This is a genomic window from Mycobacterium sp. 852002-50816_SCH5313054-b, from assembly GCF_001667185.1.
GTDB lineage: Bacteria > Actinomycetota > Actinomycetes > Mycobacteriales > Mycobacteriaceae > Mycobacterium.
Genome location: NZ_LZIC01000047.1, coordinates 1 through 103781 on the forward strand (window position 1 = coordinate 1; position 103781 = coordinate 103781).

Below are 103781 nucleotides of genomic sequence, written 5' to 3' on the forward strand. Positions count from 1 at the left end.
GAAAACACCCCCAGCCAACAACTGAGGGTGTTCACTATGTCGCGAGACATCTGTCCTCGATGTCTCGCGACATCACACCGTGCGGGCGGAGGGACTCGAACCCTCACGCTCTTTCGAGCAATGGCACCTAAAGCCATCGCGTATGCCATTTCGCCACGCCCGCAGCGTTGCCGATCGTACCGCGCGGCTTGGACGAATTCGTCGGCCCCAAATCATGAGCGGTACCTTCAAGGGGTGCCGACCACCCGCCGTCGCAGGCCCGCGCTGATCGCCTTGGTGATCGTCGCGGCATGCGGCTGCCTGGCCCTGGGCTGGTGGCAGTGGACCAGGTTCCAGTCCGTCTCGGGCAGCTTCCAGAACCTGGGCTACGCGCTGCAGTGGCCGCTGTTCGCCTGGTTCTGCGTGTACGCCTACCGCAAGTTCGTCCGTTACGAGGAGGCGCCACCGGAACCGCACCGCAGCGGCGAGATGACCGAGATACCCGCCGGCCTGCTGCCCGAGCGGCCGAGGCCGGTGCAGCCGCCGCCCGACGATCCCGCGCTGCGGGAGTACAACGCCTATCTGGCTGAGCTCGCCAAAAATGATGCCGAGAAGCAGAACAGGACCACCGCATGACCACACCCGAGACACCCGGCGCGCAGGCGCCCGCCTTCCCCGTCGAGAAGATCCGCACCGCGCTGCTCGGCTATCGGATCATGGCGTGGACGACGGGTCTGTGGCTGATCGCGCTGTGCTACGAGATCGTGTCGCACCTGGTTTTCCACCACGAGATCCGGTGGATCGAGGTGGTACACGGCTGGGTGTACTTCGTCTACGTGCTGGCGGCGTTCAACCTCGCGATCAAGGTCCGCTGGCCGATCGGCAAGACCATCGGGGTGCTGCTGTCGGGCACCATCCCGCTGCTCGGCATCATCGTCGAGCACTTCCAGACCAAGAACGTCAAGGCGCGCTTCGGGCTGTAAGACGCCGGCTTCAGGCACGCGGCGCCGCCAAGTCCCGCAGGGCCGGCACCAACAGCGCCAGCGCCCGTCCGCGGTGCGACACCGCATCCTTCTCCGCGGGGCTGAGTTGCGCCGCGGTCCGGTCGCCGCCAGAAGGGAGGAACACCGGGTCGTAGCCGAACCCACCGTCGCCGCGGGCCTCCCGCGCGATGGCGCCCGGCCACTCGCCGCGGACGACGACCTCGCCGGACGGCGACACGAGCGCGCAGGCCGACACGAACGCCGCGCCGCGCCGTTCGTCGGGAACATCACGCAACTGAGCCAGCAGCAGCGCGGTGTTGGCGGCGTCGTCGCCGTGGTGACCGGACCAGCGCGCCGACAGCACGCCCGGCATCCCGTTCAACGCGGCCACCTCCAAACCGGAGTCGTCGGCCACACAAGCCAGGCCCGTCGCGGCGAACGCATCCCGCGCTTTCGCCAGCGCGTTGTCCTCGAACGTCGCAGCGGTTTCGGGCGCTTCGTCGAACGGCGCGACGTCGTTGAGCGAGACCAGCGTCAAACCCGACAAACCGGCGCCGTCGAGCACCCGGCGCAGCTCGGCCAGCTTCTTGGGGTTGCGGCTGGCAACCAGCAGGCGGGTCGTCATCTATTCCCAAACACGCGTTTGGGCCGTTGCCGATGCACCCCGGCCACCTTACGGACTGCGAGATATGGGTCCGCGGCGCGAACCACATTGAGCAGTGCCGGGACGGCGTAGAACGCAACACGCTGCGCAAGGAATAGGCAAGGCGACGAAGTAGCTTCGTCAAGGGTGCCGCAAAAACCCGATAACGAGGCGCTGAAGGCGCTCAACAACAACATCACCGACGAGTTTCGCGCCAACGCCGGCAAGGTCGGCGGGCGATTCGAGGGCAATGAACTGTTGCTACTCACTACGAAGGGCGCGAAATCCGGCGAGCCGCGCGTCGCGCCGCTGGTGGTTTTCCGTATCGAGGGCAAGCTGCTGATCGTCGCGGGTTACGGTGGCGCCGACGTCAACCCGGGGTGGGTGCACAACCTGCGGGCCAACCCGCGAGCGCGCGTTGAAGTCGCCACCGGCTCGTTCGACGTCGTCGCGCACGAGCTCGACTCGTCCGAACGTCAGGCGGTCATCCCCAAGATCAACGTGACCGTACCCGCGTTCGCATTCGAGAACTACCAGTCGAAGACCACCCGCGTCATCCCGATATTCGAGCTGCGGAAGGACTCGTCATGACCGACCGGAAGGGGCCTCGTCTTGGCTTCGGTGGCAGCGGTGGTGGACCGCTGGGCAGTTAGGCCAAGGTGCGACTGGTTACCAGCAGCCGACTCAGGTGCCGAACGCCTTCGGCGGTGTGGGCCCCTCCGGCAGCACGCCCGGGTAGGGCAGCTCCAACGCCTGGCGCTGAGCGGCGAACAATTGGTCGCACGCGGCCAGCGCCACGTCGAGCAACTTGTCCAGCGTCGAGCGGGGGAACGTCGCGCCCTCGCCGGTCCCCTGGACCTCCACCAGGGTTCCGGTGTCGGTGGCGACGACGTTCATGTCGACCTCGGCGCGCGAGTCCTCTTCGTAGGGCAGGTCCACCCGAATCCTGCCGTCGACGACACCGACGCTGACCGCCGCGATGGCACACGACAGCGGCCGCGGATCCGACAGCTTGCCCGCCGCCGACAGATAGGTCACGGCGTCGGCCAACGCGACGTACGCGCCGGTGATGGCGGCGGTGCGGGTGCCGCCGTCGGCCTGCAACACGTCGCAGTCGACGGCAATCGTGTTCTCCCCCAAGGCCCTTAGGTCGATGCACGCCCGCAGCGACCGGCCGATCAGCCGGCTGATCTCCTGGGTGCGTCCGCTCAGCCGACCCTTCACCGATTCGCGGTCGGAGCGGGAGTGGGTGGCGGACGGCAGCATTGCGTATTCGGCGGTCAGCCACCCCAGGCCCGATCCCTTGCGCCAGCGCGGCACGCCCTCGGTGACGCTGGCGGTGCACATGACCTTGGTGTGGCCGAATTCGATCAGTACCGAACCCGCCGGGTGGTCGGTGAATCCGCGGGTGATGACTACGGGCCGAAGCTCGTCGTCGAGGCGGCCGTCTTCTCGTTTGGACACCCAGTAACCCTAGCCAACGCCGGGTGCTCAGACCCTTTCGGAGCGGCGGACATCGAACGTCTCGCCGCATACCACCGCGTGCACGGGACCGTCGAACTCGGCCTTGGCCTCGCTGATCACGTCCTCGCGCGAAGTCCACGGCGGAATGTGGGTCAACAACAGCTCGTGAACGCCGGCCTGGGCCGCAACCCGGCCGGCCTCCGTGCCCGACAGGTGCAGCGCGGGCGGGCGATCCGGCGCGTGCGTCCAGGAGGCCTCGCAGAGGAAAACGTCGGCGCCGCGCGCCAGCTCGACGAGCTGGTCGCAGAGGCCGGTGTCACCGCTGTAGACGAACGAGGCGCCGCTGGGATCGGTGATCCTCATGCCGTACGACTCCGTGGGATGCGCCACCACGCGCGGCATCACCGTGAGCGCGCCGAACGTCACCGGCTCACCGTCGACCCAGTGGTGCACCTCGAATATGTCCGAGCAATCGTCGATCTCGCCGCCATAGGGAGACGACGCGGCACCCAGCCGCGACCAGGTGTCCCCGGGCCCGTACAACAACGCCTTCCCGAGCGGCTTCGACGGATGGTAACGGCGCCACACGAACAAGCCGGGCACATCCAGGCAGTGGTCGGCGTGCAAATGTGACAGCAGCACGTGAACCGAACCGGGGTCGGCGTAGCGTTGCAGCGCGCCCAATACACCCCCGCCGAAGTCGAGGACCAACGGCGGGGTATCCGGCGCCCGAAGCAGATAACCCGATGCAGGCGAATCCGGACCGGTCACGCTGCCCGAGCAGCCGAGCACGGTTATTCGCACGGACACTACTGTGCCATGCCCGATCGCACGATGGAGAAAACATCGCCGCTTTGATGTGACCAGAATCTCCCCGCCACGCTAGCGCGCGCGGGATTGCTGCACCGGGTGAACGCCCGTCACCGCGGGACCCAGGAATCGCGCCGCAAGTTTGGTGAACGCCTCGGGGTCGCCCGTGGCCTCGAACACGCGGGTGGCCGATGGCGCCTCATGGGGACGCAGCAGATCGCGTTCGGTGAGCACCCGAAGTACTTCCTTGGCCGTCTCCTCGGCGCTGGAAACCAGCGTCACGTTCTCGCCCATCGCCAGCTGGATGAGTCCGGACAGCAGCGGATAGTGCGTGCACCCCAGCACCAGCGTGTCGACCTGCGCGCGCTGCAGCGGTTCCAGATAGCCCTCGGCCAGCCCGAGCACCTGACGTCCGCTGGTCACCCCGCGCTCGACGAAGTCGACGAACCGCGGGCAGGCCACCGCGGTGATCTCCGTGTCGCGGGCGGCGGCGAAGGCGTCCTGATAGGCGTGCGAGTTGATGGTCGCCCGGGTGCCGATGACGCCGATCCGACCGCTGCGCGTGGTGGCGACCGCGCGGCGCACCGCCGGCAAGATCACCTCGACGACGGGCACGTCGTAGCGCTCGCGGGCGTCGCGCAGGCAGGCCGCGGACGCCGTGTTGCAGGCGATCACCAGGGCCTTGACGCCGCGCTCGACCAGGTCGTCACCGATGGCCAGCGCGTGGGCGCGGACCTCGGAGATCGGGAGCGGACCGTAGGGGCCGTTGGCGGTGTCACCGACATAGATCATGTCCTCGTCGGGCAGCTGATCGATGATCGCGCGCGCGACGGTCAGCCCCCCGACGCCGGAGTCGAAAACCCCGACGGGCGCCCGGGGTCCCCGCCCGCAGGCAGGGGACGGCGAGCTCATGTCTTGGGGCGCCGTGCCCCGGCTTTCTTCGATGCGCGCGCCTTGCGCTCCGGGCCGGACAGGACATAGGCGGCCAGGACGCCCGCCACCGCGCCACACAGATGTCCCTGCCAGGACACGCCGCCGCACTTGTCCAGGACGGGCACCGCGCTCACCAGGATGCCGCCGTAGGCGAACAACACCACCAGGCCCGTGACGATGTCCCAGAACCTGCGCACGAATATCCCGAACACCAGCAGGAACGTCAGCCAGCCGAAGATGAGGCCGGAGGCCCCGATGTGGTCGGACTCAAAGCGGCAGCCGCCCCAGTTGCCGATGAGCCAGGTGCCGAAGCCGCCGACGATCCACACGATCGCGGTGGCCCAGACGAACCGGGACATGCCGGCCAGCGTCATCAGGAAGCCCAGCACCAGGGCGGGCACGGTGTTGGCCAACAGGTGCGTCCAGCTCGCGTGCAGGAAGGGCGCCCAGATGATCCCCCACAGCCCGTCGGCTTCCAACGGCCTGATGCCGTTGCCGTCCAGCGAATGGTTCATCAGCTGATCGATCAGCTCGACGAGGTACAGCAACGCCACGAACGTGAGGATCGTCGCGCCGCCGACCGCCCACTGGGGTCGCTTCTTCGACGGGGTCGCTGGCGCCCGCGGATGTCCTTGGGTCATAGCTGCTCTTCTCACGCGTTCTCGGCATCGTCAAGGCTACCGGCGAAGCTGCCTCCGTCAGCCGAATGCCCCGGGCAACACGTCGCGGTAGGTGGGGATTCCGGCCACGGCGCCGGCGGCAAACACGCCGACCAGCACCGCGCGGGCCAGGCAATCGGCCGCGGCAGCCCCTACCTCGGCGATCAGCCCCGTCTCGGGCGAGAACGCGGCGGGCACCGGCTTGGAATCGACGGCCGGGGCCACCTCGACCGCCCCGGTCGCGAGCGCGAACACCGTGTCGCCGTCCATCGGCGTGTGCGCCGGACGGATGGTGCGCGCCAGGCCGTCGTGGGCGGCGATCGCGATCCGCCGGCACGCCGGCGCGCTCAGCGCGGCGTCGGTCGCGACGACGGCGATGGTGGTGTTCAACGGGTTCAGCGCAGAGGGCAACTCCGCATACGCGGCGATCTGCGCGGCCGGCGGTGGCGTCAGCGCGAACTCCTCGCTCAGGCTCGCCATCCAGGGCAGGCCGGTCGCGCGGTCGGCGACATCGCCCGCCGAGTTCACGGCGACGATCGCGCCGACGGTGACGCCGGACGGCAACGTCACAGAGGCCGTCCCGAGCCCGCCCTTGAGGACCCCGGCGCGCGCCCCCACCCCCGCGCCGACGGTCCCGACAGCCGTCGGCCCCGCGTCCGCGGCTTCGCACGCCGCGTAGCCGAACTCGGCCGTCGGCCGGCAGTCCCAGCCGCCTACCGGCAGGTCGAAGATCACCGCCCCCGGCACGATGGGCACCACGCCGCCGTCCAGGCTAACGCCGCGTTCGTGTTCCTCCAGCCAGCGCATCACGCCGTCGGCGGCCGCCAGGCCGTAGGCGCTGCCGCCCGCGAGCAACACCGCGTCGACGAAGCGCACGGTGTTGGCCGGGTCCAGCAGATCGGTCTCGCGGGTACCGGGCGCACCGCCGCGGCAATCGACCCCGCACACTGTCCCGGGCGGGGTGAGCACGACCGTAACGCCGCAGGCCCAGCCCGCTCCCAACGACGCGTCGGGGTCGAGCCGCTGGTGGTGACCGACGCGGATGCCCCCGACGTCGGTGATGGAGCTCATCCGGCCGGCTTCCCCATCAGCGCGAGGACCAGGTACTCCTGCAGGACGGTCAACCACTGGTAAACGTCGAAGTGCACGGCCAACGGATGGTCGGCCGGGAGGCGCTCCGGACCTTCCGGCCCGATGTCGAGCATGACCCCCAGCGTCAACCGAATGTCGTTGACGGCCGCGATCCAGGCATTCGCTTGTTCCTCGGTCAGCTCGAAACGGCCGCCGTTGTCCGGAACAGTATCCAGAAGCTTTTGCGCGGCTGCGCGTTTGGCATCGATGATGTCCGGCTCGTGCAGGCTGCGCAGCGCGGCGTTGAGGCTGTCAGGGGTATCGCCGGAGGAGGCGGCGCCGGCGTCGTCGCGGCCCTCGGTGTCGTCCGGCTTGTGGAAATCCGGCAGCAGCCGACGCAACGTCGGGTCGCCCGGCGGTTCGGCGTTGCCCGTCTTGATGCCGGTGATCTCCTCGAGTTCGTCTGTGGGGGCGGAAGATTCGCGCTCGTCGAGCAGGCCGATCATGGCGCTGACGAGGTTCTTGAGCAGGGCGGCCTCGTGTGAGGCCAAGCCGGACCGAAAACGGGGACCGTTGGCGGTCTCGACGCGCTTCCATTTGCGCACAAGGAATCCCGGCCGACCTCGAGCCTCACCGGTCCTGCTGCAGCGTCGCCCACAAACCGGCGGCGTGCAGCTTGGACACGTCAATTTCCATGGATTCGCGACTACCCGCCGTAACGACCGCCTTCCCCTCGTTGTGCACCTGCAGCATCAGCTTGGTGGCGTGCGGCTCGCTGTAGCCGAACAACTTCTGGAAGACATACGTCACATAGGTCATCAGGTTGACCGGGTCATCCCAAACGATCGTGACCCACGGGCTGGCCGTGACGCCTACCGGAGCCGACTCGCGTTGTCCGGTAGTGCCCGGCTTGGTGGGCGCTGACGCAACAACCATGGCCCCTACGATACCGAGACACACGCCCGCCGCCGCCAGCCGTTACCGTTGCGGAATGAACGAGCCGGTCCTGGCCGGGCTGCTGACCGACAAGTACGAGTTGACCATGCTGGCCGCGGCGCTGCGCGACGGCACCGCGAACCGTCGGACCACGTTCGAACTGTTCGCCCGCCGCCTGCCCGACGGCCGCCGCTACGGCGTGGTCGCCGGAACCGGCCGGCTGCTGGAAGCGTTGCCGCAGTTCAGGTTCGACGAGGACGCCTGCGATTTGCTGGCGCAGTTCCTCGACCCCGACACGCTGGGCTACCTCCGCGATTTCCGGTTCGGCGGCGATATCGACGGCTATGCCGAGGGCGAGCTGTATTTCCCCGGTTCGCCGGTGCTTTCGGTGACCGGCAGCTTCGCCGAATGCGTGGTCCTCGAGACGCTGGCATTATCGATCTTCAACCACGACACCGCGATCGCCTCGGCGGCGGCGCGCATGGTCAGCGCCGCCGGGGACCGCCCGCTGATCGAGATGGGCTCGCGCCGCACCCACGAGCGGGCGGCGATCGCCGCGGCTCGCGCCGCCTATATCGCCGGCTTCGCCGCGACCTCCAACCTCGGCGCCCAGCGCCGCTACGGGATACCCACCGAGGGCACGGCCGCGCACGCGTTCACGATGCTGCACACCCATCGGGACGGTCCGGACGAGCTGGCGGCGTTTCGCGCCCAGGTCGACGCGCTGGGTGCGGGCACCACGCTGCTGGTGGACACCTACGACGTGGCGACCGGCGTGGCCAACGCCGTGGCCGCCGCCGGCACCGAACTTGGCGCCGTGCGCATCGACTCCGGCGAACTCGCGGTGCTCGCGCGTCAGGTGCGCGAACAGCTCGACGGTCTGGGCGCCACGCAAACCCGCATCGTGGTGTCCGGCGACCTCGACGAGTTCAGCATCGCCGCCCTGCGCGCCGAGCCGGTGGACAGCTTCGGTGTCGGCACGTCGCTGGTGACCGGCTCCGGGGCACCGACCGCCAGCATGGTCTACAAGCTGGTCGAGGTGGACGGCATGCCCGTGCAAAAGCGCAGCAGCCACAAGGAATCTCGGGGCGGCCGCAAGGAGGCGCTGCGGCTGGCGCGCCCGAGCGGAACGATCACCGAGGAGGTGGTGTACCCGGCGGGCCGACCACCGGAGGCCGCCGGACCGTGCCGAGCGCTGACGACTCCGCTCGTCCGCGGCGGCGAGGTGGTGTCGCGCCCGGACCTGTCGGCGGCGCGCGAGCGGGTGGCCTCCGGGCTGCGCAGCCTGCCGTGGGAGGGCCTGAACCTGTCGCACGGCGAGCCCGCGATCCCGACGACACACATCCGGGCCTGAGCTCAAGTGACCACGTCCGACGTGTCCGTGTCCGTGCCCGAGCTGCTCGCCATCGCCGTGGCCGCGCTCGGTGGCAGCGAGCGCCCGGGCCAATTGGAGATGGCCACCGCGGTCGAGCGGGCCTTCGAGAGCGGCGAGCACCTCGTCGTGCAGGCCGGCACCGGCACCGGCAAGTCGCTGGCGTACCTGGTTCCCGCGATCGTCCGCGCGGTCAGCGATGACGAGCCGGTCGTGGTGTCGACCGCCACGATCGCGCTGCAGCGCCAGCTCGTCGACCGCGACCTGCCCCGGCTGGCCGATTCGCTGGCCGGCGCGCTGCCGCGCCGGCCGCGGTTCGCGCTGCTGAAGGGGCGGCGAAACTACCTGTGCCTGAACAAGGTTCACAACGGTGGCGCCGCCGACGACACGGACGACGAGCGGCCGCAGGAAGAGCTCTTCGATCCCGTGGCAGTCACCGCGTTGGGCCGCGACGTGCAACGGCTCACCGCCTGGGCGTCGACCACCGATTCGGGCGACCGCGACGACCTGAAGCCCGGGGTGCCGGACCGATCGTGGTCACAGGTCAGCGTCTCGGCACGGGAATGCCTGGGCGTGGCTCGCTGCCCGTTCGGCTCCGAGTGCTTCTCCGAACGGGCCAGAGGGGAGGCCGGCCGGGCCGATGTCGTCGTCACCAATCACGCGCTGCTGGCCATCGATGCCGTCACGGAATCGGCGGTGCTGCCCGAGCACGCGCTGCTGGTGGTCGACGAGGCGCACGAACTGGTCGACCGGGTGACGTCGGTGGCCACCGCGGAGCTGACGTCGGCCGCCCTCGGCGTCCTCGCGCGGCGGATCGCCCGCTTGGTGGACCCCGAGCTGACCCACCGGCTGGAGGCCACCACCGCGAACTTCGCCGCGGCCATCCATGACGGAACCCCGGGCCGCATCGATCGCCTCGACGAGGAGATGGCGACCTACCTGACCGCGCTGCGCGATGTGGCCACCGCGGCACGCTCCGCGATCGACACGAAGAACGACACCCGGAGCGACCCCAGGGCGGCGTCGGCGCGCGCCGAGGCCGTCGCGGCGCTGAGCGAGGTCTCCGACACCGCGTCGCGGATCCTGACCTCATTCGCCCCGGCCATCCCGGACCGCAGCGACGTGGTCTGGCTCGACCACGAGGACAACCGGGGGTCGGTGCGGCCGGTGTTGCGGGTGGCGCCGCTGTCGGTCGCCGGCTTGCTGCGCAGCACGGTCTTCTCGCGTTCGACGACGGTGTTGACCTCGGCGACCCTGGCCATCGGCGGGTCCTTCGACGCGATGGCCGGGGCGTGGGGCCTGACCGGCGCGGACGACGAAAATGCGCCCTGGCGCGGGCTGGACGTGGGGTCGCCGTTCGAGCACGCCAAGGCCGGAATCCTGTACGTCGCCGCGCATCTGCCGCCGCCGGGCCGCGACGGCACCGGCTCCGCCGAGCAGCTGACCGAGATCGCCGAGCTCATCACCGCGGCCGGCGGGCGCACGCTGGGGCTGTTCTCGTCGATGCGAGCCGCCCGCGCCGCCGCCGAGGCCATGCGCTCCCGGCTGTCGACGCCGGTGCTGTGCCAGGGCGACGACAGCACTTCCACGCTGGTCGAGCAGTTCGCCGCCGACGAGGAGACCTCGCTGTTCGGCACCCTGTCGCTGTGGCAGGGCGTCGACGTGCCCGGGCCGTCGCTGTCGCTGGTGCTGATCGACCGCATCCCCTTCCCCCGACCCGACGACCCGCTGCTTGGCGCGCGGCAGCGCGCGGTGGCCGCGCGGGGCGGCAACGGCTTCATGGCCGTCTCCGCCAACCACGCGGCGCTGCTGCTCGCCCAGGGGTCGGGACGGCTGCTGCGCCGCGTCACCGACCGCGGCGTGGTCGCGGTACTGGACTCGCGGATGGTGACCGCCGGCTACGGCGGCTACCTGCGCGCCTCGCTGCCGCCGTTCTGGGCGACCACCGACGCCGCCCAGGTGCGGGGCGCGCTGGAACGGCTGCGCACCTGACGGCTAGCGCGCCAGGGTGACGAGGCCGAGCTCGTTGCTGGCGGCCAGCATGGGGTTGTTGGGCAGCACGCGCACCGTGTATCCGACCGCGCCGGCCAGCGGCAGCGGCGTGGTCGTCGAGAACACCTGGTTGCCGCCCTCGGCGGTGCCGGCGTACGACATCTCGACGGTGACCGGGTCCAGCAGCGCGTCGCCTGCGTCGACCCGGCCCACCAGCGCCTGGACCGTGACCTCGTCGGGCGCCAGCCCGTCCAGCTGCACGGTCGCGGTCAGCGTCAGCTTGGAGCCGAGCACCGGGGTGTCCGGCAGGCCGGTGCTGTCCACGTCGGTGACGGCGATCTTGGGCCACGCGTCGTGGGCGCGCCGACGGTAGGCGGCCAGCTCGCGGGCCGCGTCGAACTCTGCGCCGCCGTCTTCGGCCGCGGTGGTCTTGCGCAGCGATGCCGCCGCCGGCGTGTAGTACTGCTCGACGTAATCGCGAACCATGCGGGACGCCAGCACCTTCGGGCCGAGGGTCTGCAGCGTGTGGCGCACCATCTCGATCCACCGCGGCGGAACCCCGTGTTCGTCGCGCTCGTAGAACTTCGGTGCCACCGCCTGCTCCAACAGGTTGTACAGCGCGGTGGATTCCAGGTCGTCGCGGCGGGATTCGTCGGCCACGCCGTCGGCAGTCGGTATCTCCCAACCGTTTTCGCCGTCGTACCACTCGTCCCACCAGCCGTCGCGGATGGACAGGTTCAGCCCGCCGTTGAGCGCGCTCTTCATCCCCGACGTGCCGCAGGCCTCCAGAGGCCGCAGCGGGTTGTTCAGCCAGACGTCGCAGCCCCAATACAGCAGCCGGGCCATCGACATGTCGTAGTCGGGCAGAAAGGCGATGCGGTGCCGCACCTCGGGCCGGTCGGCGAACCGCACCACCTGCTGGATCAGCGCTTTACCACCATCATCGGCGGGGTGCGATTTGCCGGCGACGATCAGCTGGATCGGCCTTTCCTCGCTGAGCAGCAGCTGTTCGAGCCGATCCGGGTCGCGCAGCATCAGCGTCAGCCGCTTATAGGTCGGCACCCGCCGGGCAAACCCGATGGTAAGCACGTCCGGATCGAAAGCCGTTGCTATCCAGGATAATTCGGCATCCGGCGCGCCGCGCTCCTGCCACGAGCTGCGCAACCGCCGCCGGACATCGTCGACCAGCAGCGAGCGCAGTTGCGAGCGGATCCACCACAGGTGGCCGGCGTCGACCTCCTGCAGCCGCAGCCACACGCCCGGATCGCCGAACGAGTCGGACCCGGCCAGCTCGCGGCCCAGTTGCAACCATTGCGGCGCCGCCCAGGTGCGCGCGTGAACGCCGTTGGTGATCGAGCCGATCGGCACCTCGCCGGAATCGAACCCCGGCCACAGCTCGTTGAACATGGCCCGGCTGACCCGCCCGTGCAGCAGCGAAACACCGTTGGCCCGTTGGGCCAGGCGCAGGCCCATGTGCGCCATGTTGAACTTCGTCGGGTCGTCCTCCGCGCCGAGCGCCATGATCCGCGCGGTCGGCACGCCCGGCAGCAAGGCGGGCGCACCCTTGGCCTTTCCCGCCCCGTCGGCGCCGTCGTCCATTCCGTCGTCGAAGTAGAGCCGCACCATGTCGACGGGGAACCGGTCGATCCCGGCGGGTACCGGGGTGTGGGTGGTGAACACGGTGGCCGACCGCACGACCGTCAGCGCGGTGTCGAAGTCCAGCCCGGAATCGGTGATCAGCTCGCGGATGCGTTCGGCCCCGAGGAACCCCGCGTGTCCCTCGTTCATGTGCCACACCTCGGGCGCGGGCAGCCCCTCGATGGCGGTGAACGCGCGGATGGCCCGCACCCCGCCGATGCCGGCCAGGATCTCCTGCCGCATCCGGTGTTCCTGGTCTCCCCCGTACAGCCGGTCGGTGACGCCGCGCAGTTCGTGCTCGTTCTCGGGGACGTCGGAATCCAGCAGCAGCAGCGGAACGCGTCCCACCTGCGCGACCCAGACCCGCGCCCGCAGCTGCGCGGAGTCGGGCAGCGTCAGTTCCACCAGCACGGGTTCGCGTGCGGCGTCGGTGAGCAGCCGCAACGGCAACCCCTGCGGGTCCAGCGCGGGGTAGGTCTCGTGCTGCCAGCCGTCGGCGGTGAGCGACTGCCGAAAGTAGCCGGAGCGGTAGTACAGCCCCACCGCGATCAGCGGTACGCCCAGATCGGACGCGGACTTCAGGTGGTCACCGGCGAGGATGCCCAGGCCGCCCGAATAATTGGGTAGCACCTCGGCGACGCCGAACTCCATCGAGAAGTACGCGACGGCGGCGGGCATCGCGGCACCGGCGTGCTGGCGCTGCTGATACCAGAGCGGACGGCTCAGGTAATCGTTCAGGTCTGCGGAGAGCGCATCGAGCCGGCCCACGAATTCCTCGTCGAGCGCGAGTTCGTCGAGCCGCGCCGGGCTCACCGCACCGAGCAGAGCCACCGGGTCGGAGCCGCAGCGCGCCCACAGCGTCGAGTCGATGGCCGCGAACAGGTCCTGAGTGGGCTTGTCCCACGACCACCGCAGGTTGGTCGAAAGCTGATCCAGCGCGGCGAGACGCTCGGGCAAATGAGCACGGACGGTAAAGCGGCGAAGGGCTTTCACACGTCATTACCTTACTGAGGATTCCGGCGCCCGCAGGGCGACCGACTGACCGTTCGGCGTCAGGGGTGGTGTGACGGCGCACTAGGGTGGGTATCGGTTAGGTGTTGGGGCCGCAACGATGCGGTCCGTCAGAGAAAGTCCCCACGACAGGATGTTTCTGAGAGGCGAGACATTCCGCGACGATGCACAGCGCGGTCTCGCCACACAATCGAAACGGAGTGTTTGTGCCCGGTCGTGTCGAGATCGATAACGTCCAGCCCGTCGTCTCCTGCGGCGCGTACCCGGCCAAGGCCGTGGTCGGTGAGATGGTTCCCGTCAGCGCCGCGGTCTGGCGAGAGGGTCACGAGGCCGTCGCAGCAACCCTGGTCGTGCGCTACCTCGGGCAGCGCTACCCGCAAGTCGGCGAAGGCCGGCGGATCAAGGCGGTGCAGGCCCCCGAACGTCCCGCACCCGCCCTCGACGGCAAGGCGGCGGAACAGCGGATCAAGCCGCTGCTGCTGCCCATGACCGAGGGTCAGGAACCGTACGTCTTCCACGGTGTGTTCACCCCCGACCGGGTCGGGTTGTGGACCTTCCGAGTGGACGGATGGGGTGACCCGATTCACTCGTGGCGTCACGGACTGGTCGCCAAACTCGACGCCGGCCAGGGCGAAAAGGAGTTGTCCAACGATCTGCTGGTGGGCGCCGCGCTGTTCGAGCGCGCGGCGACCGGCGTCCCGCGGGCGCGACGCGACCCGCTGCTGGCGGCCGCCGAGGCGTTGCGGGCCCCCGGGGACCCGGTCACCCGCACCGCGCTGGCCTTGAGCCCGGAAATCGAAGAACTTTTGGCCGCTTACCCCTTGCGCGACCTGGTCACCCGGGGCGAACAGTTCGGGGTGTGGGTCGACCGGCCGCTGGCGCGCTTTGGCGCGTGGTACGAGATGTTCCCGCGCTCGACCGGCGGGTGGGACAAGAACGGCAGGCCCGTGCACGGCACCTTCGCCACCGCGGCCGCGCAGCTCCCGCGGATCGCCGACATGGGCTTCGACATCGTCTACCTGCCGCCCATCCACCCGATCGGCAAGGTACATCGCAAGGGCCGCAACAACGCCCCCACCGCCGCTCCCGGGGACGTGGGATCTCCGTGGGCGATCGGCAGCGACGAGGGTGGCCACGACGCGGTCCACCCCGACCTGGGCACGATCGACGACTTCGACGACTTCGTCGCCGCGGCACGCGATCTGGGCCTGGAGGTCTCCCTGGACCTGGCGCTGCAATGCGCACCCGACCATCCGTGGGCCCGCGACCATCGGCAGTGGTTCACCGAGCTGCCGGACGGAACCATCGCCTACGCGGAGAACCCGCCCAAAAAGTATCAGGACATCTATCCGATCAACTTCGACAACGATCCCGCCGGTCTCTACGACGAAGTGCTGCGGGTGGTCCGGCACTGGATCGACCACGGCGTCAAGTTCTTTCGGGTCGACAACCCGCACACAAAGCCCCCTGACTTCTGGGCCTGGCTGATCGGTCAGGTCAAAGACGCCGATCCCGACGTGCTCTTCCTGTCCGAGGCGTTCACCCCGCCGGCCCGCCAGTACGGCCTGGCGAAGCTCGGCTTCACGCAGTCCTACAGCTACTTCACGTGGCGCACGGCCAAGTGGGACCTCACCGAGTTCGGCGACGACATCGCCGCCCTCGCCGACTTCCGCCGGCCGAACCTGTTCGTCAACACCCCCGACATCCTGCACGAGGTGCTGCAACACCACGGCCCCGGTATGTTCGCCATCCGGGCCGTGCTGGCGGCGACCATGAGCCCGGCGTGGGGGGTCTACTCGGGCTACGAGCTGTTCGAGCACCGTGCGGTGCGCGAGGGCAGCGAGGAGTACCTGGATTCCGAGAAGTACGAGCTGCGGCCCCGCGACTATGAGCGCGCGCTCGCCGAGGGCAGGTCACTCGAGCCGTTCATCAAGCGGCTCAACATGATTCGCCGCCTGCATCCCGCGCTGCAACAACTGCGCACAATTCACTTCCACGGCGTGGACAACGACGCGCTGCTGGCCTACAGCAAGTTCGACCCGGCCACCGGCGACTGCGTGCTGGTCGTGGTGACGCTCAACGCGTTCGGGCCCGAGGAAGCGACGCTGTGGTTGGACATGGCCGCATTGGGTATGGAGCCCTATGAGCGGTTTTGGGTGCGCGATGAGATCACGGGGCAGGAATTCCAATGGGGGCAGTCGAACTACATCCGCCTCGATCCATCGCGGGCGGTCGCGCACATCATCAACATGCCGCTCGTACCGTACGAATCGCGAATCACGCTGTTACGCAGGAGGTGACCGGCTTTGAGCCGAACCGACGAACTCGCTGAGCTGGATCTGGCGCCCGACCCAGCCGATCTGGCGCGCCTGGTGGCCGGCGCGCATTACAACCCGCACGGCATCCTCGGCGCCCACGAGTACGGCGACCACACCGTCATTCGCGCGCTGCGACCGCACGCGCGAGAGGTGGTCGCGCTCGTCGGTGGCGACCGTTTCCCGTTGCGGCACATCGACTCCGGCTTGTTCGCCGTGGCGCTGCCGTTTGTCAACCTCATCGACTACCGGCTGGAGGTGACCTACGAAGGTTCCGACCCGCACGTCGTCGCCGACGCTTACCGCTTCCTGCCCACCCTCGGCGAAGTCGATCTCCACCTCTTCGGCGAGGGCCGCCACGAACGGCTCTGGGAGGTCCTCGGCGCCCATCCCCGCTCGTTCTCCACGGCCGACGGCCCGGTGAACGGGGTGTCGTTCGCGGTGTGGGCGCCCAATGCCAAGGGCGTCAGCCTGATCGGCGAGTTCAACGGCTGGACCGGCAACGAGGCGCCCATGCGGGTGCTGGGCTCCTCCGGGGTGTGGGAGTTGTTCTGGCCCGATTTCCCCGTGGAGGGCCTGTACAAGTTCCGCGTGCACGGCGCCGACGGCGTGGTGACCGAGCGGGCCGATCCGATGGCGTTCGCCACCGAGGTGCCGCCGCACACCGCGTCGCGGGTGACGCGCAGCAGGTACACCTGGGAGGACGCCGACTGGATGACGCGGCGCGCGCAGCGCAACCCGGTGTTCGAGCCGATGAGCACGTTGGAGGTGCACCTCGGGTCCTGGCGCCCCGGGCTGAGCTACCGCCAGCTCGCGCGTGAGCTGACGGATTACGTCGTGGAGCAGGGGTTCACCCACGTCGAGCTGCTGCCGGTCGCCGAGCACCCGTTCGCCGGCTCGTGGGGCTACCAGGTGACGTCGTATTACGCGCCCACGTCCCGCTTCGGCACGCCGGACGACTTCCGGGGGCTGGTCGACGCCCTGCACCAGGCCGGTATCGGCGTGATCGTGGACTGGGTGCCGGCGCACTTCCCCAAGGACGCCTGGGCGCTCGGCCGTTTCGACGGCACCCCGCTCTACGAGCACGCCGACCCCAACCGCGGGGAACAACTCGACTGGGGGACCTACGTCTTCGACTTCGGCCGTGCGGAGGTGCGCAACTTCCTGGTGGCCAACGCGTTGTATTGGCTCGAGGAGTACCACATCGACGGCCTGCGGGTGGACGCGGTCGCGTCGATGCTCTACCTCGACTACTCGCGTCCGGAGGGCGGTTGGACACCGAACATCTACGGCGGCCGGGAGAACCTGGAGGCGGTGCAGTTCCTGCAGGAAATGAACGCCACGGCCCACAAGGCCGCGCCCGGCATCGTCACCGTCGCCGAGGAGTCGACGTCGTGGCCGGGCGTGACCCGGCCGACAAACCTTGGCGGCCTTGGCTTTTCGATGAAGTGGAACATGGGCTGGATGCACGACACGCTCGACTACATCAGCCGCGACCCGATCTACCGCAGCTTCCACCACCACGAGATGACGTTCTCGATGCTGTACGCGTTCAGCGAGAACTACGTGCTGCCGCTCAGCCACGACGAGGTGGTGCACGGCAAGGGAACCCTGTGGGGTCGCATGCCGGGCAACAACCACGTCAAGGCGGCGGGGCTGCGCAGCCTGCTCGCCTACCAATGGGCGCACCCGGGCAAGCAATTGTTATTCATGGGACAGGAATTCGGCCAGCGCGCCGAGTGGTCCGAGCAGCGCGGTTTGGATTGGTGGCAGCTCGACGAACAGGGTTTCTCCAACGGCGTCCTGCGCCTGGTGCGCGACATCAACGAGATTTACCGCAGCCACCCGGCGCTGTGGAGCCAAGACACCATTCCCGACGGCTATTCCTGGATCGACGCCAACGATTCCGCCAACAACGTGTTGAGTTTCCTCCGATATGGAAACGACGGCTCGGTAATGGCGTGCGTATTCAATTTCGCGGGGTCGGAGCACAGCGGCTACCGCCTCGGCCTGCCCTACGCAGGCCGCTGGCGCGAAGTGCTCAACACCGACGCGACCGTCTACAACGGCTCGGGGGTCGGCAACATGGGTGGGGTCGACGCCACCGAGGACCCGTGGCACGGCCGTCCGGCCTCGACCGTGCTGGTCCTGCCGCCCACGTCGGCGTTGTGGCTGGAGCCCGAATAAAAGGCGATCCGCGCAGCTTATACCGCTTGCATTGCGATAAGTAAAGCACCATTTAATCCCCGCTCCTGTAAAGGCTAGCTACTTTCCGAATTCGGGAAAGTCTGGATATGATCCAGTCCCCAGGCGTCATCGCCAACTCGCCGTACTCGCTGGGAGGCATGCATGTCGTTCGTGTTTGCGGCGCCAGAAATGGTTTCGGGGGCGGCGTCGGATTTGGCGAATATCGGTTCCACAATTAGCACGGCCAGCGCGGCCGCGGCGGCGCCGACTGCGGGAATGGTGGCGTCGGCCGCGGACGAGGTGTCGGCGAGCGTCGCGGCCTTCTTTTCCGCGCACGCCGCGGAGTACCAGGCGATCAGCGCGCAGGCGGAGGCCTTTCACGCGCAGTTCGTGCAGGCAGTGGCGTCGGGCGCGATGTCGTACGCCGCCACCGAGGCCGCGAACGCCTCACCGTTGCAGGGCCTGGAGCAGCAGCTGCTCGGCCTGGTGAACACGCCCACCGAGCTACTCCTGGGCCGTCCGCTGATCGGCAACGGCGTCAACGGGGCACCGGGTAGCGGGGCGCCGGGCGGCGCCGGCGGAATCCTGATCGGCAACGGCGGCGCCGGCGGGTCCGGCGGGCTGGGACAGCCCGGCGGTAAGGGAGGCGGCGCGGGACTCTTCGGCATCGGCGGGGCGGGCGGTGCGGGCGGCGGCGCAGCGACCGCCACGAGCAACGGTGCGGCCGGCGGTGCCGGCGGCAGGGGCGGCCTGCTATGGGGGGCCGGCGGCATCGGCGGGATCGGCGGTCTCGGCGGCGCAACGAGCGGATCCGGCGGCATCGGCGGTGCCGGAGGTGGCGGCGGCGTGTTCGGCGTCGGCGGAGCCGGCGGGAACGGCGGGATCGGCCTCCTCGGCGGAACCGGCGGAACCGGCGGAGCCGGCGGATTGTTCGCCGCCGGCGGCGCCGGGGGCACCGGTGGATTCGCCAGTGGCACCGGTGGCGTCGGCGGGACCGGCGGGACCGGCGGGGCGAGCGGGCTGCTGGGCTTCGGCGGCGGCGCCGGCGGCAGCGGTGGGGACGGCATCAACAATGCGAACGGCGGGACCGGCGGCACGGGCGGCGGCGGTGGGTTGTTCGCCGCCGGCGGCGCCGGCGGCGTCGGCGGCGTCGGCGTTTCCGCCGCCGGCGGGGACGGCGGGGTCGGCGGCAACGGCGGCCTACTCCTCGGCGCCGGCGGCTCCGGCGGGACGGGCGGCTACGGCGGCAATGGAGCCGGTGGGGCGGGCGGGGCCGGCGGCAGCTCCGGCCTGTTCGCTGGCTCCGGCGGCTCCGGCGGCACCGGTGGGAACGCCCTCAAACACGTCGCCGGTGCCGGCGGTCACGGCGGCGGCGGCGGGCTGTTGGGGGCCGGCGGCTCGGGCGGCAGCGGCGGGGTCGGCATCGATGTCGGCGGCATCGGCGGGGCCGGCGGAGCCGGTGGCAACGGCGGCTCACTGGTCGGCGACGGCGGCTCCGGCGGGACCGGCGGCAGCGGCTTGACCGGGGTCGGATCCGGCGGGGCCGGCGGTAACGCCGGGCTGCTCGCCGGCTCCGGCGGGACCGGCGGGAACGGCGCGATCGGGCTCAGCGGCGACGGCGGCGCCGGCGGCGCCGGGGGTAACGCCGGGCTCGTCGGCAACGGCGGCGGCGGCGGCACGGGCGGCTACAGCCTGGTTCCGACCGGCGCCGGTGGGGCCGGCGGGGCGGGCGGCAACGCCGTGCTCGTCGGCGACGGCGGCAACGGCGGAAACGGCGGAGTCGGCGGGGCGACGGGCCTCGGCGGCACCGGCGGTGCGGGCGGTACGGGCGGGCTGCTCGGCCTCCCCGGCACGAACGGGATATCGGGCCCGTAAGGGCGAACTCAGTACAGCGCGTTGGCGAGGTTGCGCCGACCGGCGATGACCTCGGGGTCGGCGGGATCGAAGAGCTCGAACAGCTCGATCAGTCGGGTGCGCACCCGGGTGCGCTCGTCGCCGGATGTGCTGCGCACCAAGTCGATCAGGCGCTCGAACGCCGCGGTGACGTCCTGGTTGAGGATTTGCACGTCGGCGGCGGCCAACGCGGCGTCGATGTCGCCCGGCGCGGCGTCGGCGGCCGCGACCGCGTCCGGGCGTTGCGCCGTTGCGCGCGTGAGGAAGTCGATCTGCCGGATCGCACCCTTGGCTTCGAGGCTGGCCGGGTCGGCGTCCAGGATCGCCTGATACGCCGCTTTGGCCGCGTCGAAATCGCCGTCCTCGAGCTGTTGGCGCGCCTGAGCCAGCTGCGGATCAATTTCCGTTTCTCCGGAACCGCTTGGGCCCCTGAGCTTTCCGGCCGTCGCGGACAACAGCGAGTCCACCCACCGGCGCAACTGGTCGGGAGGCTGGACCCCCTGGAAGCTGGACAGCGGCTGACCGGCGGCCAATGCCACGACGGTCGGCACCGCGTCGACGCCGAATATCTGGGCCACCCTTGGCGTCACGTCGACGTTGACCGTCGCCAGCGCCCACGTGCCGTCGTCCTGGACGGCCATGTCGGACAGCGCCTCGAGGAGCTGGACGCACGCGTCGCTGCGCGGCGACCACAACAACACCACGACCGGGACCTCGTCGGACCGGACGATCACTTGTTCTTCGAAGTTGGCCTCGTTGACCTCCGTGCCGCCCGGCGTGGCGGGCGCCGCCGGGCCCGCGGGTCCGGCGGGGGAAGCGTTCTGCTGGGCTCGCTGCTTGAGCCCTGAGAGGTCGACCGCACCGGCCAGTGCGGGCCCGATCGAGGGTCGCGGACGCGTCACGCCGTCAAGTTTGTCATGCGCTTCGGACACCGAGTCACCCGGTCGCGGCGACGCCCTAACGGGCCTGATCGGCCGTTATGACCAAGATCACAAATTTTTGCCACAGCTAACTCCAGCAACGCCGGCGGGCGCCTAACCCGCTCGCAGGATCAGCGCGTCACCCTGGCCTCCGGCTCCGCACAGGGCCGCGACGCCGTAGCCGGAGCCCCGCCGCGCCAGCTCCAGGGCCACGTGCAAAGTGATCCTGGCGCCCGACATGCCGATCGGGTGACCGACCGCGATCGCGCCGCCGTTGACGTTGACGATCCCGGGATCGATGCCCAGTTCGCGGGTCGAGGCCAGGGCCACCGCGGCAAACGCCTCGTTGATCTCGACCACGTCGAGCTGGTCAACGGAGATGCCCTCGCGGCCGAGCGCCTTCTTGATCGCGTTGGCCGGCTGGGACTGCAGCGTCGAATCCGGTCCGGCCACAACGCCATGCGCGCCGATCTCGACGAGCCAGGAAAGCCCGAGCTCCTGCGCTTTCGCCTTGTTCATCACCACGACCGCGGCCGCGCCGTCGGAAATCTGCGACGCCGAACCGGCCGTGATGGTGCCGTCGCGGCGAAACGCCGGCTTGAGGCCCGCCAGGGACTCCGCGGTGGTGTTGGCGCGGATCCCCTCGTCCTCGGCGAACTGCAACGGATCACCCTTGCGCTGCGGGATGTTGACCGGCACCACTTCGTCGGTGAAGACGCCGTCCTTCCACGCCGCGGCCGCCTTCTGGTGGGACCGCGCAGCGAACTCGTCCTGCTCCTGCCGGGTGAACTTGTCGACGTCGTTGCGCTGCTCGGTGAGCGCGCCCATCGGCTGGTCGGTGAACACGTCGTGCAGGCCGTCGTAGGCCATGTGGTCCAACACCGTGACGTCGCCGTACTTGTAGCCCGCCCGGCTGTCCATCAGGAGGTGCGGCGCCTTCGTCATCGACTCCTGGCCGCCGGCCACCACCACGTCGAACTCCCCGGCGCGAATGAGCTGGTCAGCCAGGGCGATGGAATCGATGCCAGAGAGGCACATCTTGTTGATGGTCAGCGCCGCAACGTCCCATCCGATGCCCGCCGCGACCGCCGCCTGGCGTGCCGGCATCTGGCCGGCCCCGGCCGTCAGCACCTGGCCCATGATCACGTACTCGACCGCCGACGCCGGCACCTTCGCCTTCTCGAGCGCCCCGGCGATCGCGATCGCGCCCAAATCGCTGGCCGATAAATCCTTCAGCGAACCCATCAGCTTCCCGATGGGCGTCCGCGCCCCAGCAACTATCACCGACGTCGTCATGAGTACCTCCTGAGCGTGCCCGGACGGCCGTTTCGGCATCCTGGAGAAGCGCAATCTTTGCTGTCAGGTTACCGTTACGTGATGACGACCGATCAAGTTGACGCCCGTCACCTCCTGGCCACCTCCTTGGTGACCGGCCTGGATCACGTCGGCATTGCGGTCGCCGACCTGGACGCCGCAATCACCTGGTACCACGACCACCTCGGCATGATCCTGGTGCACGAGGAAGTCAACGACGACCAGGGCATACGCGAGGCGATGCTGGCCGTCCCCGGGACCACCGCCCAGCTCCAGCTGATGGCCCCGCTCGACGACTCCTCGACGATCGCGAAGTTCATGGAAAAGCGCGGCCCGGGCATCCAACAGATGGCCGTTCGGGTCAGCGATCTGGACACCATCTGCGAGCAGCTGCGCGAGCAGGGCGTGCGACTCGTCTACGAGGCACCCCGTCGCGGCACAGCAAACTCGCGGATCAACTTCATCCACCCCAAGGACGCCGGCGGGGTCCTGATCGAGTTGGTCGAGCCGGCCTCCTAAAGCCGGGCAGTCACGACCACTTTCGGGTAGGACCGCGAGTCGCGCGGTTGGCCCAGCACGGCGTGTGCCAATGCCGCCGGTCGTCGGTTCCCTGCGGCCCTTCGGCGGGCCACACCACCAGATGCGCAGTGCCGGAGGCGATTTCGTGATCGCAACCGGGGCAACGATAGGTCTTGACCGCGCGGGCCGCGGCGACGGGGCGCACCGTGTACTCGTAGCCGTCGGGCCCCGTCTCCACCCGGTGCGGAGCCGGCGGGATCGACACCGGGCGCTGCCGGCGGGGCGGTGTGCGGCGCCGAGGCATGCCCGACAGTCTAGTTGGGCGCCTCAGAACAACCGGTACTCGTCACTGTCCATGCCGCGCATCGTGTCGTAATCCAGTGTGATGCAACGGATCCCACGGTCGACGGCCAAGGTGCGCGCCTGCGGTTTGATTTGCTGAGCGGCGAAGATCCCCTTGACCGGCGCCAGAACGGTGTCGCGGTTGAGCAACTCGAGATAGCGGGTGAGCTGCTCCACCCCGTCGATCTCGCCGCGGCGCTTGATTTCGACCGCGACCGAGCCACCGCGCTCGTCGCGGCAGAGCAGATCCACGGGACCGATCGCGGTCATGTACTCGCGGCGGACCAAGGTATATCCCTCGCCCAGCAGCTGGACGTGCTCGGCAAGCAAAGCCTGAAGGTGGGCCTCGACGCCGTCCTTCACCAAACCGGGGTCGACGCCCAGATCGTGGCTGGAGTCGTGCTCGATCTCCTCGACGGTGATGCGCAGCTGCTCGCCCGCCTTGTTCTCCACCACCCACAGCGGCACGTCACCACCGGGCTCTTCGGTCAACCAGCACGGCGGGCTCATCCAGTTCAACGGCTTGTAGGCGCGGTCGTCGGCGTGCACGCTGACTGACCCGTCGGCCTTGAAGAGCAGCAACCTGCGCGCCGACGGTAGGTGGGCGGTGAGACGGCCGACGTAGTCGACCGTGCATTGGGCGATGACGAGGCGCACCCGACTCACCTTAGAGCGAGCCCCACAAATTAGGCTGGCGCCACGATGTTCGCCAACCAGAGGATGGCGCGACGTATCGGCCGGGTGCTCGAGAGGGTGACCCGGCAGAGCGGCCGTCTGCCCGAAACCCCTGCGTACGGATCCTTGCTCCTCGGGCGGGTGTCGGAAAGCCAGCGACGTCGCCGCGTCCGCATCCAGATCATCATGACCGTGCTGGTTCTCGGCGCGAACCTCATCGGCATCGCCGTGGTACTGCTGATCGTGGCGGTCGCGGTTCCCGAACCGAGCGTGTTCGACGACGCACCGGCGTGGCTCACGTTCGGGATCGTGCCGGCCTACATCGCCCTGGCTTTGGCGGTGGGCACCTATTCGATCACGCGCCGGACCGTCCTTGCGTTGCGCTGGGCGATCGACGAGCGCACCCCCACCAGCGACGACGAGCGCAACACCTTTCTGGCCCCGTGGCGTATCGCCGCGTACGACCTCATCCTCTGGGGCATCGGGACGGTCGTGCTGACGACGCTCTACGGCCTCATCAACACGATGTTCATCCCGCGGTTCTTCGTCGCGGTGGGCTTCTGTGGGATTCTGGTCGCCACCGGCAGCTATCTCCTCGCCGAGTTCGCGCTGCGACCGGTGGCCGCTCAGGCACTCGAGGCGGGGCCCCCGCCGCGGCGGTTGTCGGCGGGCATCATGGGCCGGACCATGGTCGTCTGGTTCCTGGGCTCGGGCGTGCCCGTCATCGGCATCGGCCTGCTGGCCATGTTCGAGATCTTGTTGCGAAATCTGACCCAAACCCAGTTCGCCGTCGGCGTGCTCATCGTGTCGTTCGCCACGCTGATCTTCGGTTGCGTCTTGATGTGGATTTTGGCCTGGCTGACGGCGACACCGGTGCGGGTGGTGCGGGCGGCGCTGCGCCGCGTCGAGCAGGGCAATCTGCGCGGCGACCTGGTGGTGTTCGACGGCACCGAGCTCGGCGAGCTGCAGCGTGGTTTCAACGCGATGGTCTCCGGTCTGCGCGAGCGCGAACGCGTGCGTGATCTTTTCGGCCGGCACGTCGGTCGCGAGGTCGCGCTGGCCGCCGAGCGCGAGCGACCGAAGCTGGGCGGCGAAGAACGCCACGTCGCGGTCGTCTTCATCGATATCGTCGGCTCCACTCAGTTGGTGACCACTCAACCCCCGACTCATGTCGTCGAAGTGCTCAACCGGTTTTTCGCGATCGTCGTCGAGGAAGTGGACCGCCATTGCGGCCTGGTCAACAAGTTCGAGGGCGACGCGTCGCTGGCCATCTTCGGGGCTCCCAACCACCTGGACTCGCCCGAAGACGAGGCGCTGGCCGCGGCGCGCCGCATTGCCGAACGGCTGGCCGACGAGATGTGTGAGCTCGACGCCGGCATCGGCGTGGCGGCCGGCCAGGTCGTCGCCGGCAACGTGGGCGCCAAGGAACGGTTCGAATACACCGTCATAGGCGAGCCGGTCAACGAGGCCGCGCGACTGTGCGAACTGGCCAAGTCACGTCCGGGCAAATTGCTTGCGACCGCCGGCGCGCTGGAGCGCGCCAGCGAAGAAGAGTGTGCCCATTGGTCTTTGGGCGACACGGTGACCCTTCGCGGGTACGAGCGCCCCACCCGGCTGGCCTACCCGGTTGAGACCGCCCGGTCCGATCACTAATCCGCGCTGACAACGCTCGTGGTCAACGCCGATGAGCGTTGTCGATAGAAATCCCTTATCGGACAATAGAAGACGTGCCTTGACCGCACGGTTGCACCCCGCAAATAGTGGCGACGGGACGGAGCTCCGCCCGCGGCAGAAGGGTGCATCGTGACAAGCGTTGGCTTGCTGGACCGTTCGAGAATCGTTGCTAGGCCCGGATGGAGCCGCTGGCTGGTTGCGCCGGCCGCGCTGTCCATCCACCTCGCCATTGGATCGGCCTACGCCTGGAGCGTCTTCAAGATCCCGCTGGAGAAGTCGCTGCACGTCTCCGGAACCGCGAGCGCGATGCCGTTCACCGTCGCCATTGTGGCACTGGGCCTTTCGGCCGCGGCGTTCGGCACGCGGGTCGACCACTACGGGCCGCGCGGGGCCATGGTCGTTGCCACCGTGTGCTTTTGCAGCGGGCTGCTGATCGCGGGATTCGGCGTTTCCGTCCGCCAGTACTGGCTCGTCGTGGTGGGCTACGGGGTCGTCGGAGGGGTCGGCCTCGGCATCGGCTACATCTCGCCGGTGTCCACTTTGATCAAGTGGTTTCCCGACCGCCCCGGGATGGCGACCGGCCTGGCGATCATGGGCTTTGGCGGCGGCGCCCTGATCGCGTCGCCGTGGACCAACAGCCTGCTCGACGCGTTCGGCCGCACCGGCACCGCCGGGGTCGCGCGGACCTTCCTGGTAATGGGCTGCAGCTATGCCGTGTTCATGTCGATGGGGTGCCTGCTCATCCGGGTGCCGGCGCCGGGCTGGGCGCCGGCGGGCTGGGAACCCAAGCCGCACAAGGCCGGATCGCTGGTCAGTACGGCCTGTGTGTCGGCGGCCAACGCGATCAAGACGCCCCAGTTCTGGCTGCTGTGGGTCGTGCTCTGCTTCAACGTGACCGCCGGGATCGGCATCCTGGAGAAGGCCTCACCGATCTACCAGGACTTCTTCCCGCGGGCGCCCCGCGCGGCCGTGCTGGCTTCGGCGGCCGCCGGGTTCGTCGCCCTGCTGTCGCTGGCCAACATGCTCGGCCGGATCGGCTGGTCGTCGCTGTCGGATGCGCTGGGCCGCAAGAACATGTACCGGCTCTACCTCGGCGGCGGGGCACTCCTCTATCTCACGCTGGTGTTCACGACCAACACCAACAAGGTCGCGTTCCTGCTGTGCACCGTGCTGATCCTTTCGTTCTACGGTGCGGGCTTCTCGACGGTTCCCGCTTATCTGCGGGACCTGTTCGGCACCTACGAGGTTGGCGCCATCCACGGCAGGCTGCTGACGGCCTGGTCGGTCGCGGGTGTGCTGGGCCCGCTGATCGTCAACGCCATCGCCGACTCCCAGAAGACGGCCGGGAAGCACGGACCCGACCTTTACCTCGTGTCGTTCGAGGTGATGATCGCGCTGCTGGCCGTCGGCCTGATCTGCAACGAGCTGATCCGGCCCGTGGCCGCCAGATTCCATGAGCACGACGGCGCCGCATTGGCGCCCGAAGCGGTCCCCCAGCTGCAACCGGAGAGGCAACCATGACGAAGCCGAGCATCACACTGGCGTGGCTCTGGGTGGCCCTGCCCTTCGCTTATGGCGTCTGGCAACTCTTTTCGAAGATCACCCAGTTGTTCGGCGCCTGACTTATCGGGGGCCGTTCCTGCAGCAACAGCGCCACCAGCAACGACGCCGCCAGCAGCAGCGCGCCCACGAACCACGCCGTCGCCGGCCAGCCGCCGCCCGCGTAGACGACGCCGCCGAACGCGCCGGCCACCGAACCACCCAAGTAGTAGCTGAACAGATACAGCGCGGACGCCTCGGCGCGATCCCGATGCGCCACGGCGCCCACCCAACCGCTGGCCACCGTGTGCGCGGCGAAGAACCCGCCGGTGAACACCCCGACGCCGAGCACGATCGTGGCCAGCGAATGCGGAACGGTCAACAGCAGGCCGGACACCGTGACGGGCAAGGCGCCGCCGAGCACGAGCGCGCGGCCCCTGCGGTCGGCCAGCCGCCCCGCCACCACGGACGTCCACGTGCCCACCAGGTACAGCACGAACAACAGCCCGACGACCCACGAGGCCAGTCCGAACGGCTGGGCGGTCAATCGATAACCCAGGTAGTTGTAGACCGTGACGAATCCCCCCATCAGCGCGAAGCCCAACGCAAAGAGCTTCAGCAGCACGGGGTTTCGCAGGTGAGCCGCCAGGCTGCGCCACGTGGCCCGCACGCTCGCCGCCTTCGGCGTGAAAAACCGCGACCGGGGCACCACGACGGCGAAGACCACCGTGCCGGCCAGCGTCGCCAATGAGCACACCAACAGCGCCACCCGCCAATTGCTGACGTCGACGACCAGGGCCGGGAGGATCCGACCGGTCAGGCCGCCCACCGTGGTGCCGGCGATGTACCGTCCCATCGCCGAACCGAGCGACGAGGCGTGGATTTCCTCGGCGAGAAACGCCATCGCGACGGCGGGAATCCCGGCGAGCGCGACGCCTTGCAACGCCCGTCCGGCGAGGAGAACGCCGAGCGACGGACTGAAGGGCAGCAACAACCCGATGCCGCTGGAGGCCACCCCGGACGTCAGCATCACTGTCACGCGCCCGTAGCGCTCGGACAGCACGCTCGCGGGAACGATGGACAGCGCGAGCATTCCGGTGGTCAGCGAGACGGCGAGCGCCGCGCTCGCCGGGGTGATCCGGTAGTACGCCGACAAGGCCGGCAGCAGTGCCTGCGTGCAGTACATCGCGGCGAAACTGGCCAGGCCGGCGCCGTACAGCGCCGCGGTCACTCGGCGATACCCGCGGCTTCCGGCTTGGTGGGCGGTAGGCATAGCAACGATGCTCGGCGCCGTGGCGTAGGAAAGGAAATGAATTATTGATTGGAATATGATTCATCTGCGGCATAAGTTGAGGTGATGGGCATGCCCGATGGTGACTACGAGTGGTTCGTCACACTCGCGGAGCTGCAACATGTCACGGGCGCGGCCGAACAGTTGCACATCGCGCAGCCGACACTCACCCGGATGCTGGCGCGCCTGGAAGGGCGACTGGGGGTCGCGCTGTTCGATCGTCGCGGCAAGCGACTCGCGCTGAACACCTACGGCCGCATCTTCTACGAGCACGCGCGCCGCGCCCAATGCGAGCTCGATTCAGCGCGGCGGACGATCGACGACCTGGCCAATCCGGCCGTCGGCGAGATCCGACTAGGCTTTCTCGGTTCGTTCGGGACATCGGTGGTGCCGCGATTGATCGCCGGGTTCGCCGAAGCGTCACCGCGGGTGACGTTCACGCTGCACGAAGGTGCCGCCGAATCGATCGGCGATCTCGTGCAGTCCGGGTCGATCGACGTCGGCGTGGTCTCGCCGCGGCCGCAGGCGCCAAATCTGGCCTGGCGCGGCCTGTTTCGTCAGCGCCTCGGTGTTGGGGTCCCCCGCGGCCACCCACTCACCGGCGTTGCGGCGGTGTCCATGACCGATCTGGTCGACCAACCGTTCGTGGCCATGCGGTCCGGCTTCGGCATGCGGCGGCTGCTCGACGAGCTGTGCGCCGCAGCCCAATTCCAGCCGCGAATCGTCCTCGAGTCGGCGAACCTCACGTCGACTGCCGGCCTGGTGGCCGCGGGACTGGGCATCAGCCTGATGCCCATCGACGGCAGCGATCCCGCACCCGGGGTCAGCGTGCTGCCACTGGCCGACGCCGACGCCTACCGGGACGTTGGGATGATCTGGAATTCCGGGCGTCCGTTGTCCCGCCCGGCCCGCGACTTCATCGCGTCCGCGGCGGCCGTCCACCAGGGGGCCGCGACGTAGGTTCTCTATCGCTCTGCGCTGCTGCGTAATTCGCCAGACCACCGATGATGAGCTCAAGTCCGAGTGCAAACTCTTCGTCGATCGGCACGGGCAGGTGCTCGGCCACCGCGTGGGTGGCGGGGAACAACTGGGGATCCAACGCGTGGAAAACCTCAGCTGCGTGTCGGTCATCGAATTCGCGACCGCTGAGCTGAATGACGAAGCCCAGAACATAGCGGGCCACTGTCGCATACGAGCGAGCTGCGAGACGCGGGGTGAAGCCGTTGTCAAGCAAGACCGCCAGCAACGTTTCCCGGTGCGCCAGCGCATTGGGCCCGACCGGAAGCTGATCGACCAGCAGCGGAGCCACGTTGCGGTGCCTGCACAACACCTCAAACGTGGCTCGTGCGAACGACTCGCATGCCCGCTGCCAACCCATCGAGGCGAGTTCCCCCGTGCTGAACTCGATCTCGCCGAACACGCGATCGACCACGTGTGAAACCACCTCGCCCCGGTTGGCGAAATGCCGATACAGCGTGGCTGTCCCCGAATCCAGCCGCTGCGCGAGCGTCCGCATCGAGAGTGCCTCGGCGCCCTCGTCGTCCACGATTTCGAGCGCCGTGCTGACGATGCGGTCCAACGGGAGCCGTGGGCGCCCGCGGGACCGGCGCAGCGGGCTGTCGTCACGAGCCGGTGGGCTGCCTCGGGTCACGCGCCAAGTATCGCGGATCTTGACCGCTAGGGGCAATAACGGATACGGTGTATCCATAAAAATATCGGGCGCCGCCCGATTCACCTTCAAGCCAGACCGGAAGACACGTTGCCATGCTGCTACCACTCGCCACGAAGCCCTTCACCATTCCGACCGACCGGGACCTGCTCCCGTCCGAGCGCCGCGCGTTCGTGCGGACTCATCGCACCTGCGTCTTCGGCTACCGCCGGAAGAACGACGGCCCCGGCATGTCGGTCGTCTACTACATCCCCACCGACGGGGACGAACTGCTGGTATCGACGATGGCCGGCCGCGGCAAGGCCCGAGTCATCGCGCGGGACGGCAAGGTCAGCCTTTGTGTCCTCGACGAACGTTGGCCCTTCGCCTATTTGCAGGTGTATGCCGACGCGGTCATCGACGACGACCCCGACCTGGTGTGCGATGTCATGATGGAAGTCGGTGCCAGGATGTCGGGCCAGCCGCTCCCGTTAGAAGCCCGCCCGGTTGTCGACGCCATGCGTCGGGAAGAAAACCGCGTTGTCGTGCGCTGCCGGCCCTATGCGACATTCGGTCAGCCGCCGCGACACCTCTACCGCAACGACCAGGTAGAGCGCATCACCCATTGGCTGTCCGGCACAGTCCCGTGGGACGCGCCCGACCCGGCCTGACTAATTCCACCCATGAGCCGCATTGTGCTGCGCGGAGCGCGAGTGATCACGATGTCACCGGCGCGCCCCGACGCCGAACGCATCGACATCGTCGTCCAGGGCGATCAGGTCACCCAACTCGGCGAGTGCCTCGACGACACCGACGCCGAAACGGTCGACCTTCCTGGTCGCATCATCATGCCCGGCCTTGTCAACGCGCATCTACACACGTGGCAGAGCGCGCTGCGGTTCGCGGGCGCCGACTGGACACTGCTCGAATACCTGCGCCATATGCACGGTGGCGTCGCGGACCGCTACACGCCCGATGACGTCTACATCGGCAATCTCGCCGCTGCTCTCAATCAAATCAATTGCGGCACAACGACCCTAGGTGACTGGTGTCACAACAACCCGACGCCTGAGCACACCGACGCGGCCATCGAAGGGCTGCAAAGGTCCGGCATCCGCGCCGTGTTTCTGCACGGAGCGCCGAGGCGGGCACCCGACGTGGCCCATCCGCTGGCCGAGGTCGACCGGCTTCTCGACCGGCCAGGCCCAGCGGTCGGCTCGCTCACCATCGGGATGGCGATCGCCGGGCCGCAATACTCGACACCGGATATGGCCGTGGCCGATTTGCGTGCCGCCGCCGAGCGTGACCTCATCGCCTCGATGCATCAAAGCGGCGGCCAACCGGGGGCCGGATGGGAAGCGGTCTGCGCCGCAGGGCTGTTCGGGCCGCGCACCAACGTTGTCCACGGCGCCGGTCTCACCGACGACTGGTTCGGCCGACTGATCGCTGCCGGCGTCAACTTCACTGTCACACCGGAAAGTGAGCTCGGGCACGGCCATGGCGCCCCCATCACCGGACACCTGCTGAGACATGGCGCGGCGCCGTCGTTGGGCACGGACACCGACACGGCTGTGTCGGGGGAGATTCTGGCCGGCGCGCGCATTGCGCTGGCCCATCAACGCGGTCTCGACCACGAGCGCCACCGGCAGGCGACCGGTGCGATAGCCCCCTCACCGTCAGTGACATGTAAGCAGGCGTTGTCGTGGGCGACCGTTGGAGGCGCACGCGCCCTGGGGCTGGCCGACCGGGTAGGAACAATCGAGCCGGGCAAGCAAGCCGACCTCGTCGTCATCGACACGCGACCGCTCAACCTCTGGCCGGCTCGTGATCCGATCGCCGCGGCATTGAACGCCGGCGTCGTCAATATCGAAGCAGTGATGATTGCGGGCCGTTGGCGGAAACGGGATCATTCGCTGATCGAGGCAGACCTCGACAGCGTCAGGAGCGGCCTCCTGGAATCCGCGGAACGACTGATCGGCGCGCGATAAGCACGCGCCGCCCACCACCATGTCGCTTTTCCGCCAGTTTTGTCGGTGCGCGGGTGTAACTGTAGGAACCGTGCACGACGATTTCGAACGCTGCTACCGGGCGGTCCAATCCAAGGACGCCCGGTTCGACGGCTGGTTCGTCACCGCGGTGCTGACGACGCGGATCTATTGCCGGCCCAGCTGCCCCGTGCGGCCCCCGTTCGCGCGCAACGTGCGCTTCTATCCCACGGCGGCCGCGGCGCAGCGAGCCGGGTTCCGGGCCTGCAAGCGGTGCCGTCCCGACGCGTCCCCGGGGTCCCCCGAATGGAACGTGCGCGGCGACGTCGTCGCGCGGGCGATGCGGCTCATCGCCGACGGCACGGTGGACCGGGAGGGCGTCGGCGGCCTCGCGGCCCACCTCGGGTACACCACCCGCCAGCTGGAGCGGCTGCTGCAGGCCGAGGTCGGCGCCGGCCCGCTCGCGCTGGCCCGGGCGCAGCGCGCCCAGACCGCGCGGCTGCTCATCGAGACCACCAAGCTGCCGTTCGGCGACGTCGCGTTCGCCGCCGGATTCTCCAGCATCCGCCAGTTCAACGACACCGTGCGCTCGGTGTTCGAGACCACGCCGTCGGCGCTGCGCCGGCGGCCGGCTGCCCGGAATGGGACCGAGACGAACTCCCCTGGCGCGCTATGCCTTCGGTTGCCCGCGCGCACACCGTTCGCATACGAGGGCGTCTTCGGCCACCTCGCGGCGGGCATCGTGCCCGGCTGCGAGGAGGTGCGCGACGGCGCGTATCGGCGCAGCCTGCGGCTTCCCCATGGCGGCGCCGTCGTGACGCTGACGCCGGCCGTTGACCACGTCCGCTGCCGGTTGGCGCTCGACGACTTCCGCGACCTCACCACCGCGATCGCCCGCTGCCGGCGGCTGCTGGACCTCGACGCGGACCCCGAAGCCGTGGTCGACGCGTTGGCCGGTGACCCCGAGCTGGCCGCGGTGGTGGGAAAGGCGCCGGGACAACGCATTCCGCGCACGGTCGACGAGGCCGAGCTGGCCGTGCGCGCGGTGCTGGGCCAGCAGGTCTCGACGAAGGCCGCCAGAACCCACGCGGGCAGGCTGGTTGTGGCGTACGGAAGCCCGGTGCACGACCCCGAGGGCGCGTTGACGCATGCCTTCCCGTCGGTCGAACAGCTCGCGGAGATCGATCCCGTCCACCTCGCGGTCCCCGAGGCTCGACGGCGAACGCTCCACGCGCTGGTCGCCGGCCTTGCCGACGGAAGCGTCGTCCTGGACGCCGGAAGCGATTGGGACGCCGCCCGCTCACAGTTGCTGGCGCTGCCCGGCGTCGGCCCGTGGACCGCGGAGGTGATCGCGATGCGCGCTCTGGGCGACCCGGATGCCTTTCCCGCCAGTGATCTCGGACTTCGGCTGGCCGCAACGCAACTCGGGCTCCCAGCGGATCAACGGAAACTCATCGAGCGCAGCGCCCGCTGGCGCCCCTGGCGCTCGTATGCCACCCAGCACCTCTGGACCACGCTCGAGCATCCGGTAAACCATTGGCCACCGCAGGAGGTCGCATGATCACCTACCGCACCATCGAGAGCCCGATCGGGCTACTGACCCTGGCCGGGCGCGGCCCGGTGTTGACGAATCTGCGGATGGTCGACCAGCCCTACGAGCCGAACCGCGCCGGCTGGTCGCCCGACCCGCGGGCGTTCGATGCGGCCGTCGAGCAACTCGGCGCCTATTTCGCCGGCGAGCTCACCGACTTCGACATCGAGCTCGAGCTGCGCGGCACGGAATTCCAGCGGCGGGTCTGGCAGGCGCTGCTGACGATTCCCTATGGCGAGACGCGGTCGTACGGGGAGATCGCCGAGCAGATCGGCGCCCCCGGTTCGGCGCGCGCGGTGGGCTGGTCCAACGGCCACAATCCCATCGCGATCGTCGTCCCCTGCCACCGGGTGATCGGCGCGAGCGGAAGCCTGACCGGCTACGGCGGCGGGCTCGACCGAAAGCGCACACTGCTCGCATTGGAGAAAAAGCGTGCGCCGGCGGATCTGACATTATTCGACTGACCGAATGCTTCAAAAGAATGCAAAAACACCCCCGTTGCCGGGGGTGTTTTTGTATATGTTCGGCGGTGTCCTACTTTTCCACCCGAATAGGGCAGTATCATCGGCGCTGACAGGCTTAGCTTCCGGGTTCGGGATGGGACCGGGCGTTTCCCTGTCGCTGTGGCCGCCGTAACTCTATTTATTTTTCATTCAAGTGTTCTGGTGGGGGGTGTGGTGCCGCACGACAAAGTCGTGGAGGCGAATAGTGGTTGCGATTTGTGTTGGTAAGTTTTCGGCCGGTTAGTGCCAGTTCCCTACACCCATTACTGAGCTTCTAGGTCTGGCCTATCAAACCCATGTTCTGTGGGGGGCCTTATCCCTCTAAAAGGGTGAGAAACCTGATCTTGGAGAAGGTTTCCCGCTTAGATGCTTTCAGCGGTTATCCTGTCCGAACGTAGCTATCCAGCGGTGCCCCTGGTGGGACAACTGGTGCACTAGAGGTTCGTCCGTCCCGGTCCTCTCGTACTAGGGACAGGTTTCCTCAAGTTTCTGACGCGCGCGGCGGATAGAGACCGAACTGTCTCACGACGTTCTAAACCCAGCTCGCGTGCCGCTTTAATGGGCGAACAGCCCAACCCTTGGGACCTGCTCCAGCCCCAGGATGCGACGAGCCGACATCGAGGTGCCAAACCATCCCGTCGATATGGACTCTTGGGGAAGATCAGCCTGTTATCCCCGGGGTACCTTTTATCCGTTGAGCGACACCCCTTCCACTCGGGGGTGCCGGATCACTAATCCCGACTTTCGTCCCTGCTTGACTTGTAGGTCTCGCAGTCAAGCTCCCTTGTGCATTTACACTCAACACCTGATTGCCGTCCAGGTTGAGGGAACCTTTGGGCGCCTCCGTTACATTTTAGGAGGCAACCGCCCCAGTTAAACTACCCGCCAGGCACTGTCCGTGAACCGGATATACGGTTCGACGTTAGGTATCCAATACGATCAGAGTGGTATTTCAACAACGACTCCACCCCAACTGGCGTTGAGGTTTCACAGTCTCCCACCTATCCTACACAAACCGTACCGAACACCAATACCAAGTTGTAGTGAAGGTCCCGGGGTCTTTTCGTCCTGCCGCGCGTAACGAGCATCTTTACTCGTAGTGCAATTTCGCCGAGTCTATGGTTGAGACAGTCGAGAAGTCGTTACGCCATTCGTGCAGGTCGGAACTTACCCGACAAGGAATTTCGCTACCTTAGGATGGTTATAGTTACCACCGCCGTTTACTGGGGCTTAAATTCTCCGCTTCACCTTGCGGTTAACGGGTCCTCTTAACCTTCCAGCACCGGGCAGGCGTCAGTCCGTATACATCGTCTTGCGACTTCGCACGGACCTGTGTTTTTAGTAAACAGTCGCTTCTCGCTGGTTTCTGCGACCGGATCCCGCTCCCAGCGCAAGGCTGTTCACGGTATTCCGGCCCCCCTTCTCCCGAAGTTACGGGGGTATTTTGCCGAGTTCCTTAACCATAGTTATCTCGTACGCCTCGGTATGCTCTACCTGACCACCTGTGTCGGTTTGGGGTACGGGCCGTGTGTGTGCTCGCTAGAGGCTTTTCTTGGCAGCAGAGGATCACCGAATTCACCTCAACCGGCTATGCATCACCTCTCAGGAATGTGAGCGACGGATTTGCCTATCGCTCTCCCTACAGGTTTGCCCCAGTATTACCACTGACTGGTACGGCTACCTTCCTGCGTCACCCCATCGCTTGACTACTACCAACGGAGGTCCCACGCAGCCCCGAAACTCCATGCCCCCGAAGGGGAATGGTCGATCCGGTTTTGGGTGGTTAGTACCGTTGATTCGTCAGGGACGCGCACACACGGGTACGGGAATATCAACCCGTTGTCCATCGACTACGCCTGTCGGCCTCGCCTTAGGTCCCGACTCACCCTGGGCGGACTGGCCTGGCCCAGGAACCCTTGGTCTTACGGCGGGCAAGGTTCTCACTTGCCTTATCGCTACTCATGCCTGCATTCTCACTCCCCCACACTCCACCGCCGGTCACCCGGCGGCTTCGCTGCATGAGGGACGCTCCCCTACCCAACCTTTCGGTTGCCGCGGCTTCGGCGGTGTGCTTGAGCCCCGCTACATTATCGGCGCACAATCACTTGACCAGTGAGCTATTACGCACTCTTTCAAGGGTGGCTGCTTCTAAGCCAACCTCCTGGTTGTCTCTGCGACTGCACATCCTTTCCCACTTAGCACACGCTTAGGGGCCTTAGCCGGCGATCTGGGCTGTTTCCCTTTCGACGTACGGAGCTTATCCCCCGCCGTCTCACTGCCACGCTATACACCACGGCATTCGGAGTTTGGCTGACGTCAGTAACCTAGTAGGGCCCATCGGCCATCCAGTAGCTCTACCTCCGTGGTGAAACACGCAACGCTGCACCTAAATGCATTTCGGGGAGAACCAGCTATCACGGAGTTTGATTGGCCTTTCACCCCTACCCACAACTCATCCCCTCAGTCTTCAACCTAAGTGGGTTCGGGCCTCCACGCGGTCTTACCCGCGCTTCACCCTGGCCATGGGTAGATCACTCCGCTTCGGGTCCAGAACACGCCACTACACCCCAAAGGGGATGCGCCCTATTCAGACTCGCTTTCGCTGCGGCTACCCCTCACGGGTTAACCTCGCGACATGTCCCTGACTCGCAGGCTCATTCTTCAAAAGGCACGCCATCACCCCACAAGGAGGCTCTGACGGATTGTAGGCACACGGTTTCAGGTACTCTTTCACTCCCCTCCCGGGGTACTTTTCACCATTCCCTCACGGTACTAATCCGCTATCGGTCATCGAGAAGTATTTAGGCTTACCGGGTGGTCCCGGCAGATTCACAGCAGATTCCACGAGCCCGCTGCTACTCGGGAGTTGATACAAGGCAGGTGTCGGGTTTTCGCGTACCGGGCTCTCACCGTCTACGGCAGACCATCCCAGGCCATTTCCGCTAACTACGACACTTTTTGACTACCCCTCAGCCAGGTAGAGCTGAGACATATCAATCCCACAACCCCGCACACACAACCCCTACCCGGTTACACATGCGTGCGGTTTAGCCATGTTCCGCTTTCGCTCGCCACTACTGACGGAATCACAATTGTTTTCTCTTCCTACGGGTACTGAGATGTTTCACTTCCCCGCGTTCCCCCCCGCACCCTATATATTCAGGTGCGGGTAACACGACATCACTCGTGCTGGGTTTCCCCATTCGGAAATCCTCGGATCAACGCTCGGTTGACAGCTCCCCGAGGCATATCGCAGCCTCCCACGTCCTTCATCGGCTCTCGATGCCAAGGCATCCACCATGCGCCCTTAAGCACTTACAAACACAAAAAACCAAAGAAAAATTACACATTTTAATGGACACACCACCACGAGGGCAGCGCATCCATTTAGATGCTCGCAACCACTATCCAGTTCTCAAACACCACACCCCACCACCAAGATGGGGGGACACCACTCGAAACAACCCGAGTGCTGCCTCAGGACCCAATAGTGTGTCTGGCTTTCGCCTTGTTGTTGTGCACCCGGCCCCGCCCACTACAGGCGAGAACCCCTCACGGCTTGCACCCCACCAATTGGAGTGCTTTTCGTGGTGCTCCTTAGAAAGGAGGTGATCCAGCCGCACCTTCCGGTACGGCTACCTTGTTACGACTTCGTCCCAATCGCCGATCCCACCTTCGACAGCTCCCTCCCAAAGGGTTAGGCCACTGGCTTCGGGTGTTACCGACTTTCATGACGTGACGGGCGGTGTGTACAAGGCCCGGGAACGTATTCACCGCAGCGTTGCTGATCTGCGATTACTAGCGACTCCGACTTCACGGGGTCGAGTTGCAGACCCCGATCCGAACTGAGACCGGCTTTAAAAGGATTCGCTTAACCTTGCGGCATCGCAGCCCTTTGTACCGGCCATTGTAGCATGTGTGAAGCCCTGGACATAAGGGGCATGATGACTTGACGTCATCCCCACCTTCCTCCGAGTTGACCCCGGCAGTCTCTCACGAGTCCCCGGCATTACCCGCTGGCAACATGAAATAAGGGTTGCGCTCGTTGCGGGACTTAACCCAACATCTCACGACACGAGCTGACGACAGCCATGCACCACCTGCACACAGGCCACAAGGGAACCGACATCTCTGCCGGCGTCCTGTGCATGTCAAACCCAGGTAAGGTTCTTCGCGTTGCATCGAATTAATCCACATGCTCCGCCGCTTGTGCGGGCCCCCGTCAATTCCTTTGAGTTTTAGCCTTGCGGCCGTACTCCCCAGGCGGGGTACTTAATGCGTTAGCTACGGCACGGATCCCAAGGAAGGAAACCCACACCTAGTACCCACCGTTTACGGCGTGGACTACCAGGGTATCTAATCCTGTTCGCTCCCCACGCTTTCGCTCCTCAGCGTCAGTTACTGCCCAGAGACCCGCCTTCGCCACCGGTGTTCCTCCTGATATCTGCGCATTCCACCGCTACACCAGGAATTCCAGTCTCCCCTGCAGTACTCCAGTCTGCCCGTATCGCCCGCACGCTCACAGTTAAGCCGTGAGATTTCACGAACAACGCGACAAACCACCTACGAGCTCTTTACGCCCAGTAATTCCGGACAACGCTCGCACCCTACGTATTACCGCGGCTGCTGGCACGTAGTTGGCCGGTGCTTCTTCTGCAGGTACCGTCACTTGCGCTTCGTCCCTGCTGAAAGAGGTTTACAACCCGAAGGCCGTCATCCCCCACGCGGCGTCGCTGCATCAGGCTTGCGCCCATTGTGCAATATTCCCCACTGCTGCCTCCCGTAGGAGTCTGGGCCGTATCTCAGTCCCAGTGTGGCCGGACACCCTCTCAGGCCGGCTACCCGTCGTCGCCTTGGTAGGCCGTCACCCCACCAACTAGCTGATAGGCCGCGGGCCCATCCCACACCGCAAAAGCTTTCCACCATAAAGCATGCGCTAAATGGTCCTATCCGGTATTAGACCCAGTTTCCCAGGCTTATCCCGAAGTGCAGGGCAGATTACCCACGTGTTACTCACCCGTTCGCCACTCGAGTACCCCCGAAGGGGCCTTTCCGTTCGACTTGCATGTGTTAAGCACGCCGCCAGCGTTCGTCCTGAGCCAGGATCAAACTCTCCAAACAAAAACCCCTCGATAACGAGGTGAATTTACAATCAGAGAAAATCTGACCTAACAAAAAGACACCAATATACTGGCATCAAAAAAACAGCCATACCCACACACGGGGGGTGCAGAATATGGCCAAAAAACAACAACAATTTAAAAAGACCAAACACACTATTGAGTTCTCAAACAACACTCATGCTGATTTTCGCCCGCTTCCGGGCAACCCTGCCAGCTTAATACCAGTCCGGCGGAGGCGTCAAGCCCCAGTTTTGGTCATCTTGTGTGGTGACCGCTGCGGGGCAGCCGTGCCAGGCTAGTACCGATCCGGCGAGGGAGTCAATTCCCCGGTTTCGGCCCCCCTCGCGGGGTGACCGCCCTTGTGGGGCACTGACTTTGACTACTCTACCCGCTCGATCTCCGCTCCCAAAATCGCCAGGTTCTCCACGAACAAGGGGTAGCCGCGGTCGATGTGGAAGACGTCGTGGACCTCGGTGTCGCCGTCGGCGACCAGCCCGGCCAGCACCAGGCCGGCGCCGGCCCGGATGTCCGAACACCACACCGGGGCGCTGGATAGTTGCGGCAGGCCCCGCACGACGGCGTGGTGCCCGTCGGTGCGGGCGTCGGCGCCCAGCCGGATCATCTCCTCGACGAACCGGAAGCGGGCCTCGAACACGTTCTCCGTGATCATCGACGTGCCGTCGGCGATCGAGGCCAGCGCGATCGCCATCGGCTGCAGGTCGGTCGGAAATCCGGGAAAAGGCAAGGTCGCGACGTTGACAGCCTTCGGTCGCTCGTACTGCGTCACCCGGAAGCTGCTGTCAGTCTGGGTGACCGTGGCACCCGCGTCGTGCAACTTGTGCAGCACCACCTGCAGGTGGGCCGGGTCGACGCCGGTCACCTCGATGTCGCCGCGGGTCATCGCGGCGGCGATGCCCCAGGTGGCGGCCACGATGCGGTCACCGATCACGCGGTGTTCGGTCGGGTGCAGCCGCGCGACGCCGGTGATCGTCATGGTCGGCGAACCCGCGCCTTCGATCCGCGCGCCCATCTGGTTCAGCATCGTGCAGAGATCGACCACGTCCGGTTCGCGCGCCGCGTTATGAATAGTGGTGACGCCCTCGGCCACGACGGCGGCCATCAGGATGTTCTCGGTGGCCCCCACCGACGGGAACTCCAGCTGAATCTCCGCGCCGCGCAGAGTGTCCGCCTGGGCGACCACGCATCCGTGCTCGATGTTGCATTGCGCACCCAGCTGGCGCAGGCCCGCCTGATGCATGTCCAGCGGGCGCGATCCGATCGCGTCCCCGCCCGGGAGCGCGACCCTGGCGCGCTTGCAGCGGCCAACCAGCGGGCCCAGCACGCAGACCGAGGCGCGGAACTGCCGCACCGCCGCGAAGTCGGCGTCGTACTTGGGCTCGTCGGGCGAGGTGATGCGGGCGACGTCGCCGTCCAGCTCGACGGTGGCCCCCAGGCCGCGCAAGACCTCTGCCATCAATGGCACGTCGAGGATGTCCGGGCAGTTGGTGATGGTGCTGGTGCCCTCGGCCAGCAGGGTCGCGGCCATCAGCTTGAGCACGCTGTTCTTGGCGCCCCCGACGGCGACTTCGCCTGACAAGCGGTTGCCGCCGGTCACCACGAATCGCTCAGTCACCCGGGTCAGTTTAGTGAAGCGGTTTGGGCTTGTCAGTCAGCCGAGGCGGCCAGCCGAGTACCGTTTTCTCATGGCGATCCACCTGACCCGCATATATACGCGAACCGGCGATGACGGGACGACGGGATTGAGCGATTTCTCACGGGTCTCCAAGAACGATCCCCGGCTGGTGGCGTACGCGGATTGCGACGAGGCCAACTCCGCGATCGGCGTCGCGATCGCGCTCGGTCGGCCCGACGGGGAAATCGCGGGCGTGCTGCGGCAGATCCAGAACGACTTGTTCGACGCCGGCGCGGACCTGTCGACGCCGGTGGCGGAAAGCCCCAAGTATTCCCCGCTGCGAGTTCCCCAGGCCTACATCGATCGGCTCGAGGCATGGTGCGACAAGTACAACGAGCCGCTGCCGGCGCTGAATTCGTTTGTGCTGCCCGGAGGTTCGCCGCTGTCGGCGTTGTTGCACGTCGCCCGGACGGTGGTGCGGCGGGCCGAGCGCTCGGCGTGGGCCGCGGTGGTTTCGCAGCCCGAGGGGGTCAGCGTCCTGCCGGCAAAGTACCTGAACCGACTGTCGGACCTGCTGTTCATCCTGGCGCGGGCGGCCAACCCGGAGGGCGACGTGCTCTGGAAGCCGGGCGGCGGGGCAGCCGAAAGCTGAAGTGTCGCAATGAAGCACAACCGATCTATCCCGCCCGTCGCCGTGATCCCCGTGCTTGTCTATCCGGACGTGCGCGCGGCGGTGGACTGGCTCGCCGCGGCCTTCGGCTTCGTCGAGCGAACCCGGATCGGCGACAGCCACCGCGCGCAGCTGGGCATCGGCGCCGACGGGGCCATCATCGTCGCGGACGTCGCCGGTGAGCGGCGACCGCCGACGGCCGGCGTCGTCACGCACGAGATCAAGGTGCGGGTCGCCGACGTGGACGGCCAGTTCGAACGCGCGCGGGCGGCCGGCGCGAAAGTGCTGGAGCCGCCCGTCGACCGCGAATACGGCGAACGGGAATGCACCGTCGAGGATCTAGCGGGACATCGCTGGCAGTTCAGCGAAACTGTGCGCGACGTCGCGCCGGAAGAATATGGATGCCGGACCGTCAGCCCGTGGTAGTCACACGCTGCGGCGGCGTGCGCGCGGCGAGGGCCGGGACTCCAGCCACGACAGGAACGCGGTCAGGGCGCCCTTGTCGAGCGCGAGCTCGTAACCGGACCTGCGATCCTGCGTCGTGTCGCGCAGCTCCAGGACGACGATCTCGTCGGTCATGATGTCGAACTCGTCGCCGCGCGGCGCGCGCCGGGCCACGATCTCCACACCGCGCCGGCTGAGCCGACGGTCCGGCCACAAACGCAGGCTGGACAGCCGGTAGAAGGCGGCCTCGCCGCCGCGGTAACGGATCACGCCGTGCCGCCAGCCGTGCCCGCCGACGGCGGGAATGTCCCGCATGATCCCGGCCGTTCCGCCCTGGCGCAGCTTCAACAGCCGGTAGCTCAGGGCGAGAACGGCAACCCCCAAGACAACGACGAGCACGACCATGCCGACCATGGGCGCGCTCATCGACGGTTAGTCGATCGCGCCGACGGCGCGCAGTCTGGCGCGCCCCCTTGCGGCGGTGCGGGGATCGTCGGACTCGGCGGCCTCTCTGGCGGCGCTCTCGTCGATCTCCGACTCGAACTCAGCCGATTCGGCCAGGATGCTGACCTGTTCCTCGGTCACCGACAAGAACCCACCGTCCACCGCGATCCGCAGGTCGTCTTCGCCTTCGCGCTCGACACGCACCATGGCGTCGTCCACCAGCTGTGCCACCAGCGGGATGTGGCGGGGCAGGATGCCGATCTCGCCGACGGTGGTGCGGGTGAACAGGAACGTTGCCTCACCCGACCAGATCTTCCGGTCGACGGCGACGATCTCAACGTTCAATTCGGCCATGCGAGAGCGCCTTTCAGGAATCGAGCTTGGCGCCGAAGCTTTCGGCTTTCTTTGCCAAGTCGTCGAGGCCGCCGATCAGGAAGAAGGCCTGCTCGGGGATGTGGTCGAAGTCGCCCTTCGTCAGCTTGTCGAACGCCTCGATGGTCTCCTTCACCGGCACCGTCGAGCCCGGCTGGCCGGTGAACTGTTCCGCGGCCATCATGTTCTGCGACAGGAACCGCTCGATGCGCCGGGCGCGCTGGACCAGCTGCTTGTCCTCCTCGGACAGCTCGTCGATGCCGAGGATGGCGATGATGTCCTGAAGGTCCTTGTAGCGCTGCAGGATTCGGATGACCTCCTGCGCCACGCGGTAGTGCTCGTCACCGACGACACCGGGGTCCAGGATCGTCGAGCTCGACGCCAGCGGGTCCACCGCGGGGAAGATGCCCTTGGAGAACACCGAACGCGACAGCTCGGTGGTGGCGTCCAGGTGCGCGAACGTCGTCGCGGGCGCCGGGTCGGTGTAGTCGTCCGCCGGCACATAAACCGCCTGCATCGACGTGATCGACCGCCCCCGGGTCGAGGTGATGCGCTCCTGCAGCTCGCCCATCTCGTCGGCCAGCGTGGGCTGGTAGCCCACCGCCGACGGCATGCGACCGAGCAGGGTCGACACCTCGGAGCCGGCCTGGGTGAACCGGAAGATGTTGTCGATGAACAACAGCACGTCCTGGCCCGCCTCGTCGCGGAACCACTCGGCCATCGTCAGCGCCGACAGCGCCACCCGCATACGGGTGCCGGGCGGCTCGTCCATCTGACCGAACACCAGCGCGGTGTCCTTGAGCACGTCGGCTTCCTTGAGCTCCACCCACAGGTCATTGCCCTCGCGGGTGCGCTCGCCCACGCCGGCGAAAACCGAAGTACCACCGAAGTTTCGGGCAATACGGTTGATCATCTCCTGGATCAGCACCGTCTTGCCCACACCGGCACCGCCGAAGAGGGCGATCTTGCCGCCGCGCACGTAGGGGGTCAGCAGGTCGACGACCTTCAGGCCGGTCTCGAGCATCTCGGTGCGCGGCTCGAGTTCCTCGAAGGCCGGCGGCTTGCGGTGAATCGACCAGTGGTCGAAGTCCTCGCCGTACCCCGGCTTGTCCAGGCAGTCGCCGAGGGCGTTGAAGACGTGACCCTTGACGGCCTCGCCGACCGGCACCGAGATCGACTTCCCGGTGTCGGTGACCTCGACACCGCGCACCAGGCCGTCGGTGGGCTGCAACGAAATGGTGCGAACCAGGCTGTCGCCCAGGTGCTGCGCGACCTCGAGCGTGAGCTTCTTGGCCATCGCCTCGTAGGTGATGTCGGCGTGCAGCGCGTTGAACAACTCGGGCACCGAGCCGCGCGGGAACTCGACGTCGACGACGGGCCCGGTGACCCGTACCACGCGGCCGCTGGTGTCGGTGTCCTTCGAGTTTTTGGTCTTCTGGTCAGTAGCAGTCATGTTTCTTCTTCCTCGTGCGCTACTTAGCGTCGGCGAGCGCGTTTGCGCCGCCGACGATTTCGCTGATCTCCTGGGTGATCTGGGCCTGCCGCTCGCGGTTCGCCATCAGCGTCAGCTCTTTGATGAGGTCGTCCGCGTTGTCGGTGGCCGACTTCATCGCACGCTGGCGCGACGCCAGCTCCGATGCCGCCGATTCAAGTAACGCCGCGTAGACGCGCGTCGTCACGTACCGCGGCAGTAACGACTCGAAAAGCGTTGTCGCGTCCGGCTCGAACGAATAGAGGGTGTGCAGTTCGGGCTCTTCCTCGACGTACTCCACCACCAGCGGGGCGATGCGGTGGGCCGCCGCCGCCTGCGACATCATCGACTTGAACTCCGAATAGACGATGTGCAGTTCGTCGACGCCCTGGACGTCCTCCGACTGCTGACCGTCGTCGTCGCCCACACCTTTCATGAAGGTGTCGACCAAGGTCTCCGCGATCTCCGCGGCATTCTCGTACGCGGGCTGCTCGGAGAACCCGGTCCACGACTCGGTGATGTCCCAGTTGCGGAACTTGAAGTAGTTCTGCGCCTTTCGGCCCACCGTGTACAGGACCGGGGTCTTGCCTTCCTCCCGTAGCAGGGCGAACAGCTCCTCGGAGCGCCGGAAGATGCTGGAGTTGTAGGCACCGCACAGACCGCGGTCGGAGGACACCACCAGCACGCCTGCGCGCTTCGGGTTTTCCCGCTCGACCAGCAAGGGGTGGTCCAGAGCGGCCTCGGCCGACAGGGTCGTGAGCATCGCGGTGATCTGGAAGGCGTAGGGCCGCGCGGATTGCAGCCGGGCCTGCGCCTTCCCGATGCGCGACGTCGCGATCATCTCCTGGGCCTTGGTGATCTTTTTGATCGACCCTGCCGAACGAATCCGGCCCCGCAATTCGCGAAGTGTCGCCGCCATCGTTAGCTACTTCTTGTCCTTCTTGGAGTCCTTGGATTCTTTCTTTGGCTTTTCCTTCTTGACTTGCACCGACTCCTTTTCGAGGTCTTCCTCGTCCATCGGCTCGACGTGCTCGTCGGGCACCACCGACCGGCCGTCGGAGGCCGCGAAGCCCTTCTTGAACTTCTTGATGATCTCGGTGAGCTGGTTCTCACCCTCTTCGGAAAGCTTCTGGCTGTCGCGGATGCCGGCCAGGAACTTCTCTTCGGAGGCGCGCATGTGGTCCAGCAGTTCCGTTTCGAACCGCCTGACGTCCTCGACGGGCACGGAGTCCAGGTGGCCGCCGGTTCCCAAGAAAATCGAAACCACCTGCTCCTCGACCGGCATGGGCTGGTACTGCCGTTGCTTGAGCAGTTCGACCAGCCGCTCGCCGCGCGCCAGCTGCGCCTTGGACGTGGCATCCAGGTCAGAAGCGAAGGCGGCGAACGATTCCAGCTCGCGGTACTGCGACAGGTCCAGCCGCAACGAACCCGCCACTTCCTTCATCGCCTTGATCTGCGCGGCGCCGCCGACGCGGGACACCGAGACACCGACGTTGATGGCGGGCCGGACGCCCTGGTTGAACAGGTCCGACTCCAGGAAGCACTGCCCGTCGGTGATCGAGATGACGTTGGTCGGGATGTAGGCCGAGATGTCGTTGGCCTTGGTCTCGATGATCGGCAGGCCGGTCAGCGAGCCGCCACCGAGCTCGTCGGAGAGCTTCGCGCAGCGCTCCAACAATCGCGAGTGCAAGTAGAACACGTCGCCCGGGTAGGCCTCGCGGCCCGGTGGGCGGCGCAGCAGCAGCGAGATCGCGCGGTAGGCCTCGGCCTGCTTGCTCAGGTCGTCGAACACGATCAGCACGTGCTTGCCGTCGTACATCCAGTGCTGGGCGATCGCCGAACCGGTGTACGGCGCAAGCCATTTGAAGCCGGCCGCGTCGGATGCGGGCGCCGCGACGATGGTGGTGTAGTCCATCGCGCCGCCCTCGTCCAGCGCGCGACGGACCGCGGCGATCGTGGTGCCCTTCTGACCGATCGCCACGTAGACGCAACGCACCTGTTTGCGTTCGTCACCCGACTCCCAGTTCTGCCGCTGGTTGAGGATGGTGTCGATGCAGACCGCGGTCTTGCCGGTCTTGCGGTCGCCGATGATCAGCTGCCGCTGACCGCGGCCGATCGGGGTCATGGCGTCGATGGCCTTGATCCCGGTCTGCAGCGGCTCCTTCACGCCCTGACGCTGGACCACCGACGGCGCCTGCAGCTCCAGCGCGCGCCGCACGTCGGTCTCGATGTCCCCGCGCCCGTCGATCGGGTGGCCCAGCGGGTTGACGACCCGGCCCATGAACGCATCGCCGACGGGGACCGACAAGACCTCCCCGGTGCGCTTGACCTGTTGGCCTTCTTCGATTTTCTCGAAATCACCCAGGATGACCGCGCCGACGCTGTGCTCGTCCAGGTTGAGGGCGACGCCGAGGACCCCGCCCGGGAACTCGAGCAGCTCCTGGGTCATGACCGACGGCAGACCCTCGACGTGCGCGATGCCGTCCCCGGCGTCGATGACGGTGCCGACCTCCTCGCGCGAGGTGTCGGCGGTGAAGGAGCTTACGTACTCCTCGATGGCACCCTGGATGTCGTCAGCCGAGATTGTCAACTCTGCCATGGCTTTTCGTCTTCCTACTTGATGATTTGGTTAGTTCGCGTCTAGTCGGGCAATTGGGCCTGGGCCGCGGCCAGGCGAGAGGAGAGCGTCCCGTCGATCACCTCGTCGGCCACGGCGATCAGCAGCCCGCCCAGCAAGTCGGGTTCGATCTGCAGCTGCACCGTCACCGGGTGGGCGTAGATGCGGCTGAGAACTTCGGTGAGACGGGTGCGCTGGTCGTCGCTGAGCCCGGCCGCCGCAGTGACCTGCGCGATGATTTCGCCGCGGCGCGCCACCGCGACTTCCGCCAAGAACTTCACGGCCGCCTCGGCCGGCTCGCCCCTCAGCAGCTCGACGGTCTGGGTCAGCAGTGCCCGCGCGACGGGGTTTACCCGTGTACTTGCGCTCTGTAGCACCTTGCGCAGCAAGCCGATCCGGCCTTCGGCGGGGGAACCGTAGTCGCCCAACAGGATCGCAAGTCGTGGCTGCGCGTCGAGAACCCGGGAAAACCGGAACAGTTGGTCTTCGACCTCGTCGACCCGGTCTTCGCGTTCGGCGACCTCCAGCAACGCTTGCCGCGAAATGTGTTCGACGGCGTCGACCAAATCCGAATTGGCCGACCAGCGTTCGGAGACCGCGGCCCGCAACACGTCGAGCGTGGCGTCGCCGACCTTGCCGGACACCAGCCGCTCGATCAGCCGGACCCGCGGGGCCGCGTCTTCGGCGGGCACGGTGAGGTAGCGGGTGACCACAATTTCGCGGTCCAGCATTTTGGCCACCTCCACCAACTCGCTGGAGAGGGTGGTAAGAGCCTTGTTGTCGAGGTCCTTGGCGATGGTGCCGAACCGCTCCGAGACGTTGCCCAGCGCCTGCCGGCTGGCCGAGCGCATCTTCGCCATCAACGGGTAGGCGACCTCGGCGGGTGCCGGCGCCATGGCATCCAGATCGTCCAGGAACCGGTCGACGGTGGCCGACCGCTGGTCCGCGTCGGCAACGTAGTTACGCACCAATTCCCCTGCCTGGCGGACGGATTCGTGTCCGAGCTCCAGGCGAAGTTGACGGCTCAGCTGCGCACGGAGCAGCTCGGATTGGCGCGTGCCCTGAGCCCTGATGCGCTCGGCCTCGACACCGGCCTGGCCCTGCAGTTGCTCGGTGATGCGTTCGGAGTCCGACTGGGCCTCTTCGACGACTTGTTCCGCCTCTTCCTTGGCGGCTTGCACGGCCTTGCTGTGGGCCGTGGTTGATTCGGTCAGCCGCTCTGCGGCGGCCGCCGAATCGGCCAACTGCTGGCGCACCAGCTCCTGGCGGGCGGTCATCATTTTGCGCACCGGCGGCACGGCATAGCGCCAGACAATGAACACGATGAGGGCGAAACCGCCCAACTGTCCGAAAAAAGTCGACATCGCTTTACCTTGTCGCGGCGGAGGTGGTGACGTCGACACCGAGGATTCGGCTGGCCAGGGTCGCAGACATGGTCCCCACGTTGGCGCGCAGATCCAGTTCCACGGCGTCCCTCTCCCGTTTCAATTGCTCGGCGGCCAGCTGCAACGTCGCCACCACGTCTTGCTCGGCACTGGCGCGCGCGTCATCAATAACCTTGCGGCCTTCGGCGCGGGCGTCGTCGCGGAGGGATGACGCCTGCACGCGTGCTTCCTTCATGACCTCTTCGTAATCGGCCTGGGCGGCTTCGAACTGCTCGGCCGACTTCTTGTTGTCGGCCTGGGTCTTGGCGACCATGGCGTCGCGTTCGCGCAGCACCTTCAGGATCGGCGGCACCACGAAGGTGCCGATGATGGCGAGCACGATGAGGAAGATCGCCAGCACGAAGAAGAATGTGCCGTTGGGGACGAGGAAGTTGCTCCCCCCCTTGTCTCCCTCTGCTACCGCCTCGCCGGCGGCGAGCACCATGGAGTTCGGGTCACCCATCACAACGAACTACGTGACGGGGGTGGCGAAGACGAACAACGCCATGAACGCCAGGTTGATGAAGTAGGCCGCCTCGACCAGACCGACGGTGATGAAGAACGGCGTGAACAACCGGCCCTGCGCCTCGGGTTGCCGGGCGATGCCCGAAACCAGCGCATTACCGGCAATACCGTCACCGATGCCGGCTCCGATTGCGCCGCCGCCCATGATGATCCCACCGCCGATGAGTGCACCGGCAGCGATAGTGGGGTCCATTCTTTCCTCCTTTGTCCAGCTTTATCTTGTTGGCTTATCTGGTGGTGAGTGGGCTAGTCGTGGTGGTCCTCCAGCTCCATGGCTTGGCTGAAGTACAAGATGGTCAGGATCGAGAAGATGAACGCCTGGATCGCCCCGACGAACAGGTCGAACGATTTCCACACCGCGTTGGGTAACCACATGATGTACGGCGGGAACATCGCGATCAGCGCCACCAGGATGCCGCCGGCGAAGATATTGCCAAAGAGTCGGAGCGACAACGAAATCGGCTTCGCCAATTCTTCGACCAGGTTGATCGGCGCCAGGAACGCCACGTGCCCCTTGAGGACCTTGATCGGGTGCCCGATGATGCCGCGGCGCCAGATCCCGGCCACGTGGTAGCAGACGAATACGAAAAGGGCCAGCGCCAGAACGTAATTGATGTCCGCCGCCGCCGACTTGAGCAACTCGGTGGTGTGACCGGATTTGTCGGTGTACTGCAGCGGCAGCACCGACAACCAGTTCGAGATCAGGATGAACACGAAGATCGTCACCGCCAACGGCAACACGAACGGCGCGATTCGCATCCCGATGGCGCTTTCGATCTGGTTGCGCATCTGTATGGTGAGCGCCTCCCAGAACAGTTGGACTCCGCTGGGAACACCGCTCGACGTGATCTTGGCGCGCAGGAAGAAGGCCAGGGCGAGCACGATCACCGCGGCGAGCGCGGTCGCCAGCACTGTGTCGGTGTTGACCGTCAGCCCGAGCCACTTCGCGGTGGTGTGCTCGCCGACCTCGATCTGGGAACCCGCCAGGATCGTCTCAATCATCGCTGGTGCTCCTTCCGTCCGACCCGTCCGGGCTCAGGGATGGGGCCGGCTCGCCCGCCCGCAGCTTCTTCCAGACCGGCAGCGCTGTGGACGCAACCAAGAGCACCTGGAAGAGCGCCAGACCGAACATCGCGCCCAAGCCATTCGGCCGGAAAACGAAGGCAATGATCAGCGCGACGATGGTGATGATCGCCAACCTCGTCGCCGAATTGACTGCCATCGAGCTTTTCAGAGGGTGGTCTTTCGCGGTGATCAACGCGACCGAACGCCGCACGAGCAGCGCGTTGAGCAAACCCAAGAGCAACCCCACACCGAAGAACACGCCGAGCATGAGGCGGCCGGACAATCCGGCGCCGAGGATCGCCAGCGCGGTGATGCCCACGCTGATCACAAACAGCCGAAGCGGACGGAAAGCAACAGAGGGAAACACCAACGGCGCGTCCTGCGCTGGTGTCGTCACTGCAGCACCTCAATCCCAGATAGTGAAGCGGGAGACCCCCAACCGACCGATCGGTGGCCCGCCGAGCGTATCGCACGTCACAGGGCCATCACCCAAGGGGTAGCTCCCTACGTCGGTCACGAATCGGCGCGCTCGGACAGGCATCCGACGCGCTGGCTGGCCGGCAACCCTCAAGGTCTCTTTTTGGGGTTCTACCTGCACCTTACCATACGATCGGCACCGCTACTACCGGGTGTCGTAGGCGCGTTTCGTCAGTCCAAGTCCAGGTCTTGGTAGTCGTCGCGGCGGCGCAGGAGCGGGATCGCCGTGGCCACTCCGGCGACCACGATTGCGCCCAGCATGACCGCGCCGGTGTCGCGCGGATTGAAAAAGATGGTGCTTGCCGCGCCGAACGCGACAATGCCCACCCAGAGATAGATCAGCAGCACCACCCGGCGATGCGAATGCCCGATTTGCAGCAACCGATGATGCAGGTGCATTTTGTCCGGGCTGAATGCGCTGCGGCCCGCGCGGGTGCGGCGCACGATCGCCAGTAAAAGGTCGAGCATCGGCACGAAAATGACGGCCACCACCAGCAGGAACGGTGACAGCAGAGCAAACACGTCACGGGCGCCGTAGGCGTTCTGCGAGACGGGGCCGGCGGCGGTGGTGGCGGCCGCGGCGATCATCAGGCCGATCAGCATCGAGCCGGAATCGCCCATGAAGATTTTGGCCCGATGGAAGTTGTGCGGCAAGAACCCCAGACAGGCCCCCGCGATCACGACGGAGATGACGGCGGGCGGATAGAACAACACGTCGCCGCCGTGGTCACGCAGCAGGCCGACCGAGAACATGCAGATCGCCATCGCCATGATGAGTCCCAGCCCGGCGGCCAGGCCGTCGAGCCCGTCGACGAAGTTCATCGCGTTGACGAACGACACGGTCAGCGCCAGGGTGAGCAGGATCGACGACGCCTGGTCCAGCACGATGGTGCCGACGCCGCCGATGGGGATGTACAGGACGCTCCACGCGACGCCCATGGTGACGAGCACGCTGGCCGCGGTGATCTGGCCGGCGAACTTGGTCAGGGCGTCCAGACCCCAGCGGTCGTCGATCAGGCCGATGCCCACGATCACGGCGGCCGCCACCAGGACGGCGGGCATGCCGGTGGAGTAGACGAATCCGCGGGTGAGCGCCGGGAGTTGCCAGGCCAGGAAGACGGCCGAGACAACGCCGACGAACATCGCGAGCCCGCCCATGCGCGGGGTGGGCGTCACGTGCACGTCGCGCTCCCGCGGGTAGGCGACCGCTCCCAGCCGGGTGGCCAGCACCCGCACCGGGCCCGTCGCGAAGTAGGTGATGATGGCCGCGGTGAGGCCGACCAGTGCGAGCTCGCGCAGCGGGACACCGGTGCCGCGATCGGACAGGGCGAGCAGACCACCGGCAAGGCTGGACACCAACGAGACCGTACTGCACCAAGCTGAGACGAGATTGGCCGGTTGCGCTAGGCGATCAGGCTTCCCGCGTCCATGCCAAGCACTTCCGCGATCCGCTCGGCGCTCACGGGACCGGCGCGCAGGATGCGCGGGGTGTCATCGGTCAGGTCGACGATCGTGGAGGCGGCCTGCTGCTGCGCCGGGCCCGCGTCGAGATAGACGTCGACCAGGTCGCCGAGTTGACCGCGCGCCTCGGCGGCGTCGACCGCGGGCGGGCGCCCGGAGACGTTCGCGCTGGACACTGCCATGGGCCCGACCTCGCGCAGCAGCTCGATGGCGACCGGTTGCAACGGCATCCGCAGCATCACGGTGCCCCGGGCGTCGCCGAGGTCCCACTGCAACGACGGCGCCTGCCGCACCACCAGGCTCAGCGCACCGGGCCAGAAGGCCCGGATCAGGTCGCGTGCGCCGTCGGGCATCGTGTAGACCAGGCCCTCGATGGTGTGCCAGGAGCCGACCAGCACGCCGACCGGCATGTCGCGGCCCCGCCCCTTCGCCGCGAGCAGCGCCGCTACCGCGGCGCTGTCGAACGCGTCGGCGCCGATGCCGTACACGGTGTCGGTGGGCAGCACGACGAGCCGGCCGCTTTTCAGAGCCCCCGCGGCCGACGTGATTCCGAGCGAGCGCTCGTCGGGGTTGGCGCAGTCGAAGACGGAGGTCAAGACGGCTCCCCTCGCCGGGCCGTCACGAACCTCGGCCGCCCGGTCAGATCGCGGCGGGCCTCGATCTCTTCGAAAACACCTGTGCTGCTGAGCAATTCGACTGTCCGCGCGGCCGTTTTGTCGTCATGCTCGACGCCGAAGAGTCCGCCCGGGCGCAGCCAGCGCCCCGCGAGGCGGATGACGGCGCCGATCACCGCCATCCCGTCGGCCCCGCCGAACACCGCGTGCGGCGGATCGTGTTGCGCCACTTCGGCTGCCACGGCGCTGCCGTCGGGAACGTAGGGCGGGTTGGACACCACCAGGTCGACCAGTCCGTCGAGCTCGGTAAGCGCTTCGATTGCGGTGATGTCGGCGCGCACCAGCTCCACGGCGGTGCCCTCGGTGTTGTGCCGCGCGTAGGCCAGGGCCGCGTCGGAGTCGTCGATGCCGATGACCCGCGCGCCGGGCCGGTGGCGGGCCAGGGCCACCGCCAAAGCGCCCGAGCCGGTGCACAAGTCGACGATCACCGGCCGCGCGCCCAGCGGCTGCGCGGTGGCCCACTCCAGCATGGCCTCGGTCTCCGGGCGCGGGATGAACACGCCGGGACCCACCCGCAGTGTCACCGGCCCGAACGCCGCCGTCCCGGTGAGGTGCTGCAACGGAACTCGCTGCGAGCGCGCGGCGACGATGTCGCGGTAGCGCCCGAGGAATTCGTCGTCGGGCGCCTCGATCAGGGTCAGCCGGCCGCGTTCGGCGCCGACCAGGTGGGCGGCCAACTCCTCGGCGTCGTAGCGGGCGGAATCGATCCCGGCTTCGGCGAGTTGCGCCGCAGCCGAGTCGATCGCGCGCCGCAGGTGAGTCATGCCTGTTGCAACCGCGCTTGCTTGTCGGCGGCGCCCAACGCGTCGAACAACGCGTCGAGGTCGCCGTCGAGCACCTGGTCCAGATTGTGTGCCTTGAAACCGATTCGGTGATCGGTGAGCCGGTTCTCCGGGAAGTTGTAGGTGCGGATCCGTTCGCTGCGGTCCACGGTGCGGACCTGGCTGGCGCGATCGGCCGACGCGTCGGCCAGCGCCTTTTCCTCGGCCAGGGCCTGCAGCCGAGCCGCCAGCACCTGCATGGCGCGGGCCTTGTTCTGCAGCTGGGACCGTTCGTTTTGGCAGGTGACGACGATTCCGGTGGGCAGGTGCGTGATCCGCACCGCCGAGTCGGTGGTGTTGACGCCCTGGCCGCCCTTGCCCGACGAGCGGTAGACGTCGATGCGCAGATCCGACTCGTCGATCTGCACCTCGCCGACTTCCTCCGGCTCAGGATAGACCAGCACACCTGCTGCCGAAGTATGCACGCGCCCTTGCGATTCCGTCACCGGAACCCGTTGCACCCGGTGGACGCCGCCCTCGAACTTCATCCGCGACCACACGCCGTCGGCGATGTCGCCCTTGCTGCCGATGGCCAGCGTCGCGTCCTTATAACCGCCCAGATCCGAGGTGGTTTCGTCCAGCACCGTGACCGTCCAGCCGTGCCGTTCCGCATAGCGGATGTACATCCGGGCCAGATCGGCGGCGAACAACGCCGATTCCTCGCCGCCCTCACCGGATTTGACCTCGAGCACGATGTCGTCGGCGTCATGGGGATCGCGGGGGGCCAGCATGTCCGTGAGTTGGGTGTCCAACTCGGCGACCCGTGCCTCCAGTTCGGGCACCTCGTCGGCGAAGGACTCGTCGTCGGCGGCGAACTCGCGGGCGGTGTCGAGGTCGCCGCGCGCGGCCGCCAGCTTGCGGTAGGTGGCGACGATCGGGGCCAACCGGGCGAACCGGCGGCCGGCCTTGCGGGCCTCGTCGGGATTGCTATGCAGTTCGGGGTCGGACAGCCGCTGCTCGAGCGCGGCGTGTTCGGCCAGCAGCACGTCGATGGTCTGTACCGGCTGCGTCATCTCACACCTCCTGCCCCGAACACGAACCGACGCCCGGCCTGTGCACCATTGGGCACAGTACGGGCGTCGGTAAGCCAGCTATTTGTCGATCGACTCGCCGTTGTCGGCCGCGGCCTTGCGCTTGCCGTAGCGCTTCTCGAAGCGAGCCACCCGGCCGCCGCTGTCGAGGATCTTCTGCTTGCCGGTGTAGAAGGGGTGGCACTGCGAACAGACCTCGACGTGGATCTGACCTCCCGGCTTGGTGCTGCGCGTGGTGAAGGTGTTGCCACACCCACAGTGCACGGTGGTCTCACCGTAGGCGGGGTGAATATCAGCTTTCATCATGTCCTCTTCGATCGTTTGCGCCCCGGCGCGAACTCCTGGGACCTGAACTGGTCCTCGGGGGTAGTCGACCGTCGATTATGCCAGGTCAACCTACATCAGCCCAAACGCGGAGCCGCCCCTGCGCATTCCCGGCTGGTTGGGGCCGGGCGTCGCGCCGAAACATAAGCCATTGCGACTCCGCCCGGGGCATTGTCAAGTGCGCGGTTTATGTGTCGCGGTAGACGCGGCTTTTTGCGCCGCGGGTCCACAGCACGCCGCCGCCGGGGGCGGCGCCCCGCGCGGTCAGCTCGCGCTTGAGGATCTTGTTGGTCGCCGTCGTCGGCAGCCGATCGGTGAGCCAGACGTAGCGGGGCCACGCCTTGGGCGACAGGTCGGGCTGGGCGGCGAGGAACTGGCCAAACTCCTCGGGCGTCAGCCGCGCGTTGTCGGCGAGCACCATCGCCGCCATCACCTGGTCGCCGACGTGTTCGTCGGGCACCGCGTACACCGCGACGTGGCTGACCGGGGCCAACCGCTGCAGAATCCGCTCGATGGGCGCCGTGGTCATGTTCTCGCCGTCGACGCGCAGCCAGTCGCCGCTGCGCCCGGCGAAGTAGATCCACCCGTCGGCGTCGCGGTAGGCCAGGTCGCCGGACCAGAACATGCCATGTCGAAGGCGCTCGTCGGTGGCTTGGGGGTCGTTGTAGTAGCCGGAGAACAGACCCGCGCCGGTGGTGTTGACCAGCTCCCCTATCGCCTCGTCGGCGTTGGTCAGGGCCCCGTCCCCGTCGAAGGCGGCGGGCGGGCACTCGGCCAATGTGTCCGGGTTGTAGATGGCCACCCCGGGGAAGCCGCGGCCCAGCGACCCGGGCGGGCAGCCGTCCTCGCGGGTGATGACGATCGCGGCCTCGGTGGACCCGAAGCCGTCCCACACCGTGCAGTCGAACCGCCGGCTGAACTCGGCGATGTCGCGATCGCTCGCCTCGTTGCCGACGGCGACCCGCAGCGGATTGTCGCGGTCGTCGGCCCGCTCCGGCGTGGCCAGCACGAAGGCCAGCGGTTTGCCGACGTAGTTCATGAAGGTCGCGCCGTAGTGGCGCAGGTCGGGCAGCAGCCCGGACGCCGAGAACGTCGCGGGGACCATCGCCGCGCCGGCGCCCACCCCCACGCTCCAACCGGCGAAGAGGGCGTTGGCGTGGAACAGGGGCATCGACAGGTAGCAGACGTCGGAGGCGTCGAGACCGAACCGCGCGATCAACGTGGCGCCGGCGAACAGCACGGTGAGGTGGGTGACCTGCACCGCCTTGGGCTCGCCGCTGGTGCCCGAGGTGAACATCATCATGAACGTGTCGGTGGGGGCGACCTCGCGATGCGGGGCCAGCGGCCCGGCGCGCTCCAGCAGGGCCGCCCAGGACCCGCCGGACACGTCGAACACCTGCACACCAGGCAGGTCCTGGCCGTCGAGCAGCGCTTTGTGCCCCGGATCGATCAACAGGATCTGGCAATGGGCGTGCAGGATGTCCCTGGCCAGCGCGGCGCCGCGGCGGGTGTCGTTGACGCCGCACAGCACGTAGCCGCCGAGCGCGGCCGACGCCATGGCGGTCAGCATCTCGGGGGTGTTGCCCAGCAGGGCGCCGACGTGCAGCGGACGGTCCGGGTCGGCGGCCCGGATGACGGCGGCCGCGGTGGTGGCGGCGTCGGCCAGGTACTCACGCCAGGTCCAGACCCGGTCGCCGTACTTCAGCGCCGGCGTGTCCTGGTCTACGCGCTCACGAAGCAGTTGCTGCAGCGTGTCCGCCACAGCTTGCGAGGCTAGTCGTTGTCCATCGACCCCGGGGTCGTCTTGGACACCTGCACCAGGAACTCGTAGTTCGTCTTCGTCTTGCGCAGCTGCGACATCAGCAGGTCGATGGCCTGGTGCGGGTCCAGACCCGACAGCACGCGACGCAGCTTGTGCACGATGCCGAACTCGTCGGGCGACAGCAGCAGCTCGTCCTTGCGGGTGCCGGAGGGGTTCACGTCGACCGCCGGGAAGACCCGCCGTTCGGAGATCTTGCGGTCCAGCTTGAGCTCGGCGTTACCGGTGCCCTTGAACTCCTCGAAGATGACCGTGTCACCGGTGGACCCGGTCTCGACCATCGCGGTGGCGATGATGGTCAGCGACCCGCCTTCCTCGATGTTGCGGGCGGCGCCCAGGAAGCGCTTGGGCGGATACAGCGCGGTGGAGTCGACACCGCCGGACAGGATCCGGCCCGATGCGGGCGACGCGTTGTTGTACGCGCGGCCCAGGCGGGTGATCGAGTCCAGCAGGACCACGACGTCCTTGCCCTGCTCGACGAGGCGCTTGGCCCGCTCGATCGCAAGCTCTGCTGCCTGGGTGTGATCGGACGGCGGCCGGTCGAAGGTCGAGGCGATGACCTCGCCCTTGACCGAGCGCGTCATGTCGGTGACCTCCTCGGGCCGCTCGTCGACGAGGACGACCATGAGGTGGCATTCCGGGTTGTTCTTGGCGATCGCGTTGGCGATGTCCTGCAGGATCGTCGTCTTACCGGCCTTGGGGGGCGAGACGATCAGCGCGCGCTGACCCTTGCCGATCGGCATGATCAGGTCGATGACCCGGGTGGTCAGCCGGTCGGGGGTGGTTTCCAGGCGAAGCCGCTGATTGGGGTACAACGGCGTCAGCTTGTTGAAATCTGGCCGCTTCTTGGCGTCCTCGACGGAGCCCCCGTTGACGCTGTCCAGGCGCACCAGCGGGTTGAACTTCTGCCGCTGGTTGGGTTGCTCGCCGTCCCGGGGCACCCGCACCGCGCCGGTCACCGCGTCGCCGCGGCGCAGGCCGTTCTTGCGCACCATGTTCATCGAGACGTACACGTCGTGCGGGCCGGCCAGGTAGCCGGAGGTGCGCACGAAGGCGTAATTGTCGAGAACGTCAAGGATTCCGGCGACCGGCTGGACGACGTCGTCTTCGCGCAGTTCGGCGTCGGGGCCATCGCCCGAGCGCTCGCCGCGCCGCCTGCGGTCGCGGTCGCGGAATCGGCGTCCCCGCCGGCCCTGGCGGCCCTCGCCGTCGTCGTCCTGTTGGTTCGAGGCACCGCGTGACTGCTGGCCGCCCGAACCCTGGTCGCCGCCGGAGTCTTGGCCCCGGTCGTCGGTTTTGGTGTCCCGTTGGCCCCCTTGGCGTTTCTCCGCGTCGGGATTGCCTCCGCCCTTCCGGGTGCCGGAGTCCTCGCGGTCCTGCTCCTCGTGCGTGCGACCGGGCGATCCCGTGTCGCGGTTGGCGTTGCGCCGTTCCCGGCGCGGCGCCTCGGTGGAGCCGTTGTTTTCCGCTGGGGCCGCGGGCGCGTCGGCCGGCGCTTCGGCGGTGTCGGTCTTGTCGGATTTGCCGCCGTCCGCCGGGGCGGCCGGGGCCGAAGTCCCATTGGCCTGCCCCCTGATTTCCTTGATCGCGGCGATGAGTTCGTTCTTGCGCATCCCCGACGTCCCCTTGACGCCGACCTGGTTAGCCAGCGCCCGCAGCTCGGGCAGCACCATGGCGGACAGGGAGCCGGTCGAGGCGGTGGTTTTGACATCGGGACTGTCTGTGGTCACGGCGTCCGGCACCGGATTGCTACCGGTGCTTTCGCCCGCCGTGAAGAGGTCCGTATCAGTCACGGATTTCCTTTCTTCCCCCGCTGATCTGGTCATACGGGGGGTCGTTGCATTCAGCCAAATTGCCGAGTGCGCCCAATCATCGACTCTGCGACGGTGATCGCCCGGGATCATCGGAGAAGACGGCGAACCTCGTTTACGAGAAGAATTGGTGTTGTCCTAGCGGCAAGGCAGTATGTGTGCAGATGCAGATGCTGCGATTGCTGGACGGCTCCGAGGATAACCTGCATCCCTGCCGGAAGCAAGCAAACCCTCCGGCCACGCTGTGGATTAACCGGCGACGGTGACGCCCGGGCTCCAGCGAACTCCTTCGCCGGCGGTCATCTTCATCAGGGTAAATCCGTGTGCGGCCCCGTACTCCAGCGCTTCCGGGGGTAACTCCGGCTCCGTGCTCAGTGCGATGAGGCTGGGACCGGCCCCAGAAAGCGTCGCCGCTATGCTATGACGCCGCAGCACTCGCAAATATTCCGCCGATCCCCGCATCGCGGGGGCGCGTTGCGGTTGGTGCAGCACGTCCTCGGTGGCCGGCATCAGCAGATCCGGCCGTTCGGTGAGGGCGACGACCAGCAGTGCGGCGCGGCTGACGTTGAAACTCGCGTCTTCGTGGCTGACCCGGCTGGGCAGCAGCACGCGGGTCTCGGCGGTCAGCGAGCGTTCCTCGGGAATCGCGCAGAACAGCCGGATGTCCGGGTGCAGCCGCAGCGGCACAGCCGAATACCGGGGCTCGGCGCCGGTGCGGTCCGTCCACGACACCACCGCACCGCCCAGCACCGCGGCCGCGGCGTTGTCGGGATGCCCCTCGAATTCCGAGCACAACTGGATCAGCCGATCGACGCTCAGCGGTGTCGAATCCGTTTGCGCCACAAGCCCGTTCACCGCCGCCAGGCCCCCGACGACGGCCGCCGCCGACGAACCGAGGCCGCGGGAATGCGGGATGGCGTTGCGGCAGCGCACCACCAGGCCGGGGGCGCCCGCCCCGACGGCGCGCAGCCCGTGCTGGATGGCGCGCACCACCAGGTGTTCGGCGTCCAGCGGTACCTGCCCGGCGCCCTCGCCCTCGACCACCACGACCAGGCCGGAATCCGTTGTCTCCACGACGACTTCGTCGCAGAGGCTCAATGCCAGACCGATGCTGTCGAACCCCGGACCGAGGTTGGCGCTGGACGCCGACACCGCGGCGCTCGCCACCAGCCCGGCGGGCAGCATCTGGGCGTTCATTTCTTACGCGAGACCCAATCGCTCGACGACGAGCACCGGGTCCACCGGCAACGCGGACACGGTCGGCATGTCCTTCAGCGCGGTGTCGGGATCCTTGAGGCCGTTGCCGGTCACCGTGCACACCACCGACGACCCGCGCACCACCCAGCCGTCGTCGACGGCCTTGAGCAGCCCCGCGATGCTGGCCGCGGATGCGGGCTCGACGAAGACGCCCTCGGAGGCGGCCACCAGGTGGTACGCCGCCAGGATCTCCTCGTCGGTGACGGCCAGGAAGCGCCCGTCGGACTGCTGCTGGGCGGCGACGGCGGCCGTCCATGACGCCGGGGCGCCGATGCGGATCGCGGTCGCGATGGTCTCCGGGTGGCTGACCGGTTTGCCGAGCACCAGGGGGGCCGCGCCGGCGGCCTGGGCCCCGAGCATCCGGGGCAGCTTGTCGATGATGCCTTCCTGGTGGTACTCGGTGTAGCCCTTCCAGTACGCGGTGATGTTGCCGGCGTTGCCGACCGGAAGGGCGTGCACGTCCGGCGCGGCGCCCAGCGCGTCGACGATCTCGAACGCGGCGGTCTTCTGCCCCTCGATGCGCACCGGGTTGACCGAGTTCACCAGCGAGATGGTCGGGAAGTCGGCGGCCATCTTGCGGGCCAATTCCAGGCAGTCGTCGAAGTTGCCGTCGATCTGGATGATCTTGGCGCCGTGCATCACCGCCTGTGCCAGCTTGCCCATCGCGATCTTGCCCTGCGGGATCAGCACCGCGCAGGTGATCCCGGCGCGCGCCGCGTATGCGGCGGCCGAGGCCGAGGTGTTGCCGGTGGAGGCGCACAGCACGGCCTGCTGGCCGCGGGCCAGGGCGTCGGTGACGGCCATCGTCATGCCCCGGTCCTTGAACGAGCCGGTCGGGTTGAGGCCCTCGACCTTGAGATGGACGGTGCAGCCGGTCCTTTCGGAGAGCCGGGTCGCGGCGATCAGCGGGGTACCGCCCTCGAGCAGGGTGACCGGGGTCCAGTCGTCGCCGACCGGCAACCGGTCGCGGTACGCCGCGATCACTCCCGGCCAGGGTTGATGGGTGGCCGTCCGGGCAGCGCTCACAGGCCGTTTCCTTCCAATCGCAGCACGCTTGTCACGCTCTGCACGACATCCAAATCGGCCAGCGCATGGACGGTTTCGGAAAGCGCGGCGTCGGTGGCGGTGTGGGTGACCACCACGACCCGGGCCCCCACCCGTCGGCCGTCCTCGTCCACCATGCCTTCCTGGCGAACCTCGGCGATGCTCACCGCGCGCTTGGCGAATTCCGCCGCCACGGCGGACAACACGCCCGGCTCGTCGGCGACGTTCATGCTGACGTAGTAGCGGGTGGAGATGAGACCCATTGGGGCGATGGGGAGTTGGGCGTACCTCGACTCCTTGGGGCCGCGGCTGCCCAGCACCCGGTTGCGCGCGGCCATCACCAGGTCGCCGGTGACCGCCGAGGCGGTGGGCGCGCCGCCCGCCCCCTGGCCGTAGAACATCAGCCGTCCCGAGGCCGCGGCCTCCACCACCACCGCGTTGAACGCGCCGTTGACCGTGGCGAGCGGATGCGACAGCGGCACCAGCGCGGGATAGACGCGCGCCGAAACCCGTTGCTGGCCATCGTCGCCGGTGATCCGCTCGCAGATGGACAGCAGCTTGATGGTGCACCCGAGGGCGCGCGCGGACGCGAAGTCGGCCGGGGTGATCTTGGTGATGCCCTCGCGATAGACGTCGTCGGCGTGCACCCGGGTGTGAAAGGCGATGGACGCCAAAATCGCGGCCTTGGCGGCGGCGTCGTAGCCTTCGACGTCGGCGGTGGGATCGGCCTCGGCGTAGCCCAGCGCGCCGGCGTCGGCCAGGGCGCTGTCGTAGTCCGTGCCGGTGCTGTCCATCGCGGACAGGATGTAGTTGGTGGTGCCGTTGACGATGCCGGCCACCCGCAGCACCGTGTCGCCGGCCAGCGACTGGGTGAGCGGGCGGATGACCGGAATCGCACCCGCGACCGCAGCCTCGAAATACAGGTCGACGTGGGCGTTTTCGGCCGCCTGCGCCAGCTCCCCGGTGGAGGTGGACAGCAGCGCCTTGTTGGCGGTGACGACGGACTTGCCGTGCTCCAGCGCGGACAGGATCGCCTTGCGCGCCGGCTCCACCGGTCCCATCACCTCGACGACGATGTCGACGTCCTCGCGGCAGACCAGCTCTTCGATGTTGTTGGTCAGCAGGCCGATCGGAACGCCGCGGTCGGCCGCGACGCGCCGCACCCCGATCCCGCGCAGCACCAGCGGCGCGCCGACGCGGGCGGCCAGGTCCTCGGCGCTGTCCTCGATGATGCGGACGACCTCGCTGCCGACGTTGCCCAACCCGAGTACCGCTACGCCGACGGCCTTTTCGTCACCGGGCACGGGTCACCTCACTTCCAGACTCAGCAGGTCGTCGACCGTTTCCCGGCGCAGGATCAGCCGTGCGCGCCCCCCGCGCACGGCCACCACGGCGGGGCGGCCGATCATGTTGTAACGGCTCGACAGCGAATAGCAGTAGGCGCCGGTGGCGGCGACCCCGAGCAGGTCGCCCGGCTGCAGGTCGCCCGGAACCCAGGTGTCGCGAACGACGATATCGCCCGTCTCGCAGTGCTTCCCGACGATACGGGCTAGCTCCGCCGGTGCGTCGCTGGTGCGCGAGACCAGCCGCGCGTCGTACTGCGCGTCGTAGAGCGCAGTGCGGATGTTGTCGCTCATGCCGCCATCGACGCTGACGTAACGCCGGTGCGCCGTGGCGCTCACGTCCACGTCCTTGACGGTGCCGACCTCGTACAGCGTGATGGTGCCGGGCCCGGCGATCGCGCGCCCCGGCTCGACGACGAGTGTCGGGGTGGGCAGTCCGACGGCCGCCGACTCGTTGCGCACGATGGCGCTCAGCTTGGCCGCCAGTTCGGCCATCGGCGGCGGGTCGTCGGGCGCCAGGTACGAGATGCCAAAGCCGCCACCGAGATCGACCGTCGAGAGCTGGGCCGTCTTGTCGACGCCGAATTCCGCGACGATGTCGTGCAGCAGGCCGATGACGCGGTGCGCGGCCAGCTCGAAGCCGTCGACGTCGAAGATCTGCGAGCCGATGTGGCTGTGCAACCCGACCAGCCGCAGGTGATCGGTGTCGAACACCCGGCGCACCGCCGCCATTGCCGCGCCGCTGGCCACCGACAGCCCGAACTTCTGGTCCTCGTGCGCGGTGGAGATGAACTCGTGGGTGTGCGCCTCGACCCCGACGGTGAGCCGCACGAGCACGTCCTGAACGATGCCCGCCTCCCCCGCGATCGCGTCGAGGCGTTCGATCTCGATCATTGAGTCCAGCACGATGTGGCCGACCCCGGCCTTGACGGCGGCGGTCAGCTCCGCGACGGATTTGTTGTTGCCGTGGAAGATCATCCGCTCCGGCGGGAAGTCGGCGTGCAGCGCGACGGCCAGTTCCCCGCCGGTCGATACGTCGAGCGAGAGGCCCTCCTCGTTGATCCAGCGCGCTACCTCGGTGCACAGGAACACCTTGGCGGCGTAGTGCACGTTGTGGCCGCCGCCGAAGGCCGCTGCCAGGTCGGCGCAGCGGGAGCGGAAGTCGTCCTCGTCGATGACGAACAGCGGGGTCCCGTACTCCTGGGCGAGCTGCGTCACGGGTACGCCGCCGATGACCGCGGCTCCGTCTTCGTCGCGAGTTGTGCTGCGCGGCCACACGTTCGGCGCCAGCCGCAGCAGCTCCTCGGGGGATTGCGGGCGGGGCGGGCTCTCGGCGTGACGCGCCTCGTCGGCGTGCCGGGGACCGGCGGGATGGACGTTCACATTCGCTCCGGGGCGCTGACGCCGAGGATCGTCAGCCCGTTGGCGATGACCTGGCGGGCGGCCTGGCATAGCGCCAGGCGCGCGGTGTGCAGGTCGGTGGGCTGCTCGTCGCCCTGCGGCAGCACCCGGCACGAGTCGTAGAACCGGTGGTAGTCGCCGGCGAGGTCTTCGAGGTAGCGGGATATCCGGTGCGGTTCCCTCAGCGCGGCAGCGGTTTTCAGCACCCGCGGGAATTCGCCGATCGAGCGCAGCAGTGTGCCCTCCTTGTCGTGGGTGAGCAGCTCGAGGTGGGCGGTGTCGGGAACCAGGCCGAGCTCGGCGGCGTTGCGGGCCAGCGCCGACAGCCGGGCGTGCGCGTACTGCACGTAATAGACCGGGTTTTCGTTGGACGCCGAGGACCATAGCGCCAGGTCGATGTCGATGGCGGTGTCCACCGACGAGCGGATCAGGCTGTAGCGCGCCGCGTCGACGCCGATCGCCTCGACCAGGTCGTCGAGGGTCAGCACGGTCCCGGCCCGCTTGCTCATCCGGACCGGCTGGCCGTCGCGGACGAGGTTGACCAGCTGACCGATGAGCACCTCGACGGTGGCCGGGTCCTCGCCGAACGCGGCGGCCACGGCCTTGAGCCGGGCGATGTAGCCGTGGTGGTCGGCGCCGAGCATGTAGATGCACAGGTCGAAGCCGCGCTGCCGCTTGTCCAGGTAGTAGGCGATGTCGGCGGCGATGTAGGCCGGCTTGCCGTCGCTCTTGATCACGACGCGGTCCTTGTCGTCGCCAAAAGCGCTGGTGCGCAACCAGGTTGCGCCGTCCTTTTCGTAGACGTTGCCGGTCTCGCGCAGCCTGGCGATGGCCTGGTCGACGCGGCCGCTGGTGTGCATCGAGTCTTCGTGGGTGTAGACGTCGAAGTCGGTGCCGAACTCGTGCAGCGACTCCTTGATGTGGGTGAACATCAGGTCGACGCCGATTTGCCGGAAGGTCTCGTGCATCTCGGCGTCCGGCAGGCTCAGCGCGTCGGGCGCCTTCTGCAGGATCTGCGCGGCGATGTCGTTGATGTAGGCGCCGGCGTAGCCGTCGGCGGGTGTCGGTTCGCCCTTGGCCGCGGCGATCAGCGAGCTGGCGAACCGGTCGATCTGGGCGCCGTGGTCGTTGAAGTAGTACTCGCGCACCACGTCGGCGCCCTGGGTGGCCAGCAACCGGCCCAGCGCGTCGCCGACCGCGGCCCAGCGGGTGCCGCCGATGTGGATCGGACCCGTCGGGTTGGCCGAGACGAATTCCAGGTTGATCTTCTGCCCGGCCAGCTCGTCCGAGAAGCCGAACGTGTCACCGGCGTCGAGGACGTCGTTGACGATCTTGGCCTGCGCCGACGCCTGGAGGCGCATGTTGATGAAGCCCGGCCCGGCCACCTCGGCCTCGGCGATGCCGTCGGCTTGTGACAGCTTTTCGGCCAGCCAACCGGCCAGCTCGCGCGGGTTGGCGCCCACCTTCTTGCCCAGCTGCAGCGCCAGGTTGCTGGCGTAGTCGCCGTGCTCGGGGTTGCGTGGCCGCTCCACCGTGACCGTCGCCGGCAACGCGGCAGCGTCCAGCCCGCGCTCGGCAAGCACCGCGGCAGCGGTGGCTTTGAGCAGCTCAGCCAGGTCAGCGGGGGTCACGAGCGTCCATCCTATTGGCTCAGGTCCCCCCGGCCCGAATCTATTGCAGCTGGCAGCGCGACCGTAGGGCGAGCTCAGCTCGTTCAGGGCCGGGCTACCCAGCCTGCGGGGCCGCTATCGGCTGGCGCGAGCAGCCTCGATGGGAACGATGCCCACCAGCCGGTCGCCGCGGACAACGTGGTAGGCGTCATACCGATCGACGGTGGGGTCGCAGTGCGGGGTGGCGAATTCCACCCGTTCCCCGAGGGTGACGGGTGGGCCGGCGGGCCGGGTGAGCGCACCGTGCTCGTCGCCGAAAAACATGTACGTCGAGGCGCCGAACCGTCCGCCGGCCGGGCGCGGCATGGGGCCGTCCGTCGCGAAAGCCTTGAGACCGGCGTCGACGGTGACGATCCCGTCGGCGTTGGCGCTCACCACCTGGCTCGAAACCCGCAAGCTGGTTTCGAAGGCCCCATCGGCGTCGTCACCCAGTGCGTCGCAGTACTGGGCGTCCATGAACACATACGAGCCCGGCTGCAGTTCGTTGAGGACGCCCGAGTCCAGATCGGCCGCGACGGTTCCGGTGCCGCCGCCAGTGATGATGCCGACCCGGTGACCGGCGGTTCGAATCGCGTCGAGCACGCGCGAAAGCCGCTCCATGCCGACACGGACGGCTTCACAACGCTTGCGGAAGCCGGCGATGTGCTGCCAGTGACCGCCGTAGCCCTGAACGCCGGCCAGCGTCAGCCCCTTGCACCGGTGGACGTGCTCGGCCAACGCCACCGCTTGTTCCGGGCCGGAAACGCCCGTGCGGCCGAGCCCGACGTCGACGTCGATGAGGACATTGACGTGGATGCCGCGGCGGCACGCTTCCCCGCTCAGCGCGGTCACCGGATCGGGATGATCCACCACACATGTAAATCCGGTGTCGATCGCCGCGACGTCGCACAGCCGCGTCGGCATCGCCGGATCGGCGACCGGCGACGTCAGGAGAATGCCGCCCGCGCCGGCCGCCGAAAGCGCCTCGGCCTCACCGATTTTGGCGCAGCAGATCCCTACGGCGCCGGCCGCGATCTGCTTTCTGGCGATCCAGGCGCATTTGTGCGTCTTGGCGTGCGGACGCAGCGCGACCTGGTCACGCGTCCGCTCGGCCATTCGGCGGATGTTGGCGTCCAGCGCCGCCTCGTCCAGGATCAGTGCCGGCGTCGGCAGGCGGAAACGTGAGTTCGGCTCGCCAATCATGGCTTGCGCCAACGCTTCCGCGGGACGCGTCGTCATCCGGGCGCGACGGAGGTCAGGTGCTCGAATCCCGCAATCGGCGCGATGTCCGGCAGCCGGCGGATCGCTCCGTTCTGCGCCCACTGGCCCTCGGGCACTTCGTGGATGACACACGACGTGACGACCATCCTGTCGCCGTTGGCGCCGGCCGCCGCCGCGGCGACCCGCTGGAGCTCGCCGGCGAATTGCGCCTTGCGGGCACCGTCGAGGACCCCGGCGCTGACCTGCCAATCGATGAAGACGCCGGCGACCGCGGCGTCCGCCGAGACGCCGGCGGAGTAAAAACACCCGGGCGAGAGCTCGTGCAGCAGGACCAGGGCCCGCATCCGGTGCTGAGGCTGGTCGGGCACCGATTCGGCACGGCACGCCGCCTCGGTGAGACCCGTGACCAGGCGCTGCTTGCCGGTCTCGTCGAAGGCGCCGGGCGTCAGGGTTACGTGCATCAACGGCATGACATCTACCTTTCGCGGGGATCTTGCTCTCGTAATCTCCTCCAGCGGCGCCGCACAATCCAGTGGCAAGGCAGACAACTTTCTTGCATAATTCGCCATATGATCGGTTTCGACGTCCTCGTGCTCGACGGCGCCAGCGCGAGCGCGGTGGGCGTGACGATCGACGTGATCTCGGCGGCGAACCGGATCCTCGCCAAACCCGCGTTCGACCTTCGCTTGGTTTCGCCGGACAGCCACGTTGTCCTGCGCGGTGGCCTGGCCGCCGCCGCGGAACCTCTCGCGCGCGCCACTGCGCGAGAAGTCGTGGTCGTACCCGGGTTGGGCGCCGCACAGCCGGAGGAGGTTGCCGAGCGGATCAGCTGCGCCGACGTCGCCGTCGCCGCCGAGTGGTTGGCCGGTGGGAGCGCCCGCGGCGCCGAGATCGCGGCGTCGTGCACGGCCGTATTCGTCCTTGCCGCCGCCGGACTTCTCGATCAACGGCGCTGCGTCACGACGTGGTGGCTCGGGGCCGATCTCGCCCGGGTCGCGCCGGCCGCCAACGTCGTCATCGACGAAATGGTCGTTCGCGATGGGTCGATCTGGACGGCCGGGAGCGCGTTCGCGCACATCGACCTGATGCTCGCGCTGATGCGCGATCTCGGCGGCGCGGCCCTTACCGACGAACTCGCGAACCGGCTCGTCGCCGATCAGCGCACGTCGCAGGCGAGCTTTCTCATTCCCTCGCACTTGGCGGCGCGCGACGAAACGGTCGCGCGCCTCGAGCGTTTCGTCCGGTCGCGGTTGGACGAGCCGCACACCCTCGACTCGCTGGCCCGCTTGTGCGGCCTCAGCACTCGAACATTGGCGCGCCGGACGCGAAACGCCGTGGGCCTCAGTCCGTTGCAACTGGTGCAGAGAGTTCGCCTCGAGCGCTCGCTGCATCTGTTGCGCACCACCCGCATGCCGCTCGAAGAGATCGCTGCCGCAGTGGGATTGGCGGATGCGGCGAGCCTGCACCGACTGGTGAAGAAGCACACCGGGCAATCGCCCGGCGCGCTGCGCCCGAGCGCTCAGGCAAGGGCGTCGTGATCGGCTTCTGAGCTGTGGCGGGGTCACCACCGTCACGTCGATGCGTTACTCTGGCTGGGCCCAATGGCGCAACGTCGATATCGGTGCGCCCCCGTAGCTCAGGGGATAGAGCGTCTGCCTCCGGAGCAGAAGGCCGCAGGTTCGAATCCTGCCGGGGGCACGAGGTCTAAATACCTAGTCAGAGGCAGTTTTGGACCGTTAAGCCTGTTCGGCTCGTGCGATCTGCATGCGATCTTCCGTAGGCACCGGACCCCTCGGCCGGTGTCCCATCTATCGACCAGGCCCCTGCTCGGCCGTGCTGGCGGCGCTCAGGCGGCAATCCGGTGGCTCAGAGTCCCAACGCTATCTCGGCTTCCGTGAGGTCGAGTGCTTCCGGCATTGAGGTCTGCGCGAGCCCTTCCAGCAAACTGTGGAGGCCGGTACCGACAGGTTCGTGGTGCCGCTGTATGGCCGCCTGGCGGCCTACCGGCGGAGGTCTGGTGTGGTGGCGGCGGCGGCTTCGCACACCGAGTGTCAAGTAGTCGATTACTTAAGCTGGCCCCGTCGTTTCGTGCGAGGCTGCATTGCAGCACTACCCGCCGCCTTCCGCACGCAGGAGGTTCAGAGATGTCGGCTGTGATCGCGGTGCCCGAACTGATGGCCCAGGCGGCAACTGACTTGGCGACTATTGGTGAGACGCTCAACGCGGCTCACCTGACGGCGGCAGTCCCGACCGTCGCGGTGCTGCCTGCCGCCGCCGATGAGGTCTCGACGGGTATCGCGCACTTGTTCTCCGGTTATGGCCAGGAGTATCAGAAGCTGGCCGGGGAAGCGGCTGCGTCTTATGAGCAGTTTGCCCAGCACGTGACTGCCAGTGCGGGCGCGTATGCCGGCGCTGAGGACGCCATCGCCGCGTTTTTGCAGGACTTCTCGATTTGGGCCAATATTTTCACCAACCCAGCTACGTCGCCTTTACTTCCACTGCTATTCCTTTTTCTATTACTAATCTTATTCGCTATTATAATTGCACTTTTACTCGCTATTGCCATTCCACTTCTTGGCGTTGGGTTGCCACTCGCCTTCGCCGTTGTGCTGCCGCTCGGGATCGCCGCTGACGCGTACATCTTCGGGCCGATCATTTTGATCGCGCTTTTGGCGCAACTTGGTGCGGCTCTTTAGACGGGTGTCGCAGGGTTCGGTGACCGCGCGCCGCCATTCCCATGTACCGGGTAGGCCGGTGCAAAGGGTGGGCCGACCCGATTCCTCCTCCACTACCGGCCTAGCCGATGGCGCGGGCCTCGGCCAGCGTGCGGGAAGCGTCGCGGCGCGGCGGACGCTGCGGCGCCTGAAGACGCTCGCCAATGACGCTGTTCGGCTGCGGGCCATGCTCGCTGGTGAATGTTGGTGCGTAGCTTGGCCGTCCATCGCCAGGCACCGGCGGTTCACCGGCGGACTGCTCAATCGAATTACGCTTGCCTGGAACCAGATTCGACAGACTCATCGGGCCTCCCTCGGTATGAAAACAATTCGGTCGTCCGGCGTCACAACGAACATGCCACGAACACCACCAGGCGTAAGAACCAGCGCCTTCGGTGCTCCTACGAGCGCTGGCGACGCCTCTGGTGTCGACCACACGTGTTCTCGCAGAAATGTCCGGGAAGTCTGAGGCCGCGGAGGCATTCGAAAGCCGAGATGGATGACGACGTAGGGCGGGTCATCGTCGGGTGCGCAAATCTCTGCGAATCCCACTGTTGATCCACCCTTCTAACGGCAGCTAGGGGCCAAGGTCCCCAACTACTGCGTCGAGAGAGGCCGCGCCGGGACCGTCGACGGCCCGGCGGGTCACCACGCCCGACCGTGCCGTACCGGCGGCTCCCGCTTCCGGTTCCGCGCCTGATTGCATGCCCAATGCGCGGGCAGGATCGGCCCACGGGTTGTGGCCGCCGTCTTTGATCGGCAAGACGTGGTCTGCTGTCCACGACATCGGATGCGGCCACACGAGCTCCAAGTCGATCGGCAGGTGGCAGCGCCAGCAGGCATCGCCCGAACGCGTTAAGGCGCGGATTCAGGGCAGTATGACGTGGCCGAAGTTCGCACCAAAAACCTGACGTCGTCGTCCGTCATACCGTTCCGCTCGTGCGACTGGACCATGCCCACGATCGAATCCATGCTGCGGCCCTGCGCCAACAGTGCACAGATCTTGTGACCCATGTTGATCAGGCCCTGGTCGCCCTTAGCGCTTGAGATCCCCTGAGTGTGGAGGGCGTTCAGGAACGCGGTGTCGTTGTCGTCCGCGCGAGCGGACGGAACAACCATGAGGAAAAGGGCCGCTGCCAGCAGCGCGGCAGTGCGCGTCATGACCCTGGATGGTAGCCGGGCTCAGTCGGCGCGCGTGGGGCCGGGCCGGGCGGGGCCGAGAAAAAAATGCGCGCCGCAGCACCAGCTCGGGATCAGCTCTGGCTTTCGCTTCGTGTCCTGCAGGGATACAGGGGCCACTTGCGTCGCGGGACATCAAAATTCAGCAGATCTACCGTTCGCGTAAACGGGTGAACACCCCGCGGCTACGCTGTTTGCCTGTCGGCTGGGCGGCTCGGATGAGGAGGCTAGGTTGGTAGGACGCGAAGCTCAGGCGCCGACCTGATGTTGTCGCTCTTCATCGCCGTCATCGGGCTTGTCTTCCTCACCCTTGCGCCGGTCCGCCACACCGGCATGATCTTCGTGCTCACCCTGCTCGTCACCTTCGGGATCACCGCGTTCGACATGAGCACCCACCAACCCACCAGCACCGACGTCACAGGCTTCGCACTGGCACTCATGCTCGGCGGGCCCGCTCTGCTGATCAGAAGCGAGCGAGGAATGAAGGGCTGACTTCGTCGAACGGAAACCTCATCCGCTCAGGAAGACCAGCCGGAACTTACCGATCTGCACTTCGTCGTTATTGGCCAGCACCGCTGAGTCCACCGGCTGCCGGTTGACGTAGGTGCCGTTGAGGCTACCGACGTCGGCGACGGCCCAATTGCCGCCCTCGTCGAGGCGAAACTCCACGTGCCGGCGGCTCACGGTGACGTCGTCGAGAAGAATGTCGCTGTCGGGATGGCGCCCCGCCGAGGTGACCGGCCGATCGAGCAAGAATCGGGAACCGGCGTTCGGGCCACGCTTGACGATGAGCAGCGCGGATCCGCTCGGCAGCTCTTCGACGGTTTCCGCCACGGCAGCGGGCGAACCTTCATCCGGCTCGTCGAGGAACTGGGTGCCGTAATCCGCGGTGGTCTCCCCCACCGCTTCGGTGAGGTGTTGGTCGTCGTCGCCGCGGTTCACGTGTTGCTCCCACCACCCAGGGCACCATCGGATGCCCGCTAGCCCACGAGAAATACCCGCCTTCCGGCGGTCTTATGCACCTCACGTCCGGCTGAGGATGAACGCCTCGATGTGACGCTCGCCGGCGCGCACTTCGTACTTGCTCCAGCCGGGATACATCTTGAGGCCGTTCGCCCAGATCTGGTCGCGTTCCTCGGGCGTGGCGAGCCGGGCGGTGCCCTGCCAGGTGTCGCGGCCGATCGACACCGTGGCCTCCGGGTGCGCCTTGAGGTTGTGGTACCAGGCGGGGTGCTTGGCGCCGCCGAAGTTGGACGCGATGAGCGCAACGCCGTCGGGGTGCGGGATGCCGTACAGCGCAACGGTGCGCGGTGCCCCGGATTTGGCACCGGTGGTGGTGAGGATGACCGCCGGAACTCCCGTCACGAGCCCGGCGAAGCTGCTCCTGCCGCCGGTGAATTTGGTGAGCAGTCGGTCGAGGTGGTGTGCCATCGGGCGGAGGAGCGCCCCGCCCGCCGTCGTGGCCGCGAAGCTGCGCATGAACCGATGGAAAGCGTTGGCGTGGTCGAAGGAGAGGTCCGACATGGTGTCATTGTTGCCGGAACTCGGCGCCGCGTCACCCTGGCGGATTGAGTGTGCGCGCAGGGCGAGGTTCGACGGCGTGTCGCCGCCGCTGCTTCACACTCAATGGCGGGACAATCGCGAGATCGCCCTTCTCTGAGGAGGTCTGGATGAACCTGGCGCTGTGGATCATCGCGATCGTTCTGGCGGTCGCATTCGTCGGCAGCGGGCTGTTGAAGCTGGTTCGCACCAAGGATCAACTTGTATCCTCGGGCTTCGGGTGGGCGGAGGACTACAGCCCGTCGACGATCCGGCTCATTGGGGTCGCCGAGATACTCGGCGCGATCGGGCTGATCGTGCCGGCCCTGGTGCACATCGCGCCGATCCTGGTGCCGCTGGCCGCAGTCGGTCTCGCGCTGGTCATGATCGGTGCGGGCGTCGTGCACGCTCGGCGCAGGGAGACACCGTTTGTTGCGATGAACGCGGTGCTGCTGGCGCTCGCCGTCTTCGTCGCCTGGGGCCGTTTCGGGCCGTACCCGCTTACGTAGTCACACCAGCTTGGTGCTGTCGACCTGATCCCTGTCGTACCCGATGACGGGCGCCGAGTCGCCGTAGACGTCCAGGGTGTGGATGAAGCGGTGCACTCCCATCACCCCGGCGCAGGTGAATCCGAGTTCGATGATCTGCGCGGCGGTGAAGTGCTCCCCCAACCGCTGGTAGAACTCGTCGTCCATGGCGTGGTGATCGGAGGAGAGCAGGTCGAGGAACTCGACGGCCATCTGCTCCTGCGGGGTGAGCGCGCCGTGGCCCGGGGCGAGCAGGCACGCGACGTCCTCGTCGGTGATCGAGTCGTGCTTGCGGGACTGGCTGCACGGTTCGCATTCGCCGAGCTGGGCGCTGCGGATCCGCAGCAACTCCAGGATCCGGCCGCCCAGCAGGGTGCCGGCCCCCAGCACGGTCCTGGCCGCGTTGACCTGGTCGAGCTGTGCGCTGCGGTACGCGAAGATCTGCAGGGGCACCGGCGTCGCGTACAGACCGGCGGCCACGCCGGCCTCCACGATTTCGCGGGAGTGGGAGCTGAGCTCTTCCATCGGGATTGGCGCAATACGCGGCATCGAATCAGGCTAACTTCTTTGTGCGTCGGCCAAAAGGAGAACTCGATGTCCAGACTTGCCGGAAAGGTCGCGATCGTCACCGGCGGCGCGGGCGGAATCGGCGCGGCGACCGCGCGCGAACTGGCCCGCGCAGGCGCCGCCGTCGCGGTCGTCGACATCGACCAGGCCAAGGCCGCCGGGGTCGCCGACGAGATCCGGCAGACCGGGGCGCGGGCACTCGCTCTCGGCGGCGACCTGGCCGACGAGGACACGGCGCGCCAAGTGGTGCAGTCCACCGTCGCGGAGTTCGGCCGGGTCGACGTGCTGCACAACAACGCGGCGCTGACCGCGAGCGACTTCTTGTCGCGCGACACCACGGTGACCGAGATGCCGCTGGATGTGTGGCGCCGGTCCATTGATGTCAACCTCGGAAGTCAGCTGCTGATGTGCAAGTACGCGGTTCCCGAAATGCGAAGGGGCGGTGGCGGTTCCATCGTCAACATGTCCTCGGGGGCGGCGCTGTCGGGTGATAAGACCCGGCTGGCCTACGGGGTGTCGAAGTCCGGGGTGCACGCGCTGACGATGTACGTCGCGACCAGCGAGGGAAAGCGCGGCGTGCGGGCGAACACCGTCGTGCCCGGACTGATCCTCACCGACGCGGTGCGCGCGCACCTCTCCGAGGACGTCATCGGCAGCCTCGGCCGCGCCACGTTGACGCCGTACCTCGGGCAACCGAAAGACGTTGCCGAACTGGTGGCTTTCCTGGCCTCGGAGCAGTCGCGCTACATCACCGGGCAAATGATCGCCATCGACGGGGGGATGTCTGCGCACGTCGGGCTGGACACCGGCGATTAGAAACTCACCCTAGAGGATCGCGTCGGCGAGGCGGTCGAGCTGCTCGACCGCCCCGCCCGTCGGATGAAACAGCAGCCGGTCGAAGCCCAGCTCCCGATACCGGCGAACAGTGTCGCGCGCATCGTCCGCGGAGCAGACCATATCGGCGACATTCACCGCCGCGTACTCCGGAGCGAACCCGTAGTAGCGCGCCAGGTGGTCCCGTCCTTCCGCGACGGCCTCGGGCGACCCAAGACCGAAATTCACCGATGCCTGCAGGTAGGGGCGCCCCGGCCGGCCCGCGGCCCGCCAGCCGGCGCGGATGCGCTCGGCCAACGCCTCCTGTTCGTCATAGTGGCGCACGGCGCCGGCCGCCCACCCGTCGCCGGTGCTGATCACCCGCCGTACCGTGGCAGCGGACCGGCCACCGAAGAGCAGCGGAATATGCACGGGCGCAGGGCATAACGCGGTGTCATCGGCGACTGGTCCGCCGGCCCACAGCCCGCGCATGCGCTCGACCTGTTCGTCGAGTATCCGGCCGCGTCTGCGGAAATTGGCGCCGGCGCTGGCGTAATCGTCGCACCGGTTACCCACACCCAGGCCAACGACCAGTCGGCCACCGGAGATGTGAGCCACGCTGGCGAGCTGCTTGACCAGCGGAACGACTGGATACACCGGGGCCAGTAGGACATTGGTCACCAGGGTCACGTCCTTCGTGGCGCCGGCCGCGGCGGCCAGGGCGATCAGCGAGTCGATACCCGGGTAGATCAGGCGGTCGACCGTCGTGACGGATTCGAACCCGCGCTGCTCGGCGCGGCGGGCCCACTGAGCCACCGCCGGGCCCAAGATGCCGGCGATATGGTTCGGCAGCCCGATCCCCAGTCTCACAGCACATCCTCAACCCTGACATGGGAATTCACGGCCGCCAGGACCCGACCATAGTGGCCGTCCCGTTCGGCGTAGCGCAGCGCACGGGCGGCGTCGACCACGACTTCCGTGACCGGCGGCTGCGCGGAGAGCGACGCCATCACCTCGGCGACGAACTCGTCCCCGTCTACCGAGTCGGAATCTCCGGGGCCGTCCATCTCCATACTCGCCCGCGGTGGAGCGATCTCGATGACGTGAATACCACTCTCCTGCAATTTCATTGGGTGCCTCCGCTTTTGACAACAATGTGTCCTCAGCATTGGCCCCGCCATCGATCCTCGCCAGAAATACCCAGGCAGACGGCCAAACTAGGACAGATGGCCCCGGCTTCTGTAGTGTTTTCATCACGATGGAGCAGTTAGACGGTCATATTCTGCACGCGCTGCAACTCGCACCGCGGGCGCCGTTCCGGCGTATCGCGGAAGTGATCGGCGCCGGTGAGCAAACCGTCGCGCGCCGCTACCGGGCCCTGCGCCGCGATGGTGCACTCCGCGTGATCGGCGTGGTGAATCCCCGGCTGTACGGTGAATGCCAGTGGATTGTGCGGGTACACGCCAAACCCGACAACCTGCCTCGGCTCGGCGAGGCGCTGGTTCGCAGGCCCGAGGTCACCCACGCCAACGTGTTATCCGGTGGTACCGAACTCGTCTGCGTTATCCGCGCGCCGATCGGCGACACCGCCGACGGACTGCTGCATCGTCTACCCCGCACGCCGGCCGTCCTCGAGATGCGGATCAACCTGGTACTCAATGTGTTCGGCTCACCCACAGGTGCACACTGGACCGGCCACGGCCACGCCCTGGACGAGGAACAGATCAAGGCGCTGCAGCAACAGGTCGAGGGTGCGCACCCGGATCGGCCCGCCGCGCCCACGGCCGAGGACCGGCCGCTGTTGGACGCGTTGGCCAACGACGGCCGCATCGCCGACAGCGCGCTGGCGACGCTCACCGGGTGGTCACCGGCGCGAGTCAAGCGCCGACTGGCCGCGCTACAGGCCTCCGACACGCTCGCCTACGACCTGGACATGCTGCCGGAGCGGCTCGGATTCATGCTGAACGCAATAATCTGGATCTCCACGGCGCCGCGCCACCTGGTGTCGGCGGCCGAACAGATCGCGCGGCATGCTGAGGTCGCCTCGGTCGTCGCCGTCGGCGGTCCGGCCAACCTGATGGTCGTCGTGATCTGCCGAGACGCCGGCGACCTCTATCGCTACGTTGCCGAGCGCCTGGCAAACGTCGACCACATCCAGGCCTACGACGTCAGCGTCCGCAGCAAGCGGCTCAAGCAGGTGGGCTCGCTGGTTTCGCGCGGCCGGTTAATCCGCACCTAGCCGCTCGTCGGTCCCAGCGCGTACCCGCCGGTCTCCGGGTGGTGATACCAGCCGCTGGCGGCGTGGGTGCCGCCGTCGACGTGAATCGTCTGGCCGGTGATGTAGCTCGACATCTCAGAGGCGAGAAAGACTGCCGCTCCTGCCATTTCGTCGACGTGGCCGGCGCGCCCCATCGGCACGGTGAGGCCGAATCGCTGCTCGGAGCCGGGCGGCGCGATCGCCCTGATGCCTTCGGTCAGGGTGATATCGGGCGCCAGCGCGTTGACCCGGATGCCGTGCGGTGCGAGCTCCAGTGCGGCGGTCTTGGTGTAGTTGATGACACCCGCCTTGGCCGCCGCGTAGGTGGCGTAACCGGGCGCCGCGCGCACGCCCTCGATCGAGGTGACGCTGATGATGCTGCCCGGCAGCTTCCGCTCGACGAGGATGCGCGCCACCCGCTGCGTGCACAGGTAAACGTGGCGCAGGTTGGCCTTGTACAGCGCGTCCCAACCGTTTTCGCTGGTGTCGAGGATCCCCGACCAAAACACGCCGCCGGCATTGTTGACCAGGATCGTCACCGTGCCGAGTTCGGCGGTCGTCTGCGCAAGCGCGGCGTCCACCGCGGCACTGTCGCGGACGTCGACGGGGAGCCCCAGCGCGCCGATCTCCTCGGCGGCCGACGCGCACGAGTCGGGGTTGCGTTCCCAGATCGCGACCCGCGCGCCGAAGGCCTTCAGCCCCGCCGCGATGCCGCGCCCGATGCCCGCGCCCCCGCCGGTGACCACCGCGACGCGGTCGGTCAGAAGCACGGTGGAGGGATCGAGTGTCATGGAACTGAATATAGAACAATGCGACGTCAAGGTTTACAGTCTTTACTGATTATGTTCGATATGTAATTAGCGGAGGGCCGCCATGACCAGCACTATCTTCGTCACCGGCGCGACCGGACAGACCGGCGGCAACGTGTGCCAGCAGTTGATCGAGCGGGGCGACCGGGTGCGCGCGCTGGTGCGCAATCCTGACGAGGCGACGGCGCTGGCCGGGATCGGCGTGGAACTGATCAAGGGCGACATCACCGACGCCGACGACGTGCTGCGCGCGGCCAAGGGCGCCGACGCGGCCATTCACTGCGCGGCGCTGCTGGGCGGCGCGAGCCAGGACCTGGCGGACTTCAAGGCCGTCAACATGGTCGGCACCGCGAACGTCCTGGACGCGGCCAAGGCCCACGGCATGCGTCGCGTCGTCGCCCTGAGCACCGCCACGTTCCTCGATCTGAGCACCGGCGTCGACTTCGAAGAGGCACCCGTGCTGCGCAACCCGCCGGGCGACCCCTACACCGTCACCAAACTCGCCGCATTCCTGGACGCGCACGAACGAGCCGCCGCGGGCGACGACGTGCTGACCTGCCACCCGGGCGCGATCTTCGGCCCCGGCCTGGTCGTCGAACGCGCCCTGCACCGCACCAGCTTCAACCGGGTGCTGCTGGCCGGCATGCGCGGAAAGATCAAGCGCTACTTGGCTTTTCCGGTGACGTGGGTGGCCGGGGCCGATGTCGCGAGGGGCTCGATTGCCGCGCTGGACAACGGGGTGGCCGGCGAGCGTTACCTGCTGGTCGGCCGGCCCGAGGACACCTTCAGCACCGCCGGGGGCATCAATCGCGCGTGTGAGATCGCCGGAATCGACCATCGCGTCGAGGATCTCGACTACCGCACGGATCCCGAGGCGCTGACCGCCGAATTCGGGCCCACCCTGATGGCCATCGCGGCGGCCGCGGCCAAGAGCGAGCGCAGGCCCAGGGCGGCCGACAACCTGACCACCCGGCGCCTCGGCTATGCGCCGATGTCCTTCGATGACGGCCTGCGACTGCTGATCTCGTGGCTGCGCGGGCTCGGCAAACTGTAGGGGCCGCCGTGGTGGATCTGGCCGATCGGATCCTCGACGCGGCCCAGCGGCTGGTGTTCCGGGCGGGGGCCCGCAAGTTGTCGCTGTCGGACGTGGCGGCCCGGGCCGGGGTGTCGCGGCCCACGCTCTACCGGTACTTCGCGTCCAAAGAGGAGCTCGTCGACGCGCTGGGAAAACGCGAGCGCCGGCGCTTCAACGCCGCGATGGACGACGCGATGTCCGGCGTCGTCGGGGTCGCGCGGCTGGAGGCCGCGGTGGACGTCGTCGCGACCTTCGTCGAGGCCCAGCCGCCCGGCCGGCTGCTCGACCTGGAACCGGCGTTCGCGCACGACCAGATGGCGCAGGCGTTGCCGATGCTCGCCGACGGGCTGACGAGCGTATTGCGGCGCTGCGCCCGCGAGGGCGCCTTCGTCACCGCGGTGGACAGTGCCGACCTCGCCGGTGCCGTCGCGCGAACCGCGCTGAGCCACTACATCTTTCCCGACGCCGACCGCACCGCCGCGCGCCGGCAGATCCGGGCCGCGGCCGGCCTCTCCGCTCAGTCGAGCTGAAACTTCGTCGCGCCGAACGGTTCCGAGGTGCCCAGCGCGAACACCGTCGACGGGCGAACGCGATAGGCATACCACGGCGCCGGGCCGGCGGACGGGGCGCTGAACTCCGCCGTCAGCGCATCGCCCGCAGCCTCGCACGGCCACCCGCCGCGGGCGAAAGTGGCCGCCACCGAAGCCAATTCGGCTGGATCGGCGACCCGTTCGGCGGCACCTTCGATGACGAGGTCGAACGGATCGGTGGCGACGCTGAGCACGCACCTGGCGTCGCGGGCCAAGTTCCGGGACTTGCGGGTCGCGGGGCCGGAGGTGAAATACCAGGCCCCGTCCCACCGAGCCACCCCGACCGGCATCACATGCGGGCTGCCGTCGGGATTGATCGTGGTCAGCCACACCGTGTGCCGCCGCGGACCGCCCGTTTCCGGCGCCTGCGTCAGCTCGCCGTCCAGCACGGCCTTGACGCGGCCCCACTCAATCGTCGGTGCTCCGTATCCGTCGAGATTGCGCTCTGTGATCGTCATGCCGGTATTGACCGGTTCCGGGCCCGGAAATCATCGCTCGCGCAGCAGGAACAGGCCGTAGGCGGCGATCGACTGCGCGTCGGTGATCACCCCGGTGCGCATCATCTGCTCAACGTCTTCGCGCGAGAACCATTCGCTGCGCATGTCCTGTTCCTCGTGCTCGCGATCCGATTCGCCCTCGGCGATCCCGGTGGCCAGGAACACCCAGCCGCGCTGGCTGCTCATCCCCGCGGCGACGTCGAGCTGGCCGAGCGCCTCGAACGACGTCGCGCGCAGTCCCGTCTCCTCGCGCAACTCGCGCTCGGCCAACCGGGCCGGCTCGGCCTCGACAAGGTCCGGAGCGCTGCCCTGCGGGAACTCCCAGCGCCGCGCGCCGAGCGGATAGCGGAACTGCTCCACCAGCCGAAACCGGTTCCCGTCGTAGGGCATCACCAGCGCGTACGTCGGCTTGTCCACCACGGCGTAGATGCCCAGACTCCCATCGGGACGGCGGATGTCGTCCTCCCGGATCGCGAGCCAGTGGTTCCGATAGATCTCGCGGGACGCTACGCATTCGATGAAAGGCACCCCGCCAGTATCGCGGCGAACAGTGCGTTGCCTCTGCGCCGGGACGGGTTTACCGTGATCGCTTCACCTCACAGCGAGGCAAGGTATGCCACAACCAACCGACCGCGCAGCTCTCGCCGCCGACCTCGACCGGGCGCGCACCGACTTCCACCACCTCGTCGAGATCGCCGATGACGACGATTGGGCCAAACCGACCATGGGGACCCGGTGGAACAACGAGGAGCTGCTGTTCCACATGGTGTTCGGATACATGGTCGTGCAGCGCCTCCTGTTGCTGGTGCGCTTGTTTGACCGGCTCCCCGACTCCGTCAGCCGCGGTTATGCGCGGCTGCTCAACGCGGTCACACCCGCATTCGACGGGATCAACTTCTACGGATCGCGTTTCGCCGCACGCGTCTACAACCGAAAGCGGATGGCCGCCAAGCTGGACCGCGTGATCGATGCGCTGCAACGGTCGCTACACCGAGCGCCCGAGCACGCCTTCGGACGGGGCATGCACTATCCGGCCGACTGGGACCCCTACTTCCGCGACTACATGACATTGGCGGATGTTTACCGCTACCCAGGTCAGCACTATGACCATCATCGGCGCCAGCTGACGCTGACGAAGCCGGCCGCACCCGGCCAGGAGTAGCCTCCCAAGCCATGCCCTCCCAGGAAGCCATCGCGCAGACCGTCAACCGCTACCTCGAGCTCGTCGCCGGCGGCAAAACCGACGAAATCCTCAACCTGTATGCCCCGGACGCGACCGTCGAGGACCCGATCGGATCGGACGTCCGGCGCGGACACGACGCCATCCGCGAGTTCTATGCGGGATTTCAAGACCTCAAGAAAGACACCGAACTCTCCGAGCTGCGCGTCGGCGGCAGCGAGGCGGCGTACTTGTGGCACCTCACGCTCCACACCGGTGACAGCCGCAGCCGCATCTCACCCATCTCGCACATGACGTTCGACGAGGACGCCAGGATCACGTCGATGCGGGCGTTCTGGTCGCCGTCGGACGTCAAGGTCCTCTGATCAGGCCTCGGCGGCGCGTTTGATGCGCCGCAGCGTCTCCTCGATGCCCCGGTTGACCTGGCGTCCCCGGGGCACCAGGGCCTCGGCGAGCCGGTTGGCGACCGAGCACCACAGGAACTCGAACGACTCGGTGAGCAACGTCCCCGACGCAGACGGCTCCATGGTGTAGCGCCAACGGGTTTCCTCGCGGAGGGCACGGTCGTTGACGGTGGCGAAGCCGAATTCGCGGCCCCGGTCGGCCATGTCGATCACCGCGGTGCGCTGCCAGCGCATGCGGCCGAGCCGGTTGTATCCGCGAAACCGCACGCCCGGCGCCGCCGCGATCGCCCCGTCCAGCCACTCGCAGCGGTAACACTCCGGGCTCCACTCACCCATCCGGGTGACGTCGGCGATCAGGTCGTACAGGGCCTCCGGGGACGCGGCGACCTCGATACTGCTGTGGCCGCGCCGCGCCGTGGGCATGACCCGAGTATGTCACATCCGCGACTTCGCTTGCGGCACAATGGTTCCGCTCCCGCGCGGGGCGCTCCCGGCGCGGCGATTCTGAGTTTCGGCCGGGTAAAACTCGTGTCTTGCGGCGTCGGCGGCGATAATGCATCGATGACCCCACGAGACGGCGATCCACCGCTCTAGCATGCGACGGCACATCATCGTCAGCGGTGAGGACGCGCTGGCCACGACGATCATCGACGAGCTGAACAACGCCGGCGTCAGCGTCGTCAAGCTCAACAGCCCCGCCGAGCTTGCCCACGTCGAGGCCGACCGCGCTGTCGCCGTCGTCTGCGCCGGGGACGACGACGCGATAAACCTCGAAATCGCCTTGCTGGCAAGGAAAGCCAACCCAAGGGTGCGGGTGGTCGCGCGGCTGGGCAATGACGTGCTCCGCGAAGCGGTGGCCGACGACAACGGCCCCGGGGCCATTCTGGACGTCGCCGATCTCGCCGCGCCCTCGGTGGTCGAGGCGTGCCTGGCCCACAGCACGCACCCGTTCGAGGCGGCCGGCATCAAGTTCGTCGTCTCCGACGGCGAGGCGCCGCGCGACGGAACCCTGCGCGAGATCTACGGCGATCTGGCGCCCGTGGCGGTGATTCACGGCCCGAACTCCCCCAACCCCGGCGAGGTGGTGGCATGCCCGGGCCGCGACCAGCCGGTGCACGCCGGTGACTGGACCGCGATGATCGGCACGCCCGACGAGCTGGCCGGCCTGGGCATCAAGATCGCTCGGGCGAGCCGCGTGCGCACCCGCCCGCCCCAGCTCCGGCGGGCTTTCGACGCGTTACGCACCCTGCGCAACGACGTCAACCCGACGTTTTACCGCGCGCTGGCCGCCGCGCTGGGCTTGCTGATCGGGTCGACGATCGTGTTGCGGTTTGCCTACCGGCCCCATCCCGGGATGACGTGGCTCGATGCCCTGTACTTCAGCACCGAGACGATCGCGACCGTCGGCTACGGCGACTTCAGCTTCCTGCACCAACCCACCTGGTTGCGGCTGTTCAGCATCACCTTGATGTTCGCCGGGGTGATGACCACCGCGCTGCTGGTCGCATTCATCGCCGACCTGCTGTTGTCCCGGCGCTTCGCCTACTCCGCCGGCCGCCGGCAGGCGCGCCACCTGCGCAATCACATCATCGTGGTCGGGCTGGGCTCGTTCGGCAGCCGCGTCGCCGCGGATCTGGTCGCGGCGGGATACGACGTCGCGGTCATCGAGCGCGACGAGAACAACCGCTTCCTGTCGACGGCGGCCGAACTCGAGGTGCCCGTGGTGTTCGGCGACGCGACGCTCGCTCAGACCCTGGAGTCGGCCCGCGTCGAACACGCCCGCGCCGTCGCCGTGCTGACCCAGGACGACATGGTCAACATCGAGACAGGAATCGTGCTGCGCGAGATGCTGGGCCCCCGGGTGATGCCCGAAGTTGTCCGGCCCGATGTGCCGATCGTGCTGCGGATATTCGACCGTTCGCTGGGCGTCGCCGTGTCACAACGGTTCGGCTTCGACCACGTTCGCTCGACCGTCGAATTGGCCGCACCGTGGTTCATCGGCGCCGCCATGGGCCTGCAGGTGCTCGGGACGTTCTGGGTCGGGCAGCGCTCGTTCATGGTCGGCGGCATGCATGTGGCGGCCCGCAGCGAACTGGACGGGCTGCGGATGTTCGAGCTGTCGACCCACACCCGGGTCATCGCGATCACCCGGGAGGACGCGCCGGTGCAGCTGCACCCGCGGCGCGACGCGCGGCTGTGCGCCGGGGACACCGTCTACCTCGTCGGCCCGTACCGCGAGCTGCTCGCGACGCTGCGCAAGGGGCAGCCTCCCCAGCAGCCCGAGATCGGCGGCGAGCGCCGCCCGGCCTAGCGGCCTAGAGCTGGGCCGCCACGTCGGCCGCGCGGCGCAGCTGGTCGACGTCCGAACTCGTCGGGATGAGCTGGACCTCGTCGGTGCCGATGCCCTCGAACTTGCGCAGGATCGCCAACAGCTCGTCCTCGCTGCCGGCCCAGCCGGTCATGGGCGCCATCGCGTCGACGTACTCGGCCGGTATCCAGTTCATGTAGCGCCGGAGGTGGCGATGCACCTGGGCGCGGGCCTGCTCGGGCGGGCCGAACGCGAACCAGAACGACGTCACCAGATGCGGTGTGGGCCTGCCGGCCTGCGCCCACGCGTCGCGCGCCACGTCGAACAGCTCGTTCTGCTTGGCGACGTCGAGGTCCAGCGTGGTGCCGGCCAGGCCGTCGGCCCAGGCCGCGGCGCTGCGGATCGTCTTCGGCCCGATGCTGCCGACGAAGAGCGGCGGACCGCCGGGCTGGACCGGGGCCGGGCCCACCGGCAGCACCGACTCGGTGAGCTTTTCCCCGGCCCACACCCGTCTCATCGCCGCCACCCGGTCGGCCATGCCGCGCATCGTCTGCGTCGCCGGGTCGGCGCCCACGGCGTGATAGTCCTCGTGCCTGCCGCCGACGCCGATGCCTACCGTGAGGCGCCCGCCGCACAGCATGTCGCCGGTGGCCAGCGCCTTCGCCAGCATCACCGGGTCGTGCAGCTGCGGCACGATCACGGTCGTCAGCAGCCGCACCCGCCGAGTCCAGGCCGCCAGCGCACCGAGCAGCGTCAGGTTGTCCGGGTTGTCGAACGCAATCCGCTCACCCCAGCACAGCGACGAGAACGGGCCCTCGTCGATCGTGCGGGCCCAGTTTTCGAGCACGGCCGCATCCAGATCCGGCTCCATCACCGGCATGGTCATCGCTATCTGCACAGACGCGATTCTGGCAGCATGAGGTGGATGGGTTTCACCAGCACCTCCATCGCACACGTCCGACTGACCGTGACCGATATCGAGCGGTCCCGGCAGTTCTACGAGAGCGTCTTCGGCTGGCCGGTGTTGCTCGAGGTCCCCGAGAACGCCGACGAGGCCACCCGCAGCCAATACGGCTTCCTGTTCGGGGGCGTCATCTACGACCTCGGCGGCACGCTGCTCGGGCTGCGGCCGGTCGCGACGGACCGGTTCGACGAGGATCGCGTCGGCCTCGACCACATCGCGTTCCGGGTCGGCAGCAAGGCCGAATTGGACGCCGCGGCCGCCCATCTCGACGAAGTCGGCGTGGGGCACGAGCCCGTCAAAGACATTGGGCCGTCGTACATCCTGGAGTTCCGCGACCCCGACAACATCGCGCTGGAGCTGACGGCGCCGAAGTAGGGCTCTTCTTCGCCGCGAGGGCGCGCAGAATGACGGCCCGCGCGGCGTGTCGCCGTACAAACACGCGCGCTCGCGGGAGCGTAGGGGTCCCGGAGGGGTAAAAGGGAACTATGGCGATCAGTTTCAACCACACCATCGTCGCCTCGCGCGACAAGCGGGAATCCGCGGAATTCCTCGCCGAGCTGTTCGGCCTGCCCAGCCCGAAACCGTTCGGCCACTTCATGGCCGTCGCGCTCGAGCACGGCGCCACCCTCGACTACGCCGACGCCCCCGCGGGCGACGAGATCCGGCGCCAGCACTACGCGTTTCTCGTCTCCGAAGAGGACTTCGACGCCATCTACGGCAAGATCACCTCGCGCGGTCTGCAGCACTGGGCGGATCCCGGCCGCCAGCGGCCCGGCGAGATCAACCGCAGGGACGGCGGCCGCGGCGTCTACTTCCTGGATCCCTCCGGCCACGCCATGGAGATCCTGACCCGCCCCTACGGCTCGGGCGGCTAGTCGCCGCTGCGCGGTGAACCGTGCCGCGTGTGTTCCTGGTCGCGATAGTCATCGGCCATCTGTGCGACGTGCTTGGGCAGGGCGCCGGCCGCGACGTCGGCCAGGGTCGTTTCTTCCAGCACCGAGCGCATGCTGGCCCGCAGCGCGCGCCACACGTCGGCCAACGGCGCGGTGGGCCCTGAATACGGCAGGTCACCGAGCCCGATGTCGCGGACGCTGGCCAACGGACCGTCGATGCAGCGCAGCACGTCGGCGATGCTGATCTCGCGTCCGGGGCGGGCCAGTTCGTAACCGCCCTCGCGACCGCGATGGCTGCGCACCAGGCGGTCGGTGCGCAGGTTGGTGAGGATGTCGACGAGGAACTGCGGCGGTATGCCCTGTGCCTGGGCCAATTCGTCGGTCGTCACCAGGGTGCCGGGGTCGGCCGTCGCGAGCTGGACCATCGCCCGCACCGCGTACTCCGCCTTGGCCGACATCCGCATGTGTGGATTGTGCCATTGACGCGAGCGGTGCTTAGGGGCGCAACTCCAGCAGGTCGATCACCAGCTGCGCCTGCTCGCCGACGCCGCGATCCGGCGTGAGCCGCAGATCCGGGTTCTCCGGCTGCTGATAGGGGCTGTCGACGCCGGTGAAGTTCGCGATCTCGCCGGCGCGCGCTTTGGCGTATAGCCCCTTGGGATCACGCTTCTCGCAGTCGTCGAGTGGGGTGTCGCAGAACACCTCGAAAAATTCCTGCCCGCTCGTGGCGTGGACCTTGCGCGCCAGCTCGCGATGCTCGGCCAGCGGGCTGATCACCGGCACCAGCACGGTTTGGCCGGAGTCGGCCAGCAGCGCCGCCACGTGCGCCAGCCGGCGCAGGTTCTCCGCGCGGTCGGCCATGGAAAAGCCCAGGTCGGCGTTCAGGCCGTGACGCAGGTTGTCGCCGTCGAGAACGTAAGCGGGAAAACCACTTTCGAGCAGCTTCCGTTCGACCTCCATGGCCACGCTGGACTTGCCCGAGCCGGACAGGCCGGTGAACCAGATCGTCCTGCCGCGCGGCCGGGATCCCGCACCGACGAGCGACTTGTGCCGCACGGTGTTCGGGCTCGACGCCTGCGTCGAGACGTCCCGCAACACCATGCCCGCCGCCACCGTGCCATTGGTGTTCGGGTCGATCAGGATGAACGAGCCGGTGCTGGAGTTACGGGTGTACTCGTCGAGCAGCAGGGGAACCTGGGTGCGCAACGAAACGCGGCCAAGTTCGTTGAGCTGCAACGCCTCTGCGGCCTTGTCCCGGTGCAGGGTATTGACGTCGAGCCGGTACTCCAGCGCGGTCACCCGGGCGCGCGTCGTTCGGGTGGTGTGCTTGATCAGGTAGTCGCGGCCGGGCTCCAGCGCCGCCTGGTCGGCCATCCAGCACACCGTCGCGTCGAAATCCTGCGCGACCCTGGGCTGGTTGTGGGTGCGGGCGATCATGTCGCCGCGCGAGATGTCGATTTCGTCGGCGAGGCTGACCGAGACGGCCATCGGCGGAAACGCCTCTTCCACAGGGCCGCCTGCGCCCTCGATCGCGGTGATCCGGGTGGTCTTGCCGATCGGCAGCACGACCACCTCGTCGCCGGGGCGCATCACCCCGCTGGCCACGGTGCCGGCGTAACTGCGGTGGTCCTGATGCTCGTGGGTGTGCGGCCGGATGACGTATTGCACCGGGAACCGCACGTCGACCAGGTTGCGGTCACCGGCGATGTAGACCTCTTCGAGGTGCGACAGCAGCGCCGGCCCCTCGTACCAGGGCGCGTTGTCCGACTTGGTCACCACGTTGTCGCCGTTCAGCGCGGAGATCGGGATGGTGGCCACGTCCTGGACGTCGAGACGCGCCGCGAACGCATAGAACTCGTCGCGGATCCACTCGAATCTTTCTTTGTCCCAGTCGATCAGGTCCATCTTGTTGACGGCGAGCACGATGTGCTGGATGCCCAGCAGCGACGCGAGGAACGCGTGCCGGCGGGACTGCTCGAGCAGGCCGTGGCGGGCGTCGACGAGCACGATCACCAGCTGGGCGGTCGACGCGCCGGTCACCATGTTGCGCGTGTACTGGATGTGACCGGGGGTGTCGGCGATGATGAATTTCCGCTTGGGAGTGGCGAAGTAGCGGTAGGCGACGTCGATGGTGATGCCCTGCTCCCGCTCAGCCCGCAGGCCGTCGGTGACCAGCGCCAGATCGGTGTAGTCGTGGCCGCGCTCCTCCGACGCCCTCTCCACCGACGCCCATTGGTCTTCCATCACGGCCTTGGAGTCGTAGAGCAGTCGCCCGATCAGGGTGGACTTGCCGTCGTCGACGGAGCCTGCGGTGGCCAGCCTCAATAACGTTGTCATCAGAAGTAGCCCTGCCGTTTCCGGTCTTCCATCCCCGCCTCCGAGATGCGGTCGTCGGCCCTGGTCGCGCCGCGCTCGGTCAGCCGGGACACCGCCGTCTCGGCGATGACCTCCGACACGGTGGAGGCCTCCGACTCCACGCATCCGGTGCAGGTGACGTCGCCGACGGTGCGGAACCGCACCGTCGCCTCGAACACCGGCTCGTCGGCGCGCGGCTGCATGTGCCGGTGCACCGCGAGCAGCATGCCGTCGCGGCTGAACACCTTGCGCCGGTGCGCGAAATAGATCGACGGCAGCTTGATCTTCTCGGCACCGATGTAGGACCAGATGTCGAACTCGGTCCAGTTGGACAGCGGGAAGACGCGGATGTGCTCGCCCTTGTGATGCCGGCCGTTGTACAGGTTCCACAGCTCGGGCCGCTGGGCCTTGGGGTCCCACTGGCCGAACTCGTCGCGGAAGCTGAACACCCGCTCCTTGGCCCGCGCCTTTTCCTCGTCGCGGCGCGCGCCGCCGAACGCGGCGTCGAACTTGTTCTCCCGGATGGCGCGCAGCAGCGTCACGGTCTGGATCGGGTTGCGCGACGGGATCGTCTCGACGACGCGTCCCGCGTCGATGTCCTCCTGTACCGACGCCACCACCAGCCGCACCCCGGACTCGGCGACCAGTTCGTCGCGGGCGGCGATCACCTCGTCGAAGTTGTGGCCGGTGTCGACGTGCATCACCGGGAACGGCAGCCGCCCGGGGCGGAAGGCCTTGAGCGCCAGGTGCAGCATGACGATGGAGTCCTTGCCGCCGGAGAACAGCAGCACCGGCCGCTCGAACTCGGCGGCCACCTCCCGGATGATGTGTATCGCCTCGGCCTCGAGCGAGCGCAGGTGGCTCAACTCGTACTGGCCGGCGGCGGGGGCCGCGTTCACAGCGCTGGTCATCGGCTACCTCGTCGTCTTATTCCTGATAAAGCTGATCGGATTGACCATCTTTATGCTCATTGCCATCTATGGAACCAGGCGGCCCCGCCGGTGTCAATGACCTCCCGGGTATTTGCGGCGGCCGGCCGGTGCGAAAGCATGGGCGCATGACAACTGGAACGCAGAGCGGCCGCGAAGTTATTGCGCAATTCCTCCCCCAATCGCCGTTCGTCGCGAAGCTGGGAATCGTCGCCGACGAGCTGGGCGACGACGAGGTGCGGCTGCGGCTGCCGTGGGATCCCAGCAATGTCACCGTCGGCGACATGGTCCACGGCGGCGCCATCGCGACGCTGGCCGACCTGGCCGTGATGGCGGCGGCGTGGTGCGGCGCGGACGCGCCCCCGCAACTGCGCGGAGTGACGGTGTCGATGGCGCTGGATTTCCTTGCGCCCGCGCGCGCCACCGACGTCATCGGGATCGGCCGGGTGCTGCGGCGGGGTCGGTCACTGATCAACTGCGAGGCCGAGATCGTCGACGCCGAAGGCACGCTGATCGCCAAGGCGCTGGCGACCTACAAGGTGGGCTGATCGGGACCGCTTCCGCTATAAGGTGACTTCCTCGAGCTTGCCGGTGGCGACGTCGAAGACGAAGCCGCGCAGCGAGACGTGCTTGGTGACGAACGGACTGTTCTCGATGCGGCGCAGCGACTGCCGGACGTCCTCGGCCGGATCGGGGAACGCCTCGGCCGCCCACGGCGGTTTGACTCCGGTCTCCTCCTGGATGGCGCGCTTGAAGTCGTCATCAGTGAAGGTCAGCATCCCGCAGTCGGAATGGTGGATCAGGATGATCTCGCGGGTGCCCAGCAGCCGCTGGCTGATGGCGAGCGAGCGGATGACGTCGTCGGTGGCGACGCCGCCGGCGTTGCGGATGACGTGGGCCTCCCCCTCGTTGAGGCCGAGGAGGCGGTAGACGTCGAGGCGGGCGTCCATGCACGCGACCACCGCGACGTGCTTGCTCGGCGGCATCGGCAGCGGACCGGTGAAACCGCTCGCGTAGTGGGCGTTATTGGCTAGGTAGTCATCGGTAACCGTCACGCACGCCTCCTCGGAATATCGCGGCCTGAAAATAACAACGTGCCGCCCGTAATTCACTCATGAAAATCAGCCGGATCACAAGGACGAGCCCGGCTGGTTAACCTGTCCCAATGCGGAACGGGCGGGCATGATCCGGTTTCTGGCGCGCCGAGTGCTCAACTACATCGTGCTGCTGGCGCTGGCGTCGTTTCTGACCTATTGCCTGACTTCGTTGGCCTTCTCGCCGCTGGACAGCCTGCTGCAGCGCAACCCACGCCCGCCGCAGGCGGTCATCGACGCCAAGGCCCACGCGCTCGGCCTGGACCGGGCGATCCCGATCCGCTACGCGCACTGGGCCTCGCACGTGGTCCGCGGCGACTTCGGCACCACCGTCACCGGCCAGCCCGTCGGCACCACGCTGTGGCGCCGCGTCGGAGTGACCCTGCGGCTGCTGGTCGTCGGCTCGGTGGTGGGCACCGTGCTGGGCATCGCGGCGGGGGCCTGGGGCGCGATCCGCCAGTACCGGATCAGTGACCGCCTCGTCACCATGCTGGCGCTGCTGGTGCTCAGCACCCCGTCGTTCGTGATCGCCAACCTGTTGATCCTCGGGGCGCTCCGGGTGAACTGGGCCGCGGGCGTGCAGCTCTTCGACTACACCGGGGAGACCTCACCGGGCGTGGTGGGCGGCTGGCACGAGTTGCTCGACCGGTTGCGGCATCTGATCCTGCCCACGCTGACGCTGTCGCTGATGGCCGCCGCCGGCTACAGCCGTTACCAGCGCAACGCGATGCTCGACGTCCTCGGCCAGGATTTCATTCGCACCGCCCGCGCCAAAGGCCTCACCCGCCGGCGCGCGCTGCTCAAACACGGGCTGCGCACCGCGCTGATACCGCTGGCGACGCTGTTCGCCTACGGGGTGGCCGGGCTGGTCACCGGGGCGGTGTTCGTCGAGAAGATCTTCGGCTGGCACGGCATGGGCGAATGGCTGGTGCAGGGCATTTCGACGCAGGACACCAACATCATCGCGGCGATCACCCTGTTCTCCGGCACGGTGGTGCTGCTGGCCGGCCTGCTGTCCGACGTCTTCTACGCGGCGCTCGATCCAAGGGTGCGGGTGTCATGAGCTCAGATGTGTCTGCGGCCCAGGGGCTTTCGGCGCCGGAAGAGGTGGAGTTCGCCTCGCGGCGCACCCTGGTGCTGCGCAGGTTCGCCCGCAACCGGCTGGCGGTGGCGTCGCTGGCGCTACTGGTGCTGCTGTTCGTCGGTTGCTACGCCCTGCCGTCGCTGCTGCCCTACTCCTACGACGACCTCGACTTCAACGCGCTGCTGCAGCCGCCGAACGGCCGGCACTGGCTGGGCACCAACGCGATGGGCCAGGACCTGCTGGCGCAAATCCTGCGGGGCATGCAGAAGTCGATGCTGATCGGTGTCTGCGTGGCGTTCATCTCCACCGGCATCGCCGCCACCGTCGGGTCAATCGCCGGCTATTTCGGCGGCTGGCGCGACCGGGTGTTGATGTGGGTGGTCGACCTGCTGCTGGTGGTGCCCAGCTTCATCCTGATCGCGATCCTCACGCCGCGGGTCAAGAAGTCGTCCAGCGTCCTGCTGCTGGTGCTGCTGCTGGCCGCCTTCGGCTGGATGATCAGCTCGCGCATGGTCCGCGGCATGACCATGAGCCTGCGCGAGCGCGAATTCATCCGCGCCGCACGGTATATGGGTGTCTCCAGCCGCCGGATCATCGTCGGCCACGTGGTACCCAACGTGGCGTCGATCCTGATCATCGACGCCGCGCTCAACGTCGCCTCGGCCATCCTCGCCGAAACCGGACTGAGCTTCCTCGGTTTCGGCATCCAGCCGCCCGACGTGTCGCTGGGCACGCTGATCGCCAACGGCACCCAGTCCGCGACGACGTTCCCGTGGGTGTTTCTGTTTCCGGCCGGGGTTTTGGTGCTGATCCTGGTGTGCGCCAACCTGACCGGCGACGGGCTGCGCGACGCGCTCGACCCGGGCAGCGGCGCCCGATGAGCCTGCTGGAAGTGACCGACCTGGCCGTCGATTTCCCGACCGACGGCCAACCGGTGACCGCGGTGCGCGGCATCAGCTACCACATCGAGCCCGGCGAGGTGGTGGCCATGGTCGGCGAGTCGGGCTCGGGCAAGTCCGTGTCGGCGATGGCGGTGGTGGGGCTGCTGCCGGAATACGCGCGCGTGCGCGGCTCGGTTCGGTTGCACGGCACCGAGCTGCTGGGGCTCGGTGACGACGCGATGTCGCGGTTTCGCGGCAAGGCGGTCGGCATGGTGTTTCAGGACCCGATGTCGGCGCTGACACCGGTCTACACCGTCGGCGACCAGATCGCCGAGGCGATCGAGGTGCACCAGCCGCACCTCGGCCGCAAGGCCGCCCGCGGGCGCGCGGTGGAACTGCTTGAGCTGGTGGGCATCTCGCAGCCAGAGGGGCGCGCCCGCGCGTTTCCGCACGAGCTGTCCGGCGGCGAACGGCAGCGGGTCGTCATCGCGATCGCGATCGCCAACGACCCCGACCTGTTGATCTGCGACGAGCCGACCACCGCCCTGGACGTGACGGTGCAGGCGCAGATCCTGGAGGTGCTCAAGACCGCCCGCGACGTCACCGGAGCCGGGGTGCTCATCATCACCCACGACCTCGGCGTGGTCGCCGAGTTCGCCGACCGGGCCCTGGTGATGTACGCCGGCCGGGTCGTCGAATTCGCCGGCGTGACCGAGCTTTACCGCGGCCGCCAGATGCCCTACACGGTGGGGCTGTTGGGATCGGTGCCCCGGTTGGACGCCGCGCAGGGCACCCGGCTGGTGCCCATCCCCGGCGCGCCGCCGTCGTTGGTGGGGCTCGAGCCGGGCTGCCCGTTCGCGCCGCGCTGCCCGCTGGTGATCGCCGACTGCCGCGCTGCGGAGCCGGAATTGGTCGAGGTCGGCGCGGACCACCGGGCGGCCTGCATCCGCACCGACCAGGTGGGCGAGCGCAGCGCCGCGGACATCTACGGGGTCAACACCTCCGCCCGGGCGGCCGCGACCGGCGACTCGTCCGTCGTGGTGCGGGTGCGCGATCTGGTCAAGACCTACCAGCTGACCAAGGGCGTGGTGTTGCGCCGCACGGTCGGCGAGGTCCGCGCCGTCGACGGCATCAGCTTCGAACTGCGACAGGGCCGCACCCTGGGCATCGTCGGTGAATCCGGCTCGGGCAAATCGACGACGTTGCACGAAATCCTGGAACTGGTTGCGCCGCAGGCGGGGTCGATCGAGGTGCTGGGCAACGACGCGGCTTCCCTGACCCCGGCGAGCCGGCGCGCGCTGCGCCGCGACATCCAGGTCGTGTTCCAGGACCCGGTGGCGTCCCTGGACCCGCGGTTGCCCGTCTTCGAGCTGATCGCTGAACCGTTGCGGGCCAACGGCTTCGGCAAGAGCGCCACCAACGCGCGGGTCGCCGAGCTGCTGGACATCGTGGGCCTGCGCCGCGCCGACGCGGCCCGCTACCCCGCCGAGTTTTCCGGCGGCCAGAAGCAGCGTATCGGCATCGCGCGGGCGCTCGCGCTGCAGCCCAAGATCCTGGCCCTCGACGAACCGGTGTCCGCGCTCGACGTCTCGATCCAGGCCGGGATCATCAACCTGCTGCTCGACCTGCAGGAGCAGTTCGGCCTGTCGTACCTCTTTGTCTCCCATGACCTTTCCGTGGTCAAGCACCTGGCCCACCGGGTGGCGGTGATGCATGCGGGCGCCATCGTGGAGCAGGGCGACAGCGAGGAGCTTTTCCGCAATCCGCAGCACGACTACACGCGGCAGCTGCTCGGCGCGGTGCCGCAACCGGATCCGGGGAAACATGTCTAGCCGGGGCGCCGAGACTGCGCTCAGGGCGTGGTTTGGGGCCAAATGCACGCTCTGGACTCAGGCTCGACGGGTGTTGAGCCTGTCGGTAATCGCCGGTTTGGCGCTCACCGGGTGCTCGCCGGCCATCAACCTGGCGGCCCCGACCGGCAACAACGCCTCGATCGGCACGACCAGCGACGTCAATCCGCAGAACCCGGCAACGCTGCAGGACGGCGGAAACCTGCGGCTGGCCCTCAGCGACTTTCCGCCGAACTTCAACATCCTGAGCATCGACGGCAACTCTGCCGAGGTCGCCGGGATGATGAAGGCGACCCTGCCGCGCGCGTTCGTGATCGGGCCGGACGGGTCGACCACCGTCGACACCGACTACTTCACCAGCGTCGAGCTCACCGGGACCAACCCGCAGGTGGTCACCTACACCATCAACCCGAAGGCCGTGTGGTCCGACGGCACGCCGGTCACCTGGCGCGACATCGCGAGCCAGATCCACGCCCTGTCCGGCGCCGACAAGAACTTCGAGATCGCCGGACCGGGCGGCGCGGACCGGGTTGCGTCGGTCACCCGCGGGGTGGACGACCGGCAGGCCGTCATGACGTTCGCCAAGCCGTACGCCGAGTGGCGCGGCATGTTCGCGGGCAACGGCATGCTGCTGCCGGCCAGCATGACCGCCACGCCCGAGGCGTTCAACAAGGGCCAGCTCGACGGGCCCGGCCCGTCGGCCGGTCCGTTCGTCGTGTCCTCGTTGGACCGGACCACGCAGCGAATCACCTTGACCCGCAACCCGAGCTGGTGGGGCGCGCGGCCGCGCCTGGACAGCATCACCTACCTGGTGCTCGACGACGCGGCCCGGCTTCCGGCGCTGCAGAACAACACGATCGACGCGACCGGGGTCGGCACGGTGGACCAGTTGACGATCGCCCAACGCACCAAGGGCATTTCGATCCGCCGCGCGCCGGCACCGAGCTGGTCGCACTTCACCTTCAACGGCGCCCACGGGGCGATCCTGGAGGACCGGGCGCTGCGCGTCGCGGTGTCCAAGGGCATCGACCGGCAGACCATCGCCAAGGTCGTCCAGTACGGGCTGACCAACAACCCGGTGGCGTTGGGTAACCACATCTACGTCGCCGGGCAGGAGGGCTACCAGGACAACAGCTTCATCGTCCCCTACGACCCGGCCGAGGCGAGCCGGGAATTGGACGGGTTGGGCTGGAGGCTCAACGGCCAGTTCAGGGAGAAGGACGGCCGCCAGCTGGTGATCCGTGACCTGTTCTACGACGCGCAGGGCAGCCGGGCGTTCGCGCAGATCGCCCAGCACAGCCTCGCCCAGATCGGCGTCAAGCTCGAACTGGTCGCGCGGTCCGGCAGCGGCTTCTTCACCAACTACATCAACGTCGGGGCCTTCGACATCGCGCAGTTCGGTTGGCTGGGCGACGCGTTCCCGCTGTCGTCGCTGACGCAGATCTACCAGTCCGACGGGGCGAGCAACTTCGGCAAGATCGGCAGCCCGGAGATCGACGCCGCGATCGAGCGGACGCTCGAAGAGCTCGATCCCGCCAAGGCGCGGGCGCTGGCCAACGACCTCGACAAGCTCATCTGGGCCGAGGGATTCAGCCTGCCGCTGACCCAATCCCCCGGTGACGTCGCGGTGCGCAGCACGCTGGCCAACTTCGGCGCGGTCGGCCTCGCCGACCTGAATTACACCGCGATCGGGTTCATGCGGAACTGAGCCGCCACCGCGAGAGCATGGGGACCCGCACGGCGGGCAGGGCGCCCTCGGCGATGGCGGCCACCCCGATCGCCTTCCACAGCAAGCGAATCGAGGGCCGGGGCGGGAGCGCATCCAGCGCCGGCGCCTGGGCGGCCAGGCCCTCGAGTTCGCCGCGGCACACCGCGCCGGCGATGGCCAGCGCCGCGGGTTCCCGAAAGTCGAGCGCGCTGTGCGCCATGGTGGGTAGTTTCAACAGCTCCGCCTTTGGAATCAGGGACGCCACCCGCTGGGCGACCGGGGGCGGGGTGATGAGATCGCGGCCGCCGGAAATCACCGCCGTGGGCCAGTTGAATCGCGGCAGCTCGGCCGGCAGGTCGTACGGCTCGTCCTCGAAAGAGACTTTCTGGGTGCGGGTTTCGCGCTCCGCGACGGCGGGGTCGAGCGGCAGGCCGTCGGGCTCGGCGGCGTAGTCGAGTTCGCGGAACGCGATGCGGCTGACCAGATCTTCCTCGTAGCGGTACGGCAGGTTGCCCAGGGTGGCGAACTGGGATACCGCCCACCACAACAACTTCCGGTTCTCCAGCAGCAGGTCGAGTTGGCGATCGAGCAGCGTGGCACCGCCATAGCCATAGATCGTCGCGACGACCTGGGTGGCCGCCGCCGTCATCACGCCGGCGTCCACGAGCTTGCGGACTTTGGGGGCCAGCGGAGCGGTTTCGGGGCTGTCGCCCCGCAGCAGCAGCCGGCGGATCGCCCGTCGCACGAGCACGATGTCGTGGCGGGACAGCAGCGGGGAATCCAGGACCATCGCGTGGACCCGGCCAGGATGGCGCACGCCGACCCCGGCCGCGATGTAGGTGCCGTACGACGTCCCATAGATGACGGCGGAGTCGACGCGGGCGTCGTCGAGCACCGCCGCCACGTCGTCGACGACCTGGTTCACGGTGAAGGCGCGCGGCGGCAGGTCGGCGCCCGAGTCGTCGTGGCGCGACAATCCGACACCGCGATGCTCGATCATGATGACGTCGAGGCCGGCGGCGGCCGCCCGGCGCCGCAGTCCCTTGTACATCTGGACCGACGCCACCCCGGGGCCACCCGGGATGATCACCAGCGGCTGGGCGGACTTGCGGCCGCTGCGCACATAGTAGAGGTCGAACTCTTCGGAGCTGTCGGGCGAGACCGGCCGACGCACCGGGCGCACGCCGGGCAGCGCGGCCAGCTTTTCCTGCAGCCGACGCCGTTTCGCGTTCATGGTCATAGCGATCAGTCCGCCACGCTTCCCGGTGACACCTTCGGAGAAATACCGTCGAGCGCTACATGCTAAACGTTGAGGTCAATGCGGTGGGCGTCGGTGACGCCGTCGTACCGGTCGGGGCTGCACGTCAGCACGATCACCTGTCCGTGCGCGCCCACGGTGTCGAAGACCCGCCCCATCCTGGCCAGCCGGTCGGGGTCGGTGAAGCCCAGGGCGTCGTCGACCACCACCGGAACGCTGTCCTCCTTGGCGACCAGCGCCGCGCCGGCCAGCCGCGCCAGGATGCCGAGTTGCTCCTTGGCCCCGCCCGACAACGAGTCGTAGGGCACCGTGACCCCGTCCAGCGTGCGGCTGCGGATGCACAGGCCACTGTCGATGTCGACCTCGAAGGTGGGGCCGAACACCGGGCGGCCGAGCCGCTGCAGTTCGGTGCGGTACGGCTCGACGTAGCGCTGCCTGGTGGTGTCGCGGTGGCGAGTCATGACCGAGCGCAGCAGCTGCGCGGCCCGCGCGCGGCTGCCGACGCGGGCGTGCTCGCCGGCCGCGTGCTCGCGTTCGGTCTGCGCGGCGTCCAGCTTGCCCTGGCGGCCCTCGGTGCCGAATACCGAGAGCTCGATGCCGATTTCGCGCAACGCGCGCGCGACGTCCTCGTAGCGGTCGTCCAGTGATTTCGATTCCGCTGTGGCGGAGGCCCATTCGGCGGCCACCGCGTCGGGCGCCGCGGCCGCCAGCTCGTCGGCCAGGTCGGCCACTCGACGCTCCGCGGCCTCGGCCGCTTTGAGCGCGGCTTCGGCCGCGGACGCGAGGTCCTCGTCGCTGACCGTCGCCCGCTCACGGGCGAGCCGGTCGGCGGCCGCGCCCAGCTCGGTTCGCTGGGCCGCCAACGTGTGTTGCGAAACCGTTGCCCACGTTGTCGACTCGGCGAGCGTGGCGACGGCGGCGGCCGCGGCACGGCGGTGCGCCTCGCACTGGCCGGTCGCATTCGCGCGGGCGGCCTCGACGGCCTCCAGTTCCGCGCGGGCGGCTTCCGGTGTCGCGGCATTGGATTCGGCGGGCTGATCGGCGCGCAGTTGGGCCAGCCGGGACCGCAGTTGATCGACGTGTTCGTCGCCGCAGAGCCCGGCCACGGTGGCGTCCAGCTGGTCGCGGCACCCCCGCAGCTCGCGGCGGCGCGCGTCGGCGGAGCGCGCCGCGGCCAGGTCGGTCGCACCGCCGGCCGCCAGCGCCGCGGCCAACTCCTCTTGTGCCGCAGCATGTTTGGCTTGGATTTCGAGGGTCGTCGCGCCGGGCGTGATCCGCGCGGTCAACAGGCCGGGCACCCCGACCGTGGTGGGTCCGGTCGCCGTGATCGACCAGCTTTGACCCGCGGGCAGCGACACCCGTTGGTCGCCGGCGGCGAGCTCGACGTCGGCGACGGCGGTGAATTCCACCGCGGCGGACGTCAACGCCAGCTGCCCGCCGATGCGGTGGGCGGCGGCCGCGGCGTCCTCGATGCGCCGCAGCAGCTCGTCGGTGATGACCACTGGGGCCAGCTCCGCGCAGACCCGGTCGCGGTCGCGGTCGATGGCCGCGATCTTGGCCAACCGGGCGGCCAACCGGTCGGCCTCCTCGCGGGCCGCGAGGTGATCGACGGCGCGCCGGGCGGATTCGGCGCGCCGCTGCAGGTCGGTCAGCAGCAGGGCGGCTTGCTCGGCGGCGGCGGCCGCGGCCTCGGCGTCGGCTTTGGCGGTGGCTTGCGCTTCTTCGGCCTGTTGCGCTTCGGCCGCTGCGGCGGCGACGGTCGCTGTGCGGCTTTGGATTTCGGTGAGCAGCCGCACGCGCCCGTCGTGGGCGGCGGCGGACGCGGCGCCGGTCGCGGCGGCGGCCTCGGCGACCAGCCCGGCCTCGCGCGCCTGGTTGGTGAGTTCGGCGACCCTGTCGGCGGCGGCCTGCGCGGCGACCAGCCGGGGGCCGGCGACGGCCCGCTGTTGCGAGAGCTCGGCCAGCTGCTCGGTCAGCTCGGCGTGGCGGCGGACCCGGTCGTCGACCTCGGCCACGGCGGCAACGCATTCCGCCACCGCGGCCTCGGCGGCGGCCAGCCTCGTGATCGAGGCGGCCCACTCGCCGGTGGGGCGCCCGGTGGGGGTGAAGTAGCGGGCGTACTCGGCGTCGATCCGCTCGATCAGCAGCGGCTCGGTACCCGGTAGCGCGCCGGTATCACCCGCCGCGACGTCGAGCGCGCGCGACAGCGCGTCGCATCCGGACAGATCGACCGCGGCGGTCGACGTGGCCTGCAGCACCCGCTGGGCGTGCCACAGGTCGTTGTCGACCGTCTCGGCGAGCATCGCGCGGACCCGTTCGTGGGCCTCGTCGCCGGTGAGCTGTTCCCGGCGCGGCGTGAGGACCGTCAGTTCCGTCTCGCATTTCTTGTGGAACCGTTTGCGGTAGACGAAACGGTAGGGGCCGCAGCTGATTTCGGCGCTGACCTCCGATCCGACGTCGCTGTGGGTCGGCTTGACCTGCTTGACTTCCTTCTTGGTGGAGCGGTCGCGCGATTCCAGCAGCAGATCGAGCGCCTCGATCATCGACGTCTTGCCGATCTCGTTGGCGCCGCTGACCACCACCACGCCGTGGTCGGGGAACTCGATTTCGCGGTGGGCGATGCCGCGGTAGTTCGTCAGGGCGAGGCGGTGCAGCTTCACGCGGCCCCCCGATCGGCCAGGCGCAGCAGCAGCGCCAGCGCGGCCTGCGCGTCGGCGGCGGACTCGGTGTCGCCCGCCCGCGCGGTTGCCACCAGCTCGTCGACGGCCGCGGCGGCGAACCCGCCGATGCCCAGGTCGGTGAACTCGCCGTCGGCGGGCACGACCGCCAGGTCGGTGTGGCTGTCCCAGGTGCGCAGGTGGGCGAACAGCCGCGCGTATCGGTCCAGGCACGCGTCCAGCGCGGCGCGGTCGGTGACCGTCAGCGAACCCGTGAGCGCCAACCGCACCACGGTCCGGTCCTTCTCGGTCATCAGGTCCAGGTTCATGTCGAGGTCGGCGATGTCGCGGCTGGTGTCGACCTGGCGGTGCAGGGTGACGAACCGCCAGCGGCCGACGTGCCGGGATTGCACCGTGACGGCGTCGACGTCGACGTCGACGTCGACGACGAGCACGTGACCCGGGTCGGACTCGACGTCGTCGAAGTTGGTGACCTCCGGTGAGCCCGAGTACCACACCCGGCCGCTCTCGCCGACCTGCGTGCGAGAATGCTTGTCCCCCAAGGCCACATAGTGCACCAGGCCGCGGTTGAGGGCGTCCTCGAGCTTGGCGAGACGGATCAGCGACGGCTTGTCGCGGTCGGGGTCCAGCACGTCGACGCCGCCGTGGGCGACCAGGATGCGGATGACCGGTTCCTGCGAAATGCGGTCGAGGACTTCGGCGGTCAGGTCGGTGGTCGGCGACTTGGACCGCCACGGCGCGGCGACGATCTCGAGCCCCGGCCTGACTTCGTGGACGCCGGCCCGGTCGAGCACGGTGACGTTGTCGGGACGTTCCGCGGTGAACAGCGCGCTGGTGTACACCGACGACGCGTCGAGCGGATCGTGGTTGCCCGGCAGCAGGTAGACGGGAATCCCGATGGCGCGCATGGCTTCCAGGGACTGTCCGACCACCTGCGGGGCCAACTGATTGTGTTCGAAGACGTCGCCGGCGACCACGACGAACTCGGCGCCCACCTCCGCGGCCAGCGCGCCCAGGCCGGCCACCGCGTCGCGGCGCGCGGCCGAATACCTCGGCTGCGCGTCGCCGGCGAGGAAGTGCCGAGTCATCCCCAGCTGCCAGTCGGCGGTGTGCAGGAAACGCATCCCGGCGGCCCCCTTTCGAGTGCGTGGCTATCTGGGCACCGCGAAGTCTAGGTTCGGGTACCGACAAGACGCGGGACGTCACCCGGCACGTCCGCGGTGGGCTGCGCAACGGCCCGGGCACGGGCGGCGAGCACAGCTCTCCTTGTCGAATCGCGCATTACGAACCGCGCGAGGTCGGCCCTCGTCTAGCATTTCCCCACCGAGAATGGGAGCCGCCGATGCCGTCGTCAGTGATCGCAGCACCCGAGGCTCTTGCGGCGGCGTCGGCGGATCTGACCGGTATCGAGCAGTCAATCAGGGCGGCCTCCGCCACGGCGGCTCCGTCGACGACGGCCATCGCCACGGCGGCTGCCGACGAGGTGTCGACGGCCATCGCGGATCTCTTCGGCGACTTCGCCGAGGAGTTTCAAGCGCTGACCGCGCAGACGACGCTGCTTCATTCGCACTTTGCGGGCACGTTGAGCGCGGCTGGAGCCACCTACGCCGCCGGCGAGCTCACGAATGTGTCGCTGCTGGTCAAGGGGCTGGAGCAGCAGTTCTTCGACGTGGGTTTCTTTTCACCGTTCACCTACCTGACCGGGCATCCGCTCTTCGGTGAAGGGGCCGTCGGGCCCGCCGTCACCGGGACCAGCGGGCCCGGCCTGCTCGGCAGGCTGCTCACCGGCTTCTTCAACGGGACTCTCGCGAGCCAGAGCGGCGGGGTGTATCAGGGGACGGGAACCCCCGGCCCGGTGACCGGGGTCCGGGAGGGCTTCTCCTACCTCAACCTCGCCGTCGGTCCCCAGGGCTACGACGCGCCCGCGCGCTGGTACTTCCCGACGCAGGCGGACGGTACGGTGAACGCCCGCGGCGTCATCTATTTGCAGCACGGCTTCCTGGGAACGGGCGGCTGGTACGGCACTCTGGCCACCGCCCTGGCGTACGGCACCGACAGCATCGTGGTCGTCCCCACCGTGTCGTCGATTCCGTTGCCGATGGGCGCCTGGCTGGGCGGCACGCAGATGCACCAGGCGGTGGGCTCGCTGTTCCTGGGCAACGAGACGGCGCTGAACCTCAGCGCGAACCAGGCCGGTTACCACGGCACGCTGCCGCAAAATTTCATGATCACCGGCCATTCCGCCGGCGGCGGCCTTGCCACGCTCGCCGCCGGCGACTACATCGCGGACCTCGGGGCGGCCACCGGCAACAACCACCTTCTCGGCGTGATCATGTTCGACGGGGTCGCAAATGACTCTTCGGCCTTCGCGGCGGCGATCGCCAACCTGAAGACGTTGAACATCCCCGACTATGTGGTGGCCTCGCCGCCGCAGCCGTGGAACGCCTTCGGCGCCACCACGAACCAGCTGGTCAGTCTGTACCCGGGGCAGTTCACCGGGGTGGAGCTGGTCAACGGATCGCATGTCGACTCGCTGCTGGGCAACAAGCCCGTCATCGACTTCGTCTCGCAGCTGGTCACCTCCTTCTCCCCGGGCGGCGACACCCAGGCCGTGTACACCCTGTCCACCGGCTGGATCAACGACATCTACACCGGGCACGGCCCGCTCAGCCCGCTCTACGGTCTTTACGGGACCACCGGCGGCTACCTGCCCCCCGGTGGCCAGCCGATCAGCCTGGGCCCGGCCACCGGGATCGTGCTGCCGGTGTGAACCCGATGAACGATCGGCACACCCTGCTGCTGATGCGGCACGCGAAATCGGACTACCCGTCCGGGGTCGCCGACCACGACCGGCCGTTGGCGCCGCGCGGCATCCGGGAGGCCGGCCTGGCCGGGGATTGGCTGCGCGCCAACATGCCACCCGTCGACGCCGTGCTGTGCTCCACCGCGACGCGGGCGCGGCAGACCCTGCAAAACACCCGCGTCACCGCCCCGGCGCGCTACAGCGAGTGGCTCTACGGCGCCGCCCCGGGGACGGTGATCGAGGAGGTCAACGCGACGGCCGAGGACGTCGGCACCTTGCTGGTCGTCGGTCACGAGCCGACGACGTCGGCGCTGGCGCTCCTGTTGGCCGACGGCGGCACGGACGACGCTGTCGTGGAACGCATTTCAACGAAGTTCCCGACGTCGGCGATCGCGGTGCTGACCGTGCCCTGCCCGTGGGCGGAACTGGAACCGGGCCGCGCCGCGCTGACGGGTTTCGAGGTCCCGCGTTAGCTACGAGTTCGTGGCGAGCGTCAGCTCCATCAGCTTGATGGCCTGCCCGCAGGCGTCGATGCCGGGCGCCTGCGGGTTGACCCACCAGCCGACCACGCCCGCCGCGTTGCTGGCCACGCCGCACGCGCCGTTCGGGTCGTCCGGGCGCATCACGATCGACTCGATGCCCGCGATCGAACGGTTCTCCACCTTGTACTTCAGGAAGTCGGCCACCTTGCGCTCGTTGCCCAGGCTGCCCTGCTCGAACCAGAAGCGCGTGATGTCGATCAGGCCGGCCGGATTGGCCGCCTGCCACCGGCAGATCGCGCCGACGAACGTGCTCTGGATGTCGAGCGGATCGGCGCCCACGGTCTTGGCCAGGATGTCGCTGGTCAACACCTCACATTCCTTGAGCAGGTTCGGATACTGCTGCTGGGAGTTGTTGTTGCGCGGGACGTTGCCGCCCGCCTTCACGGCGTTGCCCCCGACGGACCTCGAACAACCCGTCAGGACCAACAGCGCAGCGAGCAGCACGGCCGCGCCGGCACGGGCGGTTCTGATCATTTCGAGTTCGCAATCGATTGACGGGCCAGTTCCTTGGCTATGTCGCAGGGCGGCGGGAACGGCTTCTGGCTGAAGCTGACCGACCATTCGATGAAGTCGTCCTGGAACTGGACGCCCACTTCGCAGAGCGAGTCGCCCAGGTTGGGCTCGTTGCCGACGGCGATGAAGCCGCCGTGCCCGTTGATGTTGATGTCGTCGACGCTGGCGCGCGACAGCTCCTCGGTTTTGCGCTCGCGTCCGATCGGGCTGCCGCGGTACCAGGAAAAGGAAAAGTGCGGGCCCAGAATGCCGCCGCCCGCTAACCACTGACACCCCACGGAGTTGCGGGCGGTGTTCACCAGCCCCGTCACCTTGGTCAGGTCCGACACCGTCTGATCGCTGATGCCGCCGCATTGCGGGAACATCGGCCCGTGGTGACCCTCCCCGCCGCCAGGCGTCGACGATGCCGTGGCTCCCGGCTTGTTGTCGGAACCCGAGCAGCCCGCAACTGTCGGAATCAAGATCGTCAGAGCCGACGCCGCTAGAGCCAGCGCCCTCGCGCCTCGCCTACTGCTGGTCACACGATGCACTGTAGCGGCAGCCGGGGGGCCAACCGCGGACGCGGCGCGTGAGCAGGCATTTCGACGCGGTGGTCACGACCGCGGCGCCGGGCGTGTGCGACAGTTACGACATGCTCCTGGCACTGCTGCGCCAGTACATCCGGCCGTACCGCCGGCCGGTTGCGGTGCTGATGGCGCTCCAGGTGATCAGCATCCTGGCGTCGCTGTACCTGCCGACGGTCAACGCCGCGATCATCGACGAGGGCGTCGCCAAGGGCGACGCGGCCACCATCGTCAAGCTCGGCATGGTGATGCTCTCGGTCACCGGATTGCAGGTGCTGTGCGCCGTCGGCGCCGTGTACTTCGGCTCGCGGACCGGGATGGGCTTCGGGCGCGACCTGCGCCGGGCGATCTTCGAACATGTCACCACGTTCTCCGAGCGCGAGACCGCCCGTTTCGGCGCGCCCACGCTCTTGACGCGCAGCACCAACGACGTCCGGCAGATCCAATACCTGGTCCAGATCGCCGGCACCGTCCTGATCACCGCGCCGATCATGTGCGCCGGCGGGATCGTGATGGCCATCCACGTCGACGCGGCGCTGACCTGGCTGCTGCTGGTCAGCGTGCCGATCATGGCGGTGGCCAACTACCTGATCATGTCGCGCATGCTGCCGCTGCTGCGCCGGATGCAGGGCCTGATCGACGGCATCAACCGGGTGCTGCGCGACCAGCTGTCGGGTGTCCGGGTGGTCCGGGCGTTCGCGCGCGAGGGTTACGAGCGCGACCGGTTCGCGCGCGCCAACGCCGCGCTGTCGAACACGGCGCTGACGACGGGCAATTTGCAGGCGCTGATGCTGCCGGTGACCACGCTGACAATCAACGTGTCCAGCGTGGCGCTGATCTGGTTCGGTGGGCTGCGCATCGATCGGGGTCAGATGCAGGTCGGCTCGCTGACCGCATTCCTGGCCTACTTCACCCAGATCCTGATGGCGGTGCTGATGGCGACGATGACGCTGGTGGTGCTGCCGCGCGCGTCCGTCTGCGCCGAGCGGATCACCGAGGTGCTCGCGACCCGCGCCGCGGTGCAGGACCCACCAAACCCCAGGTTCCCGCGGGGCGGGATCACCGGCGTCGTGCGACTCGACGGGGCCAGCTTCAGCTATCCGGGTGCGGACCGCCCAGTGCTGCAAGACATTTCGCTGACGGCGCGGCCCGGCAGCACCACCAGCGTCATCGTCGCCATCAGCACCGCCATCAGGATC

100 protein-coding genes, 2 tRNA genes and 3 rRNA genes are annotated in these 103781 nt (G+C 67.9%); 40 read left to right on the plus strand and 65 right to left on the minus strand.

All coding sequences use genetic code 11. The features are described 5' to 3' along the window. Window positions 1–80 precede the first annotated feature (80 nt). Window positions 81–163 (minus strand) — tRNA-Leu (locus tag A5787_RS09500). A gap of 71 nt (window positions 164–234) precedes the next feature. Between A5787_RS09500 and A5787_RS09505 the strand changes: the two genes are divergently transcribed. Together A5787_RS09505 and A5787_RS09510 are read left to right on the plus strand one after the other, a co-directional pair. Beyond that, entirely contained in the window at window positions 235–615 is a 381-nt protein-coding gene (locus A5787_RS09505; RefSeq protein ID WP_066965119.1) for a hypothetical protein, read from the plus strand. Beyond that, complete coding sequence (locus tag A5787_RS09510) at window positions 612–962, plus strand: DUF3817 domain-containing protein (protein ID WP_066965121.1); 351 nt, start codon at window positions 612–614, stop codon at window positions 960–962. Before A5787_RS09505 ends, A5787_RS09510 begins: the two co-directional genes overlap by 4 nt. 10 nt (window positions 963–972) lie before the next feature. Here A5787_RS09510 and rdgB read toward each other — a convergent pair whose 3' ends face one another. Further along, window positions 973–1587 (minus strand): RdgB/HAM1 family non-canonical purine NTP pyrophosphatase, encoded by a 615-nt coding sequence (rdgB, locus tag A5787_RS09515; RefSeq protein ID WP_066965122.1) that lies wholly within the window; start codon window positions 1585–1587, stop codon window positions 973–975. A gap of 165 nt (window positions 1588–1752) precedes the next feature. On the opposite strand from rdgB, the gene A5787_RS09520 reads away from it, so the two are divergent. Continuing rightward, window positions 1753–2196, plus strand: coding sequence for a nitroreductase family deazaflavin-dependent oxidoreductase (locus tag A5787_RS09520; RefSeq protein WP_066965123.1), 444 nt, complete (start codon window positions 1753–1755; stop codon window positions 2194–2196). 93 nt (window positions 2197–2289) lie between these two features. On the opposite strand, the gene rph is transcribed toward A5787_RS09520, so the two are convergent. From rph to clpS, 7 genes are all read right to left on the minus strand, one after another. Beyond that, window positions 2290–3069 (minus strand): ribonuclease PH, encoded by a 780-nt coding sequence (gene rph, locus A5787_RS09525; RefSeq protein WP_066965124.1) that lies wholly within the window; start codon window positions 3067–3069, stop codon window positions 2290–2292. Window positions 3070–3096: 27 nt separating this feature from the next. Further along, a complete protein-coding gene (locus A5787_RS09530) occupies window positions 3097–3879 on the minus strand; it encodes a cyclic nucleotide-degrading phosphodiesterase (protein ID WP_066965125.1) in 783 nt (260 codons plus the stop codon). Window positions 3880–3951: 72 nt separating this feature from the next. Further along, window positions 3952–4791, minus strand: a complete 840-nt coding sequence (gene murI, locus A5787_RS09535; protein ID WP_066965126.1) for a glutamate racemase — start codon at window positions 4789–4791, stop codon at window positions 3952–3954. Next, window positions 4788–5453 carry a rhomboid family intramembrane serine protease gene (locus A5787_RS09540; protein ID WP_066965128.1) on the minus strand — a complete coding sequence of 222 codons (666 nt, stop codon included), beginning with the start codon at window positions 5451–5453 and terminating at the stop codon, window positions 4788–4790. The genes murI and A5787_RS09540 overlap by 4 nt, the downstream gene beginning before the upstream one ends. A 57-nt stretch (window positions 5454–5510) precedes the next feature. Further along, entirely contained in the window at window positions 5511–6542 is a 1032-nt protein-coding gene (locus tag A5787_RS09545) for a P1 family peptidase (protein WP_066965131.1), read from the minus strand. Further along, complete coding sequence (locus A5787_RS09550; RefSeq protein WP_066965134.1) at window positions 6539–7147, minus strand: DUF2017 domain-containing protein; 609 nt, start codon at window positions 7145–7147, stop codon at window positions 6539–6541. The genes A5787_RS09545 and A5787_RS09550 overlap by 4 nt, the downstream gene beginning before the upstream one ends. Before the next feature lie 25 nt (window positions 7148–7172). Beyond that, complete coding sequence (clpS, locus tag A5787_RS09555; RefSeq protein WP_066965137.1) at window positions 7173–7478, minus strand: ATP-dependent Clp protease adapter ClpS; 306 nt, start codon at window positions 7476–7478, stop codon at window positions 7173–7175. On the opposite strand from clpS, the gene A5787_RS09560 reads away from it, so the two are divergent. Both A5787_RS09560 and A5787_RS09565 read left to right on the plus strand, forming a co-directional pair. Then, window positions 7477–8832, plus strand: coding sequence for a nicotinate phosphoribosyltransferase (locus A5787_RS09560; protein ID WP_369829100.1), 1356 nt, complete (start codon window positions 7477–7479; stop codon window positions 8830–8832). The genes clpS and A5787_RS09560 overlap by 2 nt on opposite strands. A gap of 6 nt (window positions 8833–8838) precedes the next feature. Then, window positions 8839–10842, plus strand: a complete 2004-nt coding sequence (locus A5787_RS09565) for an ATP-dependent DNA helicase (protein ID WP_066965145.1) — start codon at window positions 8839–8841, stop codon at window positions 10840–10842. Between the two features lie 3 nt (window positions 10843–10845). Here the strand turns inward: A5787_RS09565 and glgP are convergent, their stop codons facing one another. Continuing rightward, window positions 10846–13473: an alpha-glucan family phosphorylase gene (gene glgP / locus A5787_RS09570; RefSeq protein WP_066965148.1), complete on the minus strand. Its 2628-nt coding sequence runs from the start codon at window positions 13471–13473 to the stop codon at window positions 10846–10848. Between the two features lie 224 nt (window positions 13474–13697). On the opposite strand from glgP, the gene A5787_RS09575 reads away from it, so the two are divergent. The 3 genes from A5787_RS09575 (at window position 13698) to A5787_RS09585 (ending at window position 19868) form a co-directional block, all read left to right on the plus strand. Continuing rightward, entirely contained in the window at window positions 13698–15791 is a 2094-nt protein-coding gene (locus tag A5787_RS09575) for an alpha-1,4-glucan--maltose-1-phosphate maltosyltransferase (RefSeq protein ID WP_231993914.1), read from the plus strand. A gap of 6 nt (window positions 15792–15797) precedes the next feature. Beyond that, window positions 15798–17993, plus strand: a complete 2196-nt coding sequence (glgB, locus tag A5787_RS09580; RefSeq protein ID WP_066965155.1) for a 1,4-alpha-glucan branching protein GlgB — start codon at window positions 15798–15800, stop codon at window positions 17991–17993. Window positions 17994–18155: 162 nt separating this feature from the next. Beyond that, on the plus strand, window positions 18156–19868 hold the full coding sequence (locus tag A5787_RS09585) for a PE family protein (protein WP_066965157.1): 1713 nt from the start codon (window positions 18156–18158) through the stop codon (window positions 19866–19868). 8 nt (window positions 19869–19876) lie between these two features. On the opposite strand, the gene A5787_RS09590 is transcribed toward A5787_RS09585, so the two are convergent. Next, window positions 19877–20788 (minus strand): tetratricopeptide repeat protein, encoded by a 912-nt coding sequence (locus A5787_RS09590; RefSeq protein ID WP_066965371.1) that lies wholly within the window; start codon window positions 20786–20788, stop codon window positions 19877–19879. A gap of 132 nt (window positions 20789–20920) precedes the next feature. Next, on the minus strand, window positions 20921–22102 hold the full coding sequence (locus A5787_RS09595; RefSeq protein WP_066965160.1) for an acetyl-CoA C-acetyltransferase: 1182 nt from the start codon (window positions 22100–22102) through the stop codon (window positions 20921–20923). Window positions 22103–22180: 78 nt separating this feature from the next. Here A5787_RS09595 and mce point away from each other — a divergent pair, with 78 nt between their 5' ends. Then, entirely contained in the window at window positions 22181–22639 is a 459-nt protein-coding gene (mce, locus tag A5787_RS09600) for a methylmalonyl-CoA epimerase (protein ID WP_156748654.1), read from the plus strand. A gap of 10 nt (window positions 22640–22649) precedes the next feature. Here mce and A5787_RS09605 read toward each other — a convergent pair whose 3' ends face one another. Further along, complete coding sequence (locus tag A5787_RS09605; protein WP_066965165.1) at window positions 22650–22943, minus strand: hypothetical protein; 294 nt, start codon at window positions 22941–22943, stop codon at window positions 22650–22652. A 23-nt stretch (window positions 22944–22966) separates the two neighbouring features. Beyond that, complete coding sequence (nucS, locus tag A5787_RS09610) at window positions 22967–23638, minus strand: endonuclease NucS (protein ID WP_066965168.1); 672 nt, start codon at window positions 23636–23638, stop codon at window positions 22967–22969. Between the two features lie 45 nt (window positions 23639–23683). Here nucS and A5787_RS09615 point away from each other — a divergent pair, with 45 nt between their 5' ends. Both A5787_RS09615 and A5787_RS09620 read left to right on the plus strand, forming a co-directional pair. Beyond that, on the plus strand, window positions 23684–25309 hold the full coding sequence (locus tag A5787_RS09615) for an adenylate/guanylate cyclase domain-containing protein (RefSeq protein WP_066965170.1): 1626 nt from the start codon (window positions 23684–23686) through the stop codon (window positions 25307–25309). Window positions 25310–25459: 150 nt separating this feature from the next. Then, window positions 25460–26851 carry an OFA family MFS transporter gene (locus tag A5787_RS09620; protein ID WP_066965174.1) on the plus strand — a complete coding sequence of 464 codons (1392 nt, stop codon included), beginning with the start codon at window positions 25460–25462 and terminating at the stop codon, window positions 26849–26851. 49 nt (window positions 26852–26900) lie between these two features. Here A5787_RS09620 and A5787_RS09625 read toward each other — a convergent pair whose 3' ends face one another. Continuing rightward, the gene (locus tag A5787_RS09625; protein WP_156763861.1) at window positions 26901–28142 is read right to left on the minus strand and encodes an MFS transporter; all 1242 of its coding nucleotides are present in this window, start codon (window positions 28140–28142) and stop codon (window positions 26901–26903) included. 90 nt (window positions 28143–28232) lie between these two features. On the opposite strand from A5787_RS09625, the gene A5787_RS09630 reads away from it, so the two are divergent. Beyond that, window positions 28233–29120, plus strand: a complete 888-nt coding sequence (locus A5787_RS09630; protein WP_066965374.1) for a LysR family transcriptional regulator — start codon at window positions 28233–28235, stop codon at window positions 29118–29120. On the opposite strand, the gene A5787_RS09635 is transcribed toward A5787_RS09630, so the two are convergent. Next, window positions 29077–29739: a TetR/AcrR family transcriptional regulator gene (locus A5787_RS09635; RefSeq protein ID WP_066965177.1), complete on the minus strand. Its 663-nt coding sequence runs from the start codon at window positions 29737–29739 to the stop codon at window positions 29077–29079. The two genes, A5787_RS09630 and A5787_RS09635, sit on opposite strands and share 44 nt — an antisense overlap. A gap of 185 nt (window positions 29740–29924) precedes the next feature. Between A5787_RS09635 and A5787_RS09640 the strand changes: the two genes are divergently transcribed. The 4 genes from A5787_RS09640 to A5787_RS09655 all read left to right on the plus strand — a co-directional run bounded on the left by A5787_RS09640 (window position 29925) and on the right by A5787_RS09655 (window position 33848). Continuing rightward, window positions 29925–30479, plus strand: coding sequence for a pyridoxamine 5'-phosphate oxidase family protein (locus A5787_RS09640; RefSeq protein ID WP_066965180.1), 555 nt, complete (start codon window positions 29925–29927; stop codon window positions 30477–30479). Window positions 30480–30491: 12 nt separating this feature from the next. Next, complete coding sequence (locus tag A5787_RS09645) at window positions 30492–31796, plus strand: amidohydrolase family protein (protein WP_066965183.1); 1305 nt, start codon at window positions 30492–30494, stop codon at window positions 31794–31796. 70 nt (window positions 31797–31866) lie between these two features. Further along, complete coding sequence (locus tag A5787_RS09650) at window positions 31867–33354, plus strand: DNA-3-methyladenine glycosylase 2 family protein (RefSeq protein WP_066965186.1); 1488 nt, start codon at window positions 31867–31869, stop codon at window positions 33352–33354. After that, entirely contained in the window at window positions 33351–33848 is a 498-nt protein-coding gene (locus tag A5787_RS09655; RefSeq protein WP_066965189.1) for a methylated-DNA--[protein]-cysteine S-methyltransferase, read from the plus strand. Before A5787_RS09650 ends, A5787_RS09655 begins: the two co-directional genes overlap by 4 nt. A gap of 57 nt (window positions 33849–33905) precedes the next feature. On the opposite strand, the gene rrf is transcribed toward A5787_RS09655, so the two are convergent. The 4 genes from rrf to murA form a co-directional block, all read right to left on the minus strand. Beyond that, a 5S ribosomal RNA gene (gene rrf, locus A5787_RS09660) occupies window positions 33906–34019 on the minus strand. Between the two features lie 88 nt (window positions 34020–34107). Then, a 23S ribosomal RNA gene (locus A5787_RS09665) occupies window positions 34108–37208 on the minus strand. A 280-nt stretch (window positions 37209–37488) separates the two neighbouring features. Beyond that, window positions 37489–39008, minus strand: a 16S ribosomal RNA gene (locus A5787_RS09670). Together the 16S, 23S and 5S rRNA genes form the textbook arrangement of a ribosomal RNA operon. Window positions 39009–39389: 381 nt before the next feature. Further along, window positions 39390–40643: a UDP-N-acetylglucosamine 1-carboxyvinyltransferase gene (gene murA / locus A5787_RS09675; protein ID WP_066965192.1), complete on the minus strand. Its 1254-nt coding sequence runs from the start codon at window positions 40641–40643 to the stop codon at window positions 39390–39392. A 70-nt stretch (window positions 40644–40713) separates the two neighbouring features. Between murA and A5787_RS09680 the strand changes: the two genes are divergently transcribed. Further along, window positions 40714–41295, plus strand: a complete 582-nt coding sequence (locus tag A5787_RS09680) for a cob(I)yrinic acid a,c-diamide adenosyltransferase (RefSeq protein WP_066965194.1) — start codon at window positions 40714–40716, stop codon at window positions 41293–41295. Between the two features lie 9 nt (window positions 41296–41304). After that, window positions 41305–41739, plus strand: coding sequence for a VOC family protein (locus A5787_RS09685; protein WP_066965197.1), 435 nt, complete (start codon window positions 41305–41307; stop codon window positions 41737–41739). Here the strand turns inward: A5787_RS09685 and A5787_RS09690 are convergent, their stop codons facing one another. From A5787_RS09690 to A5787_RS09805, 24 genes are all read right to left on the minus strand, one after another. Beyond that, window positions 41740–42183 carry a DUF2550 domain-containing protein gene (locus A5787_RS09690; RefSeq protein ID WP_066965200.1) on the minus strand — a complete coding sequence of 148 codons (444 nt, stop codon included), beginning with the start codon at window positions 42181–42183 and terminating at the stop codon, window positions 41740–41742. It lies immediately after the preceding gene. A gap of 6 nt (window positions 42184–42189) precedes the next feature. Then, entirely contained in the window at window positions 42190–42555 is a 366-nt protein-coding gene (locus A5787_RS09695) for a F0F1 ATP synthase subunit epsilon (RefSeq protein WP_066965203.1), read from the minus strand. 13 nt (window positions 42556–42568) lie between these two features. Beyond that, on the minus strand, window positions 42569–44026 hold the full coding sequence (gene atpD, locus A5787_RS09700; protein WP_066965206.1) for a F0F1 ATP synthase subunit beta: 1458 nt from the start codon (window positions 44024–44026) through the stop codon (window positions 42569–42571). A gap of 19 nt (window positions 44027–44045) precedes the next feature. Then, entirely contained in the window at window positions 44046–44963 is a 918-nt protein-coding gene (locus tag A5787_RS09705; RefSeq protein ID WP_066965209.1) for a F0F1 ATP synthase subunit gamma, read from the minus strand. Between the two features lie 6 nt (window positions 44964–44969). Further along, complete coding sequence (atpA, locus tag A5787_RS09710; RefSeq protein WP_066965212.1) at window positions 44970–46643, minus strand: F0F1 ATP synthase subunit alpha; 1674 nt, start codon at window positions 46641–46643, stop codon at window positions 44970–44972. Window positions 46644–46684: 41 nt separating this feature from the next. After that, window positions 46685–48025 carry a F0F1 ATP synthase subunit B/delta gene (locus A5787_RS09715; protein ID WP_066965215.1) on the minus strand — a complete coding sequence of 447 codons (1341 nt, stop codon included), beginning with the start codon at window positions 48023–48025 and terminating at the stop codon, window positions 46685–46687. Between the two features lie 4 nt (window positions 48026–48029). After that, window positions 48030–48548 (minus strand): F0F1 ATP synthase subunit B, encoded by a 519-nt coding sequence (locus A5787_RS09720; RefSeq protein WP_066965217.1) that lies wholly within the window; start codon window positions 48546–48548, stop codon window positions 48030–48032. Window positions 48549–48557: 9 nt separating this feature from the next. After that, the gene (locus tag A5787_RS09725) at window positions 48558–48803 is read right to left on the minus strand and encodes a F0F1 ATP synthase subunit C (RefSeq protein ID WP_066928722.1); all 246 of its coding nucleotides are present in this window, start codon (window positions 48801–48803) and stop codon (window positions 48558–48560) included. Window positions 48804–48856: 53 nt separating this feature from the next. Beyond that, window positions 48857–49612 carry a F0F1 ATP synthase subunit A gene (gene atpB, locus A5787_RS09730; protein WP_066965220.1) on the minus strand — a complete coding sequence of 252 codons (756 nt, stop codon included), beginning with the start codon at window positions 49610–49612 and terminating at the stop codon, window positions 48857–48859. Next, the gene (locus tag A5787_RS09735) at window positions 49605–50072 is read right to left on the minus strand and encodes an ATP synthase subunit I (RefSeq protein WP_066965223.1); all 468 of its coding nucleotides are present in this window, start codon (window positions 50070–50072) and stop codon (window positions 49605–49607) included. Before A5787_RS09735 ends, atpB begins: the two co-directional genes overlap by 8 nt. A gap of 251 nt (window positions 50073–50323) precedes the next feature. Then, on the minus strand, window positions 50324–51511 hold the full coding sequence (locus A5787_RS09740; RefSeq protein ID WP_197507048.1) for a glycosyltransferase family 4 protein: 1188 nt from the start codon (window positions 51509–51511) through the stop codon (window positions 50324–50326). 44 nt (window positions 51512–51555) lie between these two features. After that, entirely contained in the window at window positions 51556–52209 is a 654-nt protein-coding gene (locus A5787_RS09745) for an L-threonylcarbamoyladenylate synthase (RefSeq protein WP_066965229.1), read from the minus strand. Beyond that, window positions 52206–53051 (minus strand): peptide chain release factor N(5)-glutamine methyltransferase, encoded by an 846-nt coding sequence (gene prmC, locus A5787_RS09750; RefSeq protein WP_066965232.1) that lies wholly within the window; start codon window positions 53049–53051, stop codon window positions 52206–52208. Before prmC ends, A5787_RS09745 begins: the two co-directional genes overlap by 4 nt. Next, on the minus strand, window positions 53048–54121 hold the full coding sequence (prfA, locus tag A5787_RS09755) for a peptide chain release factor 1 (protein ID WP_066965235.1): 1074 nt from the start codon (window positions 54119–54121) through the stop codon (window positions 53048–53050). Before prfA ends, prmC begins: the two co-directional genes overlap by 4 nt. A gap of 78 nt (window positions 54122–54199) precedes the next feature. After that, complete coding sequence (rpmE, locus tag A5787_RS09760; RefSeq protein ID WP_066965377.1) at window positions 54200–54442, minus strand: 50S ribosomal protein L31; 243 nt, start codon at window positions 54440–54442, stop codon at window positions 54200–54202. Window positions 54443–54650: 208 nt separating this feature from the next. Next, complete coding sequence (gene fadD1 / locus A5787_RS09765; protein WP_066965237.1) at window positions 54651–56225, minus strand: fatty-acid--CoA ligase FadD1; 1575 nt, start codon at window positions 56223–56225, stop codon at window positions 54651–54653. A gap of 11 nt (window positions 56226–56236) precedes the next feature. Then, the gene (rho, locus tag A5787_RS09770) at window positions 56237–58075 is read right to left on the minus strand and encodes a transcription termination factor Rho (RefSeq protein WP_066965240.1); all 1839 of its coding nucleotides are present in this window, start codon (window positions 58073–58075) and stop codon (window positions 56237–56239) included. 267 nt (window positions 58076–58342) lie between these two features. Beyond that, a complete protein-coding gene (gene thrB / locus A5787_RS09775) occupies window positions 58343–59290 on the minus strand; it encodes a homoserine kinase (protein WP_156763863.1) in 948 nt (315 codons plus the stop codon). 3 nt (window positions 59291–59293) lie between these two features. Continuing rightward, entirely contained in the window at window positions 59294–60376 is a 1083-nt protein-coding gene (gene thrC, locus A5787_RS09780; protein WP_066965243.1) for a threonine synthase, read from the minus strand. Further along, window positions 60373–61698 (minus strand): homoserine dehydrogenase, encoded by a 1326-nt coding sequence (locus tag A5787_RS09785; protein ID WP_066965246.1) that lies wholly within the window; start codon window positions 61696–61698, stop codon window positions 60373–60375. Before A5787_RS09785 ends, thrC begins: the two co-directional genes overlap by 4 nt. Before the next feature lie 3 nt (window positions 61699–61701). Then, entirely contained in the window at window positions 61702–63120 is a 1419-nt protein-coding gene (lysA, locus tag A5787_RS09790; protein ID WP_066965250.1) for a diaminopimelate decarboxylase, read from the minus strand. Then, a complete protein-coding gene (gene argS, locus A5787_RS09795) occupies window positions 63117–64769 on the minus strand; it encodes an arginine--tRNA ligase (RefSeq protein WP_066965253.1) in 1653 nt (550 codons plus the stop codon). The genes lysA and argS overlap by 4 nt, the downstream gene beginning before the upstream one ends. Before the next feature lie 114 nt (window positions 64770–64883). Beyond that, window positions 64884–66026: a DSD1 family PLP-dependent enzyme gene (locus A5787_RS09800; RefSeq protein ID WP_066965256.1), complete on the minus strand. Its 1143-nt coding sequence runs from the start codon at window positions 66024–66026 to the stop codon at window positions 64884–64886. Then, on the minus strand, window positions 66023–66478 hold the full coding sequence (locus tag A5787_RS09805) for a hypothetical protein (RefSeq protein WP_066965259.1): 456 nt from the start codon (window positions 66476–66478) through the stop codon (window positions 66023–66025). The genes A5787_RS09800 and A5787_RS09805 overlap by 4 nt, the downstream gene beginning before the upstream one ends. Before the next feature lie 120 nt (window positions 66479–66598). On the opposite strand from A5787_RS09805, the gene A5787_RS09810 reads away from it, so the two are divergent. From A5787_RS09810 to A5787_RS09820, 3 genes are all read left to right on the plus strand, one after another. Then, window positions 66599–67546, plus strand: coding sequence for a GlxA family transcriptional regulator (locus A5787_RS09810; protein WP_197507052.1), 948 nt, complete (start codon window positions 66599–66601; stop codon window positions 67544–67546). Between the two features lie 87 nt (window positions 67547–67633). After that, a tRNA-Arg gene (locus A5787_RS09815) sits at window positions 67634–67706 on the plus strand. Window positions 67707–68152: 446 nt separating this feature from the next. Then, window positions 68153–68704 (plus strand): PE family protein, encoded by a 552-nt coding sequence (locus tag A5787_RS09820; protein ID WP_066965266.1) that lies wholly within the window; start codon window positions 68153–68155, stop codon window positions 68702–68704. A gap of 100 nt (window positions 68705–68804) precedes the next feature. Here A5787_RS09820 and A5787_RS27290 read toward each other — a convergent pair whose 3' ends face one another. Together A5787_RS27290 and A5787_RS09825 are read right to left on the minus strand one after the other, a co-directional pair. Further along, complete coding sequence (locus A5787_RS27290; RefSeq protein WP_156763865.1) at window positions 68805–69026, minus strand: hypothetical protein; 222 nt, start codon at window positions 69024–69026, stop codon at window positions 68805–68807. Between the two features lie 551 nt (window positions 69027–69577). Beyond that, window positions 69578–69883 carry a DUF732 domain-containing protein gene (locus A5787_RS09825; protein WP_066965268.1) on the minus strand — a complete coding sequence of 102 codons (306 nt, stop codon included), beginning with the start codon at window positions 69881–69883 and terminating at the stop codon, window positions 69578–69580. 282 nt (window positions 69884–70165) lie between these two features. Here A5787_RS09825 and A5787_RS09830 point away from each other — a divergent pair, with 282 nt between their 5' ends. Beyond that, window positions 70166–70393: a hypothetical protein gene (locus tag A5787_RS09830; protein ID WP_066965272.1), complete on the plus strand. Its 228-nt coding sequence runs from the start codon at window positions 70166–70168 to the stop codon at window positions 70391–70393. Window positions 70394–70411: 18 nt separating this feature from the next. Here A5787_RS09830 and A5787_RS09835 read toward each other — a convergent pair whose 3' ends face one another. Further along, window positions 70412–70843: an FHA domain-containing protein gene (locus tag A5787_RS09835; protein WP_066965275.1), complete on the minus strand. Its 432-nt coding sequence runs from the start codon at window positions 70841–70843 to the stop codon at window positions 70412–70414. A gap of 81 nt (window positions 70844–70924) precedes the next feature. Next, window positions 70925–71425, minus strand: a complete 501-nt coding sequence (locus A5787_RS09840) for a nitroreductase family deazaflavin-dependent oxidoreductase (RefSeq protein WP_066965278.1) — start codon at window positions 71423–71425, stop codon at window positions 70925–70927. A 146-nt stretch (window positions 71426–71571) separates the two neighbouring features. On the opposite strand from A5787_RS09840, the gene A5787_RS09845 reads away from it, so the two are divergent. Then, window positions 71572–71949, plus strand: coding sequence for a DoxX family protein (locus A5787_RS09845; protein ID WP_066965281.1), 378 nt, complete (start codon window positions 71572–71574; stop codon window positions 71947–71949). Here A5787_RS09845 and A5787_RS09850 read toward each other — a convergent pair whose 3' ends face one another. Continuing rightward, the gene (locus tag A5787_RS09850) at window positions 71950–72516 is read right to left on the minus strand and encodes a carboxymuconolactone decarboxylase family protein (RefSeq protein WP_066965286.1); all 567 of its coding nucleotides are present in this window, start codon (window positions 72514–72516) and stop codon (window positions 71950–71952) included. Between the two features lie 45 nt (window positions 72517–72561). On the opposite strand from A5787_RS09850, the gene A5787_RS09855 reads away from it, so the two are divergent. Then, window positions 72562–73350: an SDR family NAD(P)-dependent oxidoreductase gene (locus tag A5787_RS09855; protein WP_066965383.1), complete on the plus strand. Its 789-nt coding sequence runs from the start codon at window positions 72562–72564 to the stop codon at window positions 73348–73350. A 9-nt stretch (window positions 73351–73359) separates the two neighbouring features. On the opposite strand, the gene A5787_RS09860 is transcribed toward A5787_RS09855, so the two are convergent. Together A5787_RS09860 and A5787_RS09865 are read right to left on the minus strand one after the other, a co-directional pair. Continuing rightward, window positions 73360–74217 (minus strand): LLM class flavin-dependent oxidoreductase, encoded by an 858-nt coding sequence (locus tag A5787_RS09860; RefSeq protein WP_066965290.1) that lies wholly within the window; start codon window positions 74215–74217, stop codon window positions 73360–73362. Next, entirely contained in the window at window positions 74214–74477 is a 264-nt protein-coding gene (locus A5787_RS09865) for a hypothetical protein (RefSeq protein ID WP_156763866.1), read from the minus strand. Before A5787_RS09865 ends, A5787_RS09860 begins: the two co-directional genes overlap by 4 nt. A 128-nt stretch (window positions 74478–74605) precedes the next feature. On the opposite strand from A5787_RS09865, the gene A5787_RS09870 reads away from it, so the two are divergent. Continuing rightward, complete coding sequence (locus tag A5787_RS09870) at window positions 74606–75586, plus strand: Lrp/AsnC family transcriptional regulator (protein ID WP_066965296.1); 981 nt, start codon at window positions 74606–74608, stop codon at window positions 75584–75586. Here the strand turns inward: A5787_RS09870 and A5787_RS09875 are convergent. Further along, entirely contained in the window at window positions 75583–76395 is an 813-nt protein-coding gene (locus A5787_RS09875; protein ID WP_066965299.1) for an SDR family NAD(P)-dependent oxidoreductase, read from the minus strand. The genes A5787_RS09870 and A5787_RS09875 overlap by 4 nt on opposite strands. 82 nt (window positions 76396–76477) lie before the next feature. Between A5787_RS09875 and A5787_RS09880 the strand changes: the two genes are divergently transcribed. Further along, on the plus strand, window positions 76478–77467 hold the full coding sequence (locus tag A5787_RS09880) for an NAD-dependent epimerase/dehydratase family protein (protein ID WP_066965302.1): 990 nt from the start codon (window positions 76478–76480) through the stop codon (window positions 77465–77467). A gap of 8 nt (window positions 77468–77475) precedes the next feature. Then, complete coding sequence (locus A5787_RS09885) at window positions 77476–78018, plus strand: TetR/AcrR family transcriptional regulator (protein ID WP_231993916.1); 543 nt, start codon at window positions 77476–77478, stop codon at window positions 78016–78018. Here A5787_RS09885 and A5787_RS09890 read toward each other — a convergent pair. Both A5787_RS09890 and A5787_RS09895 read right to left on the minus strand, forming a co-directional pair. Next, complete coding sequence (locus A5787_RS09890; RefSeq protein ID WP_066965308.1) at window positions 78006–78536, minus strand: pyridoxamine 5'-phosphate oxidase family protein; 531 nt, start codon at window positions 78534–78536, stop codon at window positions 78006–78008. The two genes, A5787_RS09885 and A5787_RS09890, sit on opposite strands and share 13 nt — an antisense overlap. A 30-nt stretch (window positions 78537–78566) precedes the next feature. Beyond that, a complete protein-coding gene (locus A5787_RS09895) occupies window positions 78567–79103 on the minus strand; it encodes an NUDIX hydrolase (protein ID WP_066965311.1) in 537 nt (178 codons plus the stop codon). An 85-nt stretch (window positions 79104–79188) separates the two neighbouring features. Here A5787_RS09895 and A5787_RS09900 point away from each other — a divergent pair, with 85 nt between their 5' ends. Then, window positions 79189–79737 (plus strand): DinB family protein, encoded by a 549-nt coding sequence (locus A5787_RS09900; RefSeq protein WP_066965314.1) that lies wholly within the window; start codon window positions 79189–79191, stop codon window positions 79735–79737. A gap of 11 nt (window positions 79738–79748) precedes the next feature. Then, window positions 79749–80120 (plus strand): nuclear transport factor 2 family protein, encoded by a 372-nt coding sequence (locus tag A5787_RS09905; protein WP_066965316.1) that lies wholly within the window; start codon window positions 79749–79751, stop codon window positions 80118–80120. Here the strand turns inward: A5787_RS09905 and A5787_RS09910 are convergent, their stop codons facing one another. Beyond that, window positions 80121–80582 (minus strand): SRPBCC family protein, encoded by a 462-nt coding sequence (locus tag A5787_RS09910; protein ID WP_066965319.1) that lies wholly within the window; start codon window positions 80580–80582, stop codon window positions 80121–80123. Between the two features lie 172 nt (window positions 80583–80754). On the opposite strand from A5787_RS09910, the gene A5787_RS09915 reads away from it, so the two are divergent. Further along, window positions 80755–82470 carry an NAD-binding protein gene (locus tag A5787_RS09915; RefSeq protein WP_066965322.1) on the plus strand — a complete coding sequence of 572 codons (1716 nt, stop codon included), beginning with the start codon at window positions 80755–80757 and terminating at the stop codon, window positions 82468–82470. A gap of 4 nt (window positions 82471–82474) precedes the next feature. Here the strand turns inward: A5787_RS09915 and A5787_RS09920 are convergent, their stop codons facing one another. Then, window positions 82475–83353: an LLM class flavin-dependent oxidoreductase gene (locus tag A5787_RS09920; protein WP_066965326.1), complete on the minus strand. Its 879-nt coding sequence runs from the start codon at window positions 83351–83353 to the stop codon at window positions 82475–82477. Between the two features lie 39 nt (window positions 83354–83392). Here A5787_RS09920 and A5787_RS09925 point away from each other — a divergent pair, with 39 nt between their 5' ends. Together A5787_RS09925 and A5787_RS09930 are read left to right on the plus strand one after the other, a co-directional pair. Beyond that, a complete protein-coding gene (locus A5787_RS09925; protein WP_066965385.1) occupies window positions 83393–83806 on the plus strand; it encodes a VOC family protein in 414 nt (137 codons plus the stop codon). 110 nt (window positions 83807–83916) lie between these two features. Next, window positions 83917–84306: a VOC family protein gene (locus A5787_RS09930; RefSeq protein WP_066965329.1), complete on the plus strand. Its 390-nt coding sequence runs from the start codon at window positions 83917–83919 to the stop codon at window positions 84304–84306. Here A5787_RS09930 and A5787_RS09935 read toward each other — a convergent pair. Genes A5787_RS09935 through cysD form a run of 3 tightly spaced genes read right to left on the minus strand, consistent with a single transcriptional unit; the run spans window position 84303 to window position 87590 of the window. Beyond that, window positions 84303–84788, minus strand: coding sequence for an RrF2 family transcriptional regulator (locus A5787_RS09935; RefSeq protein WP_066965332.1), 486 nt, complete (start codon window positions 84786–84788; stop codon window positions 84303–84305). The two genes, A5787_RS09930 and A5787_RS09935, sit on opposite strands and share 4 nt — an antisense overlap. A gap of 31 nt (window positions 84789–84819) precedes the next feature. Continuing rightward, window positions 84820–86661: an adenylyl-sulfate kinase gene (gene cysC / locus A5787_RS09940; protein ID WP_066965333.1), complete on the minus strand. Its 1842-nt coding sequence runs from the start codon at window positions 86659–86661 to the stop codon at window positions 84820–84822. After that, entirely contained in the window at window positions 86661–87590 is a 930-nt protein-coding gene (cysD, locus tag A5787_RS09945; RefSeq protein WP_066965336.1) for a sulfate adenylyltransferase subunit CysD, read from the minus strand. Before cysD ends, cysC begins: the two co-directional genes overlap by 1 nt. Before the next feature lie 146 nt (window positions 87591–87736). Between cysD and A5787_RS09950 the strand changes: the two genes are divergently transcribed. Further along, window positions 87737–88156: a PaaI family thioesterase gene (locus tag A5787_RS09950; protein WP_066965339.1), complete on the plus strand. Its 420-nt coding sequence runs from the start codon at window positions 87737–87739 to the stop codon at window positions 88154–88156. A 15-nt stretch (window positions 88157–88171) separates the two neighbouring features. Here A5787_RS09950 and A5787_RS09955 read toward each other — a convergent pair whose 3' ends face one another. Then, window positions 88172–88663 carry a carbonic anhydrase gene (locus A5787_RS09955; RefSeq protein WP_066965341.1) on the minus strand — a complete coding sequence of 164 codons (492 nt, stop codon included), beginning with the start codon at window positions 88661–88663 and terminating at the stop codon, window positions 88172–88174. A 127-nt stretch (window positions 88664–88790) separates the two neighbouring features. Between A5787_RS09955 and A5787_RS09960 the strand changes: the two genes are divergently transcribed. From A5787_RS09960 to A5787_RS09975, 4 genes are read left to right on the plus strand one after another with little or no spacing between them, the layout of a single operon-like run. Next, a complete protein-coding gene (locus tag A5787_RS09960; protein ID WP_066965344.1) occupies window positions 88791–89765 on the plus strand; it encodes an ABC transporter permease in 975 nt (324 codons plus the stop codon). Beyond that, the gene (locus tag A5787_RS09965; protein WP_066965347.1) at window positions 89762–90667 is read left to right on the plus strand and encodes an ABC transporter permease; all 906 of its coding nucleotides are present in this window, start codon (window positions 89762–89764) and stop codon (window positions 90665–90667) included. The genes A5787_RS09960 and A5787_RS09965 overlap by 4 nt, the downstream gene beginning before the upstream one ends. Continuing rightward, window positions 90664–92499, plus strand: a complete 1836-nt coding sequence (locus A5787_RS09970) for an ABC transporter ATP-binding protein (protein ID WP_066965350.1) — start codon at window positions 90664–90666, stop codon at window positions 92497–92499. The genes A5787_RS09965 and A5787_RS09970 overlap by 4 nt, the downstream gene beginning before the upstream one ends. Next, window positions 92492–94225 carry an ABC transporter family substrate-binding protein gene (locus tag A5787_RS09975; protein WP_082977143.1) on the plus strand — a complete coding sequence of 578 codons (1734 nt, stop codon included), beginning with the start codon at window positions 92492–92494 and terminating at the stop codon, window positions 94223–94225. Before A5787_RS09970 ends, A5787_RS09975 begins: the two co-directional genes overlap by 8 nt. Here A5787_RS09975 and A5787_RS09980 read toward each other — a convergent pair. The 3 genes from A5787_RS09980 to A5787_RS09990 all read right to left on the minus strand — a co-directional run bounded on the left by A5787_RS09980 (window position 94212) and on the right by A5787_RS09990 (window position 99285). Then, a complete protein-coding gene (locus tag A5787_RS09980) occupies window positions 94212–95465 on the minus strand; it encodes an alpha/beta hydrolase (protein ID WP_066965356.1) in 1254 nt (417 codons plus the stop codon). The genes A5787_RS09975 and A5787_RS09980 overlap by 14 nt on opposite strands. A gap of 62 nt (window positions 95466–95527) precedes the next feature. Beyond that, window positions 95528–98143: an ATP-binding protein gene (locus tag A5787_RS09985; protein ID WP_066965359.1), complete on the minus strand. Its 2616-nt coding sequence runs from the start codon at window positions 98141–98143 to the stop codon at window positions 95528–95530. Further along, entirely contained in the window at window positions 98140–99285 is a 1146-nt protein-coding gene (locus tag A5787_RS09990; RefSeq protein ID WP_066965362.1) for an exonuclease SbcCD subunit D, read from the minus strand. The genes A5787_RS09985 and A5787_RS09990 overlap by 4 nt, the downstream gene beginning before the upstream one ends. A gap of 218 nt (window positions 99286–99503) precedes the next feature. On the opposite strand from A5787_RS09990, the gene A5787_RS09995 reads away from it, so the two are divergent. Continuing rightward, the gene (locus A5787_RS09995) at window positions 99504–100931 is read left to right on the plus strand and encodes a PE domain-containing protein (protein WP_066965365.1); all 1428 of its coding nucleotides are present in this window, start codon (window positions 99504–99506) and stop codon (window positions 100929–100931) included. A 5-nt stretch (window positions 100932–100936) separates the two neighbouring features. Beyond that, complete coding sequence (locus tag A5787_RS10000; protein ID WP_066965388.1) at window positions 100937–101437, plus strand: histidine phosphatase family protein; 501 nt, start codon at window positions 100937–100939, stop codon at window positions 101435–101437. On the opposite strand, the gene A5787_RS10005 is transcribed toward A5787_RS10000, so the two are convergent. Together A5787_RS10005 and A5787_RS10010 are read right to left on the minus strand one after the other, a co-directional pair. After that, a complete protein-coding gene (locus A5787_RS10005) occupies window positions 101438–101980 on the minus strand; it encodes a DUF3558 domain-containing protein (protein WP_066965368.1) in 543 nt (180 codons plus the stop codon). Then, window positions 101977–102540 (minus strand): DUF3558 domain-containing protein, encoded by a 564-nt coding sequence (locus A5787_RS10010; RefSeq protein ID WP_156763867.1) that lies wholly within the window; start codon window positions 102538–102540, stop codon window positions 101977–101979. Before A5787_RS10010 ends, A5787_RS10005 begins: the two co-directional genes overlap by 4 nt. A gap of 110 nt (window positions 102541–102650) precedes the next feature. On the opposite strand from A5787_RS10010, the gene A5787_RS10015 reads away from it, so the two are divergent. Then, window positions 102651–103781, plus strand: a 1131-nt coding sequence (locus A5787_RS10015; protein ID WP_197507054.1) for an ABC transporter permease, incomplete at its 3' end; no start/stop codon positions are given.

Bases quoted from the DNA above. Each gene is read 5' to 3' on its own strand.
- A5787_RS09510 (WP_066965121.1), top strand. From the start codon at position 612: ATGACCACACCCGAGACACCCGGCGCGCAGGCGCCCGCCTTCCCCGTC.
- rdgB (WP_066965122.1), bottom strand. From the start codon at position 1,587: ATGACGACCCGCCTGCTGGTTGCCAGCCGCAACCCCAAGAAGCTGGCC.
- murI (WP_066965126.1), bottom strand. From the start codon at position 4,791: ATGAGCTCGCCGTCCCCTGCCTGCGGGCGGGGACCCCGGGCGCCCGTC.
- A5787_RS09540 (WP_066965128.1), bottom strand. From the start codon at position 5,453: ATGACCCAAGGACATCCGCGGGCGCCAGCGACCCCGTCGAAGAAGCGA.
- A5787_RS09545 (WP_066965131.1), bottom strand. From the start codon at position 6,542: ATGAGCTCCATCACCGACGTCGGGGGCATCCGCGTCGGTCACCACCAG.
- A5787_RS09560 (WP_369829100.1), top strand. From the start codon at position 7,477: ATGGCCCCTACGATACCGAGACACACGCCCGCCGCCGCCAGCCGTTAC.
- clpS (WP_066965137.1), bottom strand. From the start codon at position 7,478: ATGGTTGTTGCGTCAGCGCCCACCAAGCCGGGCACTACCGGACAACGC.
- A5787_RS09585 (WP_066965157.1), top strand. From the start codon at position 18,156: ATGTCGTTCGTGTTTGCGGCGCCAGAAATGGTTTCGGGGGCGGCGTCG.
- A5787_RS09595 (WP_066965160.1), bottom strand. From the start codon at position 22,102: ATGACGACGTCGGTGATAGTTGCTGGGGCGCGGACGCCCATCGGGAAG.
- A5787_RS09605 (WP_066965165.1), bottom strand. From the start codon at position 22,943: ATGCCTCGGCGCCGCACACCGCCCCGCCGGCAGCGCCCGGTGTCGATC.
- A5787_RS09615 (WP_066965170.1), top strand. From the start codon at position 23,684: ATGTTCGCCAACCAGAGGATGGCGCGACGTATCGGCCGGGTGCTCGAG.
- A5787_RS09625 (WP_156763861.1), bottom strand. From the start codon at position 28,142: ATGCCTACCGCCCACCAAGCCGGAAGCCGCGGGTATCGCCGAGTGACC.
- A5787_RS09630 (WP_066965374.1), top strand. From the start codon at position 28,233: ATGCCCGATGGTGACTACGAGTGGTTCGTCACACTCGCGGAGCTGCAA.
- A5787_RS09640 (WP_066965180.1), top strand. From the start codon at position 29,925: ATGCTGCTACCACTCGCCACGAAGCCCTTCACCATTCCGACCGACCGG.
- A5787_RS09645 (WP_066965183.1), top strand. From the start codon at position 30,492: ATGAGCCGCATTGTGCTGCGCGGAGCGCGAGTGATCACGATGTCACCG.
- A5787_RS09655 (WP_066965189.1), top strand. From the start codon at position 33,351: ATGATCACCTACCGCACCATCGAGAGCCCGATCGGGCTACTGACCCTG.
- A5787_RS09680 (WP_066965194.1), top strand. From the start codon at position 40,714: ATGGCGATCCACCTGACCCGCATATATACGCGAACCGGCGATGACGGG.
- A5787_RS09685 (WP_066965197.1), top strand. From the start codon at position 41,305: ATGAAGCACAACCGATCTATCCCGCCCGTCGCCGTGATCCCCGTGCTT.
- A5787_RS09690 (WP_066965200.1), bottom strand. From the start codon at position 42,183: ATGAGCGCGCCCATGGTCGGCATGGTCGTGCTCGTCGTTGTCTTGGGG.
- A5787_RS09695 (WP_066965203.1), bottom strand. From the start codon at position 42,555: ATGGCCGAATTGAACGTTGAGATCGTCGCCGTCGACCGGAAGATCTGG.
- atpD (WP_066965206.1), bottom strand. From the start codon at position 44,026: ATGACTGCTACTGACCAGAAGACCAAAAACTCGAAGGACACCGACACC.
- A5787_RS09705 (WP_066965209.1), bottom strand. From the start codon at position 44,963: ATGGCGGCGACACTTCGCGAATTGCGGGGCCGGATTCGTTCGGCAGGG.
- atpA (WP_066965212.1), bottom strand. From the start codon at position 46,643: ATGGCAGAGTTGACAATCTCGGCTGACGACATCCAGGGTGCCATCGAG.
- A5787_RS09715 (WP_066965215.1), bottom strand. From the start codon at position 48,025: ATGTCGACTTTTTTCGGACAGTTGGGCGGTTTCGCCCTCATCGTGTTC.
- A5787_RS09720 (WP_066965217.1), bottom strand. From the start codon at position 48,548: ATGGGTGACCCGAACTCCATGGTGCTCGCCGCCGGCGAGGCGGTAGCA.
- A5787_RS09725 (WP_066928722.1), bottom strand. From the start codon at position 48,803: ATGGACCCCACTATCGCTGCCGGTGCACTCATCGGCGGTGGGATCATC.
- atpB (WP_066965220.1), bottom strand. From the start codon at position 49,612: ATGATTGAGACGATCCTGGCGGGTTCCCAGATCGAGGTCGGCGAGCAC.
- prmC (WP_066965232.1), bottom strand. From the start codon at position 53,051: ATGACTCACCTGCGGCGCGCGATCGACTCGGCTGCGGCGCAACTCGCC.
- prfA (WP_066965235.1), bottom strand. From the start codon at position 54,121: ATGACGCAGCCGGTACAGACCATCGACGTGCTGCTGGCCGAACACGCC.
- rpmE (WP_066965377.1), bottom strand. From the start codon at position 54,442: ATGAAAGCTGATATTCACCCCGCCTACGGTGAGACCACCGTGCACTGT.
- thrB (WP_156763863.1), bottom strand. From the start codon at position 59,290: ATGAACGCCCAGATGCTGCCCGCCGGGCTGGTGGCGAGCGCCGCGGTG.
- A5787_RS09800 (WP_066965256.1), bottom strand. From the start codon at position 66,026: ATGACGACGCGTCCCGCGGAAGCGTTGGCGCAAGCCATGATTGGCGAG.
- A5787_RS09805 (WP_066965259.1), bottom strand. From the start codon at position 66,478: ATGCCGTTGATGCACGTAACCCTGACGCCCGGCGCCTTCGACGAGACC.
- A5787_RS09820 (WP_066965266.1), top strand. From the start codon at position 68,153: ATGTCGGCTGTGATCGCGGTGCCCGAACTGATGGCCCAGGCGGCAACT.
- A5787_RS27290 (WP_156763865.1), bottom strand. From the start codon at position 69,026: ATGAGTCTGTCGAATCTGGTTCCAGGCAAGCGTAATTCGATTGAGCAG.
- A5787_RS09825 (WP_066965268.1), bottom strand. From the start codon at position 69,883: ATGACGCGCACTGCCGCGCTGCTGGCAGCGGCCCTTTTCCTCATGGTT.
- A5787_RS09830 (WP_066965272.1), top strand. From the start codon at position 70,166: ATGTTGTCGCTCTTCATCGCCGTCATCGGGCTTGTCTTCCTCACCCTT.
- A5787_RS09840 (WP_066965278.1), bottom strand. From the start codon at position 71,425: ATGTCGGACCTCTCCTTCGACCACGCCAACGCTTTCCATCGGTTCATG.
- A5787_RS09845 (WP_066965281.1), top strand. From the start codon at position 71,572: ATGAACCTGGCGCTGTGGATCATCGCGATCGTTCTGGCGGTCGCATTC.
- A5787_RS09850 (WP_066965286.1), bottom strand. From the start codon at position 72,516: ATGCCGCGTATTGCGCCAATCCCGATGGAAGAGCTCAGCTCCCACTCC.
- A5787_RS09855 (WP_066965383.1), top strand. From the start codon at position 72,562: ATGTCCAGACTTGCCGGAAAGGTCGCGATCGTCACCGGCGGCGCGGGC.
- A5787_RS09865 (WP_156763866.1), bottom strand. From the start codon at position 74,477: ATGAAATTGCAGGAGAGTGGTATTCACGTCATCGAGATCGCTCCACCG.
- A5787_RS09870 (WP_066965296.1), top strand. From the start codon at position 74,606: ATGGAGCAGTTAGACGGTCATATTCTGCACGCGCTGCAACTCGCACCG.
- A5787_RS09875 (WP_066965299.1), bottom strand. From the start codon at position 76,395: ATGACACTCGATCCCTCCACCGTGCTTCTGACCGACCGCGTCGCGGTG.
- A5787_RS09880 (WP_066965302.1), top strand. From the start codon at position 76,478: ATGACCAGCACTATCTTCGTCACCGGCGCGACCGGACAGACCGGCGGC.
- A5787_RS09890 (WP_066965308.1), bottom strand. From the start codon at position 78,536: ATGACGATCACAGAGCGCAATCTCGACGGATACGGAGCACCGACGATT.
- A5787_RS09900 (WP_066965314.1), top strand. From the start codon at position 79,189: ATGCCACAACCAACCGACCGCGCAGCTCTCGCCGCCGACCTCGACCGG.
- A5787_RS09905 (WP_066965316.1), top strand. From the start codon at position 79,749: ATGCCCTCCCAGGAAGCCATCGCGCAGACCGTCAACCGCTACCTCGAG.
- A5787_RS09910 (WP_066965319.1), bottom strand. From the start codon at position 80,582: ATGCCCACGGCGCGGCGCGGCCACAGCAGTATCGAGGTCGCCGCGTCC.
- A5787_RS09915 (WP_066965322.1), top strand. From the start codon at position 80,755: ATGCGACGGCACATCATCGTCAGCGGTGAGGACGCGCTGGCCACGACG.
- A5787_RS09920 (WP_066965326.1), bottom strand. From the start codon at position 83,353: ATGACCATGCCGGTGATGGAGCCGGATCTGGATGCGGCCGTGCTCGAA.
- A5787_RS09925 (WP_066965385.1), top strand. From the start codon at position 83,393: ATGGGTTTCACCAGCACCTCCATCGCACACGTCCGACTGACCGTGACC.
- A5787_RS09930 (WP_066965329.1), top strand. From the start codon at position 83,917: ATGGCGATCAGTTTCAACCACACCATCGTCGCCTCGCGCGACAAGCGG.
- A5787_RS09935 (WP_066965332.1), bottom strand. From the start codon at position 84,788: ATGCGGATGTCGGCCAAGGCGGAGTACGCGGTGCGGGCGATGGTCCAG.
- cysC (WP_066965333.1), bottom strand. From the start codon at position 86,661: ATGACAACGTTATTGAGGCTGGCCACCGCAGGCTCCGTCGACGACGGC.
- cysD (WP_066965336.1), bottom strand. From the start codon at position 87,590: ATGACCAGCGCTGTGAACGCGGCCCCCGCCGCCGGCCAGTACGAGTTG.
- A5787_RS09950 (WP_066965339.1), top strand. From the start codon at position 87,737: ATGACAACTGGAACGCAGAGCGGCCGCGAAGTTATTGCGCAATTCCTC.
- A5787_RS09960 (WP_066965344.1), top strand. From the start codon at position 88,791: ATGATCCGGTTTCTGGCGCGCCGAGTGCTCAACTACATCGTGCTGCTG.
- A5787_RS09965 (WP_066965347.1), top strand. From the start codon at position 89,762: ATGAGCTCAGATGTGTCTGCGGCCCAGGGGCTTTCGGCGCCGGAAGAG.
- A5787_RS09970 (WP_066965350.1), top strand. From the start codon at position 90,664: ATGAGCCTGCTGGAAGTGACCGACCTGGCCGTCGATTTCCCGACCGAC.
- A5787_RS09975 (WP_082977143.1), top strand. From the start codon at position 92,492: ATGTCTAGCCGGGGCGCCGAGACTGCGCTCAGGGCGTGGTTTGGGGCC.
- A5787_RS09980 (WP_066965356.1), bottom strand. From the start codon at position 95,465: ATGACCATGAACGCGAAACGGCGTCGGCTGCAGGAAAAGCTGGCCGCG.
- A5787_RS09990 (WP_066965362.1), bottom strand. From the start codon at position 99,285: ATGCGTTTCCTGCACACCGCCGACTGGCAGCTGGGGATGACTCGGCAC.
- A5787_RS09995 (WP_066965365.1), top strand. From the start codon at position 99,504: ATGCCGTCGTCAGTGATCGCAGCACCCGAGGCTCTTGCGGCGGCGTCG.
- A5787_RS10000 (WP_066965388.1), top strand. From the start codon at position 100,937: ATGAACGATCGGCACACCCTGCTGCTGATGCGGCACGCGAAATCGGAC.
- A5787_RS10005 (WP_066965368.1), bottom strand. From the start codon at position 101,980: ATGATCAGAACCGCCCGTGCCGGCGCGGCCGTGCTGCTCGCTGCGCTG.